Source organism: Pauljensenia sp. 20925_1_25 (assembly GCF_041433955.1).
Taxonomy (GTDB): Bacteria; Actinomycetota; Actinomycetes; order Actinomycetales; family Actinomycetaceae; genus Pauljensenia.
The window spans coordinates 1-94,313 of sequence record NZ_JAPWCL010000008.1; the positions used below are offsets into that span (position 1 = coordinate 1).

Here is a 94,313-nt window from a genome sequence, read left to right on the forward strand (position 1 = left end):
ACCGCCCGGCGCGCGGCCAGGCGGAAAACGGAGCGGGCGACGGGAATCGAACCCGCCTCTGAAGCTTGGGAAGCTTCCATTCTACCGATGAACTACGCCCGCAATTCATCGTCCCGAAGGAATCGACCTGTCGATCATAGCGTCACGATGGACGGGCACGCAACCGGCGTCTCGCACACAGTGCTGCGCTCGCGACGCTGTGGGTTGTGCGATGGCGGTTGTCGCGTGCTCTCGGCAACAAGGCCGCATCCGCCCATGCGCGCACGCCGATCCAGCGCGGAGACGGCAGCGCTCACCGCTCCTGCCGCAGCTCACGCCTCGCGGTCCGCTCCGAGACGCTTCCGGTTCTGTTGCGTGTGTCGACCGCGGATACACTGAGGATCGCTTGACCGATTGGAGGACCCATGCCTCGTCCCGTGGTGGCCGCAGCCATCGTCGATTCCCTGGAGCACCCGACCGTGCTGCTCGCGTGCTCGCGCGCGTACCCGCAGGAGCTACGCGGCCAGTTCGAGCTGCCCGGCGGCAAGATCGAAGAAGGTGAGGACGCGGCGGCGGCGCTCGAGCGTGAGATTGCGGAGGAACTCGGCGCGCACCTGCGGGTGGGGGAGCGCGTCTGCCCGGACGGCGGCCTGTGGTGGCCGGTTCTGGGTGGGCGGGTCATGGGCGTGTGGCTCGCGGAGGTTGCGCCCAGTTCGCCGACTCCGCGCGCTGGTACCTCGCACCTGGAGGCGTGCTGGGTGCCGATCTCCGAGTTGGGGGACCTGCCCTGGATCGTCGCGGACCTTCCTATTGCCGAGGCCGTGGCTGCGCGCTGCAGCCGGTGACACGTCGCGCGTCGGCGGGGAGTGGGTGGCCGACGTGAGTGCGCGTGAGCTGTGTTGGGTGCGCTGAGAGGGCGAGTGATAAAGCGTGCGTTGCTTCCGCGGCGCGGGAATGGTGCCCGCCACCATTTGACGACACATGGGGACCGGATGTCAGAATAAGCGCATGCCGAAGATTATTGGCGAGTCCCTCGCCTCCCACCGCGAGCTGACGCGCACCCGCCTGTTCGATGCGCTCGGGTCTCTCATGGCCGAGCAGGCCTTCGAATCCATCACGATGAGTCAGATTGCTGAGCGCGCCGGCGTGGGTCGCACGGCGGTGTACAACCACTTCGCGGACAAGGAAGTGCTGCTGCTCGCCTACATGCGCCAGGTCACCGAGGAGTTCACGCGGGTGCTCACCGCGCGCCTCGAGGCCGAGCCTGACCCGCTCATGCGCCTGCGCCTCTACATTCGCGCGCATCTGCAGATGATCAGCCGCTACCACGTGAAGGCTGGCATGGGCCTGCGTCGGCAGATGTCGGGTCGGGGTGCCTCGCACCTGCACGATCACGCGGGTATGGTGGGCGAGGTCCTCATTGAGATCCTCGACGAGGCCATGGAGCGTCACCTGATTGCGCAGCAGAATACGTTGGGCGCGGTTCATCTCATTCATGCGACGCTGGCGGGTCAGCGCCTCCCGGCGGATGCGGCGCACCGTGAGTCGGCGCTGGCGCTGGTGGAGACCTTTATTTTGCGAGGCCTGGGTGCCTCCGAGGAGAACGTGCGTCACGTCACCGCTTCGCCTCTCCCCTCCGGGGAATAGTGGGCGCGCCGCGTCCGTTGATTCAGACAGAACACAGGGGTCGTCCGGCCCCAACTGACCTGCCGACCAGAGTGTCGGCGACACAAGGAGAAACATGGCTACCGTTACTCTGACGCAGGAGAACTTCGAGCAGACTGTGTCCGCCGGCGGCATCGTCCTGGTTGATTTCTGGGCGACCTGGTGCGGCCCGTGCCGCCAGTTTGGCCCCGTTTTCGAGGAGGCCTCCGAGAAGCATCCGGACGTCGTGTTCGGCAAGATCGACACGGATGATCAGCAGCAGCTCGCGATGGCCGCTCAGATCACGTCGATCCCGACGCTGATGGCTTTCCGCGATGGCATCGCGGTGTTCCGCCAGTCGGGTGCGCTTCCGCTGTCCGCCCTGGAGGACCTGATCTCCCAGATCCAGAACCTGGACATGGATGACGTTCGCGCGAAGATCGCCGAGGCCGACAAGGCTGAGTGACCGCGTCCCAGCAGACGTCGATGGGTCCCGAGGTGAGAACCTCGGGACCCATTTTCGTATGTCGGGATGCCGCTCGTCCGTGGCGCGTATACGCCGCCGTGGTTGTGACCGGACCCGACCCCTCGCGTACGAGAGGCCGGGGACTGCCCCTACTTCCGGTGGCGGCCCTTACCTCGGCTGAACCTTTCGATCAACTGGAGAAGTGCTACCATAGAAGCTGGAAGAGCAATCAGAGTGCTGATGATGTGTGTGATCATCGCATCTCCTTTCTTCCGGCCAGCCCCCCAGTCTTCCCTGGGGGGCATTAGCATCTGCAGGTTGTCTCCCCCTAGACGCAGGACGGTCGGCGTCAGGCGCTCGCCGGGCGGCGGGTGATGAACTCGCGGTCGGCGTGGTCGCCGACCATGAAGGAATACTCGCCGACGATCTCGAAGCCGTGGCGCGCGTAGAAGCGCTGCGCCCCATGGTTTTCGCTCCACACGCCGATCCAGAGGGTGCGCGGCCCGTCGCGTTCGAGCCACTCCAGCGCGGTGCGCAGCAGGAGGGTTCCGCGGCCGCCGCCCTGGTATCCGCGCAGAATGTAGAGGCGCTGGACCTCGCCGTCGCCAGGCGCGACGTCGGGGTGGGGCAGGTGCGCGGGGCACGCGGTCACGTAGCCGATGAGTCCGTCGGGGAACGAGGCCGGGGCTTCCTCCCCGGAATAGGGGGCGGTGGGGTGTTCGCCGGGGATATGAACGGTGGGGCCGGTGGAGGAAACGAGATCGCTGGGCGTGCAGGAGGCCTCGTCCGGTGACGGTGAGCCATCGACTGTGTCCTCGAAGAGGAGCCAGGTCGCGCGCTGCGGATCTTGAAGTTCGGAGTGTAGGACGGCGGGGGAGTAGGCTTGGTCGAGAAAGACAGTTAAATCGCCCGGCGTGTAGAGGTGCCCGAAGGTCTGGGTGAAGCACTCGCGGGCGAGCGCGGATAGCGCGTCGGCGTCGGCGGGTGTGGCGCGGCGGATCATGGCATCCTCTCGGTCGTGTTCCCTCATCGTAGGCAGAGCTGGGGCGATGCGCCGGGCGGCCCCCAGTGCACAGCGGGGAGCAACCTGAGAATGAGTATCAACCATTGCTCTGGCTGTGACGTGCGCCTTACAATAAGGCGATTAACGAACATTAAAGGAGACGGACGTGGCACGTAAGACCCGCACCGCGCAGGTGCTCAATATTGTCAAGGCACTCGCGTGGGTCATCATCGCGGTGTCCCTGGTCAAGTTCGCGTTTTTCCCCGCCGCGCAGGAGGAGCAGACGGGCGACGGCATGGACCCGGGTGGAACCTTCGGGCAGATGACGATTTCTGTGGGCCGCGCGGACATTACGAACACTGTGAGCGTGACGGGCACGATCCAGGCGGATGAGCCGGTGAATGCTCGCGCGACGCTTGACGGCGAGGTCGTGCGCGTCTATGTCAACGACGGCGACACAGTCGCCAAGGGTGATGCCCTCATCCAGATCCGCAAGGAAATTCCGGGCGAAACCCGCCAAGTCACCGATAAGGACGGCGACGTCACCATGGAGACCGGGAAGCCTACCTTCAAATACGAGACGGTCGCCGCCCCCGGCGACGGCAAGGTGTCCACGAGCGTCCTGGTGGGACAGCAGTTCGCGATTGGCGACACGGTTGCCTCGGTCGCCCCCTCCACGTTCTCGGCCGTCGCCGCCCTGAGCGCCGACCAGATGTACCGCCTCCAGGAGGCACCCTCCACCGCGACCGTCACCATCAAGAACGGCCCGGCCCCCTTCGAGTGCACAGACGTCACGCTTGTCAGCCCCACGAGCAAGACGCAGGACACGAAAAACTCGGGTGCCTCCGAGAACTCGGCTGCGGCCTCGACGGACCTGAAGGCCCGCTGCGCGATTCCCTCCGATCAGACCGTGTTCGCGGGCCTGCAGGTGAGCCTCGAGATGACGACGGGATCGGCGACGGATGTGCTCGCTGTGCCGGTCTCCGCGGTCGAGGGTCGCTACCAGACCGGCACCGTCTACCTGCCGACCTCGGACCCGGCCAACCCGGAGAAGCGTTCGGTCACCCTGGGCTTGACCGACGGAAAGATGGTCGAGGTCAAGGAGGGACTCGAGGAAGGCGAGGAAATCCTCGAATTCACCCCGACTGCGACGAAGGATAACCAGGACGACCCCTACGGCTCGGGTGACACGGGCGGCGGGGCCATGGATGGGGCCGCTGACGCGTCCGACGGGACGAGCGCGCGATGAGCCTCGTGCACCTGCGGGACGTGACCCGCACGGTCACCCTGCCTGACGGCGAGGACCTGCACATCCTGCGCGGCGTCAACCTGGACGTCGCGGCGGGCGAGCACGTGTCCATCGTGGGCCGCTCGGGTACCGGCAAATCGACGATGCTCAACATCATTGGCCTGCTGGACGCTCCCACGTCAGGCACCTACGAGCTGGACGGCGTGGATACGACGCGCCTGGGCGAGGGGCGTCGCGCTCGCATGCGCGGCGAGGACTTCGGCTTCGTCTTCCAGCAATTTAACATTTTCGCCGCCCGTACGGCCGCCGAAAACGTCGAGGTGCCCCTCCTGTATGCCTCCGGCGCGCAACTGCTGTGCAGGCGCTCAATTGCCCTCGACATGCTTGAACGTGTGGGCCTGGCGGATCGCGCCGACTCGCACCCGGGGGAGATGAGCGGAGGCGAACAGCAGCGCATCGCGATCGCCCGTGCCCTCGTGCGCCGCCCGCGCGTGATCCTCGCCGACGAGCCGACGGGCGCGCTCGACCCGGACACGGGCCGAGCGGTCATGACCCTCCTGGAGGAAGTCGCCCGCGAATCCGACTCAGCGCTCATCGTCATCACGCATGACATGGCGGTCGCCGCCCGCGCCTCGCGCGCCTACGAACTCTACGACGGCGTCCTCCACGAGGTCACGGACCCTGGAACCCTGACGCAGCGCGCGGAGGCGGGGAACTCCAGTGTCGACAACGCCGGGACCGGTGGAAGCGCCGGGATCCCCGGGAACCCCTGGGACGAGGCCTCCGCCGCCTCCGCTGGTCCGCAACCCCCGCCGCCTCCCGCGCAGGTTCCGGCACCGCCGTCGGGGGGATCACCTGACGATACGGGTGTGACGGCACGTCAGACGATGAGAGCCGTCCGTAGGGCAGCGGCTCGACAAAGGGAGAGTGAGCAGTGAACGCACTGAGCCAGATCGTGGGCGCCCTCATCGAAGCGTGGGGCGAGGTGAAAGTCCAGAAAGCCCGCGTGGTCCTCTCCCTCGTGGGAGTAGTCGCTGCAGTGGCCGCCATGACGGTCGTTATCGCTCTGGGCGACCTGATCCTGCAATCCTCGCGCGAATTGGCCGAACTCTACGAGGGACGCTCGGTGACACTGCGCCTCGCGCCGGAAAAATCATCAGCAAGCCAAGGAGGACCCTCGAACGAGGCCCCCGCCCAGGAAACCGGAACCGGTGAAGGGACCCAGGCCTCGTCAACCGTCGCGCGACCCGACGAGAAGGATCCGGTGAGCGACGCGATGGCGACGCTCGCGGGCCACCACGACATCCACTACTGGTCGCGCCTGTCCAGCTCGGGCGGCGAGATCGTCGAGGTCCGCCAGGCGCGCAGCACCGGACTATTCCGCGGCTACCCGGTGGTGCAAACACAGGACATGTTCAACGACGTCACGATTCAGGCCGTCGACCCCTCCTTCGAGGTGATTTTCCGAACCCGCATGCTCGCCGGACGCTGGGTGACCGACGGCGACGCGGACCAGCGCCTGACCCCCGTCGTCATCTCCGAGGTCCTGTGGGATCAGCTGGGCCGCGCACCCATCGACCAGGTCCCCATCGTCCTGCACACCACCGACGGCACCGCGCTGCGCGTCGTCGGCGTCACGAAAGCGAAGAGCCGCTTCGACATGCCGACCCTCTACGTGCACTACGACGCGGCGCGCGCCGCCCTGCCGCAGATGGGGCAGCCCACAATGATCGCGTGGGTCAGCCCCGAGGACGCCGAGGAGGCTCGCACGGTGTTGCCGCAAGCCCTCGCCTCGATCCTCGGCGACGGATGGCACGTGAGCGTCACCGGCGGCGAACACCAGGACACGGGCGAAGAACAGCTGGGGACAATCTCCCGCGTCATCATGATTATCGGCGGCATCATCATCTTCCTCGGCGCGCTCGGCCTGCTCAACGTCGCCATCGTGACCGTACGTCAGCGCGTGCGCGAAATCGGTATCCGCCGCGCCGTCGGTGCCTCTGCCGCGCGCGTCTTCTTCGCTGTCTTCATGGAGTCGGTGGTCGCAACCTTCGTCGCCGGCGTCATCGGCGTGGGGATCGCGGTCGTCGTCGTACGCTTCTTGCCACTCGAAACAATAGGAATCGCGCTCAGCGAAACGCCGGCGTTCCCAGCCGGCGCAGCCGTCGCGGGCGTCGCCATCTCTACGAGCATCGGCGCTCTATGCGGCATCATCCCGGCGCTCGCAGCCGTGCGTATCAAGCCGATTGACGCGATCCGCTACTGAGGGTTCAGTGACGAGGCCGTGGCTTCCTCGCCGGGGCCGCGCGTGTTCGCGGTGGGGAGTCGGCCTCGTGCCAGAATCAGCGGGGCAGCGTCACGCGCTTCGTGTCTTCGTTGTAGATGATCATGCCTTCCTTGAGGAGGGCTCGGTAGACGCGGGCGGGTTGGTAGCGGTCGCCGCCGTCGAGGCGTGCGGCGTCGAGGACGCGACGTTTCGTGAGGCCTTCGGTGCCTTCGAAGTGGGCGGAGCGTAGGGCCTTCATGATGCGTCCGCGGGCCTGGCGGTCGGTGCCCGCGTAGGGCTGGGGGGTGGGGCGCTTCTCGTCCTTCGGGAATCCGGCGTGTGCCCAGGCGCAGTGCGTGCGCATGATGCACGTGTCGCAGCCCGGGGAGAGCTGGGTGCACACGAGGGCTCCGAACTCCATGAGCGACAAGCTGACGTCGGCAGCGAGACGTCCATCTGTCGGGAGGAGCGCGTCCGCGCGCTGCGTTTCTGCCTTCGAGGGGGTCGAATGGGGTGGAAACTCCCGGCCATCGAGAAATCTGACCAGCACTCGTCGAACGTTTGTGTCCAGGACCGGGACCCGGATTCCGTGCCTGAACGCCAGGAGGGCGCTGGCCGTGTAGGTGCCCACGCCGGGCAGGAGAGTTAGCTCTTTTATAGTGAGGGGCACCTGACCGCCGTGTTTCTCGACGATGGTGCCCGCACAATTTTTGAGACGCAGTGCGCGTGAGGGATAGCCCAGATTCGCCCAGGCCACAATGATATCCGCGGAGGAGGCCTCGGCTAGGTCGCCGGGTGTTGGCCATCGCTCCATCCACTCCAACCAGATCGGTTGAACGCGCGCGACGGGCGTCTGTTGGCTCATGATCTCGAAGACGAGTGTTCCCCAATCGGACACGTCATCGCCGCGCATGGGCAGGTCGCGTTTGTTGGATGCGAACCAGCGGGGAAGGTCATGGAGGAGTACCTGCGAGGCCTCAGCCGTTGGATTTGTGAACACCCTGTCAGTGTAGGTAAAAAGTCCCCATGAGCGCGTTCTAACATATACGAAGTGTGATGTGGAGCATGAAAATGGCGACTGTTGTATAAACACTACAGGTTCGCTAGTCTGATCCTGTTTTCAATTACCCCCATTTTGTCGAGGGTTCCCTCACTATCAGGAGACGTCATGTCTACTCCTCAGCAGCCTTACGGGCAGCAGCCTGACTATGGCCAGCAGCCTTACGGTCAGCAGGCCGGCTATGGCCAGCAGCCTTACGGTCAGCAGCCCGGTTACGGCCAGCAGGCGGCCAATGGTCAGCAGCCTTACGGTCAGCAGCCTTACGGTCAGCAGCCTTACGGTCAGCAGGCCGGCTATGGCCAGCAGCCCTACAGTCAGCCCGGCTACGGGCAGCAGCCTTATGGCCAGCCCGGCTACGGGCAGCAGGCTGCATACGGACAGCAGCCTTATGGTCAGCAGCCTTATGGCCAGCCCGGCTACGGTCAGCCCGGATTCAACGCTCCCATGCTGGGTAAGCCTCGTAAGACTGCGGGCCTTCTCAACCTTTTCCTCGGCGGTGTTGGTGCCGGCGACTTCTTCCTTGGCCACAAGCAGATCGGTTTCATCAAGGTCGCCGTGACCGTGGTCCTGAACGTGCTTTACTTGGCGACGTTCGACTGGGAGCTGAGCGAAGCGAATCCGTTCGCTTTCTTCCTGATGTTCATCTGGGCGTGCTGCGTGCTCGCCTGCGCGATCATGACCTTCATGGGCAAGTGGATCTACGCACGGGATGCGAACGGCGTTCCGACCGTCTGACGTACTCGCGCGCATCTGAACAGGCGCGTAAGTGAGCGCCGTGTGGGACTCGGCTGATGCCGGGTCCCACACGTGTATCTAGTGCTCCTCACGTTTCTCTGTCCGGGTGCAGCGACGCCCCGTACGCGAGCGTCTCACTGCGTGTCCGAGCTGTTTTGTGGTGTATAGCGCGTGGTGCGGACGAGCGGCCCTCGGTCCCAAAATGCTTGTCGGAACGCGTTTGCGGGCACGCTCGGGGCGCGATCGGGGGTCTTTCGGGGTCGCTGCGGATGACGAAAAGTGGTGTCGACACGCTAGGCTATGCGGGTGCGGCCCGCAGCCGTCACTTCCCACGACAATCGAAAGGCTTAGTTATGACGACGCCCAACCCCTTCAACTCGGAGGACCAGACCTCGGTGCCCGCGCCGGATGCTCCCAGCTTCCCCCAGGCCTCGACCCCCGGTTACGACCAGGCCAACGCTGCTCCGGGTGCACAGCAGCCCGTCTATGGCCAGCCTGCTTACGGCCAGCCTGCTTACGGCCAGCCCGCCTTTGGTCAGGGTGCCTACGCGACCCCGCCCAAGCAGTGGATCGTCGCGCTGCTCCTGGCGTTCTTCGTCGGAATCTTCGGTATCCACAACTTCTACCTGGGCTACACCACCAAGGGCATCATCCAGCTGATCCTGTCCCTGACCGTCATCGGTATGCTCGTCACGGGCATCTGGGCCTTCGTTGAGTTCATCATGATCATCATGCGTTACGGTGCCTACGGCTGCGACGCGCAGGGCCGTCCCCTGGAGTGATCCGCTGAGGCTGTTGTCGCGGCGCTGAGTGTGCGACAATCGAGTCATGCTGCTCAGTGACCGCGACATCAACGTCTCTCTGGATTCCGGCCGGATTCGTCTCGATCCTCTGGACCGTGGCCTGGTTCAGCCAGCCAGTATTGACGTGCGGCTGGATCGCCTCTTTTGTCTCTTCGATAATCACCGCTACTCGGTGATCGACCCTGCGGCGGATCAGTCGGATCTGACGCGACGTATCGACGTGGGGCCGGATCAGCCCTTCGTCCTGCACCCCGGCGAGTTTGTCCTGGGTGCCACCTACGAGCTGGTCACCCTCGGCGACGACATCGCCGCGCGCCTTGAGGGCAAGTCGTCGCTGGGGCGCCTCGGCCTCCTCACCCACTCCACCGCGGGCTTCATCGACCCCGGTTTCTCCGGTCATGTGACCCTCGAGTTGTCCAACGCGGCGACGATGCCGATCCTGCTCTACCCGGGCATGAAGATCGGGCAGCTGTGCTTCTTCGACCTGTCTTCCCCGGCCGAGCATCCCTACGGCTCGCAGGGCGCTGGCTCCCACTATCAGGGTCAGCGAGGCCCCACGCCGTCCCGGACGCACCAGCGCTTCACTCGCACACGCATTGATCGGTGACATGATGGAGTCTCCCCACCCTCCCTTTCCGTCCCGGCTCGCGCGCAGGCGCGCCGAGCGTGCGGCGCGCGCTGCCGCAGCTGATGCGGCCGAACAGGACGCGCCTCTCGCACTGGAATCGGCGGTAACGCCTCCGCCTGAACCTGAGAACCTGCCGCCGACGGCACCTCCTCTGCCTGAACCCGCGGATCCGACCCCGCGCCTACTACCCCCGCCCGCCGGTCAGCGGGCCACCACGATGCGCACGGGCGTCATAACGGGCGTCGTGCTGCCCGGCATGGCCCCGCGTACCGGCCAGGTCACGAACCGGAACGATGCGCCGCCCCCGCCCTCGCCGGTCAGGCGTTCCTTCAAGGAACGCATGGCGAGTGCCCACTCCAGCCTGGCGGACTCGGTCCTTACGTCCGCGACGGGCAGCCCGATCATGCAGACGAACGTGTCCTTGATCGGCCTGAGCACCACCCAGGAGCCGGCGTTCCAGATTGCCGCAGACGGCGAGATCACCAGCGCGGAGGCTGCCGTGCCGATTGCCGCCGCCATCGAGGTTAGCGAACCCGCAGGCGTTATCGACATGCAGGAAGCCCTGGGTCACCACCTGTTCCTCGTGTCGGAGGCCGTGGATCCGGCCGAGCTGGAGGCCCTCGCGATCTCCATGTGGGATGACGCCGGCTGGCTCGCGCCCGGTCGCCTGCACCTGTCGTCGGATGCCGAGCTTGAGGGCCCGTGGTCCCTGGATCAGCCGACGCGCGCGCAGCTGGGCACCCCGTCCCTGCTGACGCATGCGTGGATCTTGCGCTGCCCAGTCTCGCGTGCCGAGGAGAAACCCAGCGCGGTCATGGGGGAGTGGGCGCAGGCTTTCCCCGACGGCATGCCCGTTGGTCTGGAGTACCGCGTGCTCGAGGCGCTGGGCCGCATGGCGCGTCGCCTGGCGGGCGGTTTGCGCCTGGCCGGTAGCGGCTACGTCATGGTTCCCGACGCGGACTCGGCCGTGAACCTGACGGTGTACGCGCCGCGTTGGATCAACCCGGAGGACCTGCTGTCCGCAATGCGTGAGCGCGCCGGGTTTGAGCAGATGAAGGACGCGCGCGACATCGTCCCCGAGGCCCCGGCGCTGACCCCCGCGCAGGCCGCGCAGATCGAGAAGCTGAAGGCCGAGCTGGGTCCTGTCCGCGAGGATATTGCCTCGAAGATCGCGAAGGCCCGTGAGGAGCTGGAGGCCCAGCGTAACGAGCCGCAGGTCGTCGACGGCTACGCGCTCATGTGCCCGATTGGCAATCGCTCTGACATGATGATCGAGGTCCACGCAGTCCCCTCACCCCCGCGCGTGCTGCGCTGGGAGCCGTGGACGACAGGCGCGATCATCGAGTATCAGGTTCGCTGGCTGTCCGGCCTGGCCCCGACGCCCGGCACGAACACGATGAGCCGCACCGCGCGCCGCGAGCGTCTGCGTTCGGCGCAGGAGGTCGAGAAGGCTGCGGGCTTGATTGCGACCCTCGTGGGCGGCAACGTCATCGACGAAGACGGCTTCCTGGTCGGTTTGGCAGATGTTTCCGCTGAGGAAGACGAAGCTGAGCCGCGTCCGTAGATGCGGCTTTTCAGCAGGTGAACGAAAGGGCGGCCCCGCAGGTGTGTCTGCGGGGCCGCCCTTTCGTCATCAGCGTGCGTGCGTCGGTTACTGTCCGCGCTTCACGGACTCGAGCAGCATGACGGCGACATCGCGCACCTCCGGGAGCTTCCCGCGTGTCAGTGTCGAGGTGCCCTCGGTGCCTCGGTCGGTGGCGTCGGAGGAAACGAATCCGGCGGATGTGCCCGACGCGGAGCCGAGCATCTGGGAGCAGAAGGGGCAGGCCGTCGCGACGACGTCCGCGCCCGTGGACGCGGCCTCGACGATACGAGCGTCTGCGATACGGGTCCCACGCGTCTCTTCGAACCAGGCGTGCGCGCCGCCCGCGCCGCAGCACATCGCGCGGTCGCGGTTGCGCGGCATCTCGACGAGTTCCACGTTCGGCAGGGAACCCACGAGCTCGCGCGGCGGCTCGTAGATACGGTTGTGGCGTCCCAGGAAGCACGCGTCGTGGTAGGTGACCTTCAGGGGTGTGCCGACCGAGGGAGCGTTGTCTGCCGACTGTGCCCCGGCCTCGTCCGTGGTGTCCTTGCTCGCGGAGGCAGTGGACGCAGCCGAGGCCGTGGGGGCCACCGGCGTGAGCAGGCCGTCTCGCACGAGGCGGTTGAGGAGCTGCGTGTGGTGGACGACGTCGAAGTGCCCGCCCAGCTCCGGGTACTCGCCTGCGATTGTGTTGAAGCAGTGCGCGCAGGAGACAACAATCTTTTGGGGCTTGGCTTCCTTGAGCGTGTCGATCGCCTGGGCGGCCAACATCTGGAAGAGCGCCTCGTTGCCAGCGCGGCGGGCCGGGTCACCCGTGCAGGATTCGCCCGATCCGAGGACCGCGAAGGACACGCCCGCGGTGTGCAGCAGCTCGGCGACGGCGGCGCTGGTCTTCTTCGCTGTGTCGTCGTAGGCACCCGCGCAGCCCACCCAGAACAGGTAGTCGACCTGCGAGGCGTCCTCGATGTCCTCGCCGACGACGGGGATGTCGAAGTCCAGCTTCTTCGCCCAGTCCATGCGCTTGCGAGCTGCCTGGTTGTAGGGGTTCGCCTTGGATTCCATGCCGCGGAACGCGCGGCCCAGCTCGCGGGGGAACGCACCCTCCATGAGGACCTGGTGGCGGCGCAGATCGAGGATGTGATCGATGTGTTCGATGTCGACAGGGCACTGCTCGACGCAGGCACCGCAGTTCGTGCAGTCCCATAGGACCTCTTCGGAGACGACCTCGGGGACCAGGGGAGCAGTGACCGCGGAAACGCCCTCGGGGCCGGTCGCGCCCGACAGGGACAGGGCGGAGACGAGATCAAAGGAGTGCGGCGAGGCCGGCACGCCCTTGTCAAGCAGTACCTCGCCGTCCTCGATTTTCTGGGGGCCTTCCTCCTGCTCGACGATCTGCACGTTGGAGGCGGATTCCATGTGGTCGCGCAGGCCCATGATGAGCAGCTTGGGGGAGAGGGGCTTCTGGGTGTTCCACGCGGGGCACAGCTCCTGGCAGCGACCGCACTCGGTGCACGAGTACAGGTCTAGACGCGCCTTCCACGAGAAGTCGTCGACCGTGCCCACGCCGAGGACCGTGTCCTCGGGGAGATCGTCGAAGTCGTCCTCGCTGGTGACGGGCTTGCCGTCAATGAGCATGTGGTCAGCCGGTCCCAGGGACTTCGTGCCGTCGGCGTTGCGGCGCGTGTACAGGTTGAGGATCGCGACGAAGCGGTGCCACGCGACGCCCATGCCGGTCTGAATGCCGACGACCGTCAGCCAGGTCATGGAGGTGATGACCTTGAGCGCGCTGACCAGGACGATTGCGTTTGCGAGCGACGCGGCCGAGGAGGAGGCCGCGGCAACGAAGAGCGCGCCGAGCCAGGCGGTGAGTGGGAAGTGCAGTGCGGTCGCGTGGGCCTCGAGGCCCGGCGTGACGCTGAAGAGCGCGTATTCGAGGCCACGCAAGGCCACGACGCACGCGCACACGATGAGGATGACCCACTCAACGAAGAGCGCTTGCCAGCGGGTCGAACCCAGGAAGCGGGAGGCCAGGCCGCGCGGGGAGGAGTCGCGCGGGTGAGGCTTGGCCAGGGACGAGGGCGGGGCGCCGTTCGGGTCGGCCGCGGCGGCAGCACCGTCGGGATCGTCGTTGGACAGGGCCGCCTCGGCGGCCGTGCCGCGCCCGGCGCGCTGGCGCACGATCATGAGGAGGATGATGCCGGCCAGGCCGCCCCACGCGAAGACTTCGGTGAGCCACTCCCACGGCGCGAAGTGGCCGAGGAGGGGCAGCGTGAAGGTCTGGATGCGCAGCTGCGCGTAGCCCGTGACCAGGGTGAGGAAGAGGATCGGGAAGGACACCATGACGAGCCAGTGGGCGCACTTGATCCAGGGGCGGCCCTTGAACTCGCGGTGGGTGAGGGCCGCCGAGACGACGCCCCACGCTCGCTTGCCGACCGGACGCAGGCGCCCCGGATCCGGCGTTCCCGCCGAGACCGTGCGCCACATGTGAGTCAGGCCTCGCGCGAACGACAGGATGGCCAGAGCGCTCACCAGCAGGGCGAGTCCCCACATGATGGCGCTCAGCGTTGGATTGGCCACGTTTCCTCCTCTGTTTTTTCTGCACTCCATTGTGGCATCTCGATCCGCGAGCGACCGAATTCCCCGGCAAAGCGTGCGCAATTACGCGCCGAGTGGCCTGCGCGGAGGCACAGATGTGCTCACCACAACGTGGATATGTGCCACGAGCTGTGAAAAAGTGTGTCAAAGTGAGATCGTGCTTCCCGTCTCGCAGCCAGACATGACACTGTCCGACCAGGAACTCTTCGGGGACGATCACCCGCACGATCACTGCGGTGTCTTCGGAGTATGGGCCCCGGGCGAGGATGTTTCCCGCCTGACCTACTTCTCCCTCTATGCCCTCCAGCACCGAGGCCAACAGAGTGCTGGCATTGCTACCTCGAATGGCAAGCAGATCCTCGTCTACAAGGACCAGGGACTCGTCTCCAAGGTGTTTTCCGAGCAGTCCCTCCAGGGCCTGCGCGGCCACATCGCGCTGGGACACGTGCGCTACGCGACGACCGGCGCGGACGTGTGGCGCAACGCCCAGCCGACGCTGGGTCCCACCCCCACGGGCACGCTTGCCCTGGCCCACAACGGCAACCTGACAAACACGGTTGAGCTGCGTGAGCTGGCCGCCGACATCGCCGACGACGGCGAGGACTTCGAGCGCGGAGCCTCTACCGACACTTCCCTCGTGACCGCGCTCCTCGGCATGGCCGACCGTATTCCCGGTCCGGCCCCCTTCATCGCGACACCCGCCGTCACGCCCGGTGACGCGGAGGGGGACGAGGTGACCTCGGCCTCGGCGGTGGTCGATCCTGAACCCGCGCCCCTCGTTGGTGCCGCCCTGAAGGTCCTGCCGCGCATCAGGGGAGCGTTCTCCCTGGTCTTCATGGACGAGAACACGCTGTACGCCGCGCGTGATCCGCATGGCTACCGCCCGCTTGTGCTCGGTCGCCTGGCCTCCGGCTGGGTTGTCGCCTCCGAGACGGCTGCCCTGGACCTGTGCGGCGCGACCGTCGTGCGCGAGATCGAGCCCGGCGAGCTGATTTCCATCGACGCGTCGGGCGTGCACTCGCGCCGCTTCGCTGTGCGCCGAGCCAACACCTGCGTCTTCGAGTACGTGTACCTGGCCCGCCCCGACACGACGATTGGTGGACGCCGCATCGTCGCCGCGCGCCACGAGATGGGGGCTGCGCTTGCGCGAGAGAACCCCATCGAGGCGGACCTGGTGATGCCCACCCCCGACTCGGGCACGCCCGCCGCTATCGGCTACGCGCAGGAGGCCGGCATCCCCTTCGCGCAGGGCCTCGTGAAGAACGCCTACGTGGGTCGCACCTTCATCGAACCCACGCAGTCGCTGCGCCAGCTCGGCATCCGCCTCAAGCTCAACCCGCTGCGCGAGGTCATCGAAGGCAAGCGCCTGGTCGTCATCGACGACTCCATCGTGCGCGGCAATACGCAGCGCGCGCTGGTCAGAATGCTGCGCGAGTCCGGGGCAGCCGAGGTGCACATTCGCATCTCGTCCCCGCCCGTCCTGTGGCCGTGCTTCTTCGGCATCGACTTCCCGACGCGCGCTGAGCTGATTGCCTCCTCCATGGACGTCGATCAGGTGCGCGCTCACCTCGGTGCCGATTCCCTGGCGTACCTCTCCATCGATGGCATGGTCGCGGCCACCGGGCAGGGGACCTCCCTGTGCTTGGGCTGCTTCACCGGCGAATACCCCGAGGCGATCCCCGCCGGGACGCCCGTACCCGGAACCCCCGACGCCACCCCCTGCTAACCTCCACGCCCGCGACGCGCCCCCCGCGTCGCGGGCTTTGTTACTGTCCCGATCACCCAGACATGGCCTCGTCGAGCGCCACCCGCGAAAGGCACCACCCATGACCGACACCCCCCTTGACTACGCGACCGCTGGCGTCGACACGGCGGCGGGAGACCGCGCCGTCGAGCTGATGAAGAGCGCCGTCGCCGCCACCCACGACTCCACCGTGCTCGGCGCGACCGGCGGATTCGCCGGCATGGTTGACGCGTCGGCGCTGCTGGGCATGGAGAAGCCGCTCCTGGCGACCTCCACGGACGGCGTGGGCACGAAGATTGCGATTGCGCAGGCCATGGATGTGCACGACACGATCGGCCAGGACCTGGTCGGCATGGTCGTCGACGACATTGTCGTGATCGGTGCGCGCCCGGTTCTCATGACTGACTACATCGCCTGCGGGCACGTCGTGCCCGAGCGTATCGCCTCCATCGTCACCGGCATCGCGCGGGCCTGTGAGGCCACGGGCACGCCCCTCATCGGCGGCGAGACCGCGGAGCATCCGGGCGTCATGGCGCCCGACGACTACGACATCGCGGGCGCGGCGACCGGCGTCGTGGACGCCTCGAAGCTGCTGGGGCCCGAGCGCGTGACCGATGGGGATGTCGTTATCGCGATGGCCTCCTCGGGTCTGCACTCTAACGGCTACTCGCTGGTTCGCTCCGTCGTCGCGCGCGTCGGTGCGTCGCTGGAGTCCCACGTTGCCGAGTTTGGCCGCACCCTCGGCGAGGAACTCCTCGAGCCCACCCGCCTGTACACTCGCCTGTGCCTTGACCTGGTCGAGCGCTTCGGCGTCGGCGGCATTCACGCCTACTCGCACGTGACCGGCGGCGGCCTGGCCGCGAACCTGTCGCGCGTCTTGCCCCAGGGTGCCATCGCCACCGTGGACCGCTCCACGTGGACCGTGCCCGCCGTGTTCGACTGGGTGCGCCGCGGCGGCGACGTCACCTGGGTCGGCATGGAGGACTCCCTGAACCTGGGCGTCGGCATGGTCGCCGTCGTCTCCGCGTCCGTCGCCTCCGAGGTCCTGACCGCGATCAACGAGGCCGGGGTGGCGGCGTGGGTCCTGGGTTCCGTGACGTCGGCCGGTGCTGACGGTACGGTGGCTGGCTTCGGGTTGGTCTCGGACCTGAGCGCGGACTCCTCCGGCGTGCGCCTCATTTCCGGCACGAAGGGCGTCCAGGCGGGTGCCGTGCTGCTGCACGGCGAGTACCGCCTCGGCTGATTCTTCTGCGTCTCCGAGCGCGAGCGGGCGGGGCTGGGGCCGGGTGGCCTCGGCCCCGCTGTGCTTGGGGATGGACGAGGCCTTGGCGCGATCAAGCGGGAAACTTCGGCGGGTGCGCATGACAGCGACGCATGCGTGACAGCGATGCGCGCGGTACGCTGACGCGCGCGGTCACGAATCGGGACCTTATGCCAGGTTTCGGGTACGCCAAAGCGGCGGACCGGGGCCGGTCCGCCGAATGGCTCAGCCGTTACTTGGTGGAGGAACCACCCGTCCAGAAGGACTCATCGAGCTGCTTCGGGTCGATGTCGTCGTCCTCTGCCGGAATATCCGCGAAGTCGGCGTATTTCGAGTAGAGGTCGTCGTCGATTGCATCGTCCTCTTCAGGCTCGTCCACGGCACTGTTCGTCGTGTACGAGTCCTCATCCGCCAGCTCTCGCTGAAGTGCGTGTAGGTCGGTGTCGGGGCTGAAGTACTTCAGCTTCCGAGCGACTTTCATCTGCTTAGCCTTTTGACGGCCGCGCCCCATGGCGTCGACCCCCTCCGCGTCGTTCGGGTCCGCATCAAGCGGTTCCCTGGGTGTTCAAAATGTTTCGTGGGACCATCATAGCTAATGGAACGGCTTGACCTCACCTTGGATCGGTTTTTGCGCGCTGAGCGGATTGACCCGAAGGGGGTGAATCCCCGGCAACACGCCGAAAACGTGCGCGACGCGCAGCATCATGTGAACGGTATTACGGATTAATCTGTCAGGCGCGCAGATGTGCAATCCCCTCGCGCGAGCGGGATGCCCGGGCGAGGGGAGCACACGGAAAGGCGGAAGAGTCAGGCGTCCACGGCCTCGTCGGCCTTCGCGAGCGCGGCGAGAGTCTGCTTGGCGGCCTCGCGGCCGATGCGGCGAGCCTGACGGCGTGCGCGACGCGGCTTACGCGTGGCCAGCAGGACGAGGACGCCGATGGCACCCACCGTGGACAGGGCGACGACGGCGACCTTCTTGATGGCCTCCGCGTTGCCGCCGACGGCGTCCTGAAGAGTCAGAGACGCGGTCTCCTTGAAGGACTTGAAGCGCACGGTGGCCTCCTCCTTCGCTTCCTGGGCGAGGGTGGCGGGCTGCACGCGTGCGTAGAGCTGATCGATCGTGGCGGCCAGCTCGGCGCGCTGACGCTCGAGGTCGGCCTCGATCTGGGCTGCGGTGCGCGTGCCGGAAGGCTGAGCGGCGCGCTCGCCGACGGTCACGGTGCGCGGGTCGACGGAGTTGCTCACTTGCCCAGTCCCTTCTCGATAGCTTCCTTGGTAGCGGCCACCGATGCGGCCGGATCCGGACGGTGCTTCTGCGCGCTCTGGAGGGCGTTCTTACCGGCCAGGGCCAGGGTCGCCACGATGGCCAGCAGGATCACGACAACAATCAGCGACGCCGCCCACGCCGGAAGCACGAGGGCCAGGAGGACCTCGACCGTGTGGAGAGTCCAACCCAGCAGGAAAAGCGCGAAAACGGCGGCCGTGACGAGCAGGCCCGCACCCTTACCACTCTTGGCGGCGAAAGCGCGCGCCTTCGTCTTATTGAGCTCGATCTCGTCACGCAGAATTCCCGACAGCTGGCTGGTCACCAGCGCGACGAGGCTGCCAATGCTGGGGCGTGCCTCGGATGCGGGAGCCGCGTGCTGCGGCGCGTGCTGCGTGGGGGCCTCGGGCGGCGGGTACTGCCCGGGCTGGGGGATAGACTGGGTCATAGGGGCTCCTGCGCGTGCGGGGTAACGAGGCGACGGCTCGCCTGATAAGCCTAGTCTCTCATGAAGAGAGGCGGCTCGCAGTGACCCGTACGCTACTCCTCGCGTTACTCCTTCGGTGCGATGGGACCCGGCAGATCCGACAGGATCTTGCGGGCGCGCACGACCAGCTCGGAGACCTCATCCTCGGCCTGTGCTGGGTCCTCAGAATCGACCGCGGGGATGTCGCGGAGCGGCGCGTTGTCGGCTGAACCAGCGTTCGTTTCAACCGGCGCAATGAGCACCGGCTCGTCCACAGGGGCCTCGTCAAAAGACAGATCCTGAGCGTTCGTCGCCGCGCCAATCGAGCGGCGGGCGGGAGCCGACGCGGGAAGGGAACCGGAGGTGCCAGCCACGACCTCGTCAAAGGGGGAGGGGAGTGATGCACGGAGGGTGCTCTGATCCTCCGGGTTGGCCTCCAGGGACGTCGCGATGATCACGGGCGTGGGGTTCGGCGCGTCAAGCGACACTCGACCGTTCGTGAGCAGAATCGCACGGTCCGTCGAGGCGGCTAGCTCCGGGGACGGCGTTGAGACGACGACCGCGCAGCCCGCCTTGGTCAGCGACCTCAGGAGCGGCTCGAACTCGGTGCGCGCCTCATCGGGCAGGGAAATCGGATCCTCAATGAGGAACACCTCCGCACCGGACACGATCGCGCGAGCGATCAGCGCCTTGAAGCGCTCCCACGGCGTCAGCTCCGAGGGATACCGATCAACGCGCTGCGCCAGACCCGTCACCTGGAGCGACCCCACCAGGTTATCCCAGTCCGCGACCGAACCCGTCGCCGACAGGGGCTCGAGGATGTTCTGGCGGATCGTCAGCGTCTCATCCAGCGGGGAATCCATACGGATCAGCGCCACCGAGCCGATGCGGCCCGCCAGGCGCGCCACCCACGAACGCGACGGCGCAGCGATAATGCGGCCAGCCTGCGGCTCTTCGAGGCCCGCAAGGATCAGGAACAGGGCGCGAGCACGGCGGCCCGTCGGATCCAGGATCGCGCTCAGCGTGCGCGCGCGGAAACCCATGTCCACGTTCGCCAGGAGGAGCGCGCCCGTCGCATGATCCGTGTAGGTCAGGCCCAGGCCGGCGACCAGGACCTTGCCACCGCCGCCCTTCGCCGCAAACGAGCGGCGCGAACGGTACCACGGGCGCGGCTCAGTCGCGGGCACGTGCACAGGCACCGGCGCGACCATGACCTTACTCTGCGTCCGGCGAGGAGCCGGTGGCTGCGGAGAGTACTGGGGGGCCTGCGCACCACTCCGGGGGCTGTGCGCGTACGGGGAGTTCTGGGGCTGCTGAGCGTCAGTCAGGACGGCCTCGTCCTGCGCGCCCGTCGTCGACGAGGCCGTGGCCCCCTCGACGGCAGCGTCGACCGCAGCAGCGGCGGTCGGCTCCGCGACGGCCTGCCCAGCGGCAGCCGTCAAGTCAGCCACGTCCTGGCCATCCGTACCCTGCAGGTTTTCACGCGAGTCGTTCGACATGCCCCTATTGTTTCAGGATCGTGTCGTTTGTGCCGTAATGGCGCGCGGGAGTGGGTCGGGTGATACGTTTGTGATGTCCTGCCAGCGAGTGAGGCGGCTGTGGCTGCCGTGTTCCCCGGATGGGGATGGCCCCATGCAGTGCATTAGGAGGACGTTTTCCCTGCGAAAGCGGGGATTGCTCTGTGCCTGAGGCCTTCGTGTTCGTGCGGCGACAATATATTTTGCAAGATGCATTGCATAAGAAAGTTTTCAGTGTTATCGTGTACCTATCAGCCCTTCGGGGTGATGGTGGCTCTGAAGGGGCCACCGGGTTCAACAATTTCAGAGTAACCAGACTCACTCATCGTAGCGTGTTTTGGTTGCGTAGGAAGCGAAATTGACTCGAGGTAGAGATGATGGCCCGGAAGAAGGTAAGTGTTGAAACGCCTTCGGTTCTCGCAGTGGCGACTGCGCCGATTTTTCCCGCTGCGCGTTCTGATCTCGATGCGTCGGAGTTGTCTGATCTTGCTCGGTGTTTTTGGGCAAAGACAGGAGGCGGGGCAGGCGCGTGGCTCTCTGTCGTCCAGCACTTAATGGATGCCGCAGACATCGCGGAAAAATTGTTTGATGGGTATCTGAGCGAGCATCACCGTCGGCTTATGGCCTCCGTGTGGGACGGGGACCAATCGAAGGCGCGAGCCAGCTTCGTGTTCCTGGCAGGCGTGCACGACGCGGGCAAAGTGAGTCCCCAATTTGCTTGTCAGTCTGCTGAACTCGCGGAACTCATCCGAGACCAGGGAATCTCGGTCATGCGAAAGAAGGACTACGCAGAGCGAGCGTTCCTTCCCCACGGCCTCGTCAGTCAGTTTACATTCCAGGAGCTGGTAGGTGCTGGGGGAGGGGACACGGGGCGTGCCCGCGAGTGGGCGATCCTCGTCGGTATCCATCACGGACGCTATCCGGATTCAGATGCCGTGCGGGTCGCGCATCAGCAGTACAGGTATCAAGAAGGATCCGTGACGGACGAGCCGCGGTGGGGGCAGGCGCGCGCTGAGATTCTCCGGTGGATGGCGGCGCGCAGTGGCTTCCCGCTAATCGCCCCGGGGACTGCTTTGCCGGAGCTGCCCATCGCGGTGGCATCCGCCTACGCCTCGGCACTCGTCATTGCTGACTGGCTTGCCTCGAACGAGGAATATTTTCCACTTCGTCCGCGTCCGATCAATGGGGACAGAAAGCTGTCGATTGAGGGCTATCCCGAGCTTACTGCGGAGCAGCAGCGAGCTCGTGTCGAGCGCGCCTGGAAGCGAGCTGCCTTCCCCTCGCCCATGCGCTTGCCTGAAGCGCCGACCGACGAGATCGCTGACTTCTACCGTCACCGCTTTGGGTGGCCGGCCTCGTACCGGCCGACCTGTGCGCAGCGTGAGGCCGTCGAGATCGCCTCTACTGAGGACCCGGATCTCATGATCGTCGAGGCACCGCCCGGGTCCGGGAAGACTGAGTTGGCCTTTGCAGCCGCTGAGGTGCTGATGCGCGCTCGGGGATTGCAGGGCGTGTTCGTCGCTCTGCCCACTCAGGCCACGACGAATGCGATGTTTGAACGCGTCACCGCGTGGCTGAAGAGCATCCTGTGCGATGAACCGCAAAAGCTTGGCATCCAGCTGGCCCATGGGAAGAACAGTCTCAACGAGAGCTTTATGAAGCTCCTCGAAAGTGGCAAGAGTCCCCTCGAAGTGTACGACGATGAGGGGGACCTGGGCCTGCACGCGAGCCGGTGGATGGGGCAGCGCTGGCGCTCGACGCTGTCACCCGTTGTGGTCGGCACGATTGATCAGGTGCTGCTCGCAGCCCTCAAGTCGCGCCACGTGCTGGTGCGCCACCTGGGGCTCATGGGCAAGGTCGTCGTCATCGACGAGGTGCACGCCGCCGACGAGTACATGGAGACCTACCTGGAAGCCGCCCTCACGTGGCTCGGCATGTACAGGATCCCCGTTGTCCTGCTGTCTGCAACCCTGCCGCCCGCGCGTCGCCGCGCGCTCCTGGACGCCTATCGACGAGGCCGTGGTTCGTCGGGCGAAGGCGCTGAGTCAGTTGAGGGCGTGATTGGGTATCCGGTCATCTCGACGCTGTCAGCTGCGGGCGTGCACGTCCACGAGATTACTGGCGAGGCCGAGGACCCCAAGCGGATCATCCCGACCTCGCTCGGCTCACCCGATGAGATCGCGGAGCTACTTGAGCGAGAGCTCGCCAATGGTGGATGTGCTGTCGTTATTCGCAATACCGTCCGTGAGGCACAGGAAACCTACGACGCGGTGAAAGCTGTCTTTGGGCGCGAGCAGACAACCTTGCTGCACTCGCGTTTCCTCGCAGCTGAGCGTGCGGCGCGTGACCGCCGGATGCTCGAGTTCTTCGGGAAGGGGGCCACGCGGCGTCCCCAGCGTCACGTCGTCGTCGCAACACAGGTGATTGAGCAGAGCCTCGACGTCGACTTCGACCTCATGCTCACCGACCCCGCTCCCATGGACCTTGTGCTGCAACGCATCGGACGACTACATCGACATGAGCGGGCGGATCGTCCTGTGGGGTTGCGCGAAGCCCGATGCCTGGTGCTGGTGGAGGATCTCTTTGCTGTGCCGTGGGCCTACTCCACCGGGACAGACCATGTCTACTCGCGACATGCGGTCCTGCGAACCCTCGGAATCCTCTCGGATCGTGGCGAGATCACGGTCCGTGAACCCATCGACTACGCGCAGCTCACCGCGCTGGCCTACTCCGACGTAGAAGCCGTCGGACCCGTTCAATGGGCCGACGCTTTCGACACCGCGCTCGACGAACGAGAACGTAGCACCGCGCAATCGCGGATGCGGGCAAGCACGTGGTGCCTCGACGGTATGAACGTACACCGATGGAAAGCTCCCAAGTTGGAAGAAAAATTCCAAGGAAACGCCGCCACGGGGGAGGACACCAAGGGACCGGGAGTCGCCGCAGCACGAGCCGCAGTACGAGACGGCGAAGACCAGATACCCGTCCTCGTCGTCGCCATCGATCCCGAACTGGGCAATGTACCGGTACCGCCACCCCTCACCGGACGGGCTACCGACGATGAAAAACTCGAGGTCGGCGAATACAACGCTCGAGGACGCATCGCCGACATCTGCTCGTGGAGCATCGCCCTGCCTCCGTGGGCTTTCCGCGCTCGCGGGCAGAGCGTCGACCAGGCGGTGGACGCAGTTGCAGGTGCCATCTGGGATGATCCCATTACGGCGGAATGGGCGTGTCGCGAACACCCGTTCCTGGCGGGAGAACTGATCCTCGCGATGTACAAAACCCCCGGCAGTGAACGCCTGACGCGCGACCTGTGCGGACACACAATCACATACTCCACAGAAAGAGGAATGGAGGTGCAGGGTCAATGAAGAACCCTGAATTTAACCTGCTCGATGAGGCGTGGATACCCGTTCGGCTCCTCGACGGGACCATCGCCGACGTCGGGCTGCTGGAGCTACTCCGGCGCACGACAGACATTGCGGACCTTGCGTGTGAGCTACCGACGCAGAGCATCGCGATCCAACGTCTGGTACTGGCCGTTGCCTATCGCGTGGCGGCTCCCGCTGATGAGGATGAGTGGATTGATCTATTCGATGAGGGATTGCCAACCGAAGCGATGGCCAACTACCTCGAACAGTGGCGAGACCGCTTCTATCTCTTCGGGGGGCGCTATCCCTTCATGCAGGTTGCTGACCTGCGAACGGAGAAAGACGAGGTAAAATCACTAGACGCAATTGTTGCATGCGTGCCAAAAGAGGAGAAACGACTATTCTCCACACGACAAGGTCCTGGGGTGGCTCAGCTTTCTCCATCAGACGCTGCCCGTTGGTTAGTTCACGTACAGTCGTATGATCCATCGGGCATCCGGTCAGGTGCTGTGGGGGATTCACGAGCGACGGGCGGTAGGGGTGCGCCGATTGGGCCGGCTTGGTGCGGGCGTCTCGGACTCATCTGGATCAAGGGGCAGAACCTTGCCGAAACACTCGTCCTTAACCTCATTCCTCCCGACACAGGTAGTCTGACCGGCGTCGAGCTCACTTCCGAATGGGAGGGGTGCAGCTGGGAGTCAGCTGAACCAGAGAGCGCGGCTCGTGGGGACTACTCGCTTCTCGATCCTTCGGGTAGTCCCCGAAACCTCAGTATCCCGCGTCTGCTGACGTGGCACTCCCGCCGTGTCAGGCTTGTTGGAAGTTGTGAGGGAGTCACGGGAGCCGTCCTTGCACAGGGAGACAAACTGTCACCTCAGCAGATGCTTCGGTATGAACCGCAGAGTTTATGGGTATATTCCAAAGAACAGTCGAAGAAGTTCAAACAGGACGTGTACATGCCTCGTAAGTTTGAGCCGGGACGAGCTTTTTGGCGTAATCTTCCCGGTACCCTGCCCGGGGCCACGTATGCGGAGGGGGCTGATAAACAACCGAAGAAACAATTTATACAGTGCGCGACGCTCAGCTTTCATTCCGGACTTGCAGAATCATTGGTTGAATCGGTTTACCCTGCTCGGATGATTATCCAGGCAGTTGGGGTTTCCTATGGAACCCAGGAGGCGACCATCGAGGACATTTATTCCGATGAACTAACGCTTCCTGTCGCATTGTTGGCTGCTGAGCGACAAGACCTGGCAGAACTGATTGATCGTGAGGTTCGTACCACAGAGGATGTGGCTAGGGCAGTTGGAAAGCTCGCGGCAAATCTTGCCCGCGCCGGGGGAGAGAGTGGTGAGAAAGCGGGCGAGGGTGCACGAGGTCAAGCCAAGGAACGATTCTTTTCGATGGTTGATGTCTCATTCAGGAGTTGGCTGACACAGGTTGATGGGCGCGAAAACGCGCGAGACGTCGGGCGACGGTGGGAGCGTTCCCTGCGTCAGCACGCCGTTGACATCCAGGCTGAACTCGTGAGGGGCGCCTCGTCGTCGGCGATCATTGGCCGAGATACCGGCAGGGGGTACATGAACGTTGGTATCGCCGAAAACTGCTTCCGGGCGGCGCTCAACAAGAGTCTCCCGGTGCACAACACCAATCAGGAAGGAACGAAATGACCAGCAATGATGCTGCCCCGGAGACTCCTCCGGACGACGGCGCGACAGGTCTGTCGACGCACGGAGCTGTGTATGGCCGCGTCGGTGGGTTGATCGTAAACCGGCTCTGGAAGGAGACTCCTTCGGCACGCGCACTTCGCGCGCAGCTGAGGGGAGCGCTTTCACGAGAGGCCGGATCGGTGCCCGAGCTGTGGGACCTCACGCTCGATGGCCGCCCCGGCTATCTGGGCGACGAGCCGACTAGAGGCGAGAAGGCTGTCCATGGGGCGCTCACGCTGTGGGCGCTTCACCAGGGATCAAATACGAGGCCCATGCACGATACGTCGGACTGCCCGCGCAGCTTCGCGTCCGCGATCCGAATCGTGGCCAAGGGACAAAGCGGTGACAAACCGGCCGAGGAAGCACCAATCTATCGGCGTTTTTCCGCGGCTGTTCAGGCCCCCACGTTCGAGGGACTTCTCGTGCATCTGCGTTCGCTTGTCTCTCAGCTCGAGGCTGCCGAGATTCCCTGTGACTACGCGGGGCTTGCAGCCGACCTCTTCATGTGGCAGGACCCACGTCGTCGCACGTCCGTCATGCGCAACTGGGGTCGTCAGTTTGCTCGTCTCGCTGAAACTATCCACACCGACTCTGCCTCTGACGAGTGACGTCGAGGCAACGCAATCAAACAAACTTCATTTCTGAAAGGAAAGACAATGTCCGTCTTCGTTGATATCCACGTCCTGCAGACCCTCCCGCCCTCGAACCCGAACCGTGATGATACGGGTGCTCCGAAGACAGCTACCTTTGGTGGTGTCAGCCGTATGCGGATCTCATCGCAGGCTATTAAGCGGGCAGTTCGGGAGGATTTTGAAAAGTCTCTTGAGGAATCGCTTCAGGGAATCCGTTCGAAAAGAATTCCCTCTGTCCTCAAGAGCAAGGTTCTGAAGCGTCAGCCTGAGACCAACGAAGATGCTCTATCCAAGATGGTCTCGACCATTGTTGCGTGGACGTATCTTGGTCACACAGATACGAAGAAGAAGCGCGAAAAGTTCCTTAAGGAAGTGAAGAAAAATCCGGAACATGCCTTCGATGAGGTTGATGCTCTCTGGTTTGTATCGAACGCCGAGTTGGATTCTTACGTGGATGCGATTATTGAGGATTCCGCCGAGTCCGATATTGAGAAGGCTTTCAAGAACCGAAAGTTCGATAAGGCATCGACCAAAGAAGATCAGTCCGTTGCAGTTGCGCTTTTCGGTCGTATGGTCGCTAGCAATGTCAATCTGAAGATTGATGCCGCGTGCCAGGTTGCCCACGCGATTGGTGTTGGTGCGGTCGAGCATGAGTACGACTACTACACGGCTGTCGACGACGAGAAGAAGCGCAGCGACGAGGCTGATGAGGGTGCGGGAATGATCGGTACGATCGAGTTCGCATCCGCGACGGTGTACCGCTATGCGACGATCAACGTCGACATGCTGCGCGAGAATCTTGGGGACGATTCCGTCGCGGATCGTGCCATTGAGCTTTTCGTGGATAGTTTCGTTCGGTCGATGCCGACCGGTAAGATCACGACGTTCGCGAACCGTACCCTGCCCGACGCTGTCCTGGTTCAGGTGCGCAACGATCAGCCGATCAACATGGCGGGTGCCTTCGAAGACCCGATCATCGCTGGGCAGCACGGTTTTGCCGAGCCTGCCGTTAAGCGTTTCGTCGAGTTCGAGTCCAAGCTTCGTGACCTCACCGGCCTCGAGCCCGTCGGCTCTCTCGCCACGTGGACCACGCCTCGGGGCGAGGCCTTCTCCGCACTGGGCGCCCAGGTTCGCCTGGTCGATCTGGGCAGCGCGACGGTGGATGCTGTGCGAGGCGAGCGATGAGCTCGGTACTCGTCTTGCGTCTGGCTGGCCCCATGCAGTCGTGGGGCTCATCCAGTCGATTCACGCGCAGGTCGACGGAGGCGTTTCCCACGAAAAGCGCACTGGTCGGTCTGCTCGCGGCGGCGCAGGGACGCAGGCGCAGCGATCCTATCGAGGATCTGGCTGAGCTTCGTTTCGCCGTGCGGGTGGACCAGCCGGGGCAGTTGCTCCGCGACTTTCATACGGCGCACCGGGGTGATACGTCGATGCCTCTATCTCACCGTTTCTACCGGGAAGATGCCGCTTTCGGAGCCTTCGTCGAAGGGCCTGACGACATGATTGATGCGCTTGCGCAGGCAATCGTTCGCCCGGCATTTCCGCTCTACCTCGGCCGCCGCTCATGCCCTCCGACCCTGCCACTGCGTCTCGCTGTTCACCAAGGCAGTGCGTGGGAAGCAGTGCGCGACACCCCGTGGATGGCCTCGTCGTACTACCAGAAGAAGCAGCGTTACGACCATTTCGTTCAGACGCGAGTCGTCGCGGATCTGGGGATTATTCCACCTGAAGTGGAGAAATCCTCCCAGCAGACACTTCAGGATATGCCGATCAGTTTCGACTCGGAGCATCGCAAGTACACCCTGCGTACGGTCGAGGAGACCTATATCAACCTGGAGAATCCGCAGTACGTGGAGGTGAAGCCGCAGGCCCACCCCAGCCTCGTGCATGACCCGATGGAGGTGCTCTGATGTATCTGACACGCATCTACCTCAACCCGCACCGTCGTGGGGCGAAGCAGCTCATGCGCAGCCGACAGGTCCTCCATGCGGCTGTCATGAATTGTTTCCCGCCGGGTGCCTTGGAGGATGCTGGAATGCCTCGGGTGCTGTGGCGCCTGGATCGTCCGTCGATCGTTCGGGGAGCGACTCCTCGTCAGGGGAGTCCCTCGTGTGCGCTCTTCATCTCGAGCCCGGTTCCTCCGGACCCCTCGCATATCGTGGAGGAGGCTGGCTACGCGACCGAGGGCGGGGTAGTCATCCGCGACATGAGTACCTTCCTCGATGGGTTGTCGGCTGGACAGAGGTGGGGTTTCCGACTCTGTGTGAATCCGACGTTCCTGGAGAGCAATCAGGTCAATGCGAGAGGACGGAAGAAGATTCTCGCTCACGTCACCCAGGATCAACAGACACAGTGGGTCCTGGACCGTGTGGAGCGGCTCGGGTTCCGTGTGCTGACTTCTGCCGAGTACGGCGGTGATTTGCCAGTCCTGGAGGACCAGAACGGACAACGTGTCGATGGGTCAAACCTCTTGATCAATGGGGTTGAACGGGGCATCGCCGAGTTTAAGCATGGAGGTTCTCGCGTGACCCTTGCGCTTGCTACTTTCGAGGGCGTGCTCGAGGTAACGGATCCGGATGCACTGCGCCACGGCCTCGTCCATGGGATAGGACGAGGGAAAGCATACGGCTGCGGTCTGATGACCCTGGCTCGGCCATGAGACCGATCCCCGGGGCGAGGCCGCCAGAACCGAAAGACTTGGTGCGCGTTCGGGACCGTTTGACATTCCTGTATGTCGAGCGGTGCACGATTAATCGCGACTCGAACGCGATTACTGTAGCCGACGGACACGGAATCGCCCACGTCCCAGCAGCGGCGCTGTCGGTGCTGCTGCTGGGACCCGGGGTTCGGATCACACACTCGGCGGTATCGGTGCTGTCAGAGAGTGGATCGACCATCGTGTGGGTGGGCGAGAACGGGGTGCGGTACTACGCGCACGGCACCCCGCCCTCGCGCTCCTCACGGTTGCTGGAGGCGCAGGCTCGCGCGGTGAGCGATCCGTCGATGCGGCTGACTGTCGCCCGCAACATGTACCTGATGCGTTTTGCGGGCGAGGACGTGTCGAAGCTGAGTCTCCAGCAGTTGAGGGGACGCGAGGGTGCTCGGGTGCGTCGCCTGTATCGTGAGCACTCGCAGCGCACGGGGGTGCCCTGGGATCGGCGAGAGTATGACCCCGACGACTTCGACGACGGTTCGGTGGTCAATCAGGCACTGTCGGCGGCGAATTCCGCGATCTATGGCGTTGTTCACGCGGTGATCGTTGCGCTGGGGTGTAGCCCGGGGCTGGGATTCGTGCACAACGGAACCTACCGTTCTTTTGTGTATGACATCGCGGACCTGTACAAGGCCAACCTGACGATCCCAATCGCGTTTGACGTTGCCGCATCGCCGACGGACGAGGCCGTGGGAACCGCCGCGCGAAAGGCTGTCCGTGACGCTGTTCGCGAGTTTCGGCTCCTGGAGAGGTGTGTCGCGGATATCAAACAGCTTCTGTCAGTGTCTGGAGCCTTGGCTATTGAGGACGATGACGACCTGATCGTGGACGACCTGCGCCTGTGGGATGACCACGAGGGGACTGTTGCTGCGGGTGTCTCCTACGAGGAGAGTGACTCCTGGTGATCGTCCTGGTCCTGTCCGCGGTGCCCGAGGGGCTGAGAGGTCACGTGACGCGGTGGCTCATGGAGATTTCCCCGGGGGTCTTCGTGGGGACGCTCAGCGCCCGTGTACGCGAGCGCCTGTGGGACATCGTCACTGAGAACATGAAAACGGGTCGGGCTGTCATGGTCTTTCGTGCGCGCAACGAGCAGGGACTCGCCTTCCTGACGTGGGGCGATCCCTGGAAGCCCGTTGACTTCGATGGACTCACTCTCATGATGCGCCCCTACTACTCGGAAGGACGAGGCCAATACTCCGAACCGGATCCTGCGGCGCGTCAGTTGCGCAAGCGACCCAAATTAAGTAACTTCCAGAGGAGACGGCAAGCTCAAGGGTTTCCAAGATCTGATCGATCTGCGCAGTAAAAGCGCAGGTCAGGAAGTGTTTTCCCCGCGTGAGCGGGGATGAGCCCATCCAGGCGTGGGATGGACAGGCGTGGACAGAGTTTTCCCCGCGTGAGCGGGGATGAGCCGTCGCCCGTGTACGCGCCCGCGTCCAGTAGGGCGTTTTCCCCGCGTGAGCGGGGATGAGCCGGACGGAGCGCCCTCGTCCGAGCTTTCCTTCCCGTTTTCCCCGCGTGAGCGGGGATGAGCCTGATGTCCGTCTTGCCGAAACGCATCGGCTCCTGTTTTCCCCGCGTGAGCGGGGATGAGCCGTTGTCTACGGCTGGTATGTCTTCCCGGATCGTGTTTTCCCCGCGTGAGCGGGGATGAGCCCGGACGAGGAGCTGGCAGCGGGCGAAAGCGGCTGTTTTCCCCGCGTGAGCGGGGATGAGCCGGCAAGGGGGAGGACGACGCGCACGCGCGGCGCGTTTTCCCCGCGTGAGCGGGGATGAGCCTTTCCCCGACCCCGACAGTCGCCAGGCGCGCTAGTTTTCCCCGCGTGAGCGGGGATGAGCCCGGATGCCATTGACGAAGTCACCGACAATGGCGGTTTTCCCCGCGTGAGCGGGGATGAGCCTGAACCCGCTCACCCCTATCCTTGCCGTTGTGGGTTTTCCCCGCGTGAGCGGGGATGAGCCGCAGCCGCCCAACCTGCCTGTCAAGATCAACGAGTTTTCCCCGCGTGAGCGGGGATGAGCCGGGTGATCACTTCACCAATGGTGAGGTTATCAAGTTTTCCCCGCGTGAGCGGGGATGAGCCGCTTGGATTGGACAGCCCCGAACATCGAACTAAGTTTTCCCCGCGTGAGCGGGGATGAGCCCCGTGCCCTTGATCTTCGCTGTCATGCGATTTTGTTTTCCCCGCGTGAGCGGGGATGAGCCGTGCGCGCCTCTTCGTCGACTGAGCGGACCTGGGTTTTCCCCGCGTGAGCGGGGATGAGCCCAACCACGACACGAACGTGAGGGATGATCTCGAGTTTTCCCCGCGTGAGCGGGGATGAGCCCCACGCCTGTAAAGTCGAGGCGGGCGAGTGGCGGTTTTCCCCGCGTGAGCGGGGATGAGCCCGCGGCGACCAGCGCGGACGCCGTGGAAAAGGCGTTTTCCCCGCGTGAGCGGGGATGAGCCCACTGCGGGAAGCGACCGTCACCCTCAAACCAGGTTTTCCCCGCGTGAGCGGGGATGAGCCGCGGGGGCGGGTCGATAATGGCCTGTCCCCCGCGTTTTCCCCGCGTGAGCGGGGATGAGCCGTACCTGTCTGAGAGCATGGGTGTAAGCAACGAGTTTTCCCCGCGTGAGCGGGGATGAGCCTACTCCCGAACGTTGCGTACGAATCGTCGGATGGTTTTCCCCGCGTGAGCGGGGATGAGCCGTCATCGGCAAGGAAGAAAGGCTTCCTCCGATAGTTTTCCCCGCGTGAGCGGGGATGAGCCCCGCCCTCATGAGCGCGGTTTTACCCGACTGGCGTTTTCCCCGCGTGAGCGGGGATGAGCCCAGCTCGTACTCTGAGATGTCCGGTGGGACTGTGTTTTCCCCGCGTGAGCGGGGATGAGCCCCTTGGTGGTGACCTTGCCGACAGGCAGGGGGTGTTTTCCCCGCGTGAGCGGGGATGAGCCGCTCATCGTATTCGCCCCACCCCACGTGTTGATGTTTTCCCCGCGTGAGCGGGGATGAGCCGATCAGGCTCACCGGATTGAACACGCTTGACAGGTTTTCCCCGCGTGAGCGGGGATGAGCCCCTCCCGGCGCTCGACCTCTTCCCGCTCCGGAGGTTTTCCCCGCGTGAGCGGGGATGAGCCGTGGCAAACAACCAAAAGGTCACTACTGAGGAAGTTTTCCCCGCGTGAGCGGGGATGAGCCGATCGGCCACGCCCACGAGGCCCTCGACCTTACGTTTTCCCCGCGTGAGCGGGGATGAGCCGTGGTCAAAAGAACACCCGGCTCCACCGAAGGCGTTTTCCCCGCGTGAGCGGGGATGAGCCGTGGTGCGCTGAAAAACCTCAACGCCTCTTTGGGTTTTCCCCGCGTGAGCGGGGATGAGCCCTCTGCGTATGTGGATTCAAAGTCGGATCCGTTGTTTTCCCCGCGTGAGCGGGGATGAGCCCTTCCCCTGGGACCAGTACATGGACCTCGTCAAGTTTTCCCCGCGTGAGCGGGGATGAGCCCGACGGCGTCAGGGGTGGGGAGCTTGCCGCGTGGTTTTCCCCGCGTGAGCGGGGATGAGCCCGAAGACAAGAACCTCCCATCCCACATCATGGTGTTTTCCCCGCGTGAGCGGGGATGAGCCGCGCTCTGGACGCGAAATGAGCGTCGCTGAAATGTTTTCCCCGCGTGAGCGGGGATGAGCCCCAAGCTCGCGGTCGCCATTGAAGGCGGCTCGCGTTTTCCCCGCGTGAGCGGGGATGAGCCTGCTGACCAACATCTCCGATGTCTACACCGAAAGTTTTCCCCGCGTGAGCGGGGATGAGCCGGGTCGATACCCCTGGGGCTGCTTAGTGTTTAGGTTTTCCCCGCGTGAGCGGGGATGAGCCGACGACCTCCTGAACCGCGCGGTAGCCACGTGCGTTTTCCCCGCGTGAGCGGGGATGAGCCTCTCACCGGCGGCGACGCGCAGGACGTCATACGGTTTTCCCCGCGTGAGCGGGGATGAGCCGGCAGCGTTCGATTTCGGGCACACCGTCCACGGGTTTTCCCCGCGTGAGCGGGGATGAGCCGGGGGGATCGTTTAGCCAGGGGGCGCTGCCCTGGTTTTCCCCGCGTGAGCGGGGATGAGCCTTCGATGGTCTGCAGGTAATCGCCGAAGTTCGCGTTTTCCCCGCGTGAGCGGGGATGAGCCGACAACCACGCCGACGAAGTCCACCGAGGCCGCGTTTTCCCCGCGTGAGCGGGGATGAGCCGTACCCGTCAAATAGCTCAATCTCGACGCCGTAGTTTTCCCCGCGTGAGCGGGGATGAGCCTTACCTGTCGCAGGACCGAGGAGCGGCGTCGACGTTTTCCCCGCGTGAGCGGGGATGAGCCGTTCGCCGACCAGGGCCTCAGCCTCGACGGCCTGTTTTCCCCGCGTGAGCGGGGATGAGCCCATGGTCTGGATTCCAGTCCAGACTCCTGACCAGTTTTCCCCGCGTGAGCGGGGATGAGCCGGAAATCTTCACGATCACCGCCCCGACGGTTGAGTTTTCCCCGCGTGAGCGGGGATGAGCCGCGCGCCGCTAACGTGGACGACATGCGTACCCTGTTTTCCCCGCGTGAGCGGGGATGAGCCGGGGTATCGACACCCCCGTGCCTAGCTTCGTTGGTTTTCCCCGCGTGAGCGGGGATGAGCCGCTTGGCCTGTGGCGGTGTACATCGACTCTCTTGTTTTCCCCGCGTGAGCGGGGATGAGCCGGGGTCTAGAAGGCGATCTGAGGCCATTAGAGAGTTTTCCCCGCGTGAGCGGGGATGAGCCCACACTTATTACAACTATTCTTTATAACTATTCGTTTTCCCCGCGTGAGCGGGGATGAGCCGCTCATACGCCACGTCTACACGATTGAGTACTAGTTTTCCCCGCGTGAGCGGGGATGAGCCGCAAGCAAGCCACACCCACGATGTGATGCAGGCGTTTTCCCCGCGTGAGCGGGGATGAGCCGGCGTCTGTCAGAGTGTCAACTCAAGTATGCGTGTTTTCCCCGCGTGAGCGGGGATGAGCCGCCACAACAAACCAAACGAGACCGAAAGGCCCAGTTTTCCCCGCGTGAGCGGGGATGAGCCGGGGGGTAACGTGCTGTGCCCCTACTCGTAGCCGTTTTCCCCGCGTGAGCGGGGATGAGCCGGGGTCTAGAAGGCGATCTGAGGCCATTAGAGAGTTTTCCCCGCGTGAGCGGGGATGAGCCGTGATTACCGGATCGGACGCCGCCATTGTGCGGGTTTTCCCCGCGTGAGCGGGGATGAGCCCGTGTAGATCAGATCCCTGCACGTGCGCGTCAGGTTTTCCCCGCGTGAGCGGGGATGAGCCGCATTAGTGCCGTGCGGATGGGACGCGCCACTGGTTTTCCCCGCGTGAGCGGGGATGAGCCGGGCCTGAACGAGTCCGTCCGCAAGGAGCTGGGGTTTTCCCCGCGTGAGCGGGGATGGGCCGGGACAGGATGCCAACAAGCTCGTCTCCTCGAAGTTTTCCCCGCGTGAGCGGGGATGAGCCGTGAGGCTGGAGCCGTTGACGGCGGCTAGGATCGTTTTCCCCGCGTGAGCGGGGATGAGCCGCCCTCCCCAGCGCGCGAGGCGACCGCCGCCGCGTTTTCCCCGCGTGAGCGGGGATGAGCCCGAGCGCGCCGACAGCCACAACCGCAAGCCCGAGTTTTCCCCGCGTGAGCGGGGATGAGCCGGCGACCTGCCTGAGGTCGACGTGCTCCCCCAGGTTTTCCCCGCGTGAGCGGGGATGAGCCGGCCACGCCATGCGTCGCCGCCGACGCGACCGCGTTTTCCCCGCGTGAGCGGGGATGAGCCCGCCGGGTCCGTCTCAGTGATCCGCACCCCCGCGTTTTCCCCGCGTGAGCGGGGATGAGCCCCCAGTCTGTGCCGGGGCCGGACGCGATAACGGGTTTTCCCCGCGTGAGCGGGGATGAGCCCCAGGTGATAGGCCGCTATGGCACGGTGTGTTGGTTTTCCCCGCGTGAGCGGGGATGAGCCCCGTTGGCGTTGGTGGGGCTACTCGGGTGAAGGGTTTTCCCCGCGTGAGCGGGGATGAGCCCAGCCCTCGAAGGACGGCCCGAACTATATCGCAGTTTTCCCCGCGTGAGCGGGGATGAGCCACCGTCGCCGCGCTCGCATTGCACGGTAACGCGGTTTTCCCCGCGTGAGCGGGGATGAGCCGCCAATCGAGGTTGGCGAGCCGTTTGATCTTGGGTTTTCCCCGCGTGAGCGGGGATGAGCCCACATGATCTGGCCAGGAAGCTCCTCGCCCACAGTTTTCCCCGCGTGAGCGGGGATGAGCCCCAGGTCGCAGCCGCGCACCTTCGCGACCTCACGTTTTCCCCGCGTGAGCGGGGATGATCCCGCGGTCGGGTGCGAGCTTGATGAGCGGTACATGTTTTCCCCGCGTGAGCGGGGATGAGCCCCAGCGGCTCCACTGGTCAACGAGGATGCGCCGGTTTTCCCCGCGTGAGCGGGGATGAGCCCTGGTGGCTGGCCATGTCGGAGAACGTGCCCTCGTTTTCCCCGCGTGAGCGGGGATGAGCCTCAGCCGCGCAAGACTGACCTCGCTTTGATCTGGTTTTCCCCGCGTGAGCGGGGATGAGCCAGACCGTGGGCGGCTCTGGCGAGTCCGCTGACGGTTTTCCCCGCGTGAGCGGGGATGAGCCGCGAGCATGGAATCGCACATGCAGCGCGTCACCGTTTTCCCCGCGTGAGCGGGGATGAGCCCAAATGAGGTATCGAATCGACTGGATTCAATTCGTTTTCCCCGCGTGAGCGGGGATGAGCCGGCTGTCTTCCCCGACTGGCGAGGCACAGAAACGTTTTCCCCGCGTGAGCGGGGATGAGCCGCGTTCAACTGTGCTTCCATAGTCTGCCTGAGCGTTTTCCCCGCGTGAGCGGGGATGAGCCTCGCCGTGGATTGACTTCGGGGTGGACGCGAATGTTTTCCCCGCGTGAGCGGGGATGAGCCCCCGACCCAGCTCACGATCAAAGACTCGCAACTGTTTTCCCCGCGTGAGCGGGGATGAGCCGTGCTCGAGGGCGCGGATGCGGTCCTCCCATAGGTTTTCCTCGCGTGAGCGGGGATGAGCCCAGCATGCGGAACGGGCGCACGATGCTGGCAGGGTTTTCCCCGCGTGAGCGGGGATGAGCCGAGCTGCCTGACGGCGTTCTGAACGGCAATGCTGTTTTCCCCGCGTGAGCGGGGATGAGCCGGGGAGCGAGAGTGATTCCCACGGTTGAACAGGGTTTTCCCCGCGTGAGCGGGGATGAGCCGCCACAACAAACCAAACGAGACCGAAAGGCCCCGTTTTCCCCGCGTGATCGGGGATGAGCCGGACGGAGCGCCCTCATCTGAGCTCTCTTGCCCGTTTTCCCCGCGTGAGCGGGGATGAGCCCGGCAAGCAGGTCGAGGTCGACAGCAAGACCCCGTTTTCCCCGCGTGAGCGGGGATGAACCGGACACAACCTTGACGTTCGCCCCCGAAAACTCGTTTTCCCCGCGTGAGCGGGGATGAGCCTGGCACAGTCCGAGCTTTCCCGCCCTTGCTGTGGTTTTCCCCGTGCGAGCGGGGGTGAGCCGACGTGTCGCTCGGGCAGCTGCCAGGCGTCAATGTTTTCCTCGCGTGAGCGGGGATGAGTCGCTCTCTGGAGGGGTGCCTCGCTCCGACCAGATGTTTTCCCCGCGTGAGCGGGGATAAGTCTGATCGATCCAACTTGGTTGTGGTGTACTATACGTTTTCCTCATCCAGGTGGGATTTGTTTAGATGCCCGCGCAGCCACGTGGAGCACTTACTGTAGGGGAGGCGGCTCCGGGAGATGTACGTCTACTCGCAGGCAATGCCGTCCCTGTCTCTGTCCAGACCCGGACGATAGCCGGGATCGCCCGCGTAGAGTGGCGCGGCTCCAGCCGCGCGCGCCTCCCGACAATTTGCGTAGTATGCGTGCTCCTCCTCGTCGTCCTCATTGTGCGTGGGAGCAACGGGGGCTGGTGCAACGACGGGCGCTGGTGCAGGCTGCTCTATCGTTTGGATGGCCGTGGGCGTTGGTGAGGGAGTGTAGGAAGGGCTATGGGTGGGAAGGGGACTGCTGCTCGGCGATGCGCTAGGAGTCGACATGAGCGATGTCATGTGACTCTCGGCAACAGTTAGCGTGATCGTGGTCGTCGTAGGTATGTCTGACCCGGACTTGTCTTGCGTGGTTACTTTGTAGCCGTCCTCATAGTGTGTCTGGGTAATCGTCGCTCCGCTGTTGTCGATGACCCTGAGTTGGCTGTATCCGGAGTTCTCAAGCCTCTGGATTGCATCCGGCAGAGCCTGGCCGACGACGTCTGGCACGATGGGATCGCACGCGCTGAGTCCTCCAGCCACGACGAGTGTGCTCAGTATCGCGAAAATGATGTGCTTCCACGTTGCCCAGCGTGTCCAAGACAGCATGGTTCCCCCTTTAGAAATAAACAAGTATGTCGGACGGCATATATGCTTGTTCGGTATTCTAAAGGTGAAAATAGCTATCTAGTAACCATGACTCGCGGGTTGGTGAAGTTGGCAATGAAAAATGGATATGATACGTATCTCAGTATCACTCCGCATCGGAAAACCAAAAATCCCCGAAGCTAATGCTTCGGGGCTTGCTGGTGGCTCCGACCGGCGTCGATCCGGTGACCTTTCGATTTTCAGTCGAACGCTCTACCAACTGAGCTACAGAGCCAAGACCTGAACCGATTCGGTCTGGTCGGCGACCCCGACGGGACTTGAACCCGCGACCTCCGCCGTGACAGGGCGGCGCGCTAACCAACTGCGCTACGGGGCCTTACAATAGGTAAGACCTATTAAATTGTGCCGTTCACATGTGCGACCGGCTGGTACCCCCAACGGGATTCGAACCCGTGTCGCCGCCGTGAAAGGGCGGTGTCCTAGGCCGCTAGACGATGGGGGCCTTTTGGCCGTCGAACTGGCGTCCGAAGACGGGATATATCTTAGGCAGACGTCCGTCAATACGTCAAAACGAAAAAGCGTGATGCGCACCACGTTACTAAAAAACATTGCAATTGTGCAGAATTCACAGGAATTCATCAGCTACCCGGCCTACCCTTAATGCATGACTCTGACACCAGCACTCGGTGCCCTCACTCAAATCTCAACTCAAACCTCAGGCGCGCTCGCGCGCGCCGCCGCTGACTCGCAATCTGGCGCGGAGGCAGCCGTGGATACCACCATCGACCTGACCCTCCTGTTCCTCGGACCCATCATCGGTGCCGTCCTTGGCCTGGTCGCCTCGGTGATCCTGTCCGTCCTGGCGCGTAAGGCGTTGGCGAAGTCTGCCATGGCCTCGTCGGTCCTGGGTCGCGTGCGCGGCCCCGCTCACTTCGCGCTCGCCACGTGGGGCGCGTGGGTCGGACTCGGGATCGCGCTCGTGGACCCCCGCCTCACTGACTGGGGTGGCTCATCGGTCACGACGTTCCTCATGCACCTGCTCCTCATCGCGGGCTTGGCCTGCATGACGTGGATGGGCTACGCCGCCGCGTGGGTCTTCGAAGACGCCGCGAAGGCCCGACAGGCCGCCGACCGAGGCCGTTCGCGCCGCTTCGAGACCCGCGCCCAGGTCCTGCGCCGTTTGGTTCAGGTGATCGTCCTCCTTGTTGGCACGGTTGCCATGATCGGAACCTTCGACGCCGCCCGCCAGGTCATGACAACCGTCCTGGCCTCCGCGGGTGTTATTTCCGTGATCTTCGGTCTCGCTGCCCAGCAGACCCTCGGCAACGTTTTCGCCGGACTGCAGTTGGCCTTCACTGACGCGATCCGCATGGGCGACGTCGTTATCGCCAGCGACAAGCAGGAGACTGGTTCCGTTGAGGAGATCACGCTCTCCTATGTGGTCGTGCGCATCTGGGATGAGCGCCGTCTCATCATCCCCTGCCGCTACTTCACGCAGACTCCCTTCGAGAACTGGACGCGCCGCGCTGCCGCCCAGCTGGGCACGGTCGAGCTTAAGCTCGATTGGTCCGCCCCCATGACCCTGATCCGCGCGAAGGTCGAGAAGCTCCTGGCTGCCACCGACCTGTGGGACGGCCGCACGTGGGCCGTGCAGATCACCGACTCCGACGCGCAGACCATCACCGTGCGCGTTCTCGTGTCCGCGACGAACTCCGGAAACCTCAATGACCTGCGTGCTTACCTGCGCGAGCACCTCATCGCGTGGATCGTCGCCGAAGAGCCGTGGGCTCGCCCCGTCCAGCACATCGAGCCTCGCGCGACCGTGACCGTCGAAAAAGACATGAGTCGTGAACGCATCGCGCGCTTGGCTGCCGAGCTCGCTGGGATCTCCGGCACGAACGAGGCCGTGGCCGCGACGGGCGCGTCGTCCTCCCACACGGGTGGGGCACGGCGCTCGTCTCAGGATTCCGCCCTGGGTGGTGCGGCCTCGTCGGTCCGCGCTGAGGGGGCCGTTCGCGAGCAGCCCAAGGACGCGGCGCACGCCGCACGCATGGTTGCCGCACGCCGCAAGGCAAAGCGGATTCGACGCCGTGCGATGGCTGATCGTCAGCGAGAAATGGCCGAGGGACAGGGACCCGCTCCCGACGAGACTCAGGTGATCTCCAAGTCCGCGCTGCGCAAGATCATCGAGGCCGCAAGTAACAGGAACCCGCAGGTCACCGAGACTCTGACGACTACATCCGTCGGTCGTGGGGAGCGTCTCTTCTCCGGTTCGGTCGAGGCCGACGAGCGCGCCGCAGCCCTGTCCGGCCCTGGCGAGGAGGTCTTCGCCGAGCGCGAGGCTAACTCTCGCCGCGTTCAGGATCGCCGTGAGGCGCGCGAGCGTCGCTACGCTGCCGAGTCCAAGGCCATGGACGATGAGGCGACCACCGCGCTGGCTGCCGTCGGAGTCGAACCTGTCGAGGCTTCCGAGGCTTCCATGCCTCCCGCTCCCGAGGCCGAGGCGCCCGCATCCGCAGCCACAGCGAAGTCCGGTCCCGACAAGCCGACTTCTACCTCCGATGAGGCGACCAAGAAGGCGCAGAACCAGTCCTCATCGGCTGACTCTGCCGCTAAGCCGACTGAAGTTGCTGGTGAAGAATCTCACTCTGCCGAAACGGTCGATCCTGCCGAGGCTGAGGCTCCCGCCGAGGCTACGCAGGCCGCTCCCGAGGCATCCGAACAGTCCGTTTCGGAGACTGCTGAAACCCCCGCTGACTCTGGTCAGGCTGAAGCAGATCAGGCCAAAGACGATCAGGGCAAGGAAACTGAGGCTCAGTCCGAGGCCCCTGCCGCGACTGATGAGGCCGCAACCGTGGAGGCGGCGGTCGTCGAGACCGAGGAATCCGACGCTGCTCAGGGTGAAGCGCCCGCCCCGGCTGAACTTGCCGAGAAGCAGGCCGAGTCCCCAGACGGGCAGGCCGAGTCCGCCGCAGCTGAATCAGCCGTGAGCGAAACAGATACGAGCGAGTCCGCTCCTGCAGAGTCCGATTCCGACGAGGCGGCAACCGCCTCCGAGGAATCCGCCAGGGACGAGAAGGACGAACCCGCTGAGGTCGAACCTGCCGATGAGCAGGCCGACTCCGCCGCTGAAGCGTCCGGTGACACCGCGTCGACCGAGAACGACGCCGACGAGACCTCCGAGGCCGAGCAGGCTGCTCCTGCGCAGGAAGCGGAGGACGCGACGTCGGATGACACTCCGGTCGAGGATCCCGCTTCCGAGGAACCTGAGACTGCCGACGACGCCGCAACGGAAACCGCTGCCGCGCCGACCGACGGAGATGAATCCGAGGATGCCCCGGCCTCGTCCGATACGGATGATGACACCGACGCCGCGGCCCCTTCGACCGAGAAGGAGCAGGTGACTGCTCCCGTCGAGCCTCGTGAAACGTCCGTGAAACAGGGCGACGAAGCGTTGGCTGAGGGTGCCGAGAACCCCGTCACCACGAACATGGTGTACGCCGGCAGGCCTGCGCTTGTGCCGCCGCCCGCGCCGACCCCCGCAGAGATGGCGGCGTCGCAGGAGGAAACCTCTTCGGACGAGTCGGGCAAGCCCGCACAGGCTGTAGCTCCTGCGCAGCCGACTACGCCGGCGACCCCGGCACAGCAGGAAGCGCGGGCACAGTCAGCCGCGGCCACGACCGCGGAGGAACCGGAAGCGCCTGCGCAGCCGGAACGACCGGTGCAGCCGGAAGCGCCCGCGCAGGAAACCGACAAGCCCGCCGATAAGCCTGAGGAGGCCGCGGAGGCAGAGGGACCCGACGAACCGGACATCCACCCCGGCTGGTACGCGGTCGCCGAGGAGATGCGCCTCGAGGATGAAATTCGTCCGACTCCGACGATGGTTCCGCCGCGCGTCTCGATCATGGATTTCTTCCCAGCGGTGGCCCCCACCGGCGCTGAAGCAGCCATGCTGCGCACGGTGACCGGTCAGGTTCCGGTCCTCGGCCTCGACAAGCGCGGCGAGGACTCCGGCGCCGACGAGGCCGTGGCACAGTCCGCGGCTCCCGCAGCCTCGAGTGACGCTGAGAAGGCCGCGGGTGCGACGAAGGTTGCGGCTGGCGCTGCCACGCAGGCGCAGCCCCTGGCCGAGCCGCCCGCGCCGACGGCCGCCGATGTGCGGGATGTCGAGGAGACCGCCGTCATGCCTCCCATCAAGGTCGCGCCCACGCCCGATCAGGCAGACACGCAGGTCCTTCCGGCGATCAAGGCGGCACCCGCCGTCGGCGACACGGTCGTGCTGGCGAGCGCCGAGCATCCTGCTGCGGAAGAACCCGTTGAAAATGCTGATTCCACCAAGGGGCAAGCTGAGGAGAAGGAGGCCGATGAAGCCGCTTCCGCCGAGGCTGAGTCCGCGCCTGAGGTGAAGGAGGAGGCTGAGGAAAAGGTGGCCGATGAGGCCGTCTCCGCCGAAGCGACATCCGCGTCCGAGGCGCAGGAAGAGTCGGCTGAGGATGCTGCCACTTCCGTCGAGGCCGAGGCTGAGTCCGCGCCCGAGGTGAAGGAGGGGGCTGAGGAAAAGGTGGCCGATGAGGCTGCCTCCGATGAGGCTGAGTCCGCGCCTGAGGTGAAGGAGGAGGCTGAGGAAAAGGTGGCCGATGAGGCCGCTTCCGCCGAGGCTGAGTCCGCGTCCGAGGTGAAGGAGGAGTCGGCTGAGGATGCTGGCGCTTCCGCCGAGGCCGAGGCTGAGTCTGCGTCCGAGGTGAAGGAGGGGGCTGAGGAGAAGGTGGCCGATGAGGCTGCTTCCGCCGAGGCTGAGTCCGCGTCCGAGGTGAAGGAGGAGGCTGAGGAGAAGGTGGCTGATGAGGCTGCTTCCGCCGAGGCTGAGTCCGCGCCCGAGGTGCAGGAAGAGTCGGCTGAGGAGAAGGTGGCCGATGAGGCCGTCTCCGCCGAAGCGACATCCGCGTCCGAGGCGCAGGAAGAGTCGGCTGAGGATGCTGACGCCTCCGTCGAGGCTGAGTCCGCGTCCGAGGTGAAGGAGGAGGCTGAGGAAAAGGAGGCTGATGAGGCTGCTTCCGCCGAAGCTGATTCCGCGTCCGAGGCGCAGGAAGAGTCGGCTGAGGATGCTGACGCCTCCACCGAGGCTGCTGACGCCTCCGCTTCCGAGGAGAACAAGCCCGCCAAGTCGTCCTCGAAGAAGGGCGGCAAGAAGGGCAGCTCCAAGAAGGGAACCACCAAAGAGGCGAAGGAGGCCCCCGAGGTGAAGGAGGAAGCTGAGGAAAAGGCAGCCGATAAGGATGCCTCCGCCGAGGCTGCTGACGCCTCCGCTTCCGAGGAGAACGAGCCCGCTAAGTCGTCCTCGAAGAAGGGCGGCAAGAAGGGCAGCTCCAAGAAGGGAACCACCAAAAAGGCATCCGGCAAGAAGAACGCAGGCAAGAATAAGTAGCCTGACAAGCCGCCCATCGACAGGGGTGTGAACCCCGTGAGGCAACCACGGCCTCGTCGATGAGAGCGACGAACATCCCCGCGCCGCCCGCGGCCGCACCCGAAAGTGCGAGGCCGCGGGCGGCGCGCGACAATGGGCACATGAACGCTACCGATCCTGCCGCCCGCACCGACGCCGAGTGGAAGAAGCTCCTGAGCCCCATGCGCTACCACGTGCTGCGCGAGGCGGGCACGGAACGTCCCTTCACGGGCGAGCTCCTCGACGAGGACCGCGTCGGCACCTACTCGTGCGCGGCCTGTGGATCGAAACTCTTCGACTCCGATGCGAAGTTTGACTCCTCCTGCGGGTGGCCCTCCTTCTTCCAGGCGTACGACGGCGCAACCACCGAGAGCGTCGACACCAGCCACGGCATGATCCGCACCGAAGTGCGCTGCGCGACATGTGGCTCCCACCTCGGCCACGTCTTCCCCGACGCGCCCGACCAGCCCACCGGCATGCGCTACTGCATGAACTCGGCGGCCTTGACCTTCGCGCCCGCCCAGTGAACGCACCCTCCCGGTGCCCTGACGGCGTCTCTGTAGTCGACCGCGTCCCGCCTCAGCTCTACATCGTCGGCTCGGGCCTCATCCAGTACGTGGGCGCGGCGCTCGCCGTCGTCGCCTTTGCGTCCGTTGAACCTGCATCCGTCGCGTGGTGGCGCGTCCTGACGGGCGCGGTCGTTCTGCTGGCCTGGAAGCGCCCCTGGCGCGGCGGCCTGACGGTCTCGGACCTGGCGATTTCCGCGCTGTTCGGCGTCATCATCCTGACGATGAACTCCTCGTTCTATGAGTCAATCGCGCGCATTCCCCTGGGGACCGCCGTCTCACTCGAGTTCATCGGCCCGGTCGCGGTCGCTGTTCTCCGAGGCCGTGGCTGGCGGCCGCGTATCGCCGCCGTCCTCGCGTTCGCGGGGGTGGCGTGTATCGGCGGCCTCGCTCTCGACCTGAGCGTGCCGAGCGTGCGTGTCGGCGTCGCGTGGATCCTCCTCGCGGCCCTCGCCTGGTCGGCCTACATCGTCGTCGGGCAGCGTGCTTCGACCACGCGCGACGGGGTCACGAACCTGGCGCTCGGCTGCGCGTGGGGTTCTCTCTATTTCGCGCCCTTCCTCGGGCCGGGGGCGATGGCGGCCACTGCCTCGTGGGAGCTGATCGCGATTGTCGTTGGCGTTGGCCTGCTGTCCACCGCGATTCCCTACACGTTTGAGGCGCTCGCGATGCGTCGCCTGGCAGCACCCACGTTCGCGCTGTTTGCCGCGATCCTGCCCGCCACGTCCGCGCTGGTCGGTGCCGTCATGCTGCGGCAGATCCCCGGCGTCTACGAGCTGATCGGCCTGGTCCTCGTGTCGATCGCGGTGTGGCTGGCCTCGCGCCAGTGATGGGCACCCTGCGGCTCTCGACAGCTGATCCGACAGTGGCGATCCCGCCGCGGTCTCTCAGTCGAGGCTGAGGTGGCGCGGCGTGTGCTTGCCGCCGCGGGCGATCACCCAGAATGCGAACCACGCGCCGACCGAGCCGACGATCATGACGAGCACCATCGGCACGGCGCTGTCGCCGCCTGAGGTCGCCAGGGGAGCGGCGATGCCGTTCGCGATCGACTGGAACACGCCCATGACGGACGAAGCCGTGCCCGCGTGCTCGCGCGCCTCGCTCATGGCCTGTGCGCCCGAGTTGCCGAAGATAAACGCGTTCGCCGTCATAACCAGCGCGAAGCCCACGCACGTGAGAATCAGCGGCAGGTCGAGGAGGAACGTCGAGATCGCCAGCGTCACCACGCCGGTCGCGGCGATCGTCAGGCCCGTAACGATGAGCGTGCGCGGCGTGAAGTGCGAGATCAGGCGCACGTTGACCAACGCGAAACCGGTCGAGAGCAGCGCGTTGAACGCGAACACCCACGCGAAAGCCATGGGGGACAGGCCCAGCGGCCCCTGTAGCACGTAGGTGGCATTCGAGATGTAGCCGAACATACAGAAGCTCGAAAAGGTGTTGGTGAGCATGAAACCCACGAAGGGGCGGATGCGCACGACCTGGACGAGGCCGGAGAAGAACCGGGGGATACCGCCGGGGTGGCGGCGATCCTCGGGCAGAGACTCGGGCACGACGAACCACGCGAGGGCCGCCATGAGCAGCGTGAAAGCGGCGAGCGCCCAAAAAACAACCCTCCACGTCGCGTGCGTGATGATGAACGCGCCGAGGACCGGGGCGAGCATCGGCGCGAAGCCGACGATCGCCTGGATGAGGCTCATCGCGCGCGCCAGCGTCTTGCCGTGCGCGACGTCGACGAGGATCGCGCGCGCCACCGACGAGGCCACGCCGCCGCCGAGGCCCTGGAAGACTCGGCCGACGAGGAGCACCCAGATGTTGGGTGTCAGCACACAGATGATGGATCCGACCAGGGCGATGATGCCGCCCGCGATGATCGGCCGGCGGCGCCCGATCTGGTCCGAGATGGCGCCGCCCAGGACCTGGCCGGTCGCGTAGCCCACGAAGAAGGTCGTGAGCGTGAACCCGAGCATTGTCGAATTCGTCGCCAGGTCCGCCGTGATCTGCGGGAACGCGGCCGAGTACATGTCGGTCGCCATCGGGGGCACGGCGTTCTGCACGGCCAGGGTGATCAGCAGGGCAACCGTGAGTGCCCCGCCAATGATTCCGTCGCGGTCCTGGGTGTCGTTTGTCGTCATGATGTGATTGTGCACCCGTGGTGGCGCTAAATAGACGACTCGGTTGAATATTTGACACATCTTGCACGTCGCAGGCGGTGGCGTGCACACATGTGCACTGGCTGGCAGCGCTCCTTCCGCGCGAACGCCTCGACCGCGCTCACTCCTCGTCGTTGCTCGCCTCCAGCGCGTCCGCCGCGGCCTCGATCTCCTCGCGCGTCGGGCACGAGGCCGGGCCGACGACCGTCGTTGATAGTGCTCCCGCGCAGTTGGCGAAGAGAAGAGCCCGCTTCATGGGAATACCCAGGGCGAGGGAGGCTGCCAGGACTCCCGAGTGGGCATCGCCCGCGCCGTTCGTGTCAATCGCCTCGACGCGAGGTGTCGGGATGTAGGACGGGTCAGTGTCCGAGGCGCTCAGGGCGGCATCGCACGACCTCACGAAGTATGCGCCCTCGGCACCTGCACGCAGCAGAACGGGACGGCCCAGCGTGGTGAGCATCGCTCGCGCCGCTTCGCGAGGTCGACGGCACTGGTCACGAACGCTCGCATCGCCTCTCTGACGAGCGATCTCCTGAGCCTCTCTGTGGTTCATCGACACGATGACGCCGTCGGAGGGGAGGGCGGACGGGATCCCGATGACGGGGGAGACGTCCAGGAGCACGCGCACGCCCTTAGGCAGGACGCGCAGCGCAGCCTCCGCGGCCTCACGGTTCGCGGGATGGTCCATGAGGTAACCGTCGATATAGAGTACGTCGCCCGGGTGCATCGTCCGCACGAAGTCAGCCCACGCGCTCGCGGGCGACATCGTCTCGGCACCCTTAGTGGAAATGAACGTACGCTCGCCCGTGCGGTCTGTGAACGCGATGCAGAACCCGTTGTCGATGTCCGCGATGCGAGGTCCGAGGTCTGTGATCCCCTCGTGTTCAAGCGCGGCTTGGATCAGCGAGGAGTGGGGGCCAGATCCGATCGGGCTGAGGGAGATGGCCTCGGCCCCCATACGACGTGCCGCCACGAGTGCGTTGAAGCCACCACCCACGTGCATTCCCTCGTCGACGGCCCACACGTCACCTCCTGGCCCCGGAAGGGCGTCGCCGCGCACCGCGAGGTCCACGAGGATCTGCCCCATGAGGACGACCCGTCCCACCCCGGAATCGGGGGACGAGGCCGGGGCCGGCTCCTCGGGGGAAGCGCCCTCGCTCGTATTCTCAGTCTCGGAGGCCTCGGGAGCGTTCGTGGCAGGCTCGCTCGCCGCGCGCAGTGCCAACAACTCGAGGGCGATGGATGGCAGGTCGAGGTGGGAGGTGAGTTCTACCTGGGTGAGCATGGCGGGATCGAAGGCCTCGACCCCGAGCACACTGCCCAGGATCGCGCCCGCAATCGCGCCGATCGTGTCGGTGTCGCCGCCCAGGTTCGCGGCGTCCAGCAGGGCACGTGGAGAGGGATCGCGCGTGAGCAACGCGAACGCCATGGGGATCGCGTGCGCCGAGGCAACAGACGTGCCGATCTGCTCGACGAGGCACTCCAGGGACGACGAGGCCGGGTTAGCGACCAGCTGCATGGCCCTGCGCGTCGCCGCCACCACGTCCGGATCCGGCGTCCACGCGCCGCGCTCGGGCAGGGAATCAACGTAGGAAACGGCCTTCCACAACAGAGTCGTCATGTCCGAGGCGGACGCCTCCGGCCAGTCAAGAGCAAGCGATACCGCCGCCGCCACGAGCGCAGCCGACTGAAAACCCTGTCGCGTCGCATGCGTCACCTGGCAGGAGGACCAGACAGCGTCCGCGAACACTTCCGGATCCGCGGTCGAGACCGCGATACCGATCGGAGTGACGCGCATCGCTGCTCCGTTCGTAGTGCCCAAACCACCCACGGTCAGCGGGTCATCGCCCGCCCGCACGCGCTCGAGCGCCGCCTTCGTGGAGGGCCCCAGCAGGTCAAGCGACCCCCGCTCGATCATGGAATCCTCCCAGGACAGCAGCGCGTGGGAGAAGTCACCCGCGTCTAGTGCCACGCGACCCGAGGAGGAACCCCCGCCTCGTACCAGGAGAGACGCAATCAGCAGCGCCTGCTCCGTGTCATCCGTCACCGAACCGGCCGGCATCCCCGGCGCGTACGGCTGGGAGTCATCCCCGTCCACGAGTCCCGTGACGCGCCCGTACACCGCGCGGATCTGCTCCGGGGACATCGCCTGCGTCGGCATCCCCAACGCATCCCCCAACGCCAGCCCAGCGAACGCGCCATACGCGCGCGACAAACGAGGATCCATGATGCACCTCCAACGCGGGCAGCGCGGCCCACATAGCACAAACGCCCCGGGAAACCGAGGCGCGCAGTAGGCCCAGGGGGACTCGAACCCCCAACCTACGGATTAAAAGTCCGCTGCTCTACCATTGAGCTATAGGCCCATACCCCACATTGTAGAAGGAAGCGGTCCTCATGGCCCAATCGAACACTCCGCGCCGCCCGGCCATGCTCGACGCCGCCCGCGCCGAGGCAATCGTCGGCGACGAAGATCCCGCCTCTCTCGCCGCCGTCGCGCACACCGCCGCGTGGGCACTCATGGGAGTCGGCGACGAGACATTCACGGACGAGGACGTGGCCCGCCTGCGGAAAACCGTGCGCACTCGCGGCGTCGACACCATCGCCCACGTGTGGTCGCGCAGCCCCGAATTCACGCTCCCCGGGGCGCTATGGCGCGTCTACCTGCTGCACGAGTGGTACCACCGCGACCCGCTCCTGGTGGCCGAGCGCTACGCCGATGGCTCGCATGCGCCCATCATCCAGGGCCTCGAAGCCCCCGTCGAGCTGCGCTCCCTGAGCCTGATCATGGAGGAGATCGACTCGCTGCTGCGCGGTGACCTCACCGACGATGACCTCGAGTATGTGCTGCGCGAGGCCTCGCGCGCCATGCGTGTCCTCGCCGCCGGCGAGGCCGGGGCCCTGTGGATCGAAGACCCCACCGACCCGCTCGCCCACCGCGTCACCATGCGACACTCCGCACTGCTGGTGACGGCCGACGAGCTTGACATTGCTGCGCGCGAGGCGGCCGTCGGCACCCTCGACTGAGGCGGCTGCCCAACTCAGGCGGCTGCCCGACGGAGGTGTTTTTTCGGCGCGCGGACGGGCCTAGCGGAGCGCCCATACCGGCCATGACCTCGTGAAGGTGGCGCGCCCATCAGGGCGAGCGCGGCGCGGGGCGACTACCCTGGTCCCTATGCGTCCGATGCCAGCCCCACGCCCCCAGCGACTCGTTCGCTCCGCGGGCGCGCTTGTCTGGCGTTTTGCCGACTCCACGCGCGTTGCGGCCCCCGGCGAGTCCATTGACCCCGCAGACATCGAAGTCCTCATGGTTCACCGGCCACGCTACCACGACTGGTCCTGGCCCAAAGGTAAAGCCGAAAATGGTGAGCCACTGGTCGCCGCCGCCGTGCGCGAAGTCGAAGAAGAAACTGGACAGGTCATCACCCTGGGCGCGCCCCTGACCACCCAGCGCTACCGCCTGGGCGGCGGGCAAACTAAGGAAGTCCACTACTGGGTCGGCACGCCCATGCCCGCCGACGACCCCGCCGTACGCCTGCGCGCGCCCGTTGCCCGCGCCCCGCGCACCGAAATCGACCAAACCACGTGGGCCACCCCCGCAGCCGCCGCCGACATGCTCACCCGCCGAGGCGACCGCCGCCTCCTCGCAGACGTCGTCGCCCGCGCCCGCGAAGGCCGCCTCGCCACCTCCACGATCATCGTCCTGCGGCCCGGTGCCGCCGACCCTGCCCCCATTGACGCGGCGTCTGCAGCCCCCGTCGGCGGGCGCGCTTCCGCTCCGGGCACTTCAGCATCCGGTGGCACTGCGTCAGGTTCCGCGCCCACGCCCGGGACAAGTTCCGCGCCCGGCAGCCCGTCGGTGCCTACCGTCCCCGGCGTTCCTGGTCCGCTCGCCGCCGCGCCCGCTGCTCCCACACCCCGCCCCGCACCCACCCCCGCGATGGTCGCCTCAGCGGCAGCGCGCAGGGCAGCGCAGGTGGAGCGGGCCTCGTCCCTCACAGCTGAGGCCGCCGCGCACCCCGCAGATCCGCCCCTCGGACGTTTCGGTGTGCGCCAGTCCTTTGACCTCATTGACCTGTTGAGCGCGTTTGGCGTGGACCGCGCGTTCGCATCCCCGAGCGCCCGCGCGCGCCAGGTGCTTGCGCCGTGGGCTGCGGTCGGCGGTGGATCGGTGACGCTCGTGGAGGCCCTGGGTGTGCCTGTGGGGGACGAGGCTGGGGCTGATAAGGACGCCGACGCTCGAGCCGGTCGGGTGCGTGCCTTCGCGGCGCAGCGGCTGCGTGAGCAGGCCGGTGCGACCCTCCTGTCGGTCACGGGGGCCGCACGCGACCTGATCGTCGAGGAAATCCGCGCCTACGGATCGAGCGCTATCGTGGGTGCGTCGCCCGTCTCCCTGGGGCACGGACAGATCATGGTCGCCCACGTCGAACAGGGGACTGACGGGCCGGTCGTCGTCGCTGTTGAGACGCACAGCGTCACCACCAAAAATCCCGCCGTCCCGACGCGCAGAGCCTCCAGGCGGCACTGAGTCGCCCGCGTCCTATCAACGACGCGGCGACTCGGCATGAGCCGAGCCGCCGCGAGCGTGGATCAGAGGATCACAGGTGGGAGTCCTTCACCGAGCGGGTGAGGGTACTGTCGTCGGTGTTGTGGGCGTAGCACACGATCGCGCGGTCGCCACCGGCCCAGCTACCGGACGTCGGATACATGCCGCCGAACGCGAGCGAGGAGGTCGCGTAGGACGAACCAATGTAGTCCTGGAAAGCGTTCTGGCACGCGTCCTTTGCCGTGTCGGACATGGCGTCCTCACCGGGGAACGTCGCGTTGGTGAGTTCAACGACGTAGTACACCTCGCCCCAGTGAGGCTGTGAGCAGTCGAGGGTCTCCACATCCACATCGGTGTCGGCGTCCGGCTGGTTGAAGCACTGGCCGAGCTTCAAATCGATCAGGTAGGTGCGGGCGGACGCAACGGTGGGGGTGCTCGTGGGCTGGTTCGTCTTGTCGGGTGAGCTGCTCGGGGAGGCGGACGAGGAGCTGCGCGAGCTGGGGGTGTCCTCGTCATCGTCATCCTTATTGCCGAAAGGCAGGGCGGAACAGGCGGACAAGCTGAGCATGGCGGCGCAGGTCGCGAACGCGAGGGCGGGGCGGGTAAAGCGGGACATGATTCTCCTTGGATGATGGGAACGCGACCCCGGAGAGGCCGTCGCATTCGCGGCGGGCGCGTGGGACACCCGTCGACGCGTTGTGTTCACTATAACAATGTCAGTACCGACCGGTAAAGGAAGGCCATCACAGATACGCAAGCGGCGGCCCGGCCATAGCCGAACCGCCGCGTGACGACAACCCGCACGTCACAGATTGGAGTCCTTGACCGACTGGGTGAGCGAGGGCGCCTCCAAGGGGACGGCGACGCAGGCGATGACGTGCTCGCCGGCATCCCAGTTGGTCGCGTTCGGGAAGTACCAGGTGGCATCCAGGGAGGACTCCTCGTAGGGCGTACCGACGTACTCCTCAAACGCAGGGGTGCACGCTTCGAAGGCCATCGTGTTGAGTTCTTCGAAGTCGGGCAGGGTTTCGGCGTCGATCGGCGCGAGGGCGTAGACCTCACCCCAGTGCGGTGCGGAGCAGTCGACGATCACCAAGCCGTCGGCGGGATCGGTTGGCTGTTGGAAGCACTGGCCGACGCTTAGGTTGCTCAGGTTGGTGCGCGCGTCGGAGGGGATCTCGGACGCGTTGGTGACGGGTGCTTCGGCGGAGGCGCTGGCCTCGCCGGAATGGGTCGTCGAATCCTCCGAGGATGTGGACGACGAACTGGAGCAGGCGGACATACTCAGGATGGCAACGCAGGCAGCGACAGCGAGCGCGGGGCGCGCGATGCGGGACATGATTCTCCTCAGGGTGGTGGGAAAGTAGTCAGAGAATGGGCTACGAGGCCGTGGCGGACTCTCGTGATGACCGTTGGGCCGCGCTCACTATAGCAACGTGGGTGCCGGTAGGTACAAGCCGTCAAAAGTGGTGGTCCGGCCGGAGCCGAACCACCACAAGCGCAAAGCCGACCAGGCCTCGTCACATGTTGGTGTCTTTCATCGTCGTCGTGAGCTGGCTCTCGTCTCTCGTGAAGGCGATGCACTCGACCCGTCGATCACCGGCTGCCCAGGTTTCCGGGCTGGGCAGCCTCCAGATGTAGTCCAACGCGGAGTTTTCGAAGGGGCGCCCGACGTAGGCGGTGAAGGCTTCGCCGCACGTTTCGTCGCTCACCTCTTCGAGCGTGTCCTCGGAGGGCATCGTGGTCATGGTCAGGTCAAAAGTGTGGATCACCTCGGCCCCGTGCTCTTGCGTGCAGTCGACGAGCTCGAGGGGGACGCCTTCCTGAGGGGCCGCGAGCAAACACTGTCCGAGCTGCAGGTACCCGGATTCGTACAGGCCACCGGAGGAACCGGATTGCGCGGTGGGAGCGCCGCTCTGTGCGCTCGTCAAACCGTGAGCGTCGGAGGAAACGCTATTGCCCGAACCGTCGGTCGACGCGGCGGAACAGGCGGACAGACCGACAGTTGCGATGCAGGCGCACAGGGTCAACGCGGGGAGCAAAGCGCGGGACATAGTTCTCCTAGAGAATGGGGGAGTGACCCCGATCAGCGGGTCACGAGGCCGTGGCGGGCATGCGGACCCGCAGGTGCGCGTGTGCTCGTCGGCGCGCTTCGCTCACTATACAACAATGTAAATACCACTCGGTCAAGGAGAGTGACCAGAGTGGTTAAAGGGCCGCGAGCGGTCAAAAAGTACCCGTCACATGCCGGAATTGCGTACCGACTGGGTCAGCTTGTCATCCCCGGTCGGAACAGCGATACAGATAATGTCACGGTCACCGGTTGCCCAGGTCGCCTTGGTTGGCGAGAAAGCGGTGTAATCGAGCGACGTTTCCTCGGGAGTCGATCCGACGTAGGCCTCGAAAGTCTTGTAGCAGGTGTCGAAGACCAGGTCATCCATCTCGTCGCGGGACGGGAGTTCCTGTCGATCAATGGCGGTGATTGAGTAGATTTCGCCGGTGTGTTCCTCGGTGCACTCGGTCGTGGTCACCGAGTCCACCTGGGTGCCGATCGGAACAAGGACACATTGTCCGACCGTGAGCTTGGTGCTCTGCGTGCGCGAGCCAAACAGTGACGAGCAGGCGGACAGCGTCAGGGCCATGATGACGGCGGTGCCCAAAGCGAGTGCGCAACGCGGAGAGCGGGACATGGTTCTCCTTGAATTGACGGAAGCGAAGCAGTGACGGGATCGCGAGACCGGGAGTGGATGTGCGAAGACCCACCGTGGTCCTGTCCACACTATAACAACGCGGGCCGTCGTTGGGGAAAACGGGTGGTGCCCGGCTCACCGGCCGGGCACCACCCGAGAACATCATGTGACGGTCGGACTACATGCCCGAGCCCTTCACGGACTGGGTCAGCGTCTTGCCCTCAGCCGGGATGACGATGCACACGATGTCGCGGTCGCCCTTGTCCCACGAGTTCTTGGTCGGGAACATAGCGGTGACGTCGAGTTCGGTCTCATTGGTGGCCGAGCCGACGTAAGCCTCAAAGTTATCGTCGCAGGTGTCGGAGGTAAGTTTCTCGATCTCCGCGCGGGAGGGGAGCGTGTCCTGGGTGAGCGTCAAGATGTAGTAGACCTCGCCGGTGTGCTCCTCGGCGCAGTTCGCGGTGGTGATGTCACCGACCTCGTCGTCGTCCGGTAGCTGAATGCACTGGCCGACCTTCAGTGACGTGCTGTGCGTCTGGTTGCCGAACGGCAGAAGTGAACAAGCGGACAGGGATAGGCCCATGGCGGCGGCGGTGCCGACGGCGAGCATGGAACGCAGTGCGTGGGACATGGTTCTCCTTGACATCGTGAGAATGAGGTGATGATGGGATCGCGAGGTGGTGGCGGGCGCGAGGATACCCACCGCGGCACGGTGGTCACTATAACAATGCGGAACGCCGTCGGAAAAAATGGGTGGTGCCTGGCCCATCGGCCGGGCACCACCCATTGAGAGTTGAAGACCCACCAGATCCTACAGGCCCGAATCCTTGACGGACTTGGTGAGCTTGGAATGATCCAGCGGCCTTGCGAGGCAGGTGATCGAACGATCATTTTGCGCCCACGAGTCTCTCGTCGGAAGCATCCACGTCGCATCCAGCGTCGAGGTTACGTAGTGCGACCCCACGTAGTCCTTGAAGTTCGAAATGCATGCCTTCTCGGCCGCGTTGTTGAGCGCAGCCTCGCCGGGGAAGTCCCCGTCGTCGACGGACGTCGCGTAGAAGACCTCGGCGTCGTGCTCGCTGGTGCAGTTGGTCGTCTCGACCGTGGTCGCGGTCTTCTCTTCGGGCAGGAGGATGCACTGGCCGACCTGCATGTGCATGACGGAGGTGTCCGAGCACGCGGTGAGTGGGGCAACAAGGGCGAGAGCCGCGACCAGGCCGATCAGACGAGAGCGAGCCACTAGTGGACTCCCAGCGGCAGAGCGACCAGGAGGTACACGACGCCTGACACCAGGGCGGCGGCGGGTAGCGTCAGGAACCATGCGATGACGATGTTGCCCGCGACGCCCCATCGAACTGCCGAGAAGCGCTTCGTGCAACCCACACCCATGATTGCCGTCGACACGACTTGCGTCGTCGAGATGGGGGCGTGGATGACGTAGGAGCACAGGTACAGGACCGAGGCAGACACCGCCTCGGCCGTGAAGCCACGAGCCGGATCCAGGTCGATGATCTTACGACCGATCGTGCGCATGATGCGCCCGCCGCCGGCCATCGTGCCCAGCGAAATCGCCAGAGCACCCGAGATCTTCACCCACAGAGGCACGTTCATCTCGCCCGTGATCGGATCGAGGATGTTGTGTGTTTCTCCGTAGCCGCCGGCCAGCAGGGCCATGACGATGATGCCCATCGTCTTCTGCGCGTCCTGGATGCCGTGACCAAGGGCCATGGCAGCCGATGAGAAGCGCTGCGCTGCACGGAAGCGGCGCATCGTGCGGTGATACTGAGCGTTACGCAGCAGCCACAGGACGAGCTTCATGACGAAGTAGCCGATGACAAAACCGACGATGGGGGAGGCGAACATCGGAATCACAACGTGGCTCATGATGCCCCACCAGTGCACCATCGTGCCCGATAGGAGGCCAGCGCCCACCATGCCGCCAATGAGAGCGTGCGAGGAGGACGATGGGAGACCGAACCACCAGGTGATGAGGTTCCAGATACAGGCACCCAGCAGCGCGGCCAGGATGATGACCAGGCCTTTTTGCTGCATTTCGGGAAGCGGGGATTCGGCGTAGTCGGAAATTGAGATGATGCCCTTGCCGACGGTCTTCGCGACGGCGGTGCCCATCATGGCGCCGATGACGTTCATCGTTGCGGCCATGAGGAGCGCGGCACGTGGTGTCCACGCCCGCGTCGACACCGAGGTCGCGATCGCGTTCGCTGCGTCGTGGAAGCCGTTCGTGTAGCTGAAGAACAGCGCGACGACGATGACGACGCAGACGAGGATCAGATTGAGATCCACGGCTCAGGATTCCTTCAGTGCGAGGGACTCGATGATGCCTGCGAGTTCCTCGAAGGCATCAGCACAGGATTCGAGGCCCTGGACGATGTCCTTGAGCTTGATGATCGTGACCGGGTCCAGGCCCGAGTCGAACAGAGCCGTCAGGGTGCGGCGGTAGGCCAGGTCGCCCTCGTTCTCGAGGCGGTTGATCTCGATCCAGTAGTCGCGCAGGTCCACCGGCGACTTCAGCTTGTGCATGTTCTGCGCGGTTATCTCCGCGCAGTTCTTGATGACCTCGATCTGCGTGTTGAGCAGAGAGACCAGGGAAGAGGGGATGTCGGCAATGCCGTAGACGACGAGGAGATCGCCGGCTTCATCGATGAAGTCGAGGCAGTCGTCGAGGTGGGACGCCAGTGACTGCAGGTCTTCGCGGTCGAAAGGCGTGATGAACGAGGAGTTGATGCGCTGGATGATTTCGTGGTTCAGTTCGTCACCGCGGTGCTCAACCTCGTGGAGCTGATCGCGCAGGGCGATGCGTTCCTCAGGGGAGGCAGCATAGATGTGCGTCAGGATCTCGACGGCCTGCTCAAGCTGGCGAGCCTGCGAGGTGAAGTCTTCAAAAAAGTCAGGGCCTTGGGTCTTGTTTCGGAATCCCATGGTGTATTCGGTCCTTCCAATGGTGAACGGCACTGTTGTGCTACGAATAATCGTCGGTCATGGGGTGGTGTGACTTCAAGTTCAGATGCGCTTTTGCCGCCCAATGGTCATGGTCTATCTCACGGTTTAGGATGTGGGCTACTCTTCGGTCCCATTCGCGAGGTCGGGGTCGGCTCGACTGGTTTTGTTTTGCCTTGTGGGTGGGCAGAAGGTCCCTGCCGACCGGGCGGCGTGTGACTCGTTCGACTAGGATTGAGATGTGACCGGGACCAAGCGCCCGCAAGCGTGGGCATCCGTTCCGGCATGATTGATTCTGTCAATCGGGGACGCATATCGCGGCCTCGACAATCCGAAATGCCTCAGGAGGCAAAATGTCCGTGACTGAACAGGACGTGCGTGCAGCGGCTCCGGCCAACGCTCCCGAAGATGTCATCAAGTGGGTTGCTGAAATCGCTGAGCTGACCACCCCTGACGCCGTTGAGTTCTGCGACGGTTCCCAGGAAGAGTGGGACCGCCTGACCTCTCAGATGGTCGAGAGCGGCATGTTCACCAAGCTCAACGAGGAGAAGCGCCCGAACTCCTTCCTCGCTCGCTCCAAGCCTTCCGACGTTGCGCGTGTTGAGTCCCGTACCTTCATCTGCTGTGAGAAGGAAGAGGACGCGGGCCCGACCAACCACTGGGCCGACCCCAAGGAAATGAAGGCCACCCTGCACGAGAAGTTCACGGGTGCCATGAAGGGCCGCACCATGTACGTGGTTCCCTTCTCCATGGGTCCCCTGGGCGGCCCCATCTCCCAGCTCGGTGTTGAGATCACCGACTCCCCCTACGTTGTTGTCAACATGCGCATCATGACCCGCATGGGTGCTGCTGCCATGGACCTCATCAATGAGGGTCGCGTGTGGGTTCCCGCCGTCCACTCCGTCGGTGTTCCTCTCGAGCCCGGTCAGGAAGACTCGACTTGGCCCTGCAACGATGAGAAGTACATCACCCACTTCCCGGAGACCAACGAGATCTGGTCCTTTGGTTCGGGCTACGGCGGCAACGCGCTGCTCGGCAAGAAGTGCTTCGCTCTGCGTATCGCTTCGACCATGGCCCGCCGCGACGGCTGGATGGCCGAGCACATGCTCGTCCTGCGCCTGACCCGCGAGTCCACCGGCCAGCAGTTCCACGTCACCGCCGCCTTCCCGTCGGCCTGTGGCAAGACCAACCTCGCCATGCTCCAGCCCACGATCCCCGGCTACAAGGTCGAGACCGTCGGCGACGACATCGCGTGGATGCGTCCCGGCCCGGATGGCCGCCTGCGCGCCATCAACCCCGAGGCCGGCTTCTTCGGCGTCGCCCCCGGCACCTCCTACAAGACCAACCCCATGGCCATGGAGACCGGCAAGGCGAACTCCATCTTCACGAACGTCGCTCTGACCGACGACGGTGACGTGTGGTGGGAAGGCATCGACGGTGACGTTCCGGCGCACCTGATCGACTGGCACGGCAATGACTGGACCCCCGAGTCCGGCGAGAAGGCTGCTCACCCGAACAGCCGCTTCACCGTCCCCGCCTCGCAGTGCCCGATCATCTGCCCCGACTGGGAAGCCCCCGAGGGCGTTGCGGTTGACGCCGTCCTCTTCGGTGGCCGCCGCGCCACCAACGTCCCGCTGGTTGCCGAGCAGTACGAGCCCGCCCACGGCGTGTTCATCGGTGCTTCCGTGGCCTCCGAGGTCACCGCTGCTGCGACCGACGTCAAGGCCGGCTCGCTGCGCCACGACCCCTTCGCCATGCTGCCCTTCTGCGGCTACAACATGGCCGACTACTGGGGCCACTGGCTGGAGATGCAGGACAAGCTGGGCGAGGGCTTCCCGAAGGTCTACCAGGTCAACTGGTTCCGTAAGGACGAAGACGGCAACTTCATGTGGCCCGGCTACGGTGACAACGCCCGCGTTCTGGACTGGATCGTTCGCCGCGCCGCTGGCGAGGTCGAGGCCATTGACGGTGTGACCGGTCGTTACCCGAAGTTCGAGGACTTCAACCTGGATGGCCTGGACATCGACGAGGCCGTGTGGGCGAAGCTCTTTGCGATTGACCCCGACGCCTGGGCCGCCGAGATGGACGACACGGAGGAGTACTTCTCGCAGTTCGGCGATAAGCTCCCCGCCGCCATCACCGAGCAGCTGGCCAAGTTCCGCGAGCGTATTGCCGCCGCGAAGCAGGCCTGATCGACGCGGATCTGTGGGCGGGCCCCGGAGGTAACTCCGGGGCCCGCCCCTTTTTGACTACCTGTAGGTCTCGTCTCTCGTCAGACCAAGGCTGACCGGCTTGCGTGCGAGCAGAACGGGCGGGCTAGACTGGGAGCGCATCCGACCGCGCGCGCAAGGAGAGTCCGTGCCCAACTACTTGAACGATGACGAGCTGGCCCACGCGAAGGGCTTGCTTGATCGAATGACGACCATCTACCAGCACACCGTCGTGGGTCAGGAAGCACTACGCCGCGCGCTCACCGCCTCGCTTCTCGCCGGTGGCCACGTCCTGGTGGAGTCCGTGCCCGGCCTCGCGAAGACGACGGCCGCGCAGACCCTCGCGTCCGCGGTATCGGGCACCTTCCACCGTATCCAGTGCACCCCCGACCTGATGCCCAACGACATCGTTGGCTCCCAGATCTGGAACCAGGAACGCGGCGAGATGGTCACCCGGCTGGGTCCCGTGCACGCCAACCTGGTTCTCCTGGACGAGATCAACCGTTCGTCGGCCAAGACGCAGTCCGCCATGCTGGAAGCCATGCAGGAACGCCAGACTACGATCGGTGGCGTCAACCATCAGCTGCCCGATCCCTTCATGGTCATGGCCACGCAGAACCCCATCGAAGAAGAGGGCACCTACGTGCTGCCCGAAGCCCAAATGGACCGCTTCCTCCTCAAGGAAGTCATCACCTACCCGACGCCCGTCGAGGAGTTTGAGGTTCTCTCGCGCATTGACAGTGGTCAGATGACAAGGCCTGCGGACGTCGTTCCGATCACCCTCGACGACGTGCGCACGCTGCAGGAAGCACGACGACGCGTTTACGTCCACGAGACCCTCAAGGCCTACATCGTCGACATCATCAACACGACCCGAGGTGCCGGCCCCAACCCACTCCCGGGCTGGAAGAAGCACGTGCGCGTGGGTGCTTCCCCCCGTGGCGGCATCGCCCTCATGCAAATCGCGCAGGCGATCGCCCTCATGGAGGGCCGCAACCACGTCATGCCGGACGACATCAAGGAAATGCGCTACGGCATCCTGCGTCACCGCATCATCCGCACCTTCGATGCCGTGGCTGACAACGTCTCCATTGAGGGACTCATCGACGCCGTCTTCAAAGCGGTTCCCGTTCCGTAAAGAACCCGGTCCCACGCCAGTCGACTCTCAAGAGGAACGCAATGCCTGTACGCTCGCGAGAAATCCACGCGCTGTCCTCCCGCATCCAGCTGCCCGTCCTGCGCAAGCTGCTATCCATCATGGATGGGCACCACTCCGCGCTTCGGCATGGACGCGGATGGGAGTTCATGGATTTAGCTCCCTACCAGCCGGGCGATGATGTGCGTGAAATCGACTGGGCGGCGACAGCCCGGACGGGTTCGCCCATCATCAAACGGCACGAGGCCACGGCGAACCTACAGGTTATGCTCGTTGTTGATACTGGCCGCGAAATGGGCGCGCTCGCCCCCTCGGGCGAGACGAAGGAAGAGGTTGCCTTGGCGGCGTGCGAGGCCATCGCATGGCTGAGCGCGGCACGCGGAGACCAGATCGGCCTCGTCGCCGGTGACGACAAGCGCGTGCGTTTCATGCCCGCCCGCTCCGGCAACGCGCATGCGGAGACGCTGCTGCGCCGCATCGAAGAGGACATCACCCTGCGTTCCCCGCATGCGAACGTCGCGAAGCTCCTGGCTCGGGCCAGGACGATCACGCGTCGGCGCAGCCTCATCGTCATCGTCACGGACAGTACGCAGCCCACCGCGTCCCCGGAGTCGAGCGACCTCATCAAGTCCATGTCGGCGCGCCACCAGGTGATTCTCATCAGCGTCGAGGATATCGATCCAACGACCCTCTCAGAGGGGACGGAGGTCGTTGACGTCAACGAAGGGCCGCTACCGGATTTCCTGCTCAGAGATAACCAGTTGGCGGGGGAGGCAGCCAACGTCATGGCGATGCGGCGTGCCGCGGTCGCGCGGATGCTCGATGAGAGGGGTGTCATCCACGTGGACGTGTCGTCCAGTGAGGATATTCCTCGTGCGCTCATGCGTGCTCTTGAAAGGGGAGTTCATGTCCGGTGAGGTCACAGACGACCTGTTTAATCCGATCATCTATCCGCATTGGATGTGGGTCCTCGGTGTCACGCTTGTCGTCGCCGTCGTTGGCTGGGTGTGTTTCTGCCTGTGGCGGTGGTGGACGTCCCGCATTGGTGAGGTGATGGAGCTACAGACGATTTCGGATGCGCGGCGCAAGAAGTATCTGTCGTACGTCGATCAGATTGCGGATCGCTACGCCGACGGCGACCTGGATGCTCGCGGCGTGCACCTGGCGTTGGCGGGACTCATGCGTGCGCTGGGTACGGAACGCACCGGGCGTGACCTCGAGGTCGCAACCGTGTCCGAGGTGCGTGAACTCGTGCCCGTGTGGCCGGGGCTGGCGGATGTGCTTGCGGCGTGCGAGGCCTCGAGCTTTACGAGCCAGGATATTCCGGCTGGGCGCTCCTCGCACGAGGCTGTGACGCGCGTTCTGACGATGGCGGTGGAGGCGGTGAACGTATGAGGTTCTGGTGGATGATTCCCCTCGTCATCGTCGTAGTGGCTGGCGTCACTCTGCTTGGTTGGTGGCGTGCACGCCGCGCGGGTCAGAGCACCGGCAGGAAGGGATGGGTCGCGAACTCCGGTTTCGTACGAGGCCTGCCGAAGTATCAGGCTCTCGTGCGGCGTACGCGTGCGGCCCTCGCGATGGCTTTCGTATGCTTCCTCGTCGCGGTTATTGCGACCTCGGTGTCTGCGGCCGCTCCCGTCGACACGTACGTTAAGCACGATAAATCCTCGAGTCGCGACATCGTCATTTGTTTGGATGCGTCGGGTTCGATGCTGCCCTACGATTCGGAGATCGGCGACTCCTTCAAGCAGATCATCTCGCACTTCGAGGGTGAGAGGATTTCGTTGCAGCTGTGGAATACATACTCGATGACGATGTTCCCACTCACCGACGACTACGAGATGGCCGATGACGTGCTGACGGATATGGCCGACAAGATCGACAAAGGGCTGGCGTATGGTTCCTCATTGAATGGGGATGAGGATGAGCTGGAGCGGTACCTGACGCCGACGTTCCCCAAAGAGGATGAGAAACGCGCATCTCTGGTCGGTGACGGGCTGGCCTCGTGCGTCCTCGGCTTCGATCATACGGACAAGCAGCGTTCCCGCACGGTCCTGCTGGCGACCGATAACGAGGTGTACGGCCATGGTATTTACACCCTGCCTCAAGCCATCGAATTCGCGAAGAGCCAGAATGTGACCGTCACGGCACTGTACCCCGGCTCGGTGACGAACCTGTCCGCCGACGGCATGCAGTTGCGCGATCAGGTGCGTGCCACGGGTGGAGAGTTCTATGACGCATCATCTCCTTCCGCCGTTGACGGGGTTGTCAAGCAGATCGAGGCCGAGCAAAAGGAAGAGCTGGATTCCAAGGGGAAACTGATCGAGACTGATCGCCCGCTGGGGGCCCTTGGCTGGACGCTCTTTGGTGTCGTCTCCTTGCTCGGCCTGCTTGCCTTTGGGAGGCTCTGACATGGTTTTTCGTCCCGTCATTCACCTGTTTGTGCTGGTCGTCATTGCGCTGGTTGCGGCGACCTTCGTCTTCCTGTCGGCTCGTCGGTCACTGCGCACGAACCTGATGGACGTCATTAGGCGCTCGCTCATTGCCGTCGTCGTCATCATCATGGGTGCGGGTCCCTCGATCCCTGGCACGATCATTGAAGTCACCTCAAATATCGAGGTCTACTTCGTCATCGACCGCACCGGCTCGATGGGTGCCGAGGACTGGGACGGCGAGAATCCCCGTATCGATGGCGTCCGCAACGATGTTGCCACACTCATGGGTGTCCTCACGGGAGCGCGTTACTCGATCCTGTCGTGGGATTCGAGCGTGCACACGGACATGCCGCTGACGACTGACTCCTCTGCGGTCGCGTCATACATGGCGACGTTCACCCGTGAGCTGTCCTCCTCCTCGCAGGGGTCCTCGATCAACCGTCCCGCAGCGGACCTCGCGAAGCTCCTGAAGAAAAACAAGGAACGCCACCCCGAAAATATTCGTACCGTTTTCATCCTCTCCGACGGCGAAACCTCGAACCAGGATCACTGGTCCAGCGCTCCCAGCGGCTCCGAGGACGACTGGGATGACGTCAAGCCCTACATCGACGGCGGCCTCGTCATCGGCTACGGAACCGAGGAGGGCGGCAAGATGAAGGCGGTCCGCCTCAGCAACGCCGGGGCTCAGAGTGGCGACGACGAATACATTCATGACAAGTCCCAGCCCGGTGCCCCCATCGCCATCTCGCGTATCGATGAGGCCGCCCTCCAAGGCGTCGCGTCGCGGATCGGCGTCAGCTACGTGCATTCGCCCGACAAGTCAGCGATTGACTCCTACGCGCATTCCATCCTTGACGACGCATCAAAGCTGTCCGAAGAACGGAATATGCGCGACACGTACCGCTACATCATCTGGCCCTTCGCCCTGATCCTTGGAGGACTCCTGGCGTGGGAGGGTGCAACCCTGGCACTGCGAGCCCAACAGTTGAGGAACTCCCATGCGATCTAAGCACTCAGCAAGCGACGAAGACCTCCTGCCGTTCGGTGCTCCTCAGGGCGACTCCGGTGACTTCGCCGCGCCCGCGAAGCGCGCCCCGGCCTCGTCGGGCATACGCCAGCGCTCACCGCTGGCGCTCCGCCCGCTGTGGTATTCGATTCCCTTCCTCGTGCTCGCCCTCCTGGTCGCCACGTACCTGATCGGCTTGACTCTGTGGTCGCGTTCCTCCCTGGGTCACTGGAAGGCGCAGGAATACGAGGCCGCGAAGGCCGGGTACGAGGGACAGATGGGGTGGACATCTGTCGGCATCGAACAGTGGGTCGCCCACTACAACCTGGGTACCACGTTGCTGACCGAGGAGTCCGTGGACGAGGGTGTCGCCGAGCTGCGCACCGCATTCGAGTTGGTTCCCAAGAGCATCGAGGTAGAACCCGGACGTCTGGAGTCTTCCTCCTACGAATGCCGCGTCCGCGCAAACCTGGGGCGTGGTATCGAAATGCAGGGAGATGCCAAGGACGCGGAAGGCGCGAATCTCGACGCATACAACCTGTATGCGGAAGCGGAAGAAATGCTGTCGCCCTGCCAGACGCCCGCGAACCAGCTGAGTTCAACGGGTACCGACACCAACCCCGCTGACCGAGGCAAGGAACGCACGTCGGACAAGAAGCAGAAATCCGACAAGAAGAATAAGGGGGAGGACCCCAACGGAGATCCTAACGGGGATCCCAACGAGGACCCCAATAAGGGCGACGATCCGAGCAACAACGAGGATCCAGAGTCGGCCCCCAGCCCAAGTCCCACCCCGACGCCTACACCGACCGAGGATCCCTTCGCGGGTGAGAACGGCGATCAGAAGCAGCGCCGTGAGGACCTCATTCACCAGAATGAAGAACACAACCGTGATCAGCGTGAACAGGACGATAAGGGGCGCAGTGGTAACCCTAACGGTGCCTGGTGACCTGCGCATCCGCGTCTCATTGTGGCTGTGAAGTGCAGCCATAAAATCCCATGTCGGCCCGTTGGACCGCCAAACACCGTTAGGCTGGAATTGTGAAGGTTCTTCTCGTTGGTAACGGGGGTCGCGAACACGCGATCGCCCGCGCGCTTGTGCGAACGTCCACCCCTGAGCAGCCCGTGTCGCTGGTCGTCCAGGCCGGTAACCCGGCGCTGGAGCAGCTGGGCCGTTCACTGACCATGGATCCGCTCGACCCGAAGGACGTCGTGCGTCGCGCGACATCTGAGAAGGTCGATCTCGTGGTTGTTGGCCCCGAGGCCCCGCTTGTCGCGGGCGTCGCGGATGCGGTTCTGGACTACGGTATCCCCGTTTTTGGCCCAACGAAGGACGCGGCCCGTCTGGAGGCCTCCAAGTCCTTCGCGAAGCAGATCATGGCGGACGCCGGCGTGGCGACCGCCCGCGCCTTTACCTGCACCACCATGGAACAGGTCGAGGCTGCCTTCGATGTCCTCGGTGCCCCCTACGTTGTGAAGGACGACGCCCTGGCCGCTGGCAAGGGGGTCGTCGTGACCACCGACCGCGCCCAGGCCTCGTCCCACGCGCGTTCCTGCCTGTCGCGCGACGGGGGAGCAGTCGTCATCGAGGACTACCTCGACGGCCCCGAGGTCTCTCTGTTCTGTTTCGCCGATGGTGCCACCGTCGTCCCGCTGCAGCCCGCGCAGGACTTTAAGCGCGTGGGCGATGGCAACGAGGGTCCGAACACGGGTGGCATGGGTGCCTACAGTCCGCTCCCGTGGCTGCCTGAGGAAGCAACGCAGCGCATCGTCGACGAGGTCGCCCAGCCCGTTATCACCGAGATGGCCCGGCGCGGCACCCCCTTCCGCGGCCTCCTGTACTGTGGCCTCGCGATGACCTCGAAGGGGATCCGCGTCGTCGAATTCAACGTGCGTTTCGGCGACCCGGAAACCCAGGTGGTCCTTGAGCGCCTTGACTCTCCGCTCGCCCCCATCCTGTACGCGGCGGCCACCGGCACGCTCGCGAAGGTCCCCGCCCCCGTCTGGAGTGAGGACGCCGCCGTCACAGTCGTCATGGCCTCGGGCGGATACCCGGGTCGCACGGATACCGGGCACCCCATTACCGGCATCGAGGCGGCCGAGGCATTGGCGGGCGTCCACGTCATCCACGCCGGCACCTCCGAGGAGATCACCGACGACCCCGCCGACGTTGCGGCCGGGTGCTGCGGCTTTGAACCGACCTACGCGCTGGTGAACTCGGGCGGTCGAGTCCTCGACGTCGTCGCCCGCGCGGCCACGCTCGACGAGGCTCGCGCTCTTGCGTACCGGGGCGTGGAACTCATTCACTTCGACGGCGAGCACCACCGCAGCGACATCGCGACGTGGCCTGCTGACCTGTCCGTCACCCTCAACTGATCACACGACACTGAGGAGCATTATGCCCGCTTCCCTGCACGGTTGGACCCCCCTGAACTCGGGGAAGGTTCGCGATATCTACGCTCCCGACGAGGCCGTGGTCGGCCCCGCGCAGGAAGCGACGCCCGCCGAGGGCCGTCCCCGCCATGCGAAGGCGGGTCCGGAGGCGCTCCTCATGGTGACCTCTGATCGCATCAGCGCCTACGACTACGTGCTGCCCACGCAGATCACGGGCAAGGGCGCGGTCCTCAATCAGCTTGCCATCTGGTGGATGGGCAAGCTGCGTCCGCTCGTGGAGAACCACCTGCTGGCCGTCGGCACGAAGGCCCCGGCCGAGGCCTCGAGCGCCCTGGAGGGTGCCCAGCCCACGCGCTTCGAGGTTCCTGCCGAGGTCGACGGGCGTGCGGTTGTGTGCCGCAGCCTGCTCATGATCCCCATCGAGTGCGTCGTGCGCGGCTACCTGACGGGATCCGGCCTGGCGGAGTATCGAGAGTCTGGCACGGTGTGCGGTATTAAGCTGCCCGAGGGCCTGACTGAGGCCTCGCGTCTCGAGGAACCGATCTTCACGCCCGCCGCGAAGGCCGAGCTGGGCGAGCACGACGAGAACATCACCTTCGAGCAGACCGTTGAGCGTATTGGCGAGGAGCTGGCGACCGCGATCCGCGACCTGTCGATCGCCCTCTACCGTCAGGCGCGCGACATTGCTGCGGAGCGCGGCATCATCATCGCGGACACCAAGTTTGAGTTCGGTATCGATGTGGCGACCGGCGCAATTGTGCTCGCTGACGAGATCCTTACGCCTGATTCCTCGCGCTTCTGGCCCGCAGACCAGTGGGTGGAGGGCCAAGTGACCCCCAGCTTCGACAAGCAGTACGTGCGCGACTGGCTGACGTCGGAAGAATCCGGCTGGGACCGTGCATCCGGCGAGAACCCACCTGCGCTACCTGAAGCCGTGGCCGCCGCGACCGCCGCGCGCTACGTCGAGGCATACCGCCGACTCACCGGGTCGGAACCCATCCTGTAAACAGACTTGCCCGCCGGGCAAGGTGCACGGCGGGATCCTCACCAACAACACAAGGAGGAACGCCGTGGGGCGAATCATCGTGGAAGTGATGCCGAAGCCTGAGATCCTGGATCCGCAGGGTAAGGCTGTCGGCTCGGCGCTGCCCAGGCTCGGAATCACGAGCTTTGAGGCCGTGCGTCAGGGGAAGTGCTTCCACCTGACCGTGGACGGTCCCGTCACCGACGAGCTCCTGGACCAGGCCCGCAAGGCCGCCGAAGAGGTTCTGTCCAACCCGATCATCGAGGACGTTGTGCGTGTCGAGGCCATTGACGAGGCCGACGCCCGTTACGCGGGAGGCGCGCAGTGACCCGCATCGGAGTCGTCACCTTCCCGGGCACCCTCGATGACCGCGATGCCGCCCGTGCGGTTCAGATCGCGGGTGCCGAGGCCGTGGCCCTGTGGCACAAGGACGCCGACCTGCACGGCGTCGACGCGGTCGTGATCCCCGGCGGCTTCTCATACGGCGATTACCTGCGCTGCGGCGCGATCGCGGCGACAGCCCCCGTCATGAGCGAGATCGTGCGCGAGGCCGGACGAGGCCTGCCCGTCCTGGGCATCTGCAACGGCTTCCAGGTCCTGTGCGAGTCCCACCTGCTGCCCGGCGCGCTCATCCGTAACGACCACCAGAAGTTCCTGTGCCGCGACCAGGTGCTGCGCATCGAGAACGCGGACACCGCGTGGACTGGTACCTACAGTGTCGGCGACACCATCACCGTCCCGCTCAAGAACGGTGAAGGCAACTTCCAGGCGTCGCCCGCCGAGCTCGAACGACTCGAGGGCGAAGGCCGCGTCGTGTTCCGCTACGTTGACGTCAACCCCAACGGCAGTGCCAATGACATCGCGGGCGTCACCAACTCTGCGGGCAACGTCGTCGGCCTCATGCCCCACCCCGAGCACGCGACTGAGGCTGGCTTCGGCCCGCTCTCCCTCGGACCCGATGGAGCCAGCCACCACGGCGGCACCGACGGCCTGGGCATCTTCCGTTCCGTCCTCGCATCCCTCGTCGGCTGACGACGCCTCGCTGCACCTTCTCCCGTGAGGGTGCCTCGGCCTCGTCCATGATCTTTCGAATGGAAACACGAATGACCTCCGAAAACACCCGCGAGCTGCCCGACACCGTCGAGAACGCCGCCGCGACCCCCGGCCAGGACATGCCCTGGAAGGAACTCGGCCTCAAAGAGGACGAATACCAGCGCATCTGCGACATCCTCGGACGCCGACCCACCAACGCCGAGCTGGCCATGTACTCCGTCATGTGGTCCGAGCACTGCTCCTACAAGTCCTCCAAGAAGCACCTCGCCGAGCAGTTCGGCGCGCGCACGACCGACGCCATGAGGAAGAACCTTCTCGTCGGCATGGGCCAGAACGCCGGCGTCGTCGACATCGGCGGCGGCTGGGCCGTCACCTTCAAGGTCGAGTCGCACAACCACCCGTCCTTCGTCGAACCCTACCAGGGCGCGGCCACCGGCGTGGGCGGCATCGTCCGCGACATCATCTCCATGGGTGCCCGCCCGATCGCCGTCATGGACCAGCTGCGCTTCGGTGCCGTCGACCACCCCGACACGGCGCGCGTCGTCCACGGCGTCGTCTCCGGCGTCGGCGGCTACGGCAACTGCCTGGGCCTGCCCAACATCGGCGGCGAAACCGAGTTCGACCCCTCCTACCAGGGCAACCCCCTCGTCAACGCGCTGTGCATCGGCAAGCTGCGCCACGACGACATCCACCTGGCCAACGCGACCGGCGAAGGCAACCTCGTCGTCCTCTTCGGCGCGCGTACCGGCGGCGACGGCATCGGCGGCGCATCCATCCTCGCCTCCGAGACCTTCGAAGACGGCATGCCCGCCAAGCGCCCCTCCGTCCAGGTGGGCGACCCCTTCATGGAGAAGGTCCTCATCGAATGCTGCCTTGACCTGTTCGAGGCCGGTGTCGTCCAGGGTATCCAGGACCTCGGCGCCGCGGGCATCTCGTGCGCGACATCCGAGCTGGCCTCCAACGGCGACTCCGGCATGCACGTGGACCTTGAGAACGTGCTCCTGCGCGATCCCACGCTCACCGCGGGTGAGATCCTCATGAGCGAGTCCCAGGAACGCATGATGGCCATCGTGACCCCCGAGGATCGCGAACGCTTCTTCGAGATCATCGACAAGTGGGACGTCGAGGCCGCGGTCATCGGTCACCTGACCGGCGACGGCCGCCTCACGATCGACCACTACGGTCACCGCATCGTCGACGTCGACCCGAAGACAGTCGCCCACGAGGGACCCGTCTACGACCGCCCCTACGCGCGCCCAGCCTGGCAGGACGACCTGCAAGCCGCCACCTCCGAGGACCTTGCGCGTCCCGCCACGCGCGAAGAACTCATCGCCGACATGCGCGCCGTACTCTCCGACATCAACCAGGCGTCCAAGGCGTGGGTCACCGACCAGTACGACCGCTACGTGCAGGGCAACACAGCCCTCGCCGAGCCCGACGACGCGGGTGTCATCCGCATCGACGAGGAAAGCGGACTCGGGGTCGCTCTCTCCACGGACGCTAACGGCTGGTACACGAAGCTCGACCCGGCAGCGGGAGCCCGCCAGGCCCTCGCCGAGTCCTACCGCAACGTCGCCGTCGTCGGTGCCGAACCCGTCGCCATCACGGACTGCCTGAACTTCGGCAACCCCGAAGACACGGACGCCATGTGGCAGCTCGTCACCGCCATGACCGCGCTCGCGGACGGCTGCATCGAACTCGAGATCCCCGTCACCGGCGGCAACGTGTCGCTGTACAACTCGTCGGGCACCGAGAAGGGCCTGCCGAACTCGTCGATCAACCCGACGCCCGTCATCGGCATGCTCGGCATCCTCCCCGACGTCACGCGCGCCAACCCCTCCGGCTTCACCGAAGAGGGCCTCGCCGTCATCCTCCTGGGCACCACCCGCGAGGAGTTCGACGGCTCCGCGTGGGCGCGCATCGCCCGCTCGCACCTCGGCGGCCTACCGCCCGAGGTCGACCTGAAGGCCGAGGTCGCCCTCGGTAACGTTGTTCGAGCGCTGAGCGCCGCCGACGGCCCAGACGGTCGACCCCTCGTGCGCGCCGCACACGACCTGTCCAACGGCGGTCTCCTGCAGTCCCTCGTCGACTCCGCGCTGCGCTTCGGCATCGGCGGCGTCTTCGACGTGGCCGGTGCTGCCCGCCGCGACAGCGTCGGCGACCACGAGATGCTCCTGTCCGAGTCCCAGGCCCGTGCCTTCGTCGCGGTGCCCGAGGTGGCCGTCAAGGCCGTGTTCGCGGCCGCCGAGGCTGAGGGCGTGGACGCCATCCGCATCGGCACGACGGGCGGCGACATGCTCGCGATTAGCGGCGTGGACCTGCTCGCCGCCGAAGGCGAGGGCTGCGGCTGGATCGCCTCGATCGATGAGCTGCGCGAGCTGAGCGACACCGGACGCAAGTACTTCTGAGCTGCGTCTGAGTTGTTGCGTCTAGGGGCGCGGGCCTGCGGGTCCGCGCCCCTGTGCTGTGTTGCTTGTGGCGCCGCGTGGTGTGCTGTCGGGCCGGGCTGCTGGTTGTGCCCGTGGGCGGCGGCCCGCCCGCTCGCCGTCCGCGCCGCGAGCGTCGCTCGGCGTGTCGGCTCGAAGCCCGGCCAGGCCCTGCCGCCGCCCACCAGCACTGCGGCCAGGCCCTGCCGCCGCCCACGGGCACCGCAGCCAGGCTCTGCCGCCGCGGGTCTTACACCGCGCCGTCGGCACATTGTTATGGTTCTGAAACCTTGCCAGCATGCCCTCAGGAGGGCCTGTATCGTGCCTGTGCTTGAACGTGTTTCGTGCTGTTTCGTCGTGGACGGGTAAAGAACAAATTGTGTGCGGCAATACAACTCTTGAGAATTTGTCCTAAAGACCTACCGCATGCTCACAAAGATTTGGCATACTGTGGAGCGGAAACAACCCGTAACACCAGGAGCCATCGTGCCCGACCAATCCGTCACCGCCACACATGAGCAGGACGCGGCCTCGGCCTCGTCTTCGACCAAGAAACCCAGCCTCGGCCGCGTTATCGCCGCGTGGGGGGTGCACCTGTTCACCATCTCCGGCCTCGTGTGGGCCACGCTCGCTCTGTTCGCGATCCTCGACAACGACACCCCCATGATGTGGCTGTGGTTCGTCATCGCCCTGATCGTGGACGGCGTCGACGGCACCCTCGCTCGTAAAGTCGGCGTCCGTGAGGTCATCCCGTGGTTTGATGGCGGAGTTGTCGACAATCTCGTCGACTACCTGACGTGGACGTTCCTGCCTGCCCTGTTCATGGCGCTGCACCTGCCGTTTGGTGCCCAGCCGATGCCGGTCATCATGATGATCGTCGTCATCGTGTCCTCGCTGTTCTGCTACGCGAACGACGGCGAGAAATCCAACGACAACTACTTCGTGGGCTTCCCCGCGGCGTGGAACTGCGTCGCCATCGTTATGTATGTGCTCCAGACCCCCGCCTGGGTCAACATTGCGGCGACGATCTTCCTGGCGATCATGACGCTTGTGCCGCTGCACTACACGCACCCTGCGCGCGTGAAGCGCTTCCAGATCCCCAACATCATTGGTGCGGCTGCCTGGATCGTCGCGTGTGCGTATATGGTGGTCGCCTACCCGGTCCAGCCCTTGTGGGCTCTGATCCTTTTCTGGATTGGCGGCGGCTGGTTCCTGATCGCCGGCTTCATCCGCACGGCGACCGGCGAGGACAAGTAGTCTTTGCGCCACGATCACAGATCAACACCCCCGGGCCTCGCGCTCGGGGGTGTTTGTTATGCGATCCGCTTTCGGTGCCTGCGGTGCCCGAGGGCGGCGACGAGGCGTGGGCGTGTTTGTGGTGACCGTGCAGTGCGCGGGAGGCTGTGGTGCCCGAGGGCGGCGGCAGGGCCTGGGTGTGTTTGTGGCGGCCGTGCAGTGCGCGGGAGGCTGCGGTGTCCGGGGGCGGCGGCGAGGCCTGGGTGGGTGGTGTGGCGCCCCTTCGGCATGCGGGAGGCTGTAGTGCCCGAGGGCGGCGGCAGGGCCTGGGTGGGTGGTGTGGCGCCCCTTCGGCATGCGGGAGGCTGCGGTGTCCGAGGGCGGCGACGAGGCGTGGGCGTGTTTGTGGTGACCGTGCAGTGCGCGGGAGGCTGTAGTGCCCGAGGGCGGCGGCAGGGCCTGGCCGGGCTTCGAGCCGACGCGCCGAGCCGAAGGCTCGCGGCGCGGACGGCGAGCGGGCGGGCTGCCGCCCTCGGGCACCGGGAGGAGGGGCGGTGTGGCTACAGGAGTCCCGCGAGGCCCTTCTTAACGGCACGGTCGCGCTGGTAGCGGAATACTTCGAGGAAGATGCCGCCGAAGAAAATGCAGGCGATTGCGACCCAGATGCTTGCGGGAGCGTGACGCCCGTACACGAGGAAGTACACGTAGGGTGCCAGGAAGGTGACGGCGGCGGTGGCGGCACCGACGATGCGGTGCCACAGTTTCTGCCCGGCGACCATCTCGATGAGGCCCCACGTGTAGGGGATAGCGGTGATGACGTCGATGAGCCAGAGGATACGCCAGTCGCCCCGGAAGTGGGGGACGAACATGACGGGCACGGCGCGCGCCATGGAGTAGACGAAGACGACGACGTAGGCGATGAACTTCGGGTTGCGGCACAGCTTGAGGAAGGCCGTGCGCTCGATGATGGAGGCACCGACTGCTCGGGCGGCGCGGGTGGCGTGTGACGCGGTTGAGAGCGTATCGAGTCCGGCCATGGAAACGCGCATGAACTCGCGTTGTTCGTCTGTGCCGGCCGCCCAAGCTTCTAGCAGCGCCAGGGGGGAGAGCGCGATGGGCGTGCGTCCGCCGGAGGGTGCCCCGGCCTCGTGAATGAGATCGGCACCCAGGGCGTCGCGTAGGCGCGGCAGTTGGTCGCTGGGGATGACGGCGAGCCATAGGCGCACCCGTCGTTGGATGGCGTCGTGGAGTTCGTGGGAGAGTGCGTGTCCGGCGGCCGAGTGGGGTGAGAAGCCTTCGGCGGCGATGTCGACGAGCGCCCCGGGGTATTCGACGATGCGGGTTGTCAGGTCGCCGGCGCGATCAACGCCGGAGACGGTGATGATCGTCGCGGCATCCCACTGGTAGGTGCGTGCGATCTCGATGTCGAGGATCGAGCGCAGCGTCACGAGGGATGCGATGTCACTCACGGGTGGCCTCTCGGTAGGGGATGATCCACTCAATTGTGCCTGACTGGGCGGTTGGAATGCACGCCCACGTGGGAAGCGTGACGCACGTAGAATCGACGTATGGTGAAACGACGCATTGATCCGGCTTCGGGAATGGAGGCGCTGTGCGCTTGGCGTGGCTCGTGTGAGCGCGGCGAGGACGCGCCCCGCGCTGTTGTGCTGACGGCTGTGCGTTTCACTCTCGAGGAGTTGGGTGCCCTGCATCCGGGTCGTTCTGTCGAGGTGCGCGTGCCTCCTGCGGGTGCGGTGCAGATTCTTCCGGGGACCACGCACCGGCGTGGTACGCCACCCGCCGTCGTGGAGACGGACGCGCGCACGTGGCTGTCGCTGGCGTGCGGTTTGCTCACGTGGGACGAGGCCGTGGCTGCCTCCCTGGTGAGCGCGTCGGGGGAGCGCACGGACCTGGGTCCCTTCCTGCCGCTCGTGTGAGTGGCAGGGGAGGGTGTTCCGGGTGGGGAGGGGTGCTGCCGGTTTTTAGGCCTCGATCTGCGGAGCGCCGAAGCGTGCGATGATCTTGGGGGCCAGGTACTTCTGGGAGCCCTTGTAGGCGTAGCGTTGGGCGACGGCGGCGACGGCCGCGGTGCTTGCAGCGAAGAGCACCAGCGAGGCCAGGGTGACGTCATCCGAGTCTTCGGAGGGGATCGGGCGCTTTGTGACGGCTTTCCAGCCGAATTCGAAAATCTTGGAGGCCGCGAAAGCGGCTCCGGCGATGACGGCGGTCGTGGCGAGCTTGTCGATGGTGGCGGAATCCATGTGTGTCTCCTGGCGTGGGTTGGTTGTCCCTGCGCGGCAGCGCGTGCTTCCATGATGCCCCACACTGCGCTCTCGTGCGAGATCCAGGCGCTTACTGGCTTATGCTTATGGGCAAGTGTTCTCGTCCGAAGGATTCCCTATGGCCCGCGCCCGTTCTGTATTCGCGTTGGTAACCCTTGTGGTTGCTGCTACGACCTTGGCTGCGTGTACGCCATCAGTGTCGTCGCGTACCCCCCAAGATCCTTTCGGTGCACCCGTTGTTCCGGGGCAGGGGATCGAAGAAGAAGGGATTGAAGGCACGATTGATGCTCCCAGCCCGAGGACGGGCACGGACACGGTGACGGTTGCCCTCGTGGGCGGTGCGCAGCTGCCTACTGAGATGGCGCAGGCCTTCACGGAGGAGACGGGCTTCTCGGTCGCGGTCGTTCCCATTGATGGGGTGGATTCGCTCCCCAGGGCGGGGGCGGATGTTGTGCTGGGCCTGGATGGTGCTGATGCGCAGCAGGCGAGCCAGGCGGGCACGATTGCTCCGTCTGGCCCGCAGGACACTGTGACCCTGTCGGGTACTTCTATTTCGGGTGTGCCTGCGGCGGTGGCGTACGGTCGCGACGATGTGTGCGTGATCGCGGATAAGTCGTGGATGAGTGCGAATAAGCGCACGCTGCCCACGTCGTTTCAGGAGCTGAGTACTCCTCGCGTGCGCACACTCCTCGCGGTTCCGGATCCTGTCTCGTCGTCGGTGGGGCGTGCCTTCCTGCAGGAGGCTGCCGCGCAGACGGGTGAGGGCCTGGGTTCGTTCGTCCAGACGCTGAGTCCGCATGTCGATCCCTCGCTGGGTGCGGTTATTGGCGGGTGGACGGCTGGAGGGCACGTGTCTGACGGCTACCTGTCCGAGATCGTGGGGTCTGCGTCGGGCAAGTCCGGCTCGTACCCGCTCGTGGTTGCGCCGCGTTCGCTGGTTGCGGCTGCCGTGACGAACACGGGTGCCGATTCGTACGGGACGGCGTTGCCGTCGACGTGTATCGCGCGCATCATGTACACGGCGGCAACGAAGACGCCCGCAACGGATGGCGCTGAGTCCTTGATCGCCTGGCTGCAGAGTGCGGAAGCGCAGCATTCTTTGGCGACCACGGGGGCGGCCTATCCGATCGATGGGGTCCTCGCGGCAAACACGAAGGCCGAGTGGTTCTCGGGCATCACGGGCAGTCCCGTCGTGCCGGACGAGACCATGGGGTCGTTCAACGCGAAGGGTGCGTGGTTGGCGATGTGGACCGCGGCGCTCGATGAGCCTGCTCCGGCTCAGACGCCCACGCAGCAGCCTTCGGGCCAGCCTTCGGGTCAGCCTTCGAGCCAGCCTTCGGGCCAGCCGAGTGTGAACCCGGGCGCGCCCGGGATCGGTAACAGCAACCAGGCTGACGATTCCGACGAGGATGAGGATGACGAACCTCGTACGAGGACCCGTCACCCGATCGATGATGACGACGAGGAGTAGTCAGTTCTCCTGTGAGTGAGGGGGGACGCGGCGTACCGCGTCCCCCCTTCACTGTGTGCGGTGAGGATGATCAGCGCGCGGTGACGAGGCCGTGGCGGGGTACGACCGTGGCACCGTTGGGGGTGCGAGGGGTAGGCGTTCCCTAGTCGCGCAGCATGGAGGGGCTGACGCGGCACTCGTCACCGATGCGCATGGGGGCGATGAGGCCCTTATCGCGCAGCTCGCGCAGGCGTGGCACGGTTCGTTCGACGACCTTCCAGGGATCGATCGTGTTGAGGTAGATACGGGTGCCGCCCTCGAATCCGGCCAGGGTGGAGATGCGCCACTTGAGCAGGATCCTCCAGCGCATGGGGGTCGAGACGGTGGGCGGGCGGTGGTACCACTCTTCGTTGGCGGGCACGTCTGCGCCGGTCGCCGCGTGCGCGGCGTGCAGGATGTCGGAGATCCCAGCCATTGCCTCGTCGCTGACCTCCCACGGGTTGCGCGGGGAGTGTAGCGGCCAGATTGCGATGCCGGGGAAGCGATGACCGAAGCCTGCCAGGGCGACGGCGTGCTCGTTTTGAGCGATGAGGAGTTTGCGGGTGGCGGCGACCGTGAAGATCTGGTCGTAGATGTCGGGCTGTGCGCGCAGGCGCTCGAGTTCTGCTTCTGTTTGAACGGCAAGGTCGTCGATGGCGACCAGCTGCTTGTGTAGGTGGTCGAAGGAGGCGCCGGCAGGGCGCAGCCAGTTCTGGAAGGTGGCGACGTAGCGCACGGCGGGGTTGAGGCCGTACAGGTCGTGCATTGAGCGGGCTGTGTAGGCGGTGTACTGGGTGTGCTCTTCCGGGGTGAGGGTGCCCGACCCGGCGAGCTGGTGGGCTTCGGTTGCCCCGTCGATGAAGTGGCGCTTGCCGATAATCAGGTCGTGGCCGCCGGAGAAAAAGCCGTTGGCGGCCTGCAGGCGCGCGGTCTCGCTGGTGGCCGCGAACTCGCCTTCGCTCATGCCCGAGGCCAACATCCGCGCGCGCACGACGTTCATGACGTGGTCGTAGCCCACGTCCGAGGCCAGGTATCGGGCCATGCGGTGGCGGTCGGCCTCGGAGGGCATGTGCCCGTGGTTGAGGTGCCAGTAGTTGTAGGAGACGATTTCGAACAGGTTAGGGATACGCCGAAATTCGGCGACCGTGTCCCCGAGCTTGTCGGCAGGGAGGGCGTCGAGCTGTTCCCATGTGCCGTCGTCTCGGCGTACGAGGCGCGATTTTTCGGGCGGTGTCTCCAGGTATCGCTTGGAACAGAACGCGCAGTAGTGCCCGTCAGCCTCGTGGTCGATGGGGGTGCAGTCGGTGCGCGGCGCGGCGAGCGGACGATTTCCGCGGCCGGGGACGGTCCACACCTCTGTGCCGGTGAGCAGGTTCTGCTGTTTGACGGTGCCGTCGGCGAGTCGCACGATGGCGCGGTCGGCGCGGGTAAGCTTCGATGCCATGTCTTAATCGTACCTGTTGTCAGAGTCGGTTCATGGTGGCGGGGTGCGATCCGGTGCGCCCGGCCTCGCCTTCGTCGAGCGCGTCGATGCGGGCGCGCTGGTCGGGACTCAGGCTGAAGGAGAAGGTGTCAATGTTGGCGGCCATGCGCGCCGGACTCAGGGTCTTGGGGAAGACGACGTGGCCGCGGTCGATGGCCCAGCGCAGGGCGACTTGCGCGGCGCTGACTCCGAGTTCGTTGCCGATGGCGACGAGGGTTGGGGCGGTGATGGCGCGCCCGCGTGCCAGGGGCGACCATGCTTCGAAGACCATGCCGAGTTCGTGCGCGTAGGAGCGTAGCGCCTCGTTGGGGAGGAATGGGTGTGCCTCGACCTGGAGGGCGTGGGGTGGCACGGAAGCGATGGAGCGGACGGCTTCGATGTGGTCGCGCTCGTAGTTCGACAGGCCGATGGCGCGCGCGTTGCCCGCAGCGAAGGCGTCCTCGAGGGCAGGCCACGGCAGGGCGACATCTCCGCCGTAGAGGGTGGGCAGCGGCCAGTGTACGAGGAGGAGATCGACGTAGTCGGTGCGCAGGTCTTCGAGTGATCGTGCGATGGATGCGGCAGCGCGCTCGGGTGCGTGGTTGGAGTTGTCGACCTTGGTGGTGAGGAAGATCTGGTCGCGTTCGATGCCAGACGCTTCGAGCGCGGCGCCGACCTCGGCCTCGTTGCCGTACATCTGGGCGGTATCGATGTGGCGGTAACCAACCTCGAGTGCGCGGCTCACGGCGTCGTAGGCGTCCTCGGGCGCGACCTTGTAGGTGCCGAAGCCAAGCACGGGGATGGGTGCGCCCGTCGGGAGCGTGAGCGTGGGAATGGGGGACGAGGCCGTGGCCGCGTCACTCGGGAATGGGGCGTTCATCAGTGAATCCTCCTGGTTGCTTTCAGTGTAGCGTCCCTGGGAGGGGATGGTCGCGGGCGTCCGCGCGCGAGCCCGATGCGTGCAGCGTAGTGTTGTCTTCGCTTCGGAGCCGCGCGTGGTGCCGGTTTGAGAGGACAGGAGGACTCATGATCAGTGCATGCGAGACGGAGGATGGTGTCGTCTTCGATATGAGCGAGCTGGAGGCCGACGCGCTGCGCTCATATGCCGATGGGCTTGTTGCCGACCCCAAGCATCCTTTCGTTGAGCTGCTGCGCAGCCAGGGCCTCGTCGTCGGTGACACTCCCGTCCCACACCTTGCTGTGCTCCTTGAGGCGTTCTCGCAAGCGACGAAGGTGCTCACCGCCTGGGTCATTGCCCCGGCTGGATGCCGCCGCGCCACCTTCTTTGTGGGTCCGCACTCCGCCGTGGTGTCGCGGTGCGACGAGGGCGGACTGTACGCGGGCGAGGATGACCTGTTGTCGGTGTGGGCTATCGACTCCGCGCAGCTGCGCGAGACCTTTTTCGAACTTAGCGCCTTGGGGGAACCCTCCGGCGACGGGATTGTGCCGACGGCGGTACCGGAGGTGCTCTTTGAAGCCCTCGAGCGGGGTGATGCCACGGAGATTCTTGTGGAGGTACCGAAGGTTGCCCGCGAGATTGCCGACGTGATTGATACTGATGTCGATGAGGTGACAGGGGCTTTCTGGGCGGATGTCGCGGATGATTCGTGGGTGGGACTCGCCGTACGGGTCGTCGATGTGGTGTCGTACCCGGATCTGTCGGGTGACAGTTGGCGTTTGATTGGCACCAGCGAGGAGGTTTGCGAGGTGCTGGCGGGCGTGGAGTTTACTGAGCTGTACCCCGATGAGGTGCCTCTGCTGGCGGATGAGGACGGTGAATTCTGGGCGGCAGTTGCTTCATCATCGCCGGAGGTGCTCTGGGAAGACATCGAGGACGTACTCGCTGAATAGTCCACCTGTCGATCCGCAGGTCTCACAGTCTGAGATTGAAGGGTGTCAATTATTTACTACATCTCTGGTCAAATGATGCCCATGGGTCGGTTTTTCGCGTTTTACGTGTGTCGCTGCGCGGTTCGCTGAGTGTCTGACCGAATGACTTATAAAACATTGCAATACGGCTGAAAAACAGTCGGATGCTGTCTGCAACATGGTTGACACTTTTATTGGTATACCGGTTAATTTCTCCTGTCTTCCCTGAAATGTCAAAGGCTTGCATCTAACCAAATGGTAGGGTTTGTGTTAGGTAAGCCACCGTGATTTGTCCTCACTAAGTAACGATTTGGCGTACGATAGATACTGTTCAACCACGAAGCCAACACGTCACGACAACGAACGGAGAGTTATGTCGGTTCGCAATGCACTGCTTGCACTCGTCGCGCAGCAGCCCGCGGGTGTCTATCGCCTCAAGCAGATGTTCGAGGAGCAGACGTGTGGGGCATGGCCGCTGAACATCGGCCAGGTCTACCAGACCATGCAGCGTCTCGAGCGTGACGGCCAGGTTGTGTCTCACGCTGAAACCAATGCTGGTCGAGACTCTGAGGTTTTCGAGCTGACCGACGCAGGTCGCGATGTCCTCACCGCCTGGTGGTCCACCCCTGTTCCGCGTGAGCACCCTGAGCGCGATGAGCTTGTGATGAAGCTCGCCGTGGCCGCCGCCGATCCGACGGTCGACGTCGAAGCCATGATCCAGACGCAGCGTCGCTCGACCCTGGGTTCCCTGCGTGACGTCACCCGCCTCAAGGCCTCGGCCGATGAGGGGGAGCTCGCGTGGAAGCTCATTCTTGAGCGCCACATCTTCGACCTTGAGGCCGAGCTCAACTGGCTCGACCACATCGAGTCCGGTGCGGTCTCCGAGGCCGCGCGTCGCGCTGCCTTCGCTGCTGCGAAGGGTCGTTCGATGAACTGGGCTCAGGCCGAGGCCGGTATTTCGGAGCGTGCCGGGGTGCGATGAGTCAGCCTGCGCCGCTACCGATCAGGATGGCCGGCGTCGGACATGAGTTCGGCGCAAACGGCGTCCGAGTGAGAGCGCTCGACGGGATCGACCTTGAGGTTGAGCCCGGCGAGCTTCTCGCTGTTATGGGACCGTCTGGATCCGGCAAGTCGACGCTGCTGTCGATCGCTGGCGGCCTTGAGCGGCCGACACGCGGAAGCGTCTACGTCAACGGGATCGATCTGGCCTCGTTGGATAGCGTTCACCGCGCCGAAGTGCGTCGACGCTCGATTGGCTACGTCTTCCAAGATTACAATCTGATTCCGTCGCTGTCGGCCCTCGAAAACGTTGAGATGCCGTTGCAGCTGGACGGGGTGAGTCCTTCGAAGGTACGTGCGGCCGCGATGGCCGCTCTCGCCGAGGTTGGTGTCGCAGAACTCGCGGATCGCTTCCCCGAGAGGCTCTCCGGTGGCCAACGTCAACGTGTAGCCATCGCTCGCGGCCTCGTTGGTAACCGGTCGGTCATTCTTGCCGACGAGCCGACCGGCGCGTTAGATTCTCACACTGGCGAACAGATCATGTTGGTGTTGCGTGACCACATAGATGCTGGTGCAGCGGGTATTCTCGTGACTCATGAGGCCAGAATGGCCGCATGGGCAGACCGAACAGTGTTCCTGCGAGACGGTCGTATCGTTGATCGTTCGCGCGGGGATTCTCTGAGGGACCTGCTCGCCGACGCAGCACCAAGGACCTGATGAGCCGACTCAACACACGGATGAGGCGATGGGGAGTAGTACTCCGCATCGCCTCTCGTGATGCACGCCAAAGTCTTGGGCGCACCTTCACTGCCGTGATCCTTATCTCCCTGCCGATTATCATTGCGATCGGATCGCTGACGTTCTGGGATGTGACGACGTCCCAGCGCTACCAGGCCTCCTCCTGGCTGGGACACAACTCCGACTCCCAGGCCGTGACGCTGCGTCGTTCGACATCAGCTCTCGACCAGGACTTCACCGCGGACCGCCTCTCGAAGACGGCGTCGGATGACGATGTTGCCGTTACCATGGAGACCCTCAGCGACTGGGTGCCGACCGGAGACCAGTTGGTTGCGGTTGACACGCTCTATCAGCTCCATATGACGGCACCGGATGGAACCGGGTACACGGTAGACAATGGCACGCAGACCGCCTCCTTGGATGCGCCGCGCGTCGAGGCAGGTAACAAGCACGGGTCGCTCGCAGCTCAGCATGCCGTGGTTTCCGACGACGTCGCCCGTGCCCTCGGCGTCGAGGCCGGAGACACGGTCGCGCTCTCCGTCACGGTGTCGAAGCAACGCGCAGCGCAGTCCATCGAAGGCAGCGCTGTTATCGACGCGATCATCAAGGGCGAGGGGCGCGCAATCGTCGGCGACGGCACGCTCGACATTGATCGTTTAGCTGTCGCTGGACGCACGCAGACGGCCTGGTATGTGACGGGGCCAGCGCCCGTGACGTGGGAGAAGATTCGCGAACTCAATGCGTCCGGCTTCTCGGTCGTCTCGCGCCACGTACTCGCCAACCCGCCCGATGCCTCGGCGCTTCCCTCACAGATCGCCCAGTACGAGGTCCCCGAGACCTCGCGCAACGCGAACCCGTGGCAGTACCTGCTCCTGGTCGCGGGTGTTCTCCTGATCCTCACCGAGATGATCCTGCTCATCTCGCCGCTCTACACGGTCGCGCAACGCTCGGTGATGCGCACAGCTGCGATGATCGTCGCTAACGGCGGCGACCGCTCCGACGGGCGACGCCTCACAATCGCGCACGGTCTCATCATCGGCGCGTACTCAGCAGCCTTCTCAGTCGTGTTGTCTGCCTGCGCCATGCTGGGGATCGGGCTGTGGTCCGGCCTTGGCCTCGGCATTGTGCCGCTGTGGCCGCTGGGCCTGTCCGCTCTCCTGCCCATTCTGCTGTCGCTGATGGCCTCGGTATCACCGGCGCATACCTCCTCCCACATCGACACCTCCGCGGTCATCGGCGGACGCGTCTGGGAGCCGTCGCGTCTGGTGCGTCGCCGCATGATCTACCCGATCGCGCTGTTGGCTGGCCTGCCGGTGCTGGGCGTCGCCGCATGGTACGGGTCGGTCCTGACCCTCGTTGTCGGTATTGCTCTCCTCGAAATCGGCCTCATCGGCTCGATCCCCTACATCTTTACGCGTTGGCGCGTGCCCAATGGTCGCGCATCCATGAGTATGCGCCTGGCCCTGCGCGATGCTGTCCGCAACGGACACCGTACGTTCCCGGCCATGGCCTCGATCCTGACGACCGTGTTCGTCGCTTGTGCCCTCCTCATCACGCTTTCCTCGTCGAACGAGGCCGGCTGGAATTCACGTCCGCACGTGGGCAAGCGTGGGCAGATCTTTGTGTCCACGGTCGACAAGACGGATTCGAATACCCGCTCGCGTGCGCTCATGAAGGCAGCGACGGAGGCCGTGAAGAACCAGCGAACCGTCACCTCATCCGCAGAACTCAGCGGCATGGCGTGGAACTCTGGTCCCGGTGGGCCGGTCACCATGGTTGAAGCGATTTCCCCGGACGGAAAGTCCACCTTCACGATGGCGGCCGACATGGGTACCATGGCGGAGCTGGACGTCGCCTACATCGTCGACGACGGTACCTACCTGCGCCAGGCCGGCTACCTGAACGAGAACGATATGGTGCGCGCGGTTGCGACGCTGAACTCGGGCGGCATCCTCATTCCCGACAGGAAATACATCGACGGCGCGGGCCAGGTGAAGCTGCGCAGCCTCGATATGCAGGCGATTGCGGACGCAAAGGCCGCCGGCTTTTCCGACAACGAACTGCCGGACGCGCGCGTGATGGGCACACAGATCTTCCCCGCGTCACCGCTGACGCGCGTCAACGTCATGGTGCTCTCCCCGAGCGCCGCAACATCCTTGGGCCTCAAGGCGGTGTCGCTCGGACAGCTCCTCTCGGTGGATAAACCCGTGAGTACGGTGGATGCGCCCGCGTTCCAGGCGACCATCGCGCGTCAGGTTCCGGGCGCATCCGCCCAGGTCATCACGCCGACCATGCGTTCGCAGATCCTGCCCTACATCGCCGCCCTCATCGCTGTTGTCGCCGCGGCAGCGACGGTCGCCCTCGTCGTGGCTCTCTCGGCCTCGGACATGCGCCCCGACCTCGATACTCTCGATGCGATTGGCGCTGCCCCCGCGATGCGCCGTCACGTCACGACCTGGCAGGGCGTGGTCCTCGCGCTGAACGCGATTCCGACGGCGGTTCTCTCGGGCCTCATCGTCGGTGTCCTTGCCGTCATCACGTTCGCCCGATCAGGTATCTTCCCGACTCTCACCACGCTGTGGCCGGTCGTGCCGTGGAGAGCACTGCTCGGCATGCTGATCGGCATGCCCCTGCTGTGTGCGCTCGTCGCCATCGTGCTCACGCCGCGCCACCAGAAGCGTATCCGCCGTATCAACTAGGCTCCGCAATGACTGACGCCCCCGAGACGGTTGTGATCCCGCCAGGTGCCCTGGCCTCGTCCTCCGTGCGCGTGGACACCTGGCTGTGGGCGACCCGCCAGCTCAAGTCACGCTCTCAGGCCACGGCCGCCGTACGCGCCGGGCACGTGCGCGTTAACGGCGACCCCGTCAAGGCCGCCTACAAGCTGCACGTGGGCGACGAGGTGCGTCTGCGCATCGAGGGCTTTGATCGCGTCCTCGGCGTGGTGCTGCTGCTGGCCAAGCGCGTCTCCTACCCGCAGGCGCGCATCGCCTACGATGATCGCACGCCCGAGCGTCCGCGCGTTCACGTCCCCGTCGCCATGCGCGAGAAGGGCAGTGGGCGCCCGACGAAGAAGGAGCGACGCGAACTCGACCGCCTGCGGGGCTACGACTCTCACGAGCACTACTGACCCTCTTCGACGAGGCCGTGGCTGAGCTGCGCGCGGTGGTTATGCATGAGGTCCCGCCGCCTGAGAGAGGCGACGGGACCGGGAGCCAGTCGTATGAGCTTACTCGTCTGGGTAGAACGCGTTGGGGTACAGCTTGTAGTACGATCCCCATTTTTCGTCGTACGCGGTATCAAACTCGAAGTCCGCCTTGCCTTCGCGGGGGACTGTGAACGTGTAGGCGTTAGTTTCGGTGTGGCCCACCTGAGTTGCGGCCGTGTCGTAGGTGACTGTGAAAACGAGGGTAACAGAGACGCTCGGATAGACGCTTAGGGCAGGCTTCTTATCTGCCAGAACCTCGATGGATCCGGTGCAGTGCGCCGCAGTCTTGTTGTCGTTCAGTGAGCACGTCTGGTCGAATTTGAAGACATCTTCCGCGGTGTAGGTGGAGACCAGGTTCGCGATGGCGACCTTATTTGGGCACTCTGCGTCGATCGCCTGCCTGCGTTCATCGGTGGCGGTGCGGTACTCGTTGTAGATCTCGCCCATGTCCGCGCGGTTGTCAGCTCTCACGCTTGAACACCAGTTTGTGGTCTGCGTCGCCTTGGTCTGCGCTGCGATCTGCTTCGTCTGAGCTGTGAGGTCGCGTGCCTGATTGAGACGAACACCTGACAAAACACCGAGCGTGATTGTCGCACCCATGAGTGGGACGAGAAGGATGGCCATAACGGCGTTGTAGATGGATAGCTTCTTGTTCTTGGGGGGGTTGTCCGAGGAGGTGGGCTGATTGTGACTCACTTCGCTGCCTCCTTCGCCTTCTCAAGATCATTGTTCGCATTGTCGAAGCTTTGTTGAGCCTGCTTGTACTCGCTGGTCGCGGATATGTACATACGGCCCGTCAGGGCCAGGCCAGCGCTGAATCCGATGACGAGGAGCGTTGTGATGATCGCCGTGATGATCTGATTCTTTGGGATCTGAATGGTTAGCCCGTCGGAGTACCTGGGCGACTTCTGGGGCGGTTGCGCGGGCGCAACGGCGGGGTGAGTGGGGACATCGGGAGCAGGATGAAGTCCGTCGGACTCTTCTCCCGGGCGTACGATACGACCGGTGACCGGATCGACAGTACCGGTGATGGACTGTGCGGCGGTGAGGGGCTGGGCAGCGGTCCCCGTGACGGGGCGGGCGATAGAGCCTGTGAAGGGGTCAATGTGGCCGGTCGTAGCGTGTGCGATGGTGCCGGTAATGGGGTCGATGGGACCCGTGGTAGGCGGAGGTACCGAGCCGGTGACGAGACCGTTGCTGGCTCGCTCGTCTGCGATGTAGTGCTCTGTCCAGTCCGAACCGTTCCACCAGCGCAGCCGTGGGGTCCCGTCTGGGTCTGGGTACCAGCCTTCGATGGGGTTGTTCACAGGAGGCTCCTTTCGTGGTATTCCGCCATCGGTGAGGATGGCTGGAATGGGTCGGCAAAGTCGACGTCCGGACTCATCAGTGTTACATGTCCGAGGGCCACCATGCTGTCATCGTAGCCCCGCACTCTGTATTGCCTGTCATGTTGGGATCGTAGGGGACTGTCACGGAAAAGGTGAGCGGCGTCCCGGGTGTTAGCGTCGCTGTCGTGGTCCCCTGGTAGGGGGATGTCGGGTTGAAGCTCTTGTTCTTCTCCGTGGTGTAACCGATGACGGTCACGTTCAGGGGACCGAACATCGTAATGGTACTCGACTGCTTGACAGCGAGGGTGCCTTTGATCGTCGTGGTGACCTTATTGGCTGTGCACTCAGTCATGGTGATCGTAAAGTCGGCGTTGGACAGGGTGCGCTGCGCGTTTGCCAGTGCTTCTTTGTTCGAGCATTGAGAATGGATCGAGTCTTTGACGGCTTGTGTCGAGGAGTCGTAGGTCTTGATGATGTCGCGCATCGATGAGGCGTTGCTGCGCGTGACCGAATCGCACCAGGCGGCGGCGCTGGCGTCTACGTTCACGGAATCAAGGCGCGTTTTGGCGTCTTTAATGGCCTGGTCGATGGACGCCTTATCGGACTGGGCCTGTTCGGCCTGGGATGTGAAGGTCTCTGCCGCGTGTGTGCGCCACACGTTGATCCCGCCGACGACGGCGGACAGGGCGATGAAGATGACGGCCAGGATGACGCCTGCGACGGTTGTGGCGCGCAGGGGAGTGGGGGCGGTGCTCACTGCTGGGCCTCCTCGATCTGGCGGTTGACGTCGTCGAGCGTGGATTGAGCCCGGTCGCGTTCCTCTTGTGCGTGCCGTGCTTTCTCCTTGGCGTCCTCGTAGATTGCGTTGGAGTCGCCCAGGTGGGACCACGTGAACACGAGGACGCCGATGAAAGCGATGACCAAGATCCAGGAGGCGGCGCAGGCCAGCGCCCAGTGAGCGGTGGTGTGCTTCTTGGGGGCGTCCTGGGTGCTGGTCGCGCTGGTGTTCTCCATCGACGAGGCCGGGGTGGCCTCGGCAGCTAGGGTGGGACTGGGGGCGGGTGCTGAGTCAGTTTCCGTCGTGGGGGAGAGGGGGACCCCTCGTTTGGCGGTGAGCGGGGAGTGAGCCTTGGTGTATCGAGGAGCCGAGGCCTCGGCCCTGGGCGCGGGGACGGCGACGGTCCGCGCGCCCAGGCGTTGCCTGCCTTGGGGTGCGACGGCCTCATTGTGGGCGGGAAAGCGAGGTTTACTGACCGACTGGTTCTGCATCGCGTAGGGCATGACGTAGTTGGTCCACGAATGGCCGTTCCACCAGCGTAATTGGGGGGTGCCGCTCGGGTCCGGGTACCAGCCTCGCGCGGGCTCGCTCATCGTTGTTGCCTTCCCGTTACGAACAAAACTATTTCCTTGGTCAGGAAGTTTAGCCGTAGGAGGGATGGCGGGCAACTATCCGGTTAGATTCCCGTCGGCCAGAAACCTGTCGCGGCCGTGTAACAGTCAGCGCCCTCCAGGCCTGGGTTGGGGATGGTCACGCTGTAGGTGGTAGTTCCGCCCGACGGAATCGTGACGGTCGTCTGACCGAGTGCCTTATCTCTAATGGTAGGTTTACCATTCTTCTTCATATAGACACTGACTGTCAGATCAATATCGCCCACGTCAGACAGGGGCTGATAGTCAAACCACACATCACCCGAAAACGTCACAGTGTCGTCGGAGATTTCGCAGGTATCCGTCGAACCGACAAACTGGCGAGGAGCCGACGCGAGAGCGTCGACGAATTCCTTCTTCTTGGGGCAGTACTCGGTGATCGCGTCGAGCTGAGCCGTCGGCTTCATACTGAGTTCGCTTGCCTTCTCCTGCAGCAGAGAAACGCTCGAGTAGGCGGAGGTGAACTCATCGCACCAAATATGAGCCGACTTGTCGGATTTCGCGTTGTTGATCTCGTTGCGTACGTTCGCGGTCTCGGTCTCGGCATCCTTCTTCTGCGTCCGCAGGTTATTGGCGTCGGTGCGTGTTTGCTCCGCCTTGGCACTCTGAGAGTAGCTGGCGTAGCCCAGGGCAGCGGTCGTCACGAGTAGACACGCGGCGAGGAATGCGCCGACGAGCGTCAGGATCCTGTAGGTGCCCGGTGAGGACTCTGCGGGCTTGTTCGTTGCGGCGGGCATGGTCACTTCTGTGTCTCCTCAAGGTCCTTCTTCGCCTTGTCGAGGCCTGACTGCGCCTCGTTGTACTCACTTTGTGCACTGGCGTGCTCGGATTCCGCGTCGGCAAGTTCCTTGCTTGCGCGTGTGAAGGCCATGCCGGCGTACACGGCGGACGCGGCGAAGAGAACGACCGCGATCCACGCAGCGACCAAGCCGATGAACCAGCCGCTCGCGGTTCGGGGCTTGTTTTCCTGCTCGTCGCCTGCCTCGTTCGCTGAGTCCTCGGAGTCTGAGAAAACCGGTGTGATGCCGGTGTTCTGATAGGGATTGGAGTGAACCTTCGGTGCCTGCTGGGAGGAAGGAACGTGGGGTGAACTCATGCCTTGCTGGGTGGGCGTTGCCTGGGGGCAGGATGCGCCCTGGGGCTGGGGGACACCCTGCTGCATGGCGGTGTTGTACGGCAGAGGTACCCCACGCATGGGCGCGGGCGTGCCCTGCTGAGGCTGAGTGCCGGGCATGGGAAGGTACTGATCGGTCCAGATGCCGCCGTTCCACCAGCGCAGACGCGGGCTACCAGCGGGGTCTGGGTACCATCCGGGAACTGGTTGAGACATGACCATCCTTTCGGTTACTGAGTGCAGTCTATACCTAACGCGTGAGCCTTATAACGCGCGTATCGCACAGGTCGTGACGCCTGGTATTGCGCGTGACAGGTACCCTGAAAGGTATGGCTGCTCTCTTCTCGTCCTCACCCTTGCTCGCGCTTTTTCTCGTTGTCGCGTTGGGTGCGGCGATCGGAGCGATACGTATCGGCCCCCTGCGTTTTGGTGCGGCGGGAGCGCTCTTTGTTGGCCTCGCGGTCTCGGCTCTGCATCCCGAGGTTGTCAGTAACCACATGTCGATCGTCCAGCCGATGGGTCTGGCGTTCTTTGTCTATTGCGTCGGTATTTCCGCGGGCGCGACCTTCTTCCAGAATTTGCGTAAGCAGACGAACCTCCTCGCCCTCACGACAATTGTGTGTGTCGTGGGCGCGCTCATTGCCCTCGTTGGTGGTCGCCTCCTCGGCCTGTCTTCGGGCCTGACCTCGGGCCTCTTCACGGGTGCGCTGACGGCCGCTCCCGCCCTCGATACGGCCACTCGCCTCACGGGGGACCCGAACGCGGCGGTCGGATACGCCTTCGGCTATCCGGTGGGTGTCATCGGCGGCATCCTCATCGTGACGATCACCGTGACGAGGAAGTGGGTTGGCCCCAAGGACACGCCTTCCCTCGCGGGGTCCTCCCTGGAGGCCGTGAGTATTCGCGTGTCCAAGCACATCAACACGCGCGACATCGACGCGTGGCGCGACCAGCGCGTGCGCCTGTCCTACCTGCGTCGTGACGGGCGCACCCGCGTCACCGCTCCCGGCGAGGACCTGTTGCCGGGCGATCACGTCGTCATGGTCGGGGACCCCGAGTCCATCAAGGAGACGGCGCCACTCGTCGGCGAGATCCTCGACCACAACCTCGAGGACGACCGTTCCGACCTCGCCTTCGAGCGCATCGTCGTGTCCAACCCCGACGTCGCCGGCCGCAGCGTCTGCGAACTCAATGTCACCAAGCGCTTCGGTGCCGTTATCACGCGCGTGCGCCGTGGCGACCTGGACCTCCTGGCCCGCGACGACCTTGACCTGCAGCTCGGCGATCACGTCGCCGTCGTCGTTCCCACGGACGAGCTCGACGACATCGCCGAGTGGCTCGGCGACTCCGAGCGCCGCGTCGCCGAAGTCGACGGCATGGCCTTCGGCATTGGCCTCGTCCTCGGCCTGCTTCTGGGCATCGTGTCCTTCCCACTGCCCGGTGGCCAGGGCTTCCAGCTGGGCGCCGCCGCCGGACCCCTGATCGTCGGCATGCTGCTCGGCGCACTGCGCCGCACCGGACCGCTCGTATGGACCCTGCCCGCCGCCGCGAACCTGACGATCCGACAGATCGGCCTCATGCTGTTCCTCGCGGCCCTCGGCCTGAACGCAGGACCGCAGTTTGCGAGCCTGCTCGGCAGCCCCGAGGGCTGGCGCGCCGCCCTTCTCGCCGCCGTCATGGTCGTTGTGTGTTGCGCTATTCAGGCCCTCGGCGCGAAGTTCATCGGCCTGTCCTCCGCGCGCGCCGCCGGCGGCATCGCGGGCTTCCTCGGCCAGCCGGCAGTCCTGCAGGCCGCCGAGGCCCGCGTCACCGACGAGCGCATCGAGGCCGCCTACGCGACCCTCTTCGCGTTCGCGATTATCGTCAAGATCCTGCTCCTGCCGCTCATCACCTCCTTCCTGTGAGCGCCGTAGACTAGGGCCATGGCTACCCCCGACTTCGTCCTCGAGCTGCGCCGACACGTCGGCCACGCGCCACTGTGGATGCCCGGCACGACCGTCGTTATCGCACGCCCCGCTCCGGGATGTGCACCCATCGATTGGGAGCGACCCATCGCGCCCGAGGCCGTCGAAATCCTATGCGTGCGTCGCTCCGATAACGGCACTTGGACGCCGGTGACGGGTATCGTTGATCCGGGCGAGGAACCCGCCGTCGCAGCCGCCCGCGAGGCGTTGGAGGAAGCCGACGTGCGCATCGAGGTGCGCCGCCTCCTTTCCGTCGAAGTCGTCGGCCCCGTCACCTACGACAATGGCGACGTCACCACCTACCTGGACGTCGCCTTCGCCGCGCAGTGGGTGAGCGGCGAGCCCACCCCCGCCGACGGCGAAAATAGCGAGACCGCGTTCTTCCGCGGCGACCAGCTTCCGCCCATGAACGACCGGTTCCGCCGCGCTATCGTCAAGGCTTTGAGCGCCCGCCCCGACGCGGACTTCCTCACCGCCTGAGGACGTGTGACCCGCGCGCGTGCCCCGGCCTCGTTCCTGCAGCCGCAAAACTTCTTGTCTTTGTGTCAAACCCCTTGCGGGACTGAAGTCCTAGTGGTGGAATGGGGGTATGGACACTCCTAGCAAGATTGCATACACCGTCACCGCAGACTCCACCGGCGGCCGCGCCGGCACCTCCTCCGTCCCCGCGCTCGGCATCACCCACATCATGCGCGCCCCCAAGGAACTGGGTGGCCCCGGCGACGGAGCCAACCCCGAAGCCCTCTTCGCCATGGGCTACGGCGCCTGCTTCCAAGGCGCCATGGGCCTGGCCGCCAAGGAACTGGGCATCGACACCAAGGACTCCGTCGTGCGCACCACCATTGGCCTGGGCCCCGAGGGTGACTCCTTCGCCCTGACCGCCGACATCAAGGTCTTTATCCCCGGCGTCGAACTCGACCGCGCCCAAGCCCTCGTTGACCGCGCCCACCAGCTGTGCCCCTACTCCAAGGCCACGCGCGGCAACGTGCCCGTCACCGCCACCGCCGTCGCCACCCTCTGAGCGTGCCCGATAGACGGAAGAACCCCAGCCTCGCCAATCGATGGACGAGGCTGGGGTTTCTTCATGCGCTTAAGTGATCCTGGGCGCTCAGGCGCCGCTGGGGGTGCCGCGCGCACGGCGTCGCCCTTCGGGTTTGCCGGGCGCGGGCGATCCGGGCGCTCAGGCGCCGCTGGGGTGCCGCGCGCACGGCGTTGCCCTTCGGGTTTGCCGGGCGCGGGCGATCCTGGCGCTCAGGCACCACCGGGGCTTGCCGCGCGCACGGCGTCGCCCTTCGGGTTTGCCGGGCGCGGGCGATCCTGGCGCTCAGGCGCCGCGCCAGTACGCCGCCAGCGCCTTCGACAGCGTCAGCAGGTCATCGATATGGCTCATCTCGCGCGCCGAATGCATCGACAGCAGGCCCACACCCACATCCACCGTCAAGATCCCCAGGCGCGTCGCCGTGATCGGGCCGATCGTCGTGCCGCACGGCATCGCGTTGTTGCCCACGAAACTCTGCGAAGGTACACCCGCCGCCGCGCACGCCCGATTCCACAAGGCAATGCCCTCGCCGTCCGTCGCGTAACGCTGCTTCGAATTGATCTTGATGACCGGACCACGTCCCATCACCGGGCGGTTATCCGGATCGTGATGGCCCGCGTAGTTCGGATGCACCGAATGCGCCGCGTCCGCACTCACGCACGACGAAGCCGCCAGCATCCGCTCGAACCCATCCTCATCGCGGCCCAGTGCCGTCGCCGTGCGGCGCAACACCGTCTCCAAGATCGGGCCGACCGCGCCCGTGCGCGATCCCGAACCCACCTCCTCGTGATCGAAGCACATAAACACCGTGACGTCGCCGCCCGCGGGCACACCCTCCGCGGCGAGGCGCTCCAGGGCCACCAGGCCCGGGTGCACGCTCGACAGATTATCCTGGCGCGAGGCCGCGATGAACTGGCCCTTGTCGCCGAAGAAACCCGGCCCCTGGCTGGGGGTCAGGATCAGGTCGAAGGCAGCGACCTGCGACGCGTCATCCAGGCCCGCCGTGCGCGCCACGTACTCCAGCACGTTGCCATAAGGGTTATCCACCGTCCACACCGGATGCAGGTGCTTCTGCGGATCCAGCTTCAAGCCAACCGGATTCACCTCACGATCCAGGTGAATAGCCAGCTGCGGGATACGCGCAATCGGGCCAGTACGCGCCAAAACGACCTCGCCATTTCTCAGAATCAGGCGGCCCGCCAGCGTCAACTCGCGATCCAGCCACGAGTTCCACATCATGCCGCCGTACACCTCGACGTCGATCTGGCCCCAGCCGTCCGGCGTCGTCGACTGCACCGACGGCTTCACCGAAAACGCCGGCGAATCCGTGTGCGCGCCCACAATGCGGAAACCCGCGTCCTCGGCGACCGTCTCGGGCACGAACCACGCGGCCACCGCGCCCCCGCGCACCATCACGTGACCACCCGGCGACGCATCCCACGCGCCCTTCTCATCGACGCGCGTAAACCCAGCGTCGACCAGGCGCTGAGCCACGACCTCGGCCGCGTGATAGGGGGTCGGAGAATCAAGAAGGAAATGCTGATAGTCCACCGCGTTCGCGTGGACCTCATCCAATTCAAGCTGTGCCATACCCCCATGGTAGGACGCTCCGCATCGCCTATGCTTGACTCATGAGCGAGATTCCCGCATACACCCTGTCTGACGGCCTGGACGTTCCCGCGATCGCGCTGGGAACCTACAACCTGCGGGGCGCCTCGGGCGTGGTCTCCATAGTGTCCGGCGTCGACGCCGGATACCGCATGCTGGACAGCGCCTTCAACTACGAAAACGAAGGCGCCCTGGGTGCCGCCGTCCGCCGCTGCGGAGTCCTCCGCGAGGACCTGCGCCTCGTCTCCAAACTCCCCGGACGCCACCAGCGCTACGACGAGGCCGTCTACACCGTCGAAGAATCCCTCATGCGCGCCGGCCTGGACTACTGGGACATGTACCTGATCCACTGGCCCAACCCCAAGCGCGGCCTCTACGTCGAAGCTTTCCAAGCCCTGCTGGACGCGCGCGACCGCGGCCTGATCCGCTCCGTCGGCGTGTGCAACTTCCTACCCGAACACCTCGACCGCGTGCACGCCGAAACCGGCGAGTACCCCAGCGTCAACCAGATCGAGCTGCACCCCTACTTCCCGCAGGCCTCGGCGCTGGCCTACCACGAGCAGATCGGCGTGCGCACCGAGTCGTGGAGCCCGCTGGGCCGCAAGTGGCGCATCGTCGAAGACCCCGCGATCATCGCCCTGGCCGCTGAGGCGGGCGTGTCCGCGTCACGCCTCATCCTGCGCTGGCACTACCAGCTCGGCGCCCTGCCCCTGCCCAAGTCCGGTAACCCTGAGCGCCAGCGCGAGAACCTCGACATCTTCTCCTTCTCGCTGTCTTCTGAACAAATGGCGGCCATCAGCGCGCTCGGGCGCCCCGACGGTCGTCAGGCCGACCAGAACCCGGAGTACTACGAGGAGTTCTGACTTTCGGGCGGGGCTTGTGGCGCCACGGGTTTTCCGGGCACCGTCGGGTCCGGCCGCCCGCGAGATCGCCACACGCGAGCTTCGCTCGGAGTGGTCGATCTCGAAGCCCGCCCTGGCCCTCCGGACCCTCCGGCGCCCTCCAAACCAGTGGTGCATGGTCGCTGACGTGTGGCTTGGCGCGTCGTCTCGAAGTCCGGCCTGGCCCTGCCGCCGCCCTCCGGCACCGCGGCCAGGCCCCGCAGGCCCCGCGGCGGCCTCCACACCGCCGGCGCTTGGTTGCTGATCGTTCGCTTGGCGCGTCGTCTCGAAGCCCGGCCAGGCCCTGCCGCCGCCCACCGGCACCGAGGCCAGGCCCTGCAGGCCCTGTGGCGGCCTCCACAGCGGGCGGAGCTTAGCGCGGCCGGATGGTCCGCCTTGGTCCTGCCGCCGCCCACCGGCACCGAGGCCTGCCCGCCCGCTTGCTGTCCATGCCGCGAACTCTGCTCGGCACGTCGGCTTGAAGCCCGGCATGCCCCGCAGGCCCTGCGGCTGCCTCCAATCGGGCACGGACATCGGGATCCGCGAATGAGCTTGTTGCTCGGGGTATTGTGCCGCACGGGGAGGCATTGCGCTGTCTAGCTGCTAGTGCATTGCTTCCTGAACTAGTAGTGGTGTTAAGAGCTGATGCGTACGCGGATAGGTTGTTGCTTCATGGATAGGTTATGACCAGGCGGATAGCTTATTAGCCTATCCGCGTGATCATAACCTATCCGCATCGTCGCAACCTATCCGCATCGTCGGCTGCCAGGTCCTGCCGCCGCCCACGGGCGTAAGGAATAGGGTGCGAGTCTGTGGGGTTGTGCGCTCATCGCCTCAAACAAAGCGCCCGCCCTCGCGTTGCGCGGGGCGGGCGGCATCATAAGCCAGGCAAGCATTGCAACTGCTGCAAGCAAAGCGAGCAACACATGCAACGCGAGCGCCACAACCGAAACGATCGGCGCGAGCGTCGCGAGCTTACTTCTGCTCGAGCGTCACGCGGTACACGTTGGTCTCGCGCAGCTGGAAGCCGGCACGCTGGTAGAGGCGGTTCGCGGCCTCGCGCGAAGGACGCGACGTCAGATCGACGGTGCGCGCACCAACATTCTTCGCGTGCTCGACGGCTGCCTCCACGAGGGCGAAACCGGCACCCTGACCGCGGGCGGCCTCGTCGACGACGACGTCCTCCACCCACGCGCGCACGCCGGTGGGGATCTCGAAGGCCACCAGGGACAGCATGCCGAGAATCGGGCGGTTGCCCTGGGCATCCGCCTCGTCCGGGCGGAATGCGAATAGGTGCACGCTGTCCTGGGAGAGGAAGCGCTGCACGTCGGCCTCGCTCATGGGGGCGGCGGAGCGGGACAGCTGGGGGATCAGACGCCCCATGGCTTCGTGGATTTCGGGCGTGGCGGCGGTGATGAGTTCGACGGTCATGTTTCTCCTAACGGTTGGTCCAATTGTAGCGGTAAGGGGCGGTTAACCCGAGCGCTTGGGTGGTGCGTGGGATGAGTAATTGCGGACGCGTGACGTATAGTCCACACTTATGTTCTATGGAAACTAATTCCGCCATGATGGACGTCATCCGCCTCGAAGGTCCCTGCGAGATCGACGACATGCGGGTCTCGCAGCTCCCCGTCCCTCAGGTGAGGGACGGCTGGATGCGCGTGCGCGTCGAAGCTTTTGGCATCAACGAGTCTGAGTCCCACTCACGCCGGGGCCTCTCCGACCCGGATTTCACGTATCCACGGGTCCTTGGAATCGAAGGTGTCGGAGTCGTTGATGAGGTTGCGCCCGGCAGTGTCTTCCAGCCCGGCCAGCAGGTCGCCTTCATGATGGGTGGTCTTGGGCGCGAGTATGACGGCTCCTACGCGCGCTACACCCTGATCCCCGAGCGTATCGCGATTCCCTTCACGTCCGACCTTGAATGGGCGACGATTGGCGCGATCCCAGAGATGACGCAGACTGCGTACGGCTCGCTCGTCCATGCGATGCGTGCTCGCAGCGGTGACACCATCCTCGTGCGCGGAGGAACCTCGACGGTCGGCCTGATGGCGGTGCGCTTGGGCGTCCGCATGGGCATGACGGTGATCGCGACGACGCGCCGCGAGTCTGCCCGTCCGCTCCTGAACGAGGCCGGGGCCGCCCACGTGGTCATCGACGACGGGCGGATTGAGGGCAAGGTGCGCGCTCTCGCTCCGGGTGGCGTGGATGCGGCGCTGGAGCTTGTGGGGATCCCGGTGCTCGGCGATACTCTGCGTTGCGTGCGCCCCGGCGGCATGGTGTCGTTCACGGGGTCGCTGACGGACGTGTGGTCGATGAAGGACTTCTCACCTTTTGGCCTGATCCCCTCGACCGTGGGCCTCACGGTCTATCACGGCCAGGCCTGGGATCTGCCGGCGTCCGTCCTGCAGGAGGTACTCGACGCGGTGGCAGCCGGCGAGATGAGTGTCCCGATTGCGAAGGTTTTCCGCGGCCTGGAGCAGGTGCCCGACG

The 94,313-nt window shown here is 65.0% G+C and carries 80 protein-coding genes, 5 tRNA genes and 1 CRISPR repeat array; of the genes, 50 read left to right on the plus strand and 35 right to left on the minus strand.

Going from position 1 to position 94,313, the window contains the following annotated elements:
- Positions 1–31 precede the first annotated feature (31 nt).
- Positions 32–102 (minus strand) — tRNA-Gly (locus tag O3932_RS05010).
- A gap of 302 nt (positions 103–404) precedes the next feature.
- Between O3932_RS05010 and O3932_RS05015 the strand changes: the two genes are divergently transcribed.
- The 3 genes from O3932_RS05015 (at position 405) to trxA (ending at position 2,089) form a co-directional block, all read left to right on the plus strand.
- Positions 405–824: an NUDIX domain-containing protein gene (locus O3932_RS05015; RefSeq protein WP_371536673.1), complete on the plus strand. Its 420-nt coding sequence runs from the start codon at positions 405–407 to the stop codon at positions 822–824.
- Positions 825–987: 163 nt separating this feature from the next.
- Positions 988–1,626, plus strand: coding sequence for a TetR/AcrR family transcriptional regulator (locus O3932_RS05020; protein ID WP_009648767.1), 639 nt, complete (start codon positions 988–990; stop codon positions 1,624–1,626).
- Positions 1,627–1,720: 94 nt separating this feature from the next.
- Positions 1,721–2,089, plus strand: coding sequence for a thioredoxin (gene trxA / locus O3932_RS05025; protein WP_009648778.1), 369 nt, complete (start codon positions 1,721–1,723; stop codon positions 2,087–2,089).
- Positions 2,090–2,438: 349 nt separating this feature from the next.
- Here the strand turns inward: trxA and O3932_RS05030 are convergent, their stop codons facing one another.
- Positions 2,439–3,092, minus strand: coding sequence for a GNAT family N-acetyltransferase (locus O3932_RS05030; protein ID WP_371536773.1), 654 nt, complete (start codon positions 3,090–3,092; stop codon positions 2,439–2,441).
- A 166-nt stretch (positions 3,093–3,258) separates the two neighbouring features.
- On the opposite strand from O3932_RS05030, the gene O3932_RS05035 reads away from it, so the two are divergent.
- Genes O3932_RS05035 through O3932_RS05045 form a run of 3 tightly spaced genes read left to right on the plus strand, consistent with a single transcriptional unit; the run spans position 3,259 to position 6,607 of the window.
- Positions 3,259–4,341, plus strand: a complete 1,083-nt coding sequence (locus tag O3932_RS05035) for a biotin/lipoyl-binding protein (RefSeq protein ID WP_371536675.1) — start codon at positions 3,259–3,261, stop codon at positions 4,339–4,341.
- The gene (locus O3932_RS05040) at positions 4,338–5,279 is read left to right on the plus strand and encodes an ABC transporter ATP-binding protein (protein WP_299240156.1); all 942 of its coding nucleotides are present in this window, start codon (positions 4,338–4,340) and stop codon (positions 5,277–5,279) included. The genes O3932_RS05035 and O3932_RS05040 overlap by 4 nt, the downstream gene beginning before the upstream one ends.
- Positions 5,276–6,607, plus strand: a complete 1,332-nt coding sequence (locus O3932_RS05045) for an ABC transporter permease (protein ID WP_371536678.1) — start codon at positions 5,276–5,278, stop codon at positions 6,605–6,607. The genes O3932_RS05040 and O3932_RS05045 overlap by 4 nt, the downstream gene beginning before the upstream one ends.
- Before the next feature lie 76 nt (positions 6,608–6,683).
- Here the strand turns inward: O3932_RS05045 and O3932_RS05050 are convergent, their stop codons facing one another.
- On the minus strand, positions 6,684–7,520 hold the full coding sequence (locus O3932_RS05050; RefSeq protein WP_371536775.1) for an A/G-specific adenine glycosylase: 837 nt from the start codon (positions 7,518–7,520) through the stop codon (positions 6,684–6,686).
- 255 nt (positions 7,521–7,775) lie between these two features.
- On the opposite strand from O3932_RS05050, the gene O3932_RS05055 reads away from it, so the two are divergent.
- From O3932_RS05055 to O3932_RS05070, 4 genes are all read left to right on the plus strand, one after another.
- Entirely contained in the window at positions 7,776–8,402 is a 627-nt protein-coding gene (locus tag O3932_RS05055; RefSeq protein ID WP_371536681.1) for a hypothetical protein, read from the plus strand.
- 353 nt (positions 8,403–8,755) lie between these two features.
- The gene (locus O3932_RS05060) at positions 8,756–9,184 is read left to right on the plus strand and encodes a TM2 domain-containing protein (protein ID WP_009648763.1); all 429 of its coding nucleotides are present in this window, start codon (positions 8,756–8,758) and stop codon (positions 9,182–9,184) included.
- Between the two features lie 46 nt (positions 9,185–9,230).
- Entirely contained in the window at positions 9,231–9,812 is a 582-nt protein-coding gene (gene dcd / locus O3932_RS05065; protein ID WP_009648761.1) for a dCTP deaminase, read from the plus strand.
- 1 nt (position 9,813) lies between these two features.
- Entirely contained in the window at positions 9,814–11,397 is a 1,584-nt protein-coding gene (locus tag O3932_RS05070; RefSeq protein WP_371536685.1) for a hypothetical protein, read from the plus strand.
- A gap of 87 nt (positions 11,398–11,484) precedes the next feature.
- On the opposite strand, the gene O3932_RS05075 is transcribed toward O3932_RS05070, so the two are convergent.
- Complete coding sequence (locus O3932_RS05075) at positions 11,485–13,995, minus strand: (Fe-S)-binding protein (protein WP_371536688.1); 2,511 nt, start codon at positions 13,993–13,995, stop codon at positions 11,485–11,487.
- A gap of 175 nt (positions 13,996–14,170) precedes the next feature.
- Between O3932_RS05075 and purF the strand changes: the two genes are divergently transcribed.
- Both purF and purM read left to right on the plus strand, forming a co-directional pair.
- Positions 14,171–15,739, plus strand: a complete 1,569-nt coding sequence (gene purF / locus O3932_RS05080) for an amidophosphoribosyltransferase (RefSeq protein WP_009648684.1) — start codon at positions 14,171–14,173, stop codon at positions 15,737–15,739.
- Positions 15,740–15,839: 100 nt separating this feature from the next.
- Positions 15,840–17,000 (plus strand): phosphoribosylformylglycinamidine cyclo-ligase, encoded by a 1,161-nt coding sequence (gene purM, locus O3932_RS05085; RefSeq protein WP_371536690.1) that lies wholly within the window; start codon positions 15,840–15,842, stop codon positions 16,998–17,000.
- A 250-nt stretch (positions 17,001–17,250) separates the two neighbouring features.
- Here the strand turns inward: purM and O3932_RS05090 are convergent, their stop codons facing one another.
- The 4 genes from O3932_RS05090 to O3932_RS05105 form a co-directional block, all read right to left on the minus strand.
- Positions 17,251–17,529, minus strand: coding sequence for a DUF3073 domain-containing protein (locus tag O3932_RS05090; RefSeq protein ID WP_034505325.1), 279 nt, complete (start codon positions 17,527–17,529; stop codon positions 17,251–17,253).
- A gap of 296 nt (positions 17,530–17,825) precedes the next feature.
- A complete protein-coding gene (locus O3932_RS05095) occupies positions 17,826–18,263 on the minus strand; it encodes a DUF3618 domain-containing protein (protein ID WP_347715779.1) in 438 nt (145 codons plus the stop codon).
- Positions 18,260–18,730 (minus strand): phage holin family protein, encoded by a 471-nt coding sequence (locus O3932_RS05100; RefSeq protein WP_315295281.1) that lies wholly within the window; start codon positions 18,728–18,730, stop codon positions 18,260–18,262. Before O3932_RS05100 ends, O3932_RS05095 begins: the two co-directional genes overlap by 4 nt.
- A gap of 104 nt (positions 18,731–18,834) precedes the next feature.
- On the minus strand, positions 18,835–20,247 hold the full coding sequence (locus O3932_RS05105) for a hypothetical protein (RefSeq protein ID WP_371536693.1): 1,413 nt from the start codon (positions 20,245–20,247) through the stop codon (positions 18,835–18,837).
- A gap of 395 nt (positions 20,248–20,642) precedes the next feature.
- Between O3932_RS05105 and cas3 the strand changes: the two genes are divergently transcribed.
- Genes cas3 through cas2e form a run of 8 tightly spaced genes read left to right on the plus strand, consistent with a single transcriptional unit; the run spans position 20,643 to position 29,999 of the window.
- A complete protein-coding gene (cas3, locus tag O3932_RS05110; protein WP_371536696.1) occupies positions 20,643–23,639 on the plus strand; it encodes a CRISPR-associated helicase Cas3' in 2,997 nt (998 codons plus the stop codon).
- Positions 23,636–25,309, plus strand: a complete 1,674-nt coding sequence (gene casA, locus O3932_RS05115; protein WP_296502140.1) for a type I-E CRISPR-associated protein Cse1/CasA — start codon at positions 23,636–23,638, stop codon at positions 25,307–25,309. Before cas3 ends, casA begins: the two co-directional genes overlap by 4 nt.
- Positions 25,306–25,956 carry a type I-E CRISPR-associated protein Cse2/CasB gene (casB, locus tag O3932_RS05120; RefSeq protein WP_299240512.1) on the plus strand — a complete coding sequence of 217 codons (651 nt, stop codon included), beginning with the start codon at positions 25,306–25,308 and terminating at the stop codon, positions 25,954–25,956. The genes casA and casB overlap by 4 nt, the downstream gene beginning before the upstream one ends.
- Before the next feature lie 48 nt (positions 25,957–26,004).
- Entirely contained in the window at positions 26,005–27,165 is a 1,161-nt protein-coding gene (cas7e, locus tag O3932_RS05125) for a type I-E CRISPR-associated protein Cas7/Cse4/CasC (protein ID WP_299240514.1), read from the plus strand.
- Positions 27,162–27,890, plus strand: coding sequence for a type I-E CRISPR-associated protein Cas5/CasD (gene cas5e / locus O3932_RS05130; RefSeq protein WP_296502131.1), 729 nt, complete (start codon positions 27,162–27,164; stop codon positions 27,888–27,890). The genes cas7e and cas5e overlap by 4 nt, the downstream gene beginning before the upstream one ends.
- The gene (gene cas6e, locus O3932_RS05135; protein ID WP_296502129.1) at positions 27,890–28,639 is read left to right on the plus strand and encodes a type I-E CRISPR-associated protein Cas6/Cse3/CasE; all 750 of its coding nucleotides are present in this window, start codon (positions 27,890–27,892) and stop codon (positions 28,637–28,639) included. The genes cas5e and cas6e overlap by 1 nt, the downstream gene beginning before the upstream one ends.
- The gene (cas1e, locus tag O3932_RS05140) at positions 28,636–29,598 is read left to right on the plus strand and encodes a type I-E CRISPR-associated endonuclease Cas1e (RefSeq protein ID WP_296502127.1); all 963 of its coding nucleotides are present in this window, start codon (positions 28,636–28,638) and stop codon (positions 29,596–29,598) included. The genes cas6e and cas1e overlap by 4 nt, the downstream gene beginning before the upstream one ends.
- Positions 29,595–29,999, plus strand: a complete 405-nt coding sequence (cas2e, locus tag O3932_RS05145; RefSeq protein WP_296502125.1) for a type I-E CRISPR-associated endoribonuclease Cas2e — start codon at positions 29,595–29,597, stop codon at positions 29,997–29,999. Before cas1e ends, cas2e begins: the two co-directional genes overlap by 4 nt.
- Before the next feature lie 18 nt (positions 30,000–30,017).
- Positions 30,018–36,389: direct repeats of the CRISPR family, unit length 28 nt; unit sequence GTTTTCCCCGCGTGAGCGGGGATGAGCC.
- Positions 36,390–36,512: 123 nt separating this feature from the next.
- Here the strand turns inward: cas2e and O3932_RS05150 are convergent.
- From O3932_RS05150 to O3932_RS05165, 4 genes are all read right to left on the minus strand, one after another.
- Complete coding sequence (locus tag O3932_RS05150) at positions 36,513–37,121, minus strand: excalibur calcium-binding domain-containing protein (RefSeq protein ID WP_371536700.1); 609 nt, start codon at positions 37,119–37,121, stop codon at positions 36,513–36,515.
- 198 nt (positions 37,122–37,319) lie between these two features.
- A tRNA-Phe gene (locus O3932_RS05155) sits at positions 37,320–37,395 on the minus strand.
- A gap of 28 nt (positions 37,396–37,423) precedes the next feature.
- Positions 37,424–37,497: transfer RNA gene (locus O3932_RS05160), tRNA-Asp, on the minus strand.
- Positions 37,498–37,547: 50 nt separating this feature from the next.
- A tRNA-Glu gene (locus O3932_RS05165) sits at positions 37,548–37,623 on the minus strand.
- Between the two features lie 162 nt (positions 37,624–37,785).
- On the opposite strand from O3932_RS05165, the gene O3932_RS05170 reads away from it, so the two are divergent.
- The 3 genes from O3932_RS05170 to O3932_RS05180 all read left to right on the plus strand — a co-directional run bounded on the left by O3932_RS05170 (position 37,786) and on the right by O3932_RS05180 (position 43,960).
- Positions 37,786–42,546 (plus strand): mechanosensitive ion channel domain-containing protein, encoded by a 4,761-nt coding sequence (locus O3932_RS05170; protein ID WP_371536703.1) that lies wholly within the window; start codon positions 37,786–37,788, stop codon positions 42,544–42,546.
- A 140-nt stretch (positions 42,547–42,686) separates the two neighbouring features.
- A complete protein-coding gene (gene msrB / locus O3932_RS05175; RefSeq protein WP_314736725.1) occupies positions 42,687–43,091 on the plus strand; it encodes a peptide-methionine (R)-S-oxide reductase MsrB in 405 nt (134 codons plus the stop codon).
- Positions 43,088–43,960, plus strand: coding sequence for a DMT family transporter (locus O3932_RS05180; protein WP_371536706.1), 873 nt, complete (start codon positions 43,088–43,090; stop codon positions 43,958–43,960). Before msrB ends, O3932_RS05180 begins: the two co-directional genes overlap by 4 nt.
- Positions 43,961–44,017: 57 nt before the next feature.
- On the opposite strand, the gene O3932_RS05185 is transcribed toward O3932_RS05180, so the two are convergent.
- The 3 genes from O3932_RS05185 to O3932_RS05195 form a co-directional block, all read right to left on the minus strand.
- Positions 44,018–45,262: a multidrug effflux MFS transporter gene (locus tag O3932_RS05185; protein WP_034504730.1), complete on the minus strand. Its 1,245-nt coding sequence runs from the start codon at positions 45,260–45,262 to the stop codon at positions 44,018–44,020.
- A 139-nt stretch (positions 45,263–45,401) separates the two neighbouring features.
- The gene (locus tag O3932_RS05190; protein WP_371536708.1) at positions 45,402–47,507 is read right to left on the minus strand and encodes a PfkB family carbohydrate kinase; all 2,106 of its coding nucleotides are present in this window, start codon (positions 47,505–47,507) and stop codon (positions 45,402–45,404) included.
- A 67-nt stretch (positions 47,508–47,574) separates the two neighbouring features.
- Positions 47,575–47,646, minus strand: a tRNA-Lys gene (locus tag O3932_RS05195).
- Between the two features lie 31 nt (positions 47,647–47,677).
- Here O3932_RS05195 and O3932_RS05200 point away from each other — a divergent pair.
- Both O3932_RS05200 and O3932_RS05205 read left to right on the plus strand, forming a co-directional pair.
- On the plus strand, positions 47,678–48,307 hold the full coding sequence (locus O3932_RS05200; protein ID WP_371536711.1) for a hypothetical protein: 630 nt from the start codon (positions 47,678–47,680) through the stop codon (positions 48,305–48,307).
- Positions 48,308–48,455: 148 nt separating this feature from the next.
- A complete protein-coding gene (locus tag O3932_RS05205; RefSeq protein ID WP_371536714.1) occupies positions 48,456–49,808 on the plus strand; it encodes an NUDIX domain-containing protein in 1,353 nt (450 codons plus the stop codon).
- A gap of 70 nt (positions 49,809–49,878) precedes the next feature.
- On the opposite strand, the gene O3932_RS05210 is transcribed toward O3932_RS05205, so the two are convergent.
- The 8 genes from O3932_RS05210 to O3932_RS05245 form a co-directional block, all read right to left on the minus strand.
- Positions 49,879–50,442 (minus strand): septum formation family protein, encoded by a 564-nt coding sequence (locus O3932_RS05210; RefSeq protein WP_296502109.1) that lies wholly within the window; start codon positions 50,440–50,442, stop codon positions 49,879–49,881.
- Positions 50,443–50,631: 189 nt separating this feature from the next.
- Entirely contained in the window at positions 50,632–51,165 is a 534-nt protein-coding gene (locus O3932_RS05215) for a septum formation family protein (protein ID WP_371536717.1), read from the minus strand.
- A gap of 181 nt (positions 51,166–51,346) precedes the next feature.
- A complete protein-coding gene (locus O3932_RS05220) occupies positions 51,347–51,880 on the minus strand; it encodes a septum formation family protein (protein ID WP_009647937.1) in 534 nt (177 codons plus the stop codon).
- 186 nt (positions 51,881–52,066) lie between these two features.
- Positions 52,067–52,516 carry a septum formation family protein gene (locus O3932_RS05225; RefSeq protein WP_299238647.1) on the minus strand — a complete coding sequence of 150 codons (450 nt, stop codon included), beginning with the start codon at positions 52,514–52,516 and terminating at the stop codon, positions 52,067–52,069.
- A 178-nt stretch (positions 52,517–52,694) separates the two neighbouring features.
- The gene (locus O3932_RS05230; protein WP_296502102.1) at positions 52,695–53,147 is read right to left on the minus strand and encodes a septum formation family protein; all 453 of its coding nucleotides are present in this window, start codon (positions 53,145–53,147) and stop codon (positions 52,695–52,697) included.
- Between the two features lie 180 nt (positions 53,148–53,327).
- Positions 53,328–53,756, minus strand: coding sequence for a septum formation family protein (locus tag O3932_RS05235; protein WP_296502100.1), 429 nt, complete (start codon positions 53,754–53,756; stop codon positions 53,328–53,330).
- Positions 53,756–54,820: an inorganic phosphate transporter gene (locus tag O3932_RS05240; RefSeq protein ID WP_009647936.1), complete on the minus strand. Its 1,065-nt coding sequence runs from the start codon at positions 54,818–54,820 to the stop codon at positions 53,756–53,758. The genes O3932_RS05235 and O3932_RS05240 overlap by 1 nt, the downstream gene beginning before the upstream one ends.
- A 3-nt stretch (positions 54,821–54,823) precedes the next feature.
- Entirely contained in the window at positions 54,824–55,456 is a 633-nt protein-coding gene (locus O3932_RS05245; RefSeq protein ID WP_009647933.1) for a DUF47 domain-containing protein, read from the minus strand.
- 371 nt (positions 55,457–55,827) lie between these two features.
- Between O3932_RS05245 and O3932_RS05250 the strand changes: the two genes are divergently transcribed.
- The 13 genes from O3932_RS05250 (at position 55,828) to O3932_RS05310 (ending at position 70,435) form a co-directional block, all read left to right on the plus strand.
- Positions 55,828–57,666, plus strand: a complete 1,839-nt coding sequence (locus O3932_RS05250) for a phosphoenolpyruvate carboxykinase (GTP) (protein WP_009647935.1) — start codon at positions 55,828–55,830, stop codon at positions 57,664–57,666.
- Between the two features lie 166 nt (positions 57,667–57,832).
- The gene (locus O3932_RS05255) at positions 57,833–58,822 is read left to right on the plus strand and encodes a MoxR family ATPase (RefSeq protein ID WP_009647367.1); all 990 of its coding nucleotides are present in this window, start codon (positions 57,833–57,835) and stop codon (positions 58,820–58,822) included.
- A gap of 41 nt (positions 58,823–58,863) precedes the next feature.
- Positions 58,864–59,757 (plus strand): DUF58 domain-containing protein, encoded by an 894-nt coding sequence (locus O3932_RS05260; RefSeq protein WP_009647364.1) that lies wholly within the window; start codon positions 58,864–58,866, stop codon positions 59,755–59,757.
- On the plus strand, positions 59,747–60,235 hold the full coding sequence (locus O3932_RS05265; RefSeq protein WP_291450496.1) for a hypothetical protein: 489 nt from the start codon (positions 59,747–59,749) through the stop codon (positions 60,233–60,235). The genes O3932_RS05260 and O3932_RS05265 overlap by 11 nt, the downstream gene beginning before the upstream one ends.
- Positions 60,232–61,251 (plus strand): VWA domain-containing protein, encoded by a 1,020-nt coding sequence (locus tag O3932_RS05270; protein WP_034504255.1) that lies wholly within the window; start codon positions 60,232–60,234, stop codon positions 61,249–61,251. The genes O3932_RS05265 and O3932_RS05270 overlap by 4 nt, the downstream gene beginning before the upstream one ends.
- A 1-nt stretch (position 61,252) precedes the next feature.
- Positions 61,253–62,284: a VWA domain-containing protein gene (locus O3932_RS05275; protein WP_009647363.1), complete on the plus strand. Its 1,032-nt coding sequence runs from the start codon at positions 61,253–61,255 to the stop codon at positions 62,282–62,284.
- Positions 62,274–63,230 (plus strand): hypothetical protein, encoded by a 957-nt coding sequence (locus O3932_RS05280; protein ID WP_371536723.1) that lies wholly within the window; start codon positions 62,274–62,276, stop codon positions 63,228–63,230. The genes O3932_RS05275 and O3932_RS05280 overlap by 11 nt, the downstream gene beginning before the upstream one ends.
- A gap of 92 nt (positions 63,231–63,322) precedes the next feature.
- Positions 63,323–64,657 carry a phosphoribosylamine--glycine ligase gene (purD, locus tag O3932_RS05285; RefSeq protein WP_371536726.1) on the plus strand — a complete coding sequence of 445 codons (1,335 nt, stop codon included), beginning with the start codon at positions 63,323–63,325 and terminating at the stop codon, positions 64,655–64,657.
- A gap of 22 nt (positions 64,658–64,679) precedes the next feature.
- Positions 64,680–65,681, plus strand: a complete 1,002-nt coding sequence (locus O3932_RS05290; RefSeq protein WP_296502083.1) for a phosphoribosylaminoimidazolesuccinocarboxamide synthase — start codon at positions 64,680–64,682, stop codon at positions 65,679–65,681.
- 64 nt (positions 65,682–65,745) lie between these two features.
- Entirely contained in the window at positions 65,746–66,027 is a 282-nt protein-coding gene (gene purS / locus O3932_RS05295; RefSeq protein WP_009647366.1) for a phosphoribosylformylglycinamidine synthase subunit PurS, read from the plus strand.
- A complete protein-coding gene (purQ, locus tag O3932_RS05300) occupies positions 66,024–66,731 on the plus strand; it encodes a phosphoribosylformylglycinamidine synthase subunit PurQ (RefSeq protein WP_009647368.1) in 708 nt (235 codons plus the stop codon). The genes purS and purQ overlap by 4 nt, the downstream gene beginning before the upstream one ends.
- Positions 66,732–66,802: 71 nt before the next feature.
- The gene (gene purL / locus O3932_RS05305) at positions 66,803–69,160 is read left to right on the plus strand and encodes a phosphoribosylformylglycinamidine synthase subunit PurL (RefSeq protein WP_371536730.1); all 2,358 of its coding nucleotides are present in this window, start codon (positions 66,803–66,805) and stop codon (positions 69,158–69,160) included.
- A 504-nt stretch (positions 69,161–69,664) separates the two neighbouring features.
- Positions 69,665–70,435 (plus strand): phosphatidylcholine/phosphatidylserine synthase, encoded by a 771-nt coding sequence (locus O3932_RS05310; protein ID WP_371536732.1) that lies wholly within the window; start codon positions 69,665–69,667, stop codon positions 70,433–70,435.
- A 539-nt stretch (positions 70,436–70,974) separates the two neighbouring features.
- On the opposite strand, the gene O3932_RS05315 is transcribed toward O3932_RS05310, so the two are convergent.
- Positions 70,975–71,883, minus strand: a complete 909-nt coding sequence (locus O3932_RS05315; RefSeq protein ID WP_296502077.1) for a cytochrome C oxidase subunit IV — start codon at positions 71,881–71,883, stop codon at positions 70,975–70,977.
- A 99-nt stretch (positions 71,884–71,982) separates the two neighbouring features.
- On the opposite strand from O3932_RS05315, the gene O3932_RS05320 reads away from it, so the two are divergent.
- Positions 71,983–72,351 (plus strand): sterol carrier family protein, encoded by a 369-nt coding sequence (locus tag O3932_RS05320; RefSeq protein ID WP_009648989.1) that lies wholly within the window; start codon positions 71,983–71,985, stop codon positions 72,349–72,351.
- A 45-nt stretch (positions 72,352–72,396) separates the two neighbouring features.
- On the opposite strand, the gene O3932_RS05325 is transcribed toward O3932_RS05320, so the two are convergent.
- On the minus strand, positions 72,397–72,675 hold the full coding sequence (locus O3932_RS05325; protein ID WP_009649002.1) for a DUF4235 domain-containing protein: 279 nt from the start codon (positions 72,673–72,675) through the stop codon (positions 72,397–72,399).
- A 139-nt stretch (positions 72,676–72,814) separates the two neighbouring features.
- Here O3932_RS05325 and O3932_RS05330 point away from each other — a divergent pair, with 139 nt between their 5' ends.
- Positions 72,815–74,167 (plus strand): substrate-binding domain-containing protein, encoded by a 1,353-nt coding sequence (locus O3932_RS05330; protein ID WP_299239078.1) that lies wholly within the window; start codon positions 72,815–72,817, stop codon positions 74,165–74,167.
- 142 nt (positions 74,168–74,309) lie between these two features.
- Here O3932_RS05330 and O3932_RS05335 read toward each other — a convergent pair whose 3' ends face one another.
- Entirely contained in the window at positions 74,310–75,629 is a 1,320-nt protein-coding gene (locus tag O3932_RS05335) for a DUF4921 family protein (protein WP_299238853.1), read from the minus strand.
- 19 nt (positions 75,630–75,648) lie between these two features.
- Entirely contained in the window at positions 75,649–76,527 is an 879-nt protein-coding gene (locus O3932_RS05340; protein ID WP_371536736.1) for an aldo/keto reductase, read from the minus strand.
- 146 nt (positions 76,528–76,673) lie between these two features.
- Here O3932_RS05340 and O3932_RS05345 point away from each other — a divergent pair, with 146 nt between their 5' ends.
- The 5 genes from O3932_RS05345 to O3932_RS05365 all read left to right on the plus strand — a co-directional run bounded on the left by O3932_RS05345 (position 76,674) and on the right by O3932_RS05365 (position 82,383).
- On the plus strand, positions 76,674–77,498 hold the full coding sequence (locus O3932_RS05345) for a hypothetical protein (protein ID WP_371536739.1): 825 nt from the start codon (positions 76,674–76,676) through the stop codon (positions 77,496–77,498).
- Positions 77,499–77,889: 391 nt separating this feature from the next.
- Entirely contained in the window at positions 77,890–78,498 is a 609-nt protein-coding gene (locus O3932_RS05350) for a PadR family transcriptional regulator (RefSeq protein ID WP_009649000.1), read from the plus strand.
- On the plus strand, positions 78,495–79,232 hold the full coding sequence (locus O3932_RS05355) for an ABC transporter ATP-binding protein (RefSeq protein ID WP_034505637.1): 738 nt from the start codon (positions 78,495–78,497) through the stop codon (positions 79,230–79,232). Before O3932_RS05350 ends, O3932_RS05355 begins: the two co-directional genes overlap by 4 nt.
- A gap of 20 nt (positions 79,233–79,252) precedes the next feature.
- Positions 79,253–81,952 carry an ABC transporter permease gene (locus O3932_RS05360; RefSeq protein ID WP_371536777.1) on the plus strand — a complete coding sequence of 900 codons (2,700 nt, stop codon included), beginning with the start codon at positions 79,253–79,255 and terminating at the stop codon, positions 81,950–81,952.
- An 8-nt stretch (positions 81,953–81,960) separates the two neighbouring features.
- Complete coding sequence (locus O3932_RS05365; RefSeq protein WP_371536742.1) at positions 81,961–82,383, plus strand: RNA-binding S4 domain-containing protein; 423 nt, start codon at positions 81,961–81,963, stop codon at positions 82,381–82,383.
- Positions 82,384–82,482: 99 nt separating this feature from the next.
- On the opposite strand, the gene O3932_RS05370 is transcribed toward O3932_RS05365, so the two are convergent.
- The 6 genes from O3932_RS05370 to O3932_RS05395 form a co-directional block, all read right to left on the minus strand.
- Positions 82,483–83,157, minus strand: coding sequence for a hypothetical protein (locus O3932_RS05370; RefSeq protein WP_371536745.1), 675 nt, complete (start codon positions 83,155–83,157; stop codon positions 82,483–82,485).
- Positions 83,154–83,768 (minus strand): DUF2510 domain-containing protein, encoded by a 615-nt coding sequence (locus O3932_RS05375; RefSeq protein WP_371536747.1) that lies wholly within the window; start codon positions 83,766–83,768, stop codon positions 83,154–83,156. The genes O3932_RS05370 and O3932_RS05375 overlap by 4 nt, the downstream gene beginning before the upstream one ends.
- Positions 83,769–83,850: 82 nt before the next feature.
- Positions 83,851–84,546: a hypothetical protein gene (locus tag O3932_RS05380; RefSeq protein ID WP_371536750.1), complete on the minus strand. Its 696-nt coding sequence runs from the start codon at positions 84,544–84,546 to the stop codon at positions 83,851–83,853.
- Positions 84,543–85,160 (minus strand): DUF2510 domain-containing protein, encoded by a 618-nt coding sequence (locus tag O3932_RS05385; protein ID WP_371536753.1) that lies wholly within the window; start codon positions 85,158–85,160, stop codon positions 84,543–84,545. The genes O3932_RS05380 and O3932_RS05385 overlap by 4 nt, the downstream gene beginning before the upstream one ends.
- 83 nt (positions 85,161–85,243) lie before the next feature.
- Positions 85,244–85,954: a hypothetical protein gene (locus tag O3932_RS05390; protein WP_156791883.1), complete on the minus strand. Its 711-nt coding sequence runs from the start codon at positions 85,952–85,954 to the stop codon at positions 85,244–85,246.
- A 2-nt stretch (positions 85,955–85,956) separates the two neighbouring features.
- Positions 85,957–86,547, minus strand: a complete 591-nt coding sequence (locus O3932_RS05395; RefSeq protein WP_371536756.1) for a DUF2510 domain-containing protein — start codon at positions 86,545–86,547, stop codon at positions 85,957–85,959.
- A gap of 113 nt (positions 86,548–86,660) precedes the next feature.
- Here O3932_RS05395 and O3932_RS05400 point away from each other — a divergent pair, with 113 nt between their 5' ends.
- The 3 genes from O3932_RS05400 (at position 86,661) to O3932_RS05410 (ending at position 89,316) form a co-directional block, all read left to right on the plus strand.
- Positions 86,661–88,235, plus strand: coding sequence for an aspartate:alanine exchanger family transporter (locus O3932_RS05400; protein ID WP_371536759.1), 1,575 nt, complete (start codon positions 86,661–86,663; stop codon positions 88,233–88,235).
- An 18-nt stretch (positions 88,236–88,253) separates the two neighbouring features.
- Positions 88,254–88,775, plus strand: coding sequence for an NUDIX domain-containing protein (locus O3932_RS05405; protein WP_371536762.1), 522 nt, complete (start codon positions 88,254–88,256; stop codon positions 88,773–88,775).
- 109 nt (positions 88,776–88,884) lie between these two features.
- Positions 88,885–89,316 carry an Ohr family peroxiredoxin gene (locus O3932_RS05410; protein WP_009648997.1) on the plus strand — a complete coding sequence of 144 codons (432 nt, stop codon included), beginning with the start codon at positions 88,885–88,887 and terminating at the stop codon, positions 89,314–89,316.
- Between the two features lie 303 nt (positions 89,317–89,619).
- On the opposite strand, the gene O3932_RS05415 is transcribed toward O3932_RS05410, so the two are convergent.
- Positions 89,620–90,924: a M18 family aminopeptidase gene (locus O3932_RS05415; RefSeq protein ID WP_371536764.1), complete on the minus strand. Its 1,305-nt coding sequence runs from the start codon at positions 90,922–90,924 to the stop codon at positions 89,620–89,622.
- Positions 90,925–90,965: 41 nt separating this feature from the next.
- On the opposite strand from O3932_RS05415, the gene O3932_RS05420 reads away from it, so the two are divergent.
- Positions 90,966–91,805 carry an aldo/keto reductase gene (locus O3932_RS05420; RefSeq protein WP_371536767.1) on the plus strand — a complete coding sequence of 280 codons (840 nt, stop codon included), beginning with the start codon at positions 90,966–90,968 and terminating at the stop codon, positions 91,803–91,805.
- A gap of 993 nt (positions 91,806–92,798) precedes the next feature.
- Here the strand turns inward: O3932_RS05420 and O3932_RS05425 are convergent.
- Positions 92,799–93,254 carry an N-acetyltransferase gene (locus tag O3932_RS05425; RefSeq protein ID WP_009648122.1) on the minus strand — a complete coding sequence of 152 codons (456 nt, stop codon included), beginning with the start codon at positions 93,252–93,254 and terminating at the stop codon, positions 92,799–92,801.
- 116 nt (positions 93,255–93,370) lie between these two features.
- Here O3932_RS05425 and O3932_RS05430 point away from each other — a divergent pair.
- Positions 93,371–94,313 (plus strand): zinc-binding dehydrogenase (locus O3932_RS05430; RefSeq protein WP_371536770.1); only part of this gene is annotated, 943 nt, incomplete at its 3' end.

Coding starts and splice junctions, on each gene's coding strand:
- O3932_RS05365 (WP_371536742.1), top strand. CDS start 81,961: ATGACTGACGCCCCCGAGACGGTTGTGATCCCGCCAGGTGCCCTGGCC.
- O3932_RS05385 (WP_371536753.1), bottom strand. CDS start 85,160: ATGAGCGAGCCCGCGCGAGGCTGGTACCCGGACCCGAGCGGCACCCCC.
- O3932_RS05355 (WP_034505637.1), top strand. CDS start 78,495: ATGAGTCAGCCTGCGCCGCTACCGATCAGGATGGCCGGCGTCGGACAT.
- O3932_RS05270 (WP_034504255.1), top strand. CDS start 60,232: ATGAGGTTCTGGTGGATGATTCCCCTCGTCATCGTCGTAGTGGCTGGC.
- dcd (WP_009648761.1), top strand. CDS start 9,231: ATGCTGCTCAGTGACCGCGACATCAACGTCTCTCTGGATTCCGGCCGG.
- O3932_RS05105 (WP_371536693.1), bottom strand. CDS start 20,247: ATGTCGAACGACTCGCGTGAAAACCTGCAGGGTACGGATGGCCAGGAC.
- O3932_RS05275 (WP_009647363.1), top strand. CDS start 61,253: ATGGTTTTTCGTCCCGTCATTCACCTGTTTGTGCTGGTCGTCATTGCG.
- O3932_RS05245 (WP_009647933.1), bottom strand. CDS start 55,456: ATGGGATTCCGAAACAAGACCCAAGGCCCTGACTTTTTTGAAGACTTC.
- O3932_RS05055 (WP_371536681.1), top strand. CDS start 7,776: ATGTCTACTCCTCAGCAGCCTTACGGGCAGCAGCCTGACTATGGCCAG.
- cas7e (WP_299240514.1), top strand. CDS start 26,005: ATGTCCGTCTTCGTTGATATCCACGTCCTGCAGACCCTCCCGCCCTCG.
- O3932_RS05350 (WP_009649000.1), top strand. CDS start 77,890: ATGTCGGTTCGCAATGCACTGCTTGCACTCGTCGCGCAGCAGCCCGCG.
- trxA (WP_009648778.1), top strand. CDS start 1,721: ATGGCTACCGTTACTCTGACGCAGGAGAACTTCGAGCAGACTGTGTCC.
- O3932_RS05405 (WP_371536762.1), top strand. CDS start 88,254: ATGGCTACCCCCGACTTCGTCCTCGAGCTGCGCCGACACGTCGGCCAC.
- O3932_RS05335 (WP_299238853.1), bottom strand. CDS start 75,629: ATGGCATCGAAGCTTACCCGCGCCGACCGCGCCATCGTGCGACTCGCC.
- O3932_RS05260 (WP_009647364.1), top strand. CDS start 58,864: ATGCCTGTACGCTCGCGAGAAATCCACGCGCTGTCCTCCCGCATCCAG.
- O3932_RS05330 (WP_299239078.1), top strand. CDS start 72,815: ATGGCCCGCGCCCGTTCTGTATTCGCGTTGGTAACCCTTGTGGTTGCT.
- O3932_RS05070 (WP_371536685.1), top strand. CDS start 9,814: ATGATGGAGTCTCCCCACCCTCCCTTTCCGTCCCGGCTCGCGCGCAGG.
- O3932_RS05100 (WP_315295281.1), bottom strand. CDS start 18,730: ATGACCCAGTCTATCCCCCAGCCCGGGCAGTACCCGCCGCCCGAGGCC.
- casB (WP_299240512.1), top strand. CDS start 25,306: ATGACCAGCAATGATGCTGCCCCGGAGACTCCTCCGGACGACGGCGCG.
- O3932_RS05030 (WP_371536773.1), bottom strand. CDS start 3,092: ATGATCCGCCGCGCCACACCCGCCGACGCCGACGCGCTATCCGCGCTC.
- O3932_RS05150 (WP_371536700.1), bottom strand. CDS start 37,121: ATGCTGTCTTGGACACGCTGGGCAACGTGGAAGCACATCATTTTCGCG.
- O3932_RS05205 (WP_371536714.1), top strand. CDS start 48,456: ATGCGTCCGATGCCAGCCCCACGCCCCCAGCGACTCGTTCGCTCCGCG.
- O3932_RS05280 (WP_371536723.1), top strand. CDS start 62,274: ATGCGATCTAAGCACTCAGCAAGCGACGAAGACCTCCTGCCGTTCGGT.
- O3932_RS05050 (WP_371536775.1), bottom strand. CDS start 7,520: ATGCGCGGCGATGACGTGTCCGATTGGGGAACACTCGTCTTCGAGATC.
- O3932_RS05420 (WP_371536767.1), top strand. CDS start 90,966: ATGAGCGAGATTCCCGCATACACCCTGTCTGACGGCCTGGACGTTCCC.
- O3932_RS05210 (WP_296502109.1), bottom strand. CDS start 50,442: ATGTCCCGCTTTACCCGCCCCGCCCTCGCGTTCGCGACCTGCGCCGCC.
- O3932_RS05320 (WP_009648989.1), top strand. CDS start 71,983: ATGGTGAAACGACGCATTGATCCGGCTTCGGGAATGGAGGCGCTGTGC.
- O3932_RS05040 (WP_299240156.1), top strand. CDS start 4,338: ATGAGCCTCGTGCACCTGCGGGACGTGACCCGCACGGTCACCCTGCCT.
- O3932_RS05400 (WP_371536759.1), top strand. CDS start 86,661: ATGGCTGCTCTCTTCTCGTCCTCACCCTTGCTCGCGCTTTTTCTCGTT.
- O3932_RS05395 (WP_371536756.1), bottom strand. CDS start 86,547: ATGTCTCAACCAGTTCCCGGATGGTACCCAGACCCCGCTGGTAGCCCG.
- O3932_RS05090 (WP_034505325.1), bottom strand. CDS start 17,529: ATGGGGCGCGGCCGTCAAAAGGCTAAGCAGATGAAAGTCGCTCGGAAG.
- O3932_RS05215 (WP_371536717.1), bottom strand. CDS start 51,165: ATGTCCCGCATCGCGCGCCCCGCGCTCGCTGTCGCTGCCTGCGTTGCC.
- O3932_RS05415 (WP_371536764.1), bottom strand. CDS start 90,924: ATGGCACAGCTTGAATTGGATGAGGTCCACGCGAACGCGGTGGACTAT.
- O3932_RS05360 (WP_371536777.1), top strand. CDS start 79,253: ATGAGGCGATGGGGAGTAGTACTCCGCATCGCCTCTCGTGATGCACGC.
- O3932_RS05015 (WP_371536673.1), top strand. CDS start 405: ATGCCTCGTCCCGTGGTGGCCGCAGCCATCGTCGATTCCCTGGAGCAC.
- msrB (WP_314736725.1), top strand. CDS start 42,687: ATGAACGCTACCGATCCTGCCGCCCGCACCGACGCCGAGTGGAAGAAG.
- O3932_RS05345 (WP_371536739.1), top strand. CDS start 76,674: ATGATCAGTGCATGCGAGACGGAGGATGGTGTCGTCTTCGATATGAGC.
- O3932_RS05185 (WP_034504730.1), bottom strand. CDS start 45,262: ATGACGACAAACGACACCCAGGACCGCGACGGAATCATTGGCGGGGCA.
- purM (WP_371536690.1), top strand. CDS start 15,840: ATGACCGACACCCCCCTTGACTACGCGACCGCTGGCGTCGACACGGCG.
- O3932_RS05170 (WP_371536703.1), top strand. CDS start 37,786: ATGACTCTGACACCAGCACTCGGTGCCCTCACTCAAATCTCAACTCAA.
- O3932_RS05425 (WP_009648122.1), bottom strand. CDS start 93,254: ATGACCGTCGAACTCATCACCGCCGCCACGCCCGAAATCCACGAAGCC.
- O3932_RS05410 (WP_009648997.1), top strand. CDS start 88,885: ATGGACACTCCTAGCAAGATTGCATACACCGTCACCGCAGACTCCACC.
- O3932_RS05265 (WP_291450496.1), top strand. CDS start 59,747: ATGTCCGGTGAGGTCACAGACGACCTGTTTAATCCGATCATCTATCCG.
- O3932_RS05225 (WP_299238647.1), bottom strand. CDS start 52,516: ATGTCCCGCTCTCCGCGTTGCGCACTCGCTTTGGGCACCGCCGTCATC.
- cas6e (WP_296502129.1), top strand. CDS start 27,890: ATGTATCTGACACGCATCTACCTCAACCCGCACCGTCGTGGGGCGAAG.
- O3932_RS05060 (WP_009648763.1), top strand. CDS start 8,756: ATGACGACGCCCAACCCCTTCAACTCGGAGGACCAGACCTCGGTGCCC.
- cas5e (WP_296502131.1), top strand. CDS start 27,162: ATGAGCTCGGTACTCGTCTTGCGTCTGGCTGGCCCCATGCAGTCGTGG.
- O3932_RS05200 (WP_371536711.1), top strand. CDS start 47,678: ATGGCCCAATCGAACACTCCGCGCCGCCCGGCCATGCTCGACGCCGCC.
- O3932_RS05290 (WP_296502083.1), top strand. CDS start 64,680: ATGCCCGCTTCCCTGCACGGTTGGACCCCCCTGAACTCGGGGAAGGTT.
- cas1e (WP_296502127.1), top strand. CDS start 28,636: ATGAGACCGATCCCCGGGGCGAGGCCGCCAGAACCGAAAGACTTGGTG.
- cas3 (WP_371536696.1), top strand. CDS start 20,643: ATGGCCCGGAAGAAGGTAAGTGTTGAAACGCCTTCGGTTCTCGCAGTG.
- O3932_RS05390 (WP_156791883.1), bottom strand. CDS start 85,954: ATGCCCGCCGCAACGAACAAGCCCGCAGAGTCCTCACCGGGCACCTAC.
- O3932_RS05230 (WP_296502102.1), bottom strand. CDS start 53,147: ATGTCCCACGCACTGCGTTCCATGCTCGCCGTCGGCACCGCCGCCGCC.
- O3932_RS05190 (WP_371536708.1), bottom strand. CDS start 47,507: ATGGATCCTCGTTTGTCGCGCGCGTATGGCGCGTTCGCTGGGCTGGCG.
- O3932_RS05020 (WP_009648767.1), top strand. CDS start 988: ATGCCGAAGATTATTGGCGAGTCCCTCGCCTCCCACCGCGAGCTGACG.
- O3932_RS05325 (WP_009649002.1), bottom strand. CDS start 72,675: ATGGATTCCGCCACCATCGACAAGCTCGCCACGACCGCCGTCATCGCC.
- O3932_RS05250 (WP_009647935.1), top strand. CDS start 55,828: ATGTCCGTGACTGAACAGGACGTGCGTGCAGCGGCTCCGGCCAACGCT.
- O3932_RS05340 (WP_371536736.1), bottom strand. CDS start 76,527: ATGAACGCCCCATTCCCGAGTGACGCGGCCACGGCCTCGTCCCCCATT.
- purL (WP_371536730.1), top strand. CDS start 66,803: ATGACCTCCGAAAACACCCGCGAGCTGCCCGACACCGTCGAGAACGCC.
- casA (WP_296502140.1), top strand. CDS start 23,636: ATGAAGAACCCTGAATTTAACCTGCTCGATGAGGCGTGGATACCCGTT.
- O3932_RS05220 (WP_009647937.1), bottom strand. CDS start 51,880: ATGTCCCGCGCTTTGCTCCCCGCGTTGACCCTGTGCGCCTGCATCGCA.